Below are 113,458 nucleotides of genomic sequence, written 5' to 3' on the forward strand. Positions count from 1 at the left end.
TCCCGCACCGTTTGGTGCGGGATGGTGTTGATCATGGTCATTCTCGGCGCGGGAAGAAAAGTTCTTTTTCTGTAAAAAACTTAGTGCGCGAGTTGCCCACCGCAGGTGCCGCATGAGTGCTCACCGCAGGTGTGGCCTTCGCCGTGGCTGTGGTGATGCGAGCAGGTTGCATTGTTGTTGCACACAAGTGAGCCATTTAAGAGCGCGCGAACCGCTTCGTCAGCATTTCCGCTGCATCCTGCGTAAACGGTGACGTTTGCCGCTGCAAGTGCCTGTTTTGCACCGCCGCCGATGCCGCCGCAAATGAGCGCGGTCACACCTGCTGCCTGCAAAAAGCCCGCCAGCGCACTGTGACCGTTTCCAAGCGTGCTCACCACAACGCTCTGGGTGATTTCGCCGTTTTCAATTTCGTAAATTTTAAAATGCTCGCAGTGGCCGAAATGACCAAAGATATTGCCGTTTTCATACGTACATGCCAGTTTCATGAGATCGAATCCTTTCCTTTTGCAAAAACACGATGACAGCGGCAGTGAGTGCAGTGTCCCTGTGCCCGCCGTTTGCACATCTGCACGTTTCCGCCTGCAATCGTGAGCGGCCGTCCCTCCACAATCGACTGCGCAAGCTTTCTGCGTGCACTGTCATAGATGGCGGTCACCGTTGTACGGGCAATCTCCATCTGCACAGCGCACTCCGCCTGCGTCAGTCCTGCGTAGTCAATCAGCCGGATTGCTTCATATTCATCCAGCCGCAGGATGACAGGCTCTTCGTTTTGCACCCGGTCGGGCGAAAAACGGTTCGTGTTCGGCATGGCACACACCAAGCGGCATTTCTGCGGACGCGGCATCGTGTTTCCTCCTTTGTTTTTGACATATGTCAATTATATATCGGAGAAGCCGCCGTGTCAAGCGTCAGAACATCCATGCAATCAGCCGCACGGTCCAGGTGAGGATTGCGCAGAGGGAGAGGCCGGCGATGGTGGGCAAAACCCATGCAAGCAATGTGAGTTTTATCGAACCGGTTTCTTTTTTGATCGTTAAGCAAGTCGTCGAACAGGGGAAGTGGAACAGGCACAGCAAAATCATGTTCATCGCAGTCAGAAGCGTCCAGCCGTTTTGCAAAAGGAGCGCCGAGAGTGCAGAAACGTTTTCGACCGAAACAAGCGTGCCTGAGGAAAGGTATCCCATCAGAATAATCGGCAGAACGATCTCGTTTGCAGGAAATCCGAGCAGAAATGCGAGCAGAATCGTGCCATCCAGCCCGAAAAACCATCCGATCGGGTCAAAGAATGCGGTCATGTGAGAGAGAAGCGTCTGTTCGCCGACGGTAATGTTCGCGAGCAGGAAAATCACAGCACCGGCAGGCGCCGCCACGCACACCGCGCGCCACAACACTTTTAGCGTGCGGTCAAACAGCGAACGCACCAGAATTTTTTTAAGCTGCGGGCGGCGGTAGGGCGGCAGTTCCAGTACAAATGACGACGGCTCACCTTTTAAGAGCGTCATAGATAAAAGCTTCGAGAGCAAAAGCGTCATCATCACGCTAAGTACCAAAAAGCACACGAGCCATGCCGCACCGACCGCGCTTTGCAGCGCCGGAATGGCAGGCGAGAAAAATGCCGCCGTGATCGTCAAAAGCGTCGGGAACCGGCCGTTGCATGGCATTAAACTGTTTGTGAGAATCGCGATGATGCGCTCACGTTTTGTGTCGATGATACGGCATCCGACAACACCCGCCGCATTGCATCCAAGGCCCATGCACATCGTGAGCGCTTGTTTGCCGCATGCACCGGCACGGCACAGCGCATGATCGAGATGAAACGCCGCGCGCGGCAGATAGCCGAAATCCTCAAGAAGCGTAAACAGCGGGAAGAAAATTGCCATCGGCGGAAGCATCACCGCAATCACCCATGTAAGCGTCCCATATACGCCGTCTAGCAAAAAACCGGTGAGCCACGCAGGCGCCTGCCAGGAAAGAAACAGAGTACGAAGCCAGTCGCCCAAAGTACTGAACAGCTGTGAAAGCCATCCGGACGGAATGTTTGCGCCAGCGACCGTGATCCAGAGAATCAGCCCTAAAAGGAGGAGCATCACCGGCACACCGGTTTTCCGGTTTAAAAAAATGCGGTCAAACAGCCGGTCACGCCGCGGCTGTCCCGGTGCCTTGACCTTGACTGATGAGAGAAACAGTTCCTCTGCATGCAGTACAAAACAGCGGGTGACGGCCTGCGCAGGATCCGTGATGCCTGTTTTTTCGAGTGCTTGCCGCAGACGCAGGGCTTCTTCCTTGATTTCCGGTGTAAAATAGGGCGCATACGCTGCGGGAAGCGGTTCGTCGGTGAGTGCCCACTGCGCAAACAAAAACGGATGCGGCGTGTCAGCAAAATACGGAACAAGCGCATCGACCGCGGATTGCAGATCGGGCGAGAGCCGCACAGGCTTTGGCGCGGGGACGGTTTCTTGCAAAAGCATCTGTTCGACTGCGTCAAGCAGCGGTGCAAACGTGCGTTTTTTGTGCGCGCAGACACCGACGACCGGCACGCCGAGCAGGTCGGAAAGTGCTGAAAGATCGACGGAAATTCCTTTTTTGCGCGCTTCATCCATGCAGTTTACACAGACGATCACACGGCTTGAAAACGGAAGTGTCTGCAGTGCAAGACCGACCGTGCGGGCAATGGCGGTTGCATCGCAGACAACGACAATGCAGTCAAGCGGCGTAAACAGCAGGCAGTCGCGTGCAATTTCCTCTTCGGGAGAGCGCGCCGAGAGCGAATAGGTACCCGGCAGATCGACAAGCTCAACTGTGTGCGCACCGATTTGGCACATCCCCTTTGCGCAGGCGACCGTTTTGCCCGGCCAGTTGCCGGTGTGCTGATGAAGCCCTGTCAGCGCGTTGAACAATGTACTTTTGCCGACGTTCGGATTGCCGGCAAGTGCAACCGTAAACGGTGCGGATGGTTCTTTTTTCATGCAGAGAACGCCTCCTTGTGCACCGAAGCCGGTGCGGGTTTTATGCATTCAAAACGGAAACGGCAATATCTTTTGCATCGCACTTTCGCAGTGCAACGGCGGTGTCGCGCACCCAGAAGGCGGACGGATCGCCGCTTTTGGCGGTTTGCAGGCAGGTGACGCAAGCACCTTTTGTAAAGCCTAAGCTTTCGAGCCGGCGGGAAAACGAGCCGCCGTTTGGCATGGCGCAGATGGTGCCGTGATGTCCCGGTTTTAAATCGCAGAGTGCAATCGTATTCATGGATATGAAACCTCCTGAATGATCAAACGTAAAAACAGCAAGCTGTTTGATTTATCCTATTCAAGCAGGGGAAAAGTGGTGCACAGCATGCGGATTGGCGCATCCGTACGAAAAAAACCGAAAAAAAATAAAAAGTTTCGGCGCGAAACGTGGCGGAATCCAAAATATTCTGTTTATTTTTTAACAGTCGTATGGTATAATGTTTTCAGAATGCACGTCACAGGGCGAATTCTGCCTGTTGGCAGGCAAACGAATGAATCGCTCCCTTTGCAGCAACGCAAGCCGGGCAGCGTCTACATCAGAGAAACAGTGAAAGGAAGAATTTTATGAGCAGTAAAATTACTATTGTCGGCGCAGGCAGCGTCGGTTCAACGATTGCCTACACACTGGCAGTCAGCGGCATCACCTCGGAGATCGTCATGGTCGATATCAATGCCGAGAAATCTCTGGGCGAAGCGCTCGACATCCGTCAGGGTACACCGTTTTGTTCTCCGGTTTCCATCTATGCGGGCAGCTATCAGGATGCAAAGGATTCTGACATCGTCGTGCTGACCTCGGGTGTTGCAAGAAAACCGGGCCAGACTCGTTTGGACCTCACCCAGACAAACGTCAACATCACAAAAACCATCATTCCGGAGATTGTCAAATATGCACCGAATGCAATCTATGTCATCGTTTCGAACCCGGTCGATATTCTGACCTATCAGTTCTGCAAAACCGCAGGTCTGCCGGAAGAGCGCATCATCGGTTCGGGCACCATTTTGGATACCGCACGTCTGCGTTCGCGTTTGGCTGAATATTATAACATCAGCCAGCAGAACGTTCACGCATATGTGTTCGGTGAGCACGGTGATTCTTCGTTCGTTCCGTGGTCTTTGGGCAACATCTCGAACGTGCCGATCGACCAGTACAGCGCATGTCTGACCGACCAGGGCAAAATCATGCCGGAAATCAACCTCGACGACGTGGAGAACTACATCCGCAAATCGGGTGCAAAAATCATCGCAAGAAAAGGTGCAACCTTCTATGCGGTCGCAGTTTCGGTCAGCCACATCTGTAAATCCATTTTAAGCGGCACCGATACCACCATGACCGTTTCCTCCATGATGCACGGCGAATACGGCATTGAAGATGTCTGCATGAGCATGCTGACCATCGTTGGCAGAACCGGCATCAAAGGCAAGATCATCGCACCGCTGACCGACCACGAAAAAGAGCTGATGGTAAAGAGCGCAAACTGCTTAAAAGACGTCATCAAACAGCTCGATATCTGAAAAACAAACGGGAACTTCAAATGAGAATTTGAGGCTTCCCGCAGTGTTGGCGCTGTGGATTTTCTGCAGCGCCAATGCGGGTTTATAAAAACAATGTAAGGAGAGATTTCCGATGGAATATCGCATTGAACATGACTCCATGGGCGAAGTAAAGGTTCCTGCCGACAAATACTGGGCGGCACAGACCGAACGCAGCCACGAAAACTTTAAAATCGGCGTCGGCATCGAAACCATGCCGCGCGAAATCACCCACGCATTCGGCGTGCTCAAAAAAGCAGCAGCGATTGCAAACCATGCATTAAAACCGGAAAAAATGACCGACGAAAAACTCGCAGTCATCACCAAAGCTTGTGACGAGGTTATGAGCGGCAGCTTAAACGAGCACTTCCCGCTCGTTGTATGGCAGACCGGCAGCGGCACGCAGTCGAACATGAACGCAAACGAGGTTATCGCAAACCGCGGCAACGAACTCGCTGGCAAAAAACTGCTGCACCCGAACGACGACATCAACATGAGCCAGTCGTCGAACGACACATTCCCGACCGCAATGCACATCTCGGCTGTCATTGCCATCGAGGACAAATTGTTCCCGGCAATCGATATGCTCATCGACACCTTCAAACGTCTTGAAAAAGAAAACGAAGGCATCGTAAAGAGCGGCCGTACCCACCTGCAGGATGCAACCCCGATTTCCTTTACACAGGAGATCAGCGGCTGGCGTTCGTCGCTTGAAAAAGACAAAAAAATGCTCGAGATCGCACTGCCGGAGTTAAAAGAATTGGCACTCGGCGGCACCGCAGTCGGCACAGGCTTAAATACCCCGAAAGGCTTCGACGTTGAGGTCGCAAAAGCCGTTTCCGAGATCACCGGCAAAACATTCGTGACCGCACCGAACAAATTCCACGCGCTCACCAGCAAAGACGAGCTCGTTTTTGCACACGGCGCACTCAAAGCACTCGCTGCGGACATGATGAAAATCGCAAACGACGTGCGTTGGCTCGCAAGCGGCCCGCGTGACGGCCTGGGCGAGATCTTCATTCCGGAAAACGAGCCGGGCTCCTCGATCATGCCGGGTAAAGTCAACCCGACACAGTGTGAGGCAGTTACCATGGTTGCCGTTCAGGTCATGGGCAACGACGTTGCAGTCGGCATGGCAGCTTCCCAGGGCAACTTTGAGTTAAACGTCTTCATGCCGGTCTGCATCTATAACTTCTTACAGTCGGCAAGACTTTTGGCGGAGTCGATCGTTTCGTTTAACAACAACTGCGCAGTCGGCATCAAAGCAAACCGCGAGAAAATGCACCACAACCTGCATAACTCGCTGATGCTCGTCACCGCTTTAAACCCGTACATCGGCTATGAAAACGCTGCAAAAACAGCGAAAAAAGCATATAAAGAAAACATTTCCCTCAAAGAGGCGTGTGTGGCACTCGGATTTTTGACCGCAGAGCGGTTTGACGAAGTGTTCCATCCGGAGCAGATGATCTGAGGTCTGCACGCAACCGCAGGAAAATGAGAAAGGAAATGCAATCATGATTTTAAGTTATTATCCTGGCTGCACGCTCAAAACAAAAGCGAAAGACTTGGATCGCTACGGCCGCAAAAGCGCTGAGGCACTGGGCATCACGCTCGAGGAAATTCCGAACTGGCAGTGCTGCGGCGGTGTGTATCCGATCGCAAAAGACGAGATTGCAACAAAGCTGTCGTCGGTGCGTGCACTCGCTGCTGCAAAAGCGGCAGGACAAGATCTTGTGACGCTCTGCTCGGCATGTCATAATGTGTTGAAACAGGTCAACAACGACATGGCAACCGACGAGGAGATCGCAGGCAAAGCAAACCGCTATTTAGAGCTTTCTGAGGAATATCACGGCGAAACAAACGTGATCCACTATCTTGAGATGCTGCGTGACAAAGTGGGCTTTGATAAGATCAAAGAGCTTGTCAAAAACCCGTTCACCGGCAAAAAAATCGGCGCATATTACGGCTGCCTTCTGCTCCGTCCGGGCAAAGTATTAAAGATGGACAATCCGGAAAATCCGAAAATCATGGAGGATTTCATCCGTGCAATCGGCGGCACACCGGTCATTTATCCGATGCGCAACGAGTGCTGCGGCGGCTATGTCACACTCGAGGACAAAGCCCTTGCCAACAAGAGAAGCGGCAAAGTGCTTGAAAACGCAAAAGACATGGGTGCAGATATGCTCATCACTGCATGTCCGCTGTGCCTTTACAACTTGAATCAAAACACCGACGGCTATGACGTGCCGGTGTACTATTTCACAGAGCTCCTGGCAGAGGCGCTCGGCGTGAAAGATTAAGGAGGGTCGGCAGATGCAAAAACAGGACAAACAAGAGCTGATTCTCAGAATCAGCGGCGTGAATGCCCGCAAATGTATGCGCTGCGGCAAATGTTCCGCAACCTGTCCGGCGTATGACGAGATGGAATATCATCCGCACCAGTTTGTTTACATGGTGGAGAGCGGCAACATCGAACCGCTTTTGTCGTCGGATTCCATTTATAAATGTCTGACCTGCTTTGCGTGTGTGGAGCGGTGTCCGCGTGATGTGCAGCCGGCAAAACTGATCGAAGCAGTGCGCCTGACCGTCATCCGTGAGCAGGACAAGAACCACATGAAAAAAGGCGATTTGCCACAGCTTTTGGACGAAGAGCTTCCGCAGCAGGCAATCGTCAGCGCATTCCGCAAGTACACAAAATAAGGAGGAGACAAACAAATGCAGAAAATTGGCGTATTTGTCTGCCATTGCGGCACAAACATCGCGGCAACCGTTGATGTCAAAGCCGTTGCAGAAGCGTTAAAAAGCGAGCCGGGTGTCGTTTTCTCCACGGATTATCAGTACATGTGTTCCGAAGCGGGACAAAACCTGATTAAAGATTCCATTAAAGAATATGGACTGACCGGTGTTGTCGTCTGTTCGTGTTCGCCGCGTATGCACGAGGCAACCTTCCGCAAAGCGGCACAGGCAGCAGGCATCAACCCCTACATGGTGGAGATCGCAAACATCCGTGAGCAGTGCTCGTGGATTCACAAGGATATCTGGAGTGCAACCGAAAAAGCAGTCATCCTCGGTAAAGCGGCAGTTGCAAAAGTGCACTTGAATGCACCGCTTATTGCAGGCGAAAGCCCGGTTGTCAAACGTGCGCTCGTCATCGGCGGCGGTATTGCCGGCATCCAGACCGCACTCGACATCGCAGAGGCTGGCTTTGAGGTCGACATCGTCGAGAAACAGCCGACCATCGGCGGCAAAATGACCCAGATCGATAAAACGTTCCCGACACTCGACTGTGCGGCATGTATCCTGACCCCGAAAATGGTCGACTGTGCACAGAACGAGAAAATCAAAATCTATTCGTACAGTGAAGTCGAAGACGTCAAAGGCTTTGTCGGCAACTTCACCGTAAAAATTAAGAAAAAAGCACGCTATGTTGACGAGGACAAATGTACCGGATGCGGCATCTGCACCGAGAAATGTCCGGTCAAAAACGTGCCGAACGAATTCAACATGGGCATGGACAACCGCCGTGCCATCTACATCCCGTTTGCACAGGCTGTGCCGAAAGTTGCAACGATCGATGCAAACTACTGCAACATGCTCAAAAACGGCAAATGCGGCGTCTGCTCGAAATTCTGCACCGTCGGCGCAATCGACTACAAACAGCAGGATACCATCGTCGAGGAAAAATACGGCGCAATCGTCGTTGCAACCGGCTTTAACCCGATCAAACTCGACAACTTCGATGAGTTCTCCTACTCGCAGAGCAAGGACGTCATCACTTCGCTCGAATTCGAGCGTCTGACCAACGCAGCAGGCCCGACTTCCGGCACACTGCTCCGCCCGTCCGACGGCAAACATCCGCACACGATCGTGTTCGTTCAGTGTGTCGGCAGCCGTGACACTTCGGGCTGCGGCAAAACATACTGCTCGAAGATCTGCTGTATGTACACCGCAAAACATGCAATGCTCACCCGTGAGAAATATCCGGATACCGATGTGTATGTATTCTATATCGACGTGCGTACCCCGGGCAAGAACTTCGACGAGTTCTACCGCCGTGCTGTTGAGGAATACGGCGTGCACTACATCAAAGGCATGGTCGGCAAAGTGGTTCCGCGTTCCGACGGTACATTGATGGTGCAGGCGTCTGACCTGTTGTCGAACGAACAGCTCCACATCAATGCAGACCTGGTCGTTTTGGCTGCTGCAATCGAGCCGGACAAATCGGCACGTTCGCTTGCAACCATGCTGACCGCAAGCATGGATACCAACGACTTCTTCACCGAAGCGCACCCGAAACTGCGTCCGGTGGAAAGCCCGACAGCCGGCATTTTCCTGTCTGGTGTGTGCCAGGGACCGAAAGATATTCCGGAAACCGTATCGCAGGCAAGTGCTGCCGCTGCAAAAGTCATCGGCCTGCTTGCAAAAGACAAACTGACCTGCAACCCGTGTGTCGCACAGGCAAACGAACTGATGTGCAATGGCTGCTCGTCGTGTGAAAAAGTTTGTCCGTACGGTGCGATCACATATTCCGACAAAGAGTTCAGAATGCCGGACCGTACCACTGCAATCCGCCGCGTGGCATCCGTCAACGAAGCAGTCTGCCAGGGCTGCGGTGCTTGTACAGTTGCTTGTCCGTCGGGCGCAATGGACCTTAAAGGCTTCTCGAACAGTCAGATCATGGCGGAGGTTGACGCAATATGCAAGTAAAAGAAACAAACGAATTCAAACCGAAAATTGTTGCATTCTGCTGCAACTGGTGTTCGTATGCAGGCGCCGATTTGGCAGGTACAAACCGTCTTCAATATCCGGCTGACGTCAAAATCATCCGCGTACCGTGCTCGTGCCGTGTCAATCCGATGTTTATCCTGCGTGCGTTCCAGCGCGGTGCAGACGGTGTCATCCTGTGCGGCTGCCATCCGGGCGACTGCCACTACACCACCGGCAACTACTATACAAGAAGAAGAATGACGCTTTTATTCTCGATGCTCGACTATCTGGGCATTGAAAAAGAGCGTACCCGTGTCGAGTGGGTATCCGCGGCAGAGGGCGCAAAATTTGCCGCAACGATGAATGACTTTGTGGCAACCGTCACAAAACTCGGCGAGAACAAGAGATTGGAGGACTTGAGATGCAAAGCGAAATGATCAAACGCGCAAAAGAACTGCTCGCAAGCGGTGAAGTTGCTCGTGTGGTCGGTTGGAAAGCCGGCGAATTCGATTATGACATCACTCCGGGCGTGTTCACAACTGCCGAGGAGCTCGACAGCGCGTTTTTGTATAACGACCTGTGCGAGGCCAATCTCTCGAAATACATGATCGCACAGTCGAGAAAAGAGGGCAAAACGCTCGTATTCTTAAAACCGTGCGATACCTACAGCTTCAGCCAGCTGTTAAAAGAGCACCGCATCCTGCGTGAAAACGTGTATGTGATCGGTGTTCCGTGCGACGGCAAAGTCGACGTTGACACGGTCAAAGCAACCGGTTTGACCGGTATTTGCAGCATGACAAGCGACGGCGAAACCGTTACGGTGAAAACTCTGTACGGCGACAGCACAATGAGCAAAGCGGACGCAATGAGCGAACGCTGCACAAACTGCAAGAGCAAAAAACACGTCGTTTACGATGAGCTGTTAGGCGAAGAGGGCGACGTTGTTGCAGACAACCACCGGTTTGACATGGTGGAGAAAATTGAAGCGATGACACCGGACGAGCGTTTCGAATTCTGGAGAAACGAGCTGTCCCGCTGCATCCGCTGCAACGCATGCCGCAATGTATGTCCGGCTTGTTCGTGCGAAAAATGCGTGTTCGACAACGAGCAGTCCGGCGCATTCAACAAAGGCGCTTCCGATTCGTTTGAGGAGAATATGTTCCATATCATCCGTGCATTCCACGTGGCAGGACGCTGCACCGACTGCGGCGAATGCTCGCGTGTCTGCCCGCAGAACATTCCGCTCCACCTTTTGAACCGGAAATTCATCAAAGACATCAACGAGCTGTACGGCGAATATCAGGCAGGCGAGAACGCAGACGAGCGCGCACCGCTCAACACGTTCACCACTGAGGACGTCGAGCCGAGCATTGTCTATGAAAGAGGAGGAAAACAATGATGTTTACACTTCCTGTTTCCAAATTAAACGATCTGTTTGCGGCAGTGGCAAGCACCCGCAAACTGTACCTGCCGGTGGACGATGAAGCATCGGGCCAGGCAGAGTATAAAGTCTGGCACGAAGGTGTGACGCTTTCGAACGCGCTCAACACCGCAAGAAGTGCAAAAGACTTCTTCTTCCCGCAGACCGAGAACCTGGTCGACTTCAAAATGGAAGGCAAAACGATCGAAGTCATTGACACCCGCACCGAATCGGAGGATTTCGTGGTGTTCGGCGTGCGTGCCTGCGACGCAAGAAGCTTTGACATTTTAGACCGCGTCTTCTTGGTTGAACCGGTTGACTCCTACTATAAAAACCGCCGCGATCACGGTGTCATTGTCACACTGGCATGCACCCGTCCGGAGGAAACCTGCTTCTGCACCGTGTTCGGCATCGATCCGACCAATCCGGCAGGCGACGTGAGCGGCTGGATTGCAGGCGAGAACCTGTATCTCTCGGCAAATACCGAAAAAGGCGAAGCATTCCTTTCCTCTGTTTCTAAGCTGCTTGCAGAAAGCGATGACGAGGCAGTGAAAGCACAGCAGGCAGAGGTCAAAGAGATCCTCAAAAAACTGCCGCTCGGCTCGCTTGATCTTTCGAACTTCAAACCGGAAAATCTCTTGAAACTGTTTGATTCGAACCGTTGGAAAGACCTGTCCGAAGCATGCCTTGGCTGCGGCTCGTGCACATTCGTGTGCCCGACCTGCCAGTGCTATGACATCCGCGACTTTGATACCGGCCACGGTATTAAACGTTATCGCTGCTGGGACAGCTGCATGTATTCCGACTTCACCCGTATGGCGCACGGCAACCCGCGTCTTACCCAGGTAGAGCGGTTCCGTCAGCGCTTCATGCACAAGCTTGTGTACTACCCGTCGAACAACGAGGGCATCTACAGCTGTGTCGGATGCGGCCGGTGCCTCACAAAATGCCCGATTTCAATGAATATTGCAAAAGTTATCAAAGCATTGGGGGAGGAAGCATAAATGATTCAGGAAACTTTGATTCCGAAAGTCGGCGTCGTAACCGATATCCGCATTGATACACCGGATGTCAAAACGTTCCGCGTCGTCGGCCTCGACGGAAACAAACTGTTTGAGCATATGCCCGGTCAGTGCGCAATGGTGTCGATTCCGGGTGTCGGTGAAGCGATGTTCTCGATCACTTCGTCGCCGACAAACAAAGAATTCATGGAATTCAGCATCAAAAAATGCGGCTGTCTGACCACTTGGCTCCACATGATGGAGCCGGGCCAGCAGGTCACCGTCCGCGGTCCGTACGGCAACGCGTTCCCGGTGGAAACTGCATTAAAAGGCAAAGATCTTTTGTTCATCGCCGGCGGTATCGGTTTGGCGCCGCTTCGTTCGGTCATCAACTATGTCCGCGACAAACGCGATCAGTACGGCAGCGTTCAGATCATCTACGGTTCCCGTTCGAAAGCAGACCTCGTTGATTATCAGGAGATCATCAACGAATGGATGACAGACACAGGCGTCGAAGTAAACCTCACCATCGACCGTGAGGAAGAGGGCTGGGACGGCCACGTCGGTTTCGTTCCGAACTTTGTAAAAGAACTGAATCCGGATCTTAACAAAACCGTTCTGCTCTGCGGTCCGCCAATCATGATTAAATTCACACTGGCAGGATTAAAAGAATTAGGCTTCACCGAAACACAGGTTTATACCACGATGGAGCTGCGGATGAAATGCGGCGTCGGCAAATGCGGCCGCTGCAACATCGGTGACAAATATGTCTGCAAAGACGGTCCGGTGTTCCGTTTTGATGAACTCGATGAACTTCCGAATGAATACTAATAAAGGAGAGTTGTGCTGAAATGGAAAAGATGGTTCATGTTTTTCTGATGGGCAAACAGTATGAAGTGCCCGAAAACCTCACCATTATGGGTGCGCTTGAGTATGCAGGATATCAGCTGGTACGCGGCTGCGGCTGCCGTAACGGCTTCTGCGGTGCTTGTGCAACCATTTACCGCATCAAAGGCGAGCGCGAGCTGAAAGCTTGTCTGGCATGTCAGACAAAGGTTGAGGAGAATATGTATGTGGCAACACTGCCGTTCTTCCCGCTGGTCAAAGAAGTGTATAACATCGAAGAGATCCGTCCGACCGAGCAGATCATGATGCAGCTCTATCCGGAGATCTACAGCTGCATTGGCTGCAATGCCTGCACCAAAGCCTGCACACAGGGCCTTGACGTTATGCAGTACATTGCATATGCACAGCGCGGCGAGTACGAAAAATGTGCAGAAGAGTCGTTTGACTGCGTTATGTGCGGCGTTTGTTCGTCGCGTTGTCCGGCAGGCATCTCGCATCCGCAGGTTGCACTGCTTGCAAGACGTTTAAACGGCAAATACCTGGCACCGAAATCCGCACACCTTGAAAACCGTGTGCAGGAGATCAAAGACGGCAAATTCATCGACCTGATTCAAGCGCTGATGCAGAAACCGATCGAAGAGATCAAAGAGCTGTACAACACAAGAGAAATCGAGAAGTAAAGGAGAGAAGCAAGATGTACACGAATGAAATGCTTGAGTCCATGAAAAAAGTGGAAGCGGCAAGAAGTGCAAATGCGGTTTTGGAACCCAGAAGAATGACCGCTGAAGAGAAAGAAACTCTCCTTGCAACATACCACCCGGACTATAAACAGGGCGAATTTGCAGTACTGCAGATCGGCGCAAACAAAGGCGAAAAAGTGCCGACTGAGCTGGCTGAACTGCTTCAGGCAAACAGCCGCGTAAACCCGGCAGAGATCGATCTTTCCAAAGTCGACTATGACGTGGACGTTCTGGTCATCGGCGGCGGCGGTGCAGGTGCATCGGCTGCAATCGAAGCAGACAACAACGGCGCAAGCGCAATGATCGTCACAAAACTGCGCATCGGTGACGCAAACACCATGATGGCAGAGGGCGGCATCCAGGCAGCAGACAAAGAAAACGACTCCCCGGCAATCCACTATTTGGATGCATTCGGCGGCGGCCACTTTGCTGCAAAACCGGAACTGCTGTTTAAACTCGTCAACGAGGCACCGGAGGCAATCCAGTGGCTCAATGATTTGGGTGTTGAATTCGATAAAGATGAAAACGGCACCATGATCACCACACACGGCGGCGGTACATCGAGAAAACGTATGCACGCTGCAAAAGACTACTCCGGTGCAGAGATCATGCGTACCCTGCGCGACGAAGTGTTGAACCGTCAGATTCCGGTGGTTGACTTCACCGCAGCAATCGAGCTGATTCTCGATGAAAACGGCAAAGCAGCAGGCGCAGTTCTCATGAACATGGAAACACATGAGATTTTGATTGCACGTGCAAAAACCGTCATCATCGCAACCGGAGGTGCAGGCAGACTGCATTACCAGGGATTCCCGACTTCGAACCACTACGGTGCAACCGCAGACGGTCTGGTGCTCGGCTATCGTGCAGGCGCAAAACTGCTGTATGCAGACACCCTGCAGTACCATCCGACCGGCGCTGCATATCCGGAGCAGATCTTCGGCGCACTCGTTACCGAGAAAGTTCGTTCGCTGGGCGCAAAACTGATTAACGTCAACGGCGAAGCATTCATGCATCCGCTGGAAACCCGTGACGTTTCGGCTGCATCGATCATCCGCGAGTGCTCTGACCGTGGTAACGGCGTGCACACACCGGACGGCATCGGCGTATGGCTCGACACCCCGATGATTGAGCTCAAAAACGGCGAAGGCACAATCGAAAAACGCATTCCAGCAATGATGCGTATGTTCGGCAAATACGGCATCGATATCCGTAAAGAGCCGATCCTTGTATACCCGACGCTGCACTATCAGAACGGTGGACTTGATATTACAGCAGACGGCATGACAAACATCGAGAACCTGTACGTTGCAGGCGAGGCTGTTGGTGGTATCCACGGCAGAAACCGTCTGATGGGCAACTCTCTGCTCGACATCATCGTATTCGGCAGAAACGCAGGCAAAAACGCTTCGAGCAAATCGAAAGACGTCACACTCGGTGCGCTGACACTGGAGCACGTCAACAAATTTGCAAAAGAGCAGGCAGAAGCAGGCATCAAAACCGATGTTGTTTCGCCGAAACTGCTGCCGAACTACGCGCGCAGAAAGTAATCAACTGACAAAAGGGGTATATTGAATTATGATCACTGATTTATTGGAAGCACTGATGATTCTGTGCTTTGGCTTGTCGTGGCCGATTTCGATCCGCAAATCGTGGATTTCGCGTACCGCAAAAGGAAAAAGCTTGTTCTTCGAGATTTTCCTGCTGATCGGCTACATCTTTGGTATTGTCCGTAAATTCATGCTGTTTGCGGAGAGCGGCGGCAATGAAAACTGGCTGTTCTATCTCGGCTGGTTCTTCTATGTATTAAACTTCGTTGAAATTTCCATCGACGTGGCGCTCTACTTCCGCAACGTTCGTCTGGACAAACAGAGAGAAGCACAGGCAGCGATTTCCGAATAATTCGGCTGTAACGACACCCCCGTGTGGTAGTACACGGGGGTGTTTTTGTTTGCATCAAAACTTGTTTTTTACGCATCCGTATTTTATAATGGGGAAAACAACAGAGAAGGGGAGATACAAATGAAAAATCCGATTCAGAAACGGCTGGGCAAAGCGATAAAAGGCGGCGGCTTTTATGACGAAAACGCAATGATCTGGTGCGGCAGTGTGGTAAAAGGGGAGGACGGCCGGTTTCATATGTTCGCCTCATACTGGGACAAACGCTTAGGTTTCGGCAATAACTGGCTCTTTAACTGCCGGATTGTGCGCGCATCGAGTGATACGCCGGAAGGACCGTTTACACTGGAGGAAACCGTGCTCGATCGGCGCGGAAGGGAATTTTTTGACGGTATGAACACGCATAATCCGTATATCCGCTATTGGAACGGAACGTATTATCTTTACTATATGGGGACGACGTTCGGCGGACCGATCCCTGCGTATATGGATGAGATTTCGCCGGCACGGTTTATCGAGGTGTGGAATAATAAGCGCATCGGACTTGCCACATCGAAATCGGTCTTTGGCCCGTGGGAGCGGCGTGATACACCGCTGCTTTTGCCGCGGGACTGTTCCCATTGGGACTGTACGGCAACCACCAATCCGGCTGTGGCGATTTTGCCGGACGGTACGACCTACATGCTCTATAAATCCCGCAGTTATGCGAATGCGACACTGCAAATCGGTGTGGCCCGGGCACCGTGTCCGGACGGCCCGTTTGAGCGTATTTGTGAAGAGCCGATTTTTTCGCTCGAAAATCCGGATTTCCACCTGGAGGACCCGTATTTGTGGTATGAGGACAACAAATTCCGGCTGCTGATCAAAGATGATTTTAAAAACGAGAGCGGCGGTATCTGCGGAGAGTGGGGTGCCGGACTGTACGGTGAGAGTGATGACTGCATTCACTGGACATTTGCGGACAGCCCGAAAGCATACAGCAGAACAGTTTCGTGGGATGACGGCACGACGACCACCCAGTGTAACTTAGAGCGGCCGTTTCTGCTTCTGCAGGATGGCAAGCCGACACATTTGTATCTGGCGACCGGTGACGGCGAACAGCCGTATCAGTTTTCACATACATGGAATATGGTGATTGGGCTGACATAATGCAAACTAATTGAAAAGGTTTCAAAAGATACGTACATTGCGCAGGATAAGAGCGAATGTATATTAGAAAATAAAAAAGCGAACTGAATCATATCAGTTCGCTGTTTTTTCGTGTGCGCCTTTTTATTGATAGATCATGAATTTCTCTGAATCATATGCGACAATTTCTATTTTCGCATCAGGATCATACTGCTGTGTCAGCAGGGTGACTTCATATCCGTTTTCTGTTTCCTTCATATCATATGTTTCTGTACCCAAAGAGAGCCAGACGTATTCATAATAAAGATCTGTATTCCAATAAATCTTTGTTAATTGCGTTCCCTGCTCAACTGAAATTTGTTCTGTCGGCAAAGCCTGCTCTGTTTTAGAGATTTCCAATGTATCCATAACATCAAGCGGCGGATTTGGGTTAAATTGTGTCATACCTTCATAATCAAAATAGGTGTTTGTAAAGGTGTATTCTGCAACTTCAAAAATGACACAGTCCGGTTTAAAAATATTATAATAGTACGGAAAATCCAAAACGTTTTGATAGTCATGGATATGAATATATTCGCCAAACGCATTCGCTAAATATTTATATCCGAATTTGTTCATATAGCTTCCTTGAAAAACCAATGCCTTTGGAGCACCTTCCTGCATTTTATCCGGGTTTTGATAATATCCAAATGTCTGATAAGAAGGATGCATTTGCAGTTCTTCCTGAAAAGCAGATGTTTTTGAGATGAGATCGTCTAAATGGAGATCGATACTGGGAACCAATTCGTTGATTGGAAATTGAGAAACAGGAAGTGAAGTTTCAAGTGTTTGCGAAACCGTAAAATCTGAAAGATCATTTAACTGAATGGTTGAAAAGTCATTCTGCAATACAGACAGCATTGCATTTGTACCATAATAAGCGCCTAGGTCATTCCAGTGGTTTGCATCATATTTTTGGTTAAAAACGACTTCGCCCTGTTCGGTCTTTTCTCGAAGGGTCTGTGTGTTGTCTACATATCGCACTTCTCTTTCGTCGAGTGCAGCCAAAAATTGATCGACCCACGAACGATCATAATTGATACCATCCGGAATATATTCGGACAGGACAGCAGGTTTTGCAGGATTTAAGACAAACAAGAATGGTGTGCCTCTGAATGTGCAATAATCCTGGATTTCTTTCACCATATCGGCAAATGCTTCATGAAAATCGGAATATGGATTTGCGGTTGTTGTCAGACCTGCGCCAAATACATAGCCGTCTTTTCCGTAGGAATAGTTTGGATGAACCATTTTTCCAAACAATTTATCGTTTAATACGGTATAGCCCAGAATCATCTCGTCGCGAAAACCGATTCGGTCATTCACATAGTTTTCAATCGTTGCTGTCAAATCAACGCCGCTTTCCAGTGATTCTTTAGAAAACGGATTTTCCGTCAGCATTCGATTATCAATTTCCGAAGAAGTGTTAGGAGTAAAGTTAAACGTAACAATCGGTATAAGAATAATCATCGAAAATATAATTGTCATGAAAACTTTTATAAATTTCATCAGTCTCTCCTTCTCCTTATTTAATATTGAAAATAGATAAACGGACTGTAGGTGGAATTGATCATAAACAAGATCGCGATAACAAACAAGGCAAGCAGTACAAGCTCCTGCAGGAGATATCCGATTTTTGCTGCGGCAATTTTACGATACCATGTGATGAGTTTTGGTGATCCGAGCAGTGTTGCGCCCAAAATGCCAATGACGGCAAACAGGATGATCCGTGCATCAAAATAGTACTGCCAGGTATAGGGGATACTGTTTGCCGGTGTTGCACCAAACAGCGCACCGAGTACTGTCACCACGTCAGAAATCTCTTGGAATCGGAATAACTGCCAGAACAGCATGACAACAATCATAGTGACGGTGTATTTTACAGCTTTGGGCGTTTTGATATAAAATTTCTTTTTTTGAACAACACGTTCTGTCACAGCAAATGCGCCATTGATAAATCCCCATAAGATATAGTTCCAGCCTGCACCGTGCCAAATACCGGTCAGTGCAAATACAACCGCTAAGTTGCGCAGTGTGTTTCGTTGACCTGCACGGCTGCCGCCCAGCGGAATATAAACGTATTCGCGAAACCATGTACCCAATGAAATATGCCAGCGACGCCAAAATTCCGAAATCGATGTAGAACGATATGGGAAATTGAAGTTTTCTTTAAATTCAAAACCAAACAGTTTTGCGATGCCGATTGCGATATCAGAATATCCGGAAAAGTCATAATAAATCTGAAGCATATATAAAATCAGTGTGCCAAACGCAGTGATTTGATCCATGTTTGATGCAGGAATTTGCGCAAGGCATGCACCAAATGAATCCGCCAATATAATTTTTTTAGCAAATCCAATCATAGTGCGGTTTAAACCGTCTGTATTTGCGTTTAAAGACAAAGATCTGGTTTTGATTTGTGTCTGAAAGTCTTTCCACAAAACAATCGGACCGGAAATAATTTTTGGGAAGAAAGATAAATACAGTGTACAGTCAATGAAACTTCCTGCTGTTGCATGACCGCGATAAATATCTGTTAAATATGAAATTGCGGAGAAGGTAAGGAACGAAATACCGATTGGTGCAACCAATGATTTTGCACCGATGTTATCGCCAAACACCTTGTTCCAACAATCAATGAGGAAATTGGAGTAGTTGAAGTAAATCAAGCAGAAAGTGATGAGAGAAACGGCGATGATCAATGGAATCAAGCAAAAATATATCCGTTTTTCAGACGTTTGGGATTGGTGAATGCTAAAATAGTATCCTTTTGATTTTACAGTTTGAATCCATAGTCCCAATAAGTAAACAACAAAAATATAAAAAATAAGCCGAAATACATTATCAAACGATGACCACATATAAAAGCCTAAACTGAAAACAATCAGAATGATATCTTTTATACGCAGTTTGTCAAATAACCACTGCAGTTTCTTAATACAAGACAGCCGATCTGCAAACATATATGTTTGCAGATCGGAAAAAAGACAAACAAAAAGATTTGTGTTGTAAAAACCATACGGCTCCCCCTTATATGCTGTTTGGTATATATCTTTATCAGTTTAGCATATAAAAAACAAATTGTAAATGTATCGCTATTCTTCGAAAGAGTCTGCATCGATAAAAAAGCGAACTGAATCATATCAGTTCGCTTTTTGAATATCAAAATATTCGTTTTATTCCCACTCGATGGTTGCCGGCGGTTTACTTGTGATGTCGTAAACGATGCGGTTGATCGAGCCGACTTCGTTGATGATGCGGCTGCTGACCTTCTGGAGCAGGTCGTACGGAATACGTGCAAAATCTGCTGTCATAAAGTCGGTTGTTGTGACACCGCGCAGTGCGAGTGTATAATCATATGTGCGCTCGTCACCCATGACGCCTACCGAACGCATATTCGTAAGAACAGCGAAATACTGGTGAATGTCGCGGTCCAAGTGTGCATTTGCCACTTCCTCGCGGAAGATGTAGTCTGCATCCTGCAGGATTGCAACTTTTTCAGCAGTGATTTCCCCGAGAATACGGATGGCAAGACCCGGACCCGGGAACGGCTGACGCCATACGAGATAATCTGCAAGACCAAGCTCTGTGCCGAGTGCACGTACTTCGTCTTTGAACAGCAGGCGCAGCGGCTCAATGATCTCTTTGAAATCAACATAGTCCGGCAGACCGCCTACGTTGTGGTGGCTCTTGATGACAGCAGCATCGCCGGCGCCCGATTCAATGACATCCGGATAAATTGTGCCCTGTGCCAGGAAATCGACACGGCCGATTTTTTTCGCTTCATCTTCGAATACGCGGATAAACTCCTCGCCGATGATTTTGCGTTTTTTCTCCGGCTCGTTTACACCGGCAAGGCGCGACAGGAAACGCTCCTGTGCATTGACGCGGACAAAATTGATGTCCCATTTCGAGAATGCAGCTTCAACCTCGTCACCTTCGTTTTTGCGCATCAGGCCGTGGTCAACGAAAATGCAGGTCAGCTGGCTGCCGACAGCTTTTGCAAGCAGCGCTGCTGCAACGGAGGAGTCAACACCGCCGGAAAGAGCAAGCAGAACTTTGCCGTCGCCGACACGGGTGCGGATTTCTTCAATCGCGCGCTGTGCATAGTTGCCCATCGTCCAGTCGCCGGACACGCCGCACACTTCATACAGGAAGTTTTTAAGCATTGCAGTGCCGTTTTCGGTGTGGAGCACTTCCGGATGATACTGCATTGCATACAGGTTTTTCTCAGCGCAGTCCATTGCTGCAACCGGACAGTCTGCGGTATGTGCAGTGCTGCGGAAGCCTTCCGGAAGCGCTGCGATATAGTCGGTGTGGCTCATCCATGTGATGGCTTCCTGCGGCAGACCGGAGAAAAGCTTGCAGTCCGGTGTGAAAAACGTGTTGGTCTTGCCGTATTCGCGTGTTTCGGCAGTTTTGACTGTACCGCCTAAGACATGTGCCATCAGCTGTGCGCCGTAGCAGATGCCGAGTACCGGAATACCGAGCGAGAACACTTCGCGCTCGATTTTCGGCGCACCTTCTTCATACACACTGTTCGGACCGCCGGTAAAAATAATGCCGATCGGATGCCGTTTTTGAATCTCTGCAGCTGTTGCCTGGGTGTACGGAATGACTTCGCAGTACACATGGCATTCACGCACGCGGCGTGCAATCAGCTGGTTGTACTGACCGCCGAAATCAATCACCAAAACCAGTTCGTTTTTCATAAATACCTCCTGTGTTCTTTTCGGGAAACGTTTTCCGCTTCTTAAAAATAGATTTTGCTTTTATTTTGCCACGTTTTCCGCCGTTTTTCAAGCATTCACGCCATCTTGTACATGCATTTTGCCAAAATGTTTAGATTTCAAAAAATCGGAAACAATAAATCTGTGAAATTCGGTATAGAAAGAGGAAAGCGGAATGAAAAAACGAATGATTCGGATCTTTTGCCTGTTCTGCGGACTGTTTTGCATGGTGTTTGTGCGAACCGGATCGCTGAGCACGGATTTGTCGCTTGAGGCGGTATCGGCACGCCAGTCAAGCAAGACGCTTTCGGTCACACCGACGCGCGGCATGATCTACGACACGAAAATGCGCCCGCTTGTAAACAATGAGCAGCAGCTGTTCGCGGCGGTTGCGCCCTGCGACCAAAACAAGGAAGCCGTGTGGTCGGACGGGCGGTTTTTGTCGGATGCGGCCACACGCGCCGAGCAGTGGTCAAACGGAACCCCGTTTTTAACACCGGTGTCCGATTCGGTGGACGATCTTGTGCAGACGGCAACGCTTACACAGACTGTGCGCTATGGCACACAGTCGTGCGCGCCGCATATTATCGGATATGTAAACCGCGATGGTGTGGGAATGACCGGCATTGAGCAGGCGTATGACGAGCTGCTAAGCGGATACGGCGCCGATTCGGTATCGTTTACACTCGATGCCCGCGGCAATCCGATTCTTGGCATTTTGCCCGATCGGACACTCAGCGAAGAAGCCGTAGAGGGCGTCGTTTTAACGATAGACCGCCGGCTCCAGACGATTGTGGAAGAGGTCGGAAGCCGGATGCTTACAAAAGGGGCAGTTGTGCTCATGGAGGCGGGAACAGGAAAGCTGCGCGCATGTGCAAGCTTTCCCACATTTGATCCGAACAATGTGGAGGACGCCATGGCAGATGAAGAAGGCGCACCGCTTTTAAACCGCGCGTTTTCCTCTTACAGCGTCGGTTCCACATTCAAGTCGGCAGTGGCGGCGGCCGCACTCACACAGGGTGTTTTGCTTCCCGCTGATTTTTGCTGTACGGGAAGCATTACGGTCGGCGATACGGTGTTTCACTGCTTCCACCGCGAAGGTCAGGGCGTGCTCGATTTTCAAAATGCAATGGCAGGAAGCTGCAACCCGTATTTTATTTCGATCGGTCAGCAGCTTTCGCCGTATGGGCTCCGTGCGATGGCAGAGGATCTTTCGTTCGGAAAACCGACCGTGTTCGCACCGGGATTTTCGTCCGATGACGGCACATTGCCTGCCGTGCAAACACTCGAAAACAAAGGCCAGCTTGCCAACTTTTCGTTTGGACAAGGACAGTTTGCCGCCACGCCGGTACAGCTTGCCCAGATGATGAATGCGTTTGTGTCGGGTGGTGCGATGACGCCTGCATCCTTGGTCGAAGGGACGACCGTTTCCGGCAAGCTTGTCGATACGCCTGCGGATGATCCCGTCCCCACACAGGCAATGCGCAAAGAAACGGCAGATGCTGTCAAGGAAGCGCTTGTCTACACAGTCATGGGTGTTGAATCACACGCGGCACGTCCGAAGGTGGTGTCTGCCGGCGGAAAAACAGGCACAGCGCAGACCGGACGATTTCATGAAAACGGCGAGGAGATTGTGGAGGGCTGGTTCGTGGGATTTTTTCCGGCGGAGAATCCCTCTTATGTGATGGCGGTGCTGTGCGAGGATGCCGAAAACGGTGCAAAGGATGCATCGAATACGTTTCGGGAAATTGTCGATCAAATGACATACCGTCCCCCGCAGGAATAGGAAAGAAATCCGCAGTGCGTGCATATAGTAACAGTGGGAAAAGGGGGAGAGCGGTTGAAACGGAGGGTTTACCAAAAACTATCGTCTGTGGTGCTGGCGGTTTTTCTGCTTGTCGGATGCACACTGCTTGATCGTACACAGCTGTTTGTGCCGGCGGCTGCCCAGTTGGAGGAAGGTGTTTGTCTGCCGGTTTTGATGTATCATCACATTTCGGAGTCGGCGGCAAGGCTCGGCGATTATGTGATTTCACCTGCGCAGTTTGAATCGGATCTCTCATTTTTAAAACAGGCAGGCTATCAGACCGTTTCGTCTGCGCAGGTGCTTGCATTTGTGAAAGGGGGGAAAGCACTGCCGGAAAAAGCCGTCATGATTACGTTTGACGATGCGTTTTTGAGCACCTATGTCTACGCGTATCCGCTGCTTAAAATGTATGAGATGTGTGCCGTGATTGCGCCGGTCGGCGTGTACACCGAGCAGTTTTCCGATCCGAACGAGCCGCGTCATGTAAACTATGCGAATGTGGGCTGGACGGAGCTTTCCGAAATGCTTGAAAGCGGTGTGTTTGAGCTTGCGAGCCATACGTATCACCTGCACGGCGACGGAAAAAACGGCACGCGGAAAGGCGCGGGGAAAATGCCCGGCGAGGATGCGCAAACGTATCAGACGATGCTGTATGACGATCTTACGCACATGAACGACTTGTGCGCACAGCATTTAAATCAAACACCCACACTGTTTGCATATCCGTTCGGCGCCATTTCAAAGGAAAGTGTGCCGGTCTTAAAAGAACTTGGGTTTACACTGCTGTTTGGCTGTGAGGAAAAGGTTTCGACCGTGAGGGAAAACAGCGAACTGCCGCTGATACTCGGCCGGTTTAACCGCGCGCACCGGTATGACACACGCACATTTTTTAAAAAGATGGGGATTTCGATGGGTGAATTGTAAAATGGGATTTACAGAAGAAATACAAATCCGAGATGACAGGTTTATGGTTTGTTCACAAAGGTTTTGTACAATAAAGATGTACCAAAGGACGACCGAACAATCATCGGATGACACCGCTTTGTCATCGACCAAAGGAGAAGAACAAATGACTGCAAGAACAAATCCCCTGTCGCTTCCGACTGTCGTACTCGAACCGGAAGAGCTTCCGAAGCCGCTTGGCTATTACGGCATGGAGATTTTGCGTATGATGAAAAATGACTATCCCGACCGTTACTGGAAGCTTTTATTATCCGGCACACTGATGCGCACGATCTATCTGCGTGAGCAGGAGCTGACAGAATTAAAATTAAGCCTTGTGCAGGCGCTCGAACAAAAATTCCCTCGTCCGAAAACGAGCAGTTTTTTGGAGGTTGCCGCACATATGAACATTTTGGCGGAGGCCGCGGACGAAGTGATTTCGCGCGAACTGCGCCGCCCTGTATGATGGATGTTTCGTGTTTTTTTCATTTCATTTTTCCCCATATAAAAAGCCGGCTGTGGATGTTTCCGCAGCCGGCTTTTTTGTATACCGAGCATTAAAGCACATAATTTGAAATGATACGGCAGATGCGTGCCATATCGCACGAACCCGAAAATTCAAACCGGATTTTTCCGATGGTCGAAAAATAAAGCGAAAGCTCTGCATCCAGATCAAACACCCCCGATGTTTCCACCGAATACGTTTGAATTTTGCTGTAGGGCATGGAGGTAATGTCTTTTTTCTTGCCGGTAATGCCCTGAATATTGATGGCGATGATGCGCTTGTTTGTAAAAACAATGCCGTCGCGCGTACCCTGATACGTGGAAACGATGTCTTCTCCGTCGATGAGGAGCGGCAGAAGCAGTTTTTCATAGGTGTCGTTGTCTGTTTGTTTTAAACGGATAAACTGGGGATTTTCAAAATCAATCATGGAAAAATACACTCCTTTTTGTGTTATGACGCTTCCTCAGAAATATCCGAGGAGAGCTGTGATTCGGGATCATACAAAATTGTCAGTGAAAATGACTGCGCAGTAAATTCGTTTTTTGAAAGATGAAGCAGGCATGAACCGTCGCGCAGAGAAACGGCGGAAACGCCTTCTTCGGGCAGAAACGGACTGTCCGGCGACAGATTGGTGTGACCCCAGTTCGGTTCGGCTTCGTCGGGAGACCAGACTTCGTTTGGGTCAAATGAAGTGTATGTGCGAATGAGTTCGTGTACAATCCGGCATTGGAGTGAACCGCCGGGTGCATCTGCATCAACAATATCGACTTCTTCAAACGGGAACCAGAACGTGACCATATCGACCGTTTGGTCGTATGCAGTGTCGGTATACAAGAAAATCGCGTTCATCTCGCTGATGGAGCTGCTGATGGCAGCTTCATCCTTTGGCGAAATATAAAATATGTACTGTTCCTGCCGCTCCGTACGGCGAAACGATTTCGATGATTCGGCACGAACTGTTTTGTCGGAACCGGCGAGCGCATCGTCATACATGGCAGTGATTGTTTCGGACATGCGGCGTGTGTTTTTAAGCGTGCGCACAGAAAAGACTGTCTGCCGCAAAAACACGAAAATGCCCGTCATCAATGCGATCAGCAAGAGTACAGCAGTAAGGAGAGCCAGCCATCGGCGTTTTGGCTTAGGGGTTTGAATGATCGCATTATCCAAGAGGAATCATCTCCTTTTTGTGGATATAAACTGCTCAGTACAGCCACGCATTTGCAAACATCACCTGCGGATCCAAATGCAGATTTACGACCATATCGAGACTGCCTGTATATTCATGGTACATCGAAAAATAGCAGGTATCACTCGTCAAGCGCATGGAGCGCGGCGAAGTGACATCGGGTGAGTCTTCCGTCTGCATGTCAAGATCCCAGTTCGGCTGCGCTTGTCCCGGTGTCCAGATCTCGTACGGGTCAAACGGCGTGAGCTTTTCAACCAGTGCAGCAAATACACGGTAAAAAGTCTGCGATTCTTCATTGTTCACTGCGCTGGAATATGGGAACGTGAAGGTGATGCTATCCATAATGCCGTCTTCGTTATAGTCGCTTCCGACGAAGCTGCCGTATGCATATTCATAGGAAACAGCTTGTTGGCGCCCAATAAAGGTATAGATGTATGATTGGCGTGAATCATACGAAGACGAGGTTTCCTGTTCATCAATATACAGAGAATATTTGTCGCTGTCCTCTTCGGGGATGAGCGCTGCATATTGTTCGGCAATCTGGTCGGCCATCGATTCCAGCGAAGTCACAGTGACAGCAGGCGGCTTTTGGACGTGTGAAATCAGCAAAAAGCTGCCGGCTCCTGCTGCAACGCCGACAACAAACGCGATTGCAAGCGCGAAAATCCGGCGGCGGTATGAAACCAGCGCCGCGAAAAGCTGTTTGAAGCGATGCGGCTTTTGCGTGGATTCTTCTGCCTGGACAGGAGGGATTTCAGAAGATTGCTCGTTGGGTGAATCGTCCACATCCACTTTGGGCGGCGTGACGAATGGTTTTGTCACATCTTCCTCTGCAAAAGCGGGCTGTTTGTCAAAAGACACTGCATTCGGCACGGGCGGCGGTGTTTGCGCCGGTGCATCCTCGGGTGCAGATGAGGAATAAGCGAAATCAGACGGGATTGCTGCACCGCAGGCAGGGCAGTGAGATACGTTGTCTTCCACAGGGGTTTGGCAAAACAGACAGGTTTTCATGAAAACACCTTCTTTGTATTGGGTTTCTGTTATTCTTATTATACAAAAAAATAAAGAAAAAGCAAACAAAATCCAGTGATTTTTTGGATTTTGCCTGCTTTTTTTGAATAGATCGATGCGGTTACGGTGTGAATGATGAAAAGTCAGCGATGGTAAGCAGCTTACCGGGCGTCAGACAAATCATGATCACTGTTTCGGAGGTGTCGGAGAGTGTTTCATAAAGCAAAACACAGCTGTCCGCGTTGGTCTTAAGCAGTGAATGTGCAGTGCCGTTGTAGAGATCGGACGAAACCGGTTCGCTGATCTCCCAGTTGGGCGCATATTTGCCTGGGGTCCACAATTCGTTTGCATCAAGCGATGAAAACGATTCAATCAGCCAGCGTGCGAGATCGTGTGAGGTGTTGGAAATTCTCGGGTTTGAAGATGCGGGCGTAAACGAAAACTCAAGAACATCAACAATATCGTCACCGTCGGCATCAATGCCGGTCAGTTTGCTGAAAATGTGGACGACTTCGCCGTCGGCGGACTGCAGGCCGCAGGAATATTCATACACCTTTCCGTTTGCGCCAAAGGTGTTTGTAAACAGTGAAGTATATGCGGGCGCTGTCAGCAGCTGCGGATCTGTCACGATATTTTTTTCTTTGTACTGATTGGCGATATTGCGGGCGAGTGCAGTGAGATCATCGATGTGCATCGGACCCGGTGCAGAAACGGCGGACAGTGTAACGAAAAATCCGCCGCCCAGTATGAATCCGACGACAAGCGCCGCAATGACAGCCAGAATAAACCGTTTGGCTTTGATCCATGCGCGAAGGTTCATACAGCCGCCTCCTTTCTTTGATAAGCAGTTGCTTGCAAAAATCAGTGGAAAAACGTGTACTGTGCATCGGATTCACCCCCCATTTTTTACAATGTTTCTTATACTTTTATTGTAATATGCAATATATTTTCTGTCAATTCTTCTGCGTTTTCTTTTGAATTTTGAATGTACAAAAATCACGCGCCGGTTTGTATGATTTCTCCACTTTTCTTTTGACTTTTCAAAAGGGCAGGCCGTTCTCATACAAAAAAACACAAGACAGCACCACTGTCTTGTGTTTTATAAAAAATGGAGTGAAACGTTATTTTTGTGCTGCGGCTTCAAATTCCGCGATGATTTCTTTGTCGGGCGCTTTCATCAAAAGGCTCACGACAACAATCAGGATGCAGGCGGTCAAAAATGCCGGCAGCAGTTCATAAATTGCGAAGACACCGCCCAGCGGGCTTAAAAGGAATTTCCAGATAAAGACCATCGCACCGCCCGAGAGCATTCCGGCAAGCGCACCCCAGCGGGTGGTGCATTTCCAGAAGAGTGAGAACAGCATGACCGGGCCGAACGATGCACCGAATCCTGCCCATGCAAATGATACAATGCCAAAGACGGAGCTGTTCGGGTCCTGCGCGATGAACATCGCGATCACCGCGATCACGACAAGTGTCAGTCGTGCAGTGAGCATTGTTTTTTTCTCGGAGAGTTTCAAGCCGAATACACCTTTTAACAGGTTTTCCGACATACTCGACGATGCAGCCAAAAGCTGCGAATCGGCGGTGGACATGGTCGAAGCGAGAATGCCTGCCAAAATTGTGCCGGCGAGCAGTGCGGCGATCACACCGTTTTTACTCAACAGATCGGCAATTTTGATGACGATGGTTTCCGAGGAAGTGCCGTCGAGCACCGGGAGTGCGCCGACGGAAGTCATCGAAACGCCGATGACGCCGATCAAAACACCGACTGCCAATGTGATGACAACCCAAACGGAAGCGATCCGGCGGGAGAGCGGGAGTTTTTTCTCGTCGTCAATTGCCATGAAGCGCAGAAGAATATGCGGCATGCCGAAATAGCCGAGTCCCCATGCAAATGTGGAGATGATGTTTAAAATCGGATACGATTGTGCGGCGCCGGAAGCAGGAGAATAGGTGGCGGTCATGCTTAAATACCCTGGGAGAGATTTTGCGTTTTCAAACACAGCCTCAAATCCTCCGGCAACCGAAACGCCGAACCCGACGACCACAAACAGCGCCACAGTCATGACGATGCTTTGGATGAAGTCGGTGGTGCTTGCAGCTAAAAATCCGCCGGTGATGGTATAACCGACGATGACGACGGCGCTTAATACCATCGCCCAGAAATAGTCAATGCCAAACAGGCTCGAAAACAGCTTTCCGCATGCGGCAAAGCCCGACGCCGTGTACGGCACAAAAAAGACAAGAATGACAAGTGCAGACAAGCAAAGCAGTGTCCGGCTGTTGTCGCGGTAACGATTTTTGAAAAAGTCGGGAATGGTGATCGAATCGTTTGCGATTTTCGAATAACGGCGAAGCCGTTTTGCAACGATCAGCCAGTTCACATAGGTACCGACTGCCAATCCAATTGCGGTCCAGCCGGCGTCGGCAACGCCTGTCAAATATGCAAGTCCCGGAAGTCCCATCAAAAGCCAGCTGCTCATGTCGGAGGCTTCGGCGCTCATTGCCGTGACAAACGGGCCTAATTTCCGGCCGCCCAAATAAAAGTCACCGGCTGTTTTGTTCTTTTTGGAACACCAGATGCCGATTAAAAGCATGCCGACCAGATAGACGGCAATCGCAATCAGCATATAGATCTGTGCACTCGTCATAATACTCTGCTCCTTTAAATTCGTAAACAATGAAGACAGTATAACATAAACAAAAATAGACTGCAATACAGAACAAAGTCTGTACGACAGTCTATAAATTTCATTTAAAAATCGGTATAAATACTGATAAAACCTGTGTTTTTTAAACTGTACGAATATTTTGACGAAAATGAATGCGATTATTTTGACCGAAATCCGGACAAGAAAATCGGCATCATTGTCTTGGCATAGCGGCACAGTGAATAGTCACCGCTCGAGATACACCAGTCATACAACAGTGCCCGTTCGCACATCGCATAGCACCGCACCATTTCGCTGACGGAAAATTCCGCCGACAGCTCGCCGCAGGAAACACCCTCGAGCATGATCTGGCGCAGAAGCTTATAGTAAAACCGGTTGTGGTCGAGCAGGTGCTTTTCGCCCTTGGTGATGAGCTGAGAGGAATAAAGCCGTGCGAGCAGGTCGAGCGAAATCTGCGATTCGATCATTGAAAACAGTTCCTCATTGAGCCACAAAAGCTTTTGAAAGGGACGCATTCCCTCGGGAAAACGGGCGGACAGCTCCTCGTATTTTTCGTCGAACAGGTAAGACAGCGACGAGAGCAGGGCGTCCTTGCCTTCGAAATAGTGATAAAACGAGCCTTTTGACGTTGCGGATTCGGCGATGATCTCCTCGACGGTCGTGTCCTCATAGCCCTGTTCATAAAACAGCTTCCATGCAGCTGTGATGATTTTTCCCTTTGTGTTGCGTGATGATTTTTTTGCCATGACACTGCTCCTTTGCTTCGTTCGCTTTTATGATACGGCACACCATGTGCTTTGTCAACTTTGAGCCAAAATGTTGAAAGATTCGTCCAAGAAAAAACGGGCGGTTTTGCTTGTGTTTACATATTGATTTTGTTACAATGAAAACAAATTTCCGGCAGCTGCCGGAACAGGCACGGAAAGAAAAGAGAGGTTTTCATCATGAATTTTGCAAAACTGCACGAGGATGTGTGCTTTAAACGTGCGCACGGACAGGTGATCTGGCAGCCGCGTATTCAGTGCTGGATCGACGATAAACTGTTTGCCGACGGCAAATTGCCCGGAAAATACGAGGGCATGACAAAACCGGAGATCTATCGCGAGCTCGGCTGCTCGGCACGTATTTATGAATACAATGACTGCTTCTACCCGGTGTATGATGACACGATCCGCACCTATTTTAAAGATGAGGGCAACATCCGCACAAACTACTTTGAAACACCGCTCGGCACGGTTACACAGCAGTTAAAGACCACTCCGTCGAGCTGGGCAAAGCTTGTCACAAAAGAGTGGGTCTGCTCCGAAGAGGACTTAAAAATCTTTACCTATATTGAAGAGCGCACGAACTGGGCGTTTTCGCAGGAGGTGTTCGACCGCGTACAGGCAGAGTGGGGAGACCTGGGCGCACCGACGATCTTTATGCCGCGTGTGTCGATGCAGCGGCTGTATATCGATCTGATGGGTGTTGAGGAAGCCGTCTATGCAACGATCGACTATCCGGAAACCGTCGAAGCATATTTTGACGCACTGCGTGAATGCCATTTTCGCCTGATTGATGTGATCAACGAATCGCCGATCAACATCATCAACTTCGGCGACAACATCCATTCCGGTACACTCTCGCCGTCGCTGTTTGAGCAGTACGTTCTGCCGGAGTATAAGCTCCGCTGTGAGCGTCTGCACAAAGCCGGCAAGTTTATCTGCTCGCACTTTGACGGCGATAACTGCGGCCTGATGGAATTTTACCGCGAAACAGGCTTGGACGGCATCGAGGCGATCACACCGAAGCCGCAGGGCGATGTTACACTCGAGGAAGTGCATGAGCACTTAGGCGATATGTTCCTGCTCGACGGTATTCCGGCGGTCTATTTTGACGAGGAGTTCCCGGAGGAAGTACTTGTCGACTGTGTGCACAAGATCCTTGATCTGTTTGCGCCGAATCTGGTGCTTGGCATCTCCGACGAGATTTCTTCGACCGGCGACATCGAGCGCGTTCGTTTGGTCGGCAAAATCGTCGATGAATATAACGCAAAAATCCGTGCCGAACAGGGCATCGAAGAATAAACAGCAGCAAAAAACCCGCCGGTGCGCGGTTTTTTTCTTTCGCGGAAAAATTTTTTAAAAAACAGGCAAACAGTTTTGCTCTCTCAAACGTTTTATAGATGAAACCGCAAAGGAAACGGAGGTGGCGTTCATGATCGAAGAACTGCTTGATCAGCAGTATCAAGGTGTACTCAGCTTTTGCCGCACGATGACGCAAAACGATGCACAGGCGCAGGATCTTGCGCAGGAAACGTTTCTGCGTGCGATGCAGCACGAAGCACAGCTTTGTACGATGGAAGAAAAACAGCAAAAAAGCTGGCTTTTTCGCACGGCAAAGCATCTGTTCATCGATCAGATCCGCAAATCTGCGCGCGAATCACTCACCGACGAGATCACGCCGGTTCCCGTCGAGGACGAGTCGTTTTCCCGCGTGGAGATGGAAACGCTGCTTTCGTGCCTGCCGGAGCAGGACCGTGTGCTGTTTGTCATGCGGTACTTATACGGCTATCGGTCAAACGAGTTAGCCGAGATGTTTTCGATGCCGGCGGGAACAGTGCGGACACGGCTGTCGGCTGCCCGCAAACGATTAAAGCAGCAGATGGAGGGTCTTTTATGAAACGAAGAACAAAACAAACCGGTCATTATTTGGGATTTGGCGAAAACCTGACCGTACAGGACCTTACTGTCCGGTGCAAGCAAAACCGCATCCACACACTGACCAAACGGGAAATCCGGTTTTATTAAAAAAGGAGGAGCAATCATGTTAGGAATCGAAGGAAAAGCGTATATCATCAACAGCGATGTGTGTGACACACGCAAAATGGCAGAGGACGCGTTCGAGGGGTATGCTCAGATCATCCTCAATGCGGACGTACTGCTCACGAATGAGAGAAGCCGTGCGATTTTAGCGCGGTATCCGGTGGTGATGAACAGCGACGTCACGTTTGATACAGAGGAAGAGCTCGCCGTGTCGACACAAAACGGGAAATTCACGCTCCATCCGGGACAAGTGCCGCAGACACCGACGCTGCTCGTCGTAAACGGATGTATGACGATCGAGCCGGGCTGTGATCTGCACGCGTACCGCAAAATTGTCGTAAACGGCATCGTGATCTGCCCGCAGAGCTTAACGGGAAGCCTTGGTGATGTGTCTGTAAACGGTGTGGTCGAAAGCTATCCGGACGACTGTACCGTGCTCGACAGCATATTCGTGCCCGATCGTGTATTTGTCCTGCGGGCAAAGGAGAATGCACGCTATTATGTGCGCAAAAAAGTCATTCTGACCGCAAAGGAACTCGATGTCAGTGCCCTCGCACAAAAAGGCGTGCAGTTTGTGACACCGGAGCTTGTCTGCACGGAATCGGATACGGAAGCGGCCGTTTCACTCGTTGACGAGCAGGCAAAGCTGACGGTCGTGCCGGATGGATGCACCTATGTGGACAAGGACGTGACACTCGACCGCAGACTCCTGAAAAAATACGGGAAAAGCTTGTATATCGACGGCGATTTGACACTCGACGAGGAGAGCGCGCCGTTTTTAGAATCACTTTCGTATGTGTATGTGACCGGCACAGTCACACTGCCTGCATCGCTGGCAGAAGCGTTTGACGAAGTGGACGGCGTGTTTGACGAGATTGAGGTGTTAAGCGGCAGTGTGGTGCAGAACAAGGTTACCGTGCGGCTTACTCCCTCGATGCTTGCGTCCTCATCGGATGGACTGACGATCCGCAACTGCGCACATGTGCAGGTGGATGAATCGATCACACCGGAAGAACTCGAGCAGGCGAATCTGACCATCGAAAATTGTGCGCAGATCTCCTGTACACCGAAACAGCGCGGTGCAATCGAGCTTGCAAGCAAAAATGTGGCATCTATTTCGGATGAAGCGACAAGTATTGCCGATATGCTCAAAGGAATGCTTGGCAATAAGGTGGTCAACGCCGATCACTGCGTTTTATAATAATTGAATTGTTAATTGAATCGTCTTTTTGCAGTCGCCGGTCTGTCCGAATGTCAGACCGGCGGCTTCAATTATTCTTGATTTTACTTGAACCGCAAACACCAAAGTGCTATAATAAATTTAGATATTATTTTTGGTAAATTTTTTGGGAAAAGACGGAGGTTAAACGACGTCTGATTCCATAGCAAAGGAGAAGATAGAATGAAAGCAACCAAAAAACATCTTTACATGAGCGCTGTTTCACTCATGCTGTGCGCAGTGATGCTTTTGGGCACAACATTCGCATGGTTTACGGACAGTGTGACAAACACAGGAAACGTCATCCAGGCGGGCAATCTTGACATCAATGCCACCGGATTTTCCTGGAATGCAGAAGAAGGAAAATGGGACTATCCGAACTATGGTCTGAGAAGTCCGCTGATCACACAGACCAAATGGGAACCGGGTCAGTACAACGCAGTTGTGATTAAAGTGAGCAACTATGGTGCAACCCTTGCGGCTGACGTGGATATTGATTTTTCCATCACCGAGAATGAAAAAAATCTTGCGGATGCGCTTTGGTATAAACTTACGCCCATCGGAGCAGAAGACGGTGTGATTTCTGCGCATGTAAATACAGCAGTTCCGAAAAGCAAGCTCAGTTTTGTCGATCCGCAGAACCGTCCGGCATCTGAGGCAGACGGTGTCATCACAATGAGCAAAATCGAAGACGATGCAACCGAACCGCAGAGAGTGTATACAGACTATCATCAGGGACAGTACGCATATTACCTGCTGGAGTACGGCATGTACACCTCGGCAGGCAATGACTACATGGGAGGCTCGTTTAATATGACCGTCACGGTCAAAGCAAAACAGGCACCGGTTGAGGAAGACGGCTTTGGCAATAGCGATTACGACGCAAATGCTACATATGCAGTTACTTCGCAGGAAGAAATGCAGGATGCAATCGATGATGCAAAAGACGGCGATGTCATTGCGCTTTCGAACGACTTGACTGTCGATGACGAGACGGTATTCGCATTTGATACAGAAAAATCCGTCACAATTGATCTTTCCGGAAACACAATCACATACAACAATCCGCAGGGCAAAGGTACGCTGGTGAATATTATAAACGGCGCTGATGTAACACTGCAGAATGGTTCGATTGAAATGACCAATCCGTATTACGGACTGGCCGTGAGAGATAACTCCTCCATGACATTAAAAGGCGTTACCGTCAACAGCGGCGACGGCGTCATTTTCAGCCACGGCAAAAACATCACCGTTGTTGTTGAGGACAGCGTACTTTCCTCGACTGCTTATTGTGCGGTCTATCACAACGGCAGCTATGCACCGGCAAATATCACCCTCCGCAACACCAAGATTCTTTCGGGCGGCGTATATATTTCAAACTCTGCCGGCAGAGAGAAACAGACACTCACGATTGAAGGCTCTACCATTTACGGCCCGACAGCGGTTGAGATGAAACATACAAATGCAACAATCACAGATTCCACACTGATCGGCACATCGGCTGTAACCGGCTCCGGATCGAACAATAACGGCGGATGCACAGAGGGGTATGCACTTGCAGTGACCGGCAACGGTGTCAATGATTTGGCAACCGGCACAGTGACTGTGACAAACTGCAAATTCTACAGTCAAGAGGCAACCGGCGAACCGAACGGCTATTATTTCGTTTATAAGTTGGCAGACGGCGCGTCTGTGACAATCGACGGCAAACTGGTTGACAACTTTAACTCTTATGGAAAATAATCATATAACGCAATAAGAGAAACAGGAGGTAAATCAGATGAGAACAAGTAAAAAACACATCTGGCTGAGCGCTGTTTCGATGATGCTTTGTGTTGCAATGCTTCTGGGCACTACATTCGCGTGGTTTACGGACAGTGTCACAAACAACGGTAATACAATCGAAGCAGGAAATCTCGATATCACAGTACAGGGGTATCGGCTTGTAAACGGCGAATGGGTAGGCGGCGACTACATCAAAACAACAGAGCCGTTGTTTACGGAAACCAAATGGGAACCGGGACAGTATGGCGCTGTGTTCCTCAAAGTAAAAAATGAAGGTTCTTTAACGGCAAAAATCAATGTTGATTTCGAAATTGCTAGTCAGACAAACAATATGGCAGATGCATTGTGGTACCGCGTGCAGACATTGCAGTCGTCCACCGGTGCGCAGGGCAGTGCACTCAAAGAGATGCTCGGATTTGCAGACAGCCGTCCGGCATCTGAGGCGGATGGCGTTACAACGCTCAAAAACATTGAAACAAGTGATCCGTCGCTCGAGTTGACACTTTATCCGCAAGCAGATCAGAACAGATATGCATTTTATTTGATCGAATATGGCATGTATACTTCTGCGGACAATACGTATATGAACGGCACCGTTGACTTGAACTTCACGGTCAAAGCAAAACAGGCAGCTGTTGAGGAAGACGGCTTCGGCTCGAGCAATTATGACGCAGATGCTGTATTTCCGACAGTAAGCGGCAAAAATCTGGTCAGCGGTCTGCAAAACGGTGGATTTGTATCTGTGACAGAGGATTTGATCTGGGATGAAGATGCAACAATCGCTTCAGATACCCAGTCTGTGCTCAATTTGGAGAGCGGAAAAACAGTCACCGTTACGAAAGACGGTATTGTGAATTTATGCGGAAACGCGCAGCTCACCATTCAGGGAACCGGTAAACTCAATCAGGACTGGGAATCTGAGATTGGTTATCTTATCAGTGCATCAGACAATTCTAAAGTGATCATTAAAGACGGTACATTTATCGCTGGTTTGACTTGTGTACAGGCTGATAAAAACGCACAAGTTGAAATCTACGGCGGTCATTTTGAGGCGCTGACGGATTGGCACGGAACATATTGGCTTCTGAATCTGGTTGACAATACAAACGCGTCCATTAAAGTGTACGGCGGTACATTTGTCAACTTTGATCCGTCCAACAGCAAAACTGAAAATCCGGCTGCAAACTTTGTGGCAGAGGGATATACAGTAGTCTCTGAAAAACAGGAAAGCGGCGATGTCTGGTATACAGTGGTGCCGGAATAAACCTGTATTCTTGTTTTTAATAATAAAAAACGGAGGGAACGTTATGAAAGCAACGAAAAAAAGCCTTTGGCTGAGCGCTGTTTCACTCATGCTTTGTGCCTTGATGCTTTTGGGCACAACATTCGCATGGTTTACGGACAGTGTGACAAACACAGGAAACGTCATCCAGGCGGGTAATCTGGATGCAGAGCTTCGGTACAGAGATGTAAAAGAATCTGACCCGAAAGCGGAATATACGACCGTGACCGATGAAACGCCAGCGTTGTTTGGCAATCAAAAATGGGAACCGGGATACTCATATGGCTATGATTTTTGTGTGATGAATAAAGGAACATTAGCGTTTGATTGGGAACTCACAGTTGTCAATTTGAAAATGGACGAGAAAACCGCCAAAATCGCAGATGTTCTGGAGGTCTATACAAGCGGTTATACCAACGATGGCCCGGAAAAACTTGAGTATGTCGATACACTGGAAAATTTAGTGAACAACAATGGCGGTGTTATTCGAAAAGGACAGGTGTGGAAACCTGGCAATGGAAATTACTTTTCGGTCGTCATCAAAATGAAAGAGGATGCAGATAACGATTATCAGGGTGCAAACGTCACATTCGACGTTGTTCTCCGTGCAAAACAGGCAGCTGTTGAGGAAGACGGCTTCGGCTCAAGCGATTACGATGCAGACGCAGAATATGATCCGATCTCTGTTTCGACAAAAGAGCAGCTGACAGAAGCGCTTGCTGCGGGTAAACCGGTTGCTTTGGAAAACGACATTGTATTGGATGCTCCGATCGAGGTAACCGGCGACGTAACCATTGTTGGAAACGGCAATACGCTCGATATTCCGTCTAATGCAAGCCGCGTTATTAATGTGGCAGAAACAACAGAGCCCATTACGATTACGTTGAAAGATCTTGATATGCCGGGCCCAACTACAGGTACATATACAAGAGGTATTTCCGTTTGGGAAGCAGCAGAGGAAGTAACCATTGTGATGGACGGCTGTTCTCTGGGCGCAAACTACTATGCGATAAACAGTGCATTTGGCAATGACAAAATCACTGCAGTGATCCGCAACAGTACAATTACTGGATGGGCAGTACTCAACACACATTCCCCGTATGCAAATCTCACATTTGAAAACTGCACATTGATCGGCAACAACGATAAGCCGTACAATGCAGACGGCTGGAACGGATTTGCAACATTTGTCTTTGATAATGCATCGGACAACCCTGACCCGGACGGTGCGCACGACTGCACATTGACATTTAAAGACTGCCGGATCGAAGCAAATTCGCTCACCGGCAACGCACAGTATTTCTTCTCGATTCGTGCAATCAACACCACGATCAATGCAGAAAACTGTACATTTGTCAAAAACGGTGAGGTGCTGACTTCTTTGGACGATATCACATCGAACATCAGCGTGCGTGATTATGCGCTTGAATCTTTCGTGTTCAACGTGAAATAAGTCGCTTTACTCCATAGCAAAAAAGGCTTGATTCGTTTGAATCAAGCCTTTTTCTGTTGTGTATGAACGTTCTGCCGTCAGCTGATCATATCGATATATTCCTCGAGGCAGATACCTTTTTCATAAATGATTTCGGCGTTTTGCCTGCCTACATATCGAAAATGCCACGGCTCAAAAGTGATGCCGGTGATGTCCTGCTTGTCCTTAGGAAACCGCAGAATGAAGCCGTACTCGTGCGCATGCGTCTTCATCCATTTTGCAGCGGCAGTGTTCGCAAAGCCGTGATTGAGCTGCTGATACGACGGTGTGACAATGTCAAATGCCAAGCCGGTGTGGTGTTCGCTCGTGCCGGGCGGTGCAACCCATCTTGCAGCTTCCTTTTCGGCTTCTTCCTGTGAATAGCCTTTTGCCAACCATTGGTTTATCTGATTTTGATAAAGATATGCAGACCGTTCTTTCGTGCGGTATGCCGAACAGACCGTCAGTGTAATACCGTCCTGTTTTGCGCCTTTGATCATGGCGTTAAGCGATGAGACGACGCGCTCATCTCCCTGATATCCGTTTCCGATCGAAGCAAGCGATACGGAAAAATCATCGGGAAGCGGGTGTTTTGCGCTGACTAAAATCAGATTCCAGTCTGAAGCGGAAGTACCGCCCGCAAGCCCTGCGGACTGTGCTGATGTGGACGAATTTGACGATGCCGGCTTGCTTGAAGATACTGTTTCCGAAGATTCCACGAGGCTTGCTTCCTCGTCTGAAATTTCAGACGATTCTTGCGAAGACACATCAATCGACTCTTCCGAAGACTCCTGTATCACTGACGAAGATGACAGCGGTGGCTTTTCGTAGGGACGAAACAGACTTCGAATGCCTATCACAATGCCGGTGCAAAGCAGAAGTACGATCAATATTGCCGCAATGATGCGCCCCCACCGGTATCTTTTTCGCTTCATTCAATTCTCCTTTATGTGTTGATTGTACGCTGTGCTTGTTCGATAACGTGCTTTAACAGCACGGAGGTCGTCACGGTGCCGACACCGCCCGGAACAGGGGTTGCCTCAATGTCGAGCGTGTCGCATCCGGACAAATCGACATCGCCGCAAAGGCCCTCGTCCGTGCTGTGGATGCCAACGTCCACGATCACCTGACCGTCATGGAAGAACGTATGGTCCAACAGCTTTGCGACGCCTGCGCATGCTACCACGATGTCTGCGCGCTGACACTCGGCTTTTACGTCCTTTGTGCGCGTGTGGCAGATCGTCACGGTTGCATTTTCCTTTAACATGAGCATCGACAGCGGCTTGCCGACAACAAGGCTTCTGCCGACGATTGTGACGCGTTTGCCGGTCAGCTCAATGCCATAGTGGTGCAAAAGCTCCATGACCGCCTGCGGTGTGCACGGCGGATACGGGCATTCACCCAAAAAGACGCGTGCCAGGTTTTCGTCGCGCATGCAGTCGACATCTTTTTCAAGTGAAACGCACTGTTTGACGCTTGCTTCCGATAAATGACGCGGAAGCGGACGGAACAATAAAATGCCGTGAACCGATTCGTCGCGGTCGAGTGCAGTGACTGCCGCTTCGAGTGCTTCCTGCGATACATCGTCCGGAAGCTCTGTCACTTCGACTGCCGCACCGACGCCCTCGAACCGCTTGAAAATGCCGCGTTCATACGAGAGATCGTCTCCGCGCGCACCGACCCGCACCACAGCGAGTTTCGGTGTAACGTTTGCTGTTTTGAGTGTTTCGACCGTTTGTGAAAGCGCTTCTTTCATCGCTTTGACAACCGGCATGCCGCGCAGTTCGTTCATGACCGTCCTCCCAATCTGTCTGCAATCGAGAAAAAGACCGCGTCACACCGCAGTGTTCCTGCTTCGAGCAGTTCGTTTGCCGTTTTGTTCATCTCGTCGGCAAACGCGCGGTCTTTCATCAGTTTCGTATTGATATACACATTCATCACAGCGCCCGACAGTGCTGCGCGGCATGCCGCTGCTGCAACTGCCACGTCGCTTACCGCAAGCGTCGAGCCTTTTTCCATCAGTTCGCCGGTCAGCTCAATCACCTCTGCGACGGTGCGCATGATCGAAAGCGGAACCTCGGCTGCGGCTTTTAATGCCTGTTCGAGTGTTTCTTCCCGGCCCGGCGCGTCTTTCGGGATACCGTATGCTGCCGCCAGCGGAGCAAACGCTTTGGCGTCTTCTTCGATAAGTTCACACAGCCGGTCGCGCAGGGAAGCGGAAGCGGCTAAAATCCGCTGAATATCATCTTCATATGCGGCATATTTTTTCTTTCCGGTGGTTAAGTTGCCGACCATCGAGCAAAGCGATGCGCCGACTGCGCCGACAAGCGCTGAAGCGCCGCCGCCGCCCGGTGTGGGCGCTTTCGACGAAAGCTCTTCTAAAAACAAATCAATCGGTTTGTCCATTCGTGTTCGCTCCTTTGTTACGGGATCATGTTGCCAGCGGCTTTGTAAAGACCGTACCATTCCTCACGGCTAAGCGGCAGATCCGAACCTTTGATGCTCTCTTTCATATGAGCTTCGCTGGTGGTGCCGAGAATCACCTGGATATTCGCCGGATGACGGGTCAAAAATGCAACAGCGATTGCAGTGCTTGTCACATCGTACTGTTTTGCAAGGCGGTCCATCTCCTCGTTGAGTGCTTTGTATTTGTCGGTGTCGCCGATGACCGGGCCTTCAAAGAATCCCTTCTGGAACGGCGACCATGCCTGGATGGTGATGTTCTTTAAGCGGCAGTAGTCGATGACACCGCCGTCACGGTTGATGCTCTGGTCGATTGCCATGTTGACTGCCATGCCGTGGTCAATCATCGGGGTGTGTGCAATACCTAACTGCATCTGGTCGACACAGATCGGCATCGGCAGTGCGCGTGCGAGCAGTTCCATCTGATAAGGATTGTGGTTCGACACGCCGAAATGACGGACTTTTCCGCTCTCGCGCAGTTTGGAGAATGCCTCTGCCACTTCGTTCGGCTCCATCAGTGCGTCCGGACGGTGCAGAAGCAGAACGTCGATATAATCGGTGTTGAGCGCTTTTAAGCTGTCGTCGACCTGACGCAGAATATGTTCTTTTGAAAAATCATAGCCGAACGGACGGATGCCGCATTTTGTCTGGATGATCATTTTTTCGCGCAGGGAAGGGTTCATGCCGATCGATTCTGCGAAATACCGCTCGCATGCGTGGTCGCCGCCGTAGATATCTGCGTGATCGAAGAAGTTAACCCCTTCCTCCATCGCAGTTTTTACAAGATGATCAACTTCCGGCTGTGTACGGCCGACGATGCGCATGCATCCCATTGCAATGTTTGATACGGTGAGTTTTGTTGCGCCAAGTGTAAAATACTTCATTGTCGTTTCCTTCTTTCGGTGTTTATTTTTGTTCAAGCGCGCTAATCGGCGGTTCGATTGCGTTTGTAAGGGATGTGTATAATTCCGGCTGATATTTTTTTAAGTTTTTCGGCCGGAACGTCGTGCTGTCTACAAAGGCATGCTCCGTATAGCCCACAGAAAGCAGTGTATCCCCGCGGAATACCTCGTATTCCAGCCGGATGCGAATCGGCGTTGCGTATGAAGTACGCGTGCGGATGGTGAGCACATCCTCATAATGTGCCGGCTGTTTATACGACGCATACAGCGAAGTGAGCGGCATCATTACGCCGCGTGCTTCGAGTTCGCTGTAGGAGATGCCGAGCCCTTTGATATACTCGGTGCGTGCCTGTTCAAACCAGACCGCATAGTTTGAGTGGTGTGCAATGCCCATCTGATCGGTTTCGGCATAGCGCACCACAATCGAAGTTTCTGTAATCATGAAAAAGATCCTTTCGCTCAGTCGCTCAAAAGCAGATTGTTTGCCGTATGAAGCAGATACGACGCAGTTGTTTTGCGCTGGGCAAACGACATCTGATTGCTGAATGCGCCGAACGCCTCATACGAAAACGCGCCGTTGTATCCCACGCGGCGCAGAGCATCGATAAATTCGTCCCAGTGAATCGTTCCGCCAAACGGTGCAATATGCTCATCAAGCAGTGCGTGGTTATCATGCACATGCAGACAGCCGAGCGCATCATGAAGCGATGATACAAAATCTGCGCAGGAAATGCCTATGATGTTGGCGTGGCCGGTGTCTAAGCAAGCGGTGGCGTGTTCGCGTCCGAGCTTTTCTAAAAACCACAGCACTTCTTCGGGTGTACTGCAGTGTGATTTGCACAGCCGTTTTGTGAACGGATCGCACGCAAACAGGTTCTCGACGCCGATTTTCACACCCGTCTGCTTTGCAAACGGCAGGTACGATTCATATTCGCGCAGTGCCGCAATGCGCGCGGCTTCGTCAGGCATCCCCATGGCACTTTCGCGTGTATGTCTTGCGTGAATGACAAATACATTCGCCCCTAAGATCTCCGCGACAAAAAAGCCGCGTTCCGTGAGTTTGCGCACGCGTTCCTCGTTTGGCTCTGCGCCAATGGGTGCAGGCATCGGTGCATGCATCTGCGAAAACGAAATGCCGCACGCGTCCGCCGTTTTCCGCAGAGAACGTGCATAGTCCTCCCAGTTGTCCGAAAGATAGACGGAATCGTCCTTGTCGTGCGCAAAATACGTGTAGTCGAGCGCTGTGTAGCCAAGAGCTGCCGCTGTGCGGATCGCCTCATGTTCGTCGCCGTTTACAGTCAGCACGTCCGTCGTTGTTCCGATTTTCATGTGATATCGCCTCCAAATCAAAGAGTGGCAAGCAATGAACGAAACAAATCGTTTAGTCACTGCCATTATAGCATAAATGCAAGGCGCACACCATCTTTTTCTTTTGCGCCGTTGCAAAAAATCTTTGGGTCGGATACAATAAAAGCAAACCGCAAAAAGGAGGGGGAGCTATGACCCCGTTTTATATCGGAAGCCACTTGTCGGTTTCCAAAGGATTTGCCGCCGCGGCGAAAGACGCTGTTTCGATCGGCGCAAATACCTTTCAGTTTTTCACCCGCAATCCGCGCGGCAGCCGTGCAAAAGCACTCGATGAAAAGGATATCGCCGCTTGCGCCGCGCTGATGAATGAACACACATTCGGCCCGCTGCTCGCGCATGCGCCGTACACATTGAATGCCGCATCAAAAGACGAACAGACGCGCGAATTTGCACGCATGACGATGAAAGATGACCTGGTGCGTTTAGAACAGCTGCCATGCGCGCTGTATAACTTCCATCCAGGCAGCCATGTGGGACAAGGTGCTAAGCAGGGTATTGAATGGATTGCATCGATGCTCAATGAGGTGATCGATCCTGCGCAGCGCACCACCGTTTTGCTCGAAACGATGGCAGGCAAGGGAACAGAGGTCGGCCGCTCGTTTGAGGAACTGCGCGCTATTATTGATAAAGTCGAGCACAGCGAAAAACTGGGCGTCTGTTTGGACACCTGCCATGTGCATGACGCAGGCTATGACATCATCTCCGATTTAGACGGCGTGCTCGCAGAATTTGACCATGTCATTGGGCTTTCACGCCTGCGTGCGGTTCATTTAAACGATTCGCTGAATCCGTGCGGCGCCAAAAAAGACCGTCATGCAAAAATCGGGGAAGGACAGATCGGCACAGAGGCGCTTGTGCGCGTCATCAACCATCCATCCCTTTGTCATCTGCCGTTTTTCTTAGAAACGCCGAACGAACTGCCCGGCTATGCATCGGAGATCGCACTGCTGCGTGGTCGCCGTGCGGAAGAGGAGCCGGCCGGATGACACGCGAAGAACTGCAAAGCACGCTTTGTGCGATGGCGGAGGACGGCTACCGTGCATTCTCCGCACGGCTTTTGCCGCCGGGAACCGATTTGCTCGGTGTACGGCTGCCGAAGCTGCGTGCGCTCGCCAAAACGATTATCAAACAAAACGAACACGAAGCGGTGCTGTCCATGCTGTTCGATGCAGAAAACGCCTGCTTTGAAGAACAGATGCTGCAAGCGTTTTTGATTGCATTTTCGCCCTGCACGTTGGAGGAGCGGCTGTACCGTACGAAACGGTTTATCCCGCTGATTGAAAACTGGTCGGTGTGCGACAGCTTTTGTGCCGCGTTTCCGGTGTCAAAGAAACATGAAGAGGAAATCTTTTCGTTTGTGTGCACGTTTGCATCTTTTTCCGAAGAATTTGCACGGCGGTTTGCAGCAGTGATGCTTCTTGACCACTTTGTATCGGAACAATGGCTGTCAAAAACGCTTTCGGTGCTCGCCGGCATCTCGACAGACGGATATTATGCCCGCATGGCAGTGGCGTGGGCGCTGTCGGCCTGCTGTGTGCGCGATTTTTCGAATACACGCAAAATCTTGTTTTCCGGTGCGTTTGATCTTGAAACCATGCGGTTTGCCGTGCAGAAATGCGCCGATTCCAAACGACTTTCACCCGAACAGAAAAACGCACTGCGCAGTGAATTCTGTGCAGTGCGTTTAGAAAAAATATAAGCAAAGCGCCGGACAAATGTCCGGCGCTTATCTGCTTTTTTAGGGGGTTCGTTTTGCGGTCAAAAAATGCACCGCAGAAAAGGAAAAGATCTGGGCGCTTGTGCGTCCAGATCTTTCATCTGGTGACCCCAGGGAGAATCGAACTCCCGATTACGCCGTGAGAGGGCGTCGTCTTAGCCGCTTGACCATGGGGCCTTTCATATATACAAAGCAGGAAATTTCCTGCTTGTTTTTAAAATAAAAGCGACAAAACGATTGCCCTGCCGCTTTTTTGATGGTGACCCGTGCGAGAATCGAACTCGCGATTCCGCCGTGAAAGGGCGATGTCTTAACCTCTTGACCAACGGGCCATAATATGGTAGCGGTAGTCGGATTCGAACCAACGACACTGCGGGTATGAACCGCATGCTCTAGCCAACTGAGCTATACCGCCGTTTGTGTCGTATCCTCCGTGAGAGAACATGCATTATTATATCGGACAATTCGCCTTTTGTCAACAGCTTTTTTGATATTTTTTTCGCTTTGGTCAGATGACCAAAAACAAGGTGCTTTGGATATCGCTTGTTGTAATATTTGTGCAAAACAGCGTGCTGTTCATCTTTTTTTGAATGGATGCATACAATAGGATTGACCGGTATGGCGCTGTTTATTCCTGCCGGAACAAACAAAAAAGGAGAATCTCCATGCAAAAAAATCCGATGATGGACGCACTTTTTAAACAGGCGGGCAAACAGGCGGGTGTTTCTGCCGATCAGGTCAAACAAAGTGTGAATAGCGGCGATTTTTCGAATTTGCTTCGCGCAATGAAGCCCGAGGACGCCAAACGGTTTTCGCAGGCGGTAAACAATCCGGAACTTGCAAAACAGATTCTGTCTTCGCCGCAGGCACAAGCGCTTCTGCGCCGGTTTTCACAAGGAGGCGGCAGCAATGGAGGACTTGGCTGAGCAATTAAAAGCCATTTTAAATTCCCCGGAGGGCCAAAAGCAGCTGCAAGCCGTCGCGTCGATGCTCGGCGGCAGCGGAGATTCGGGCGGGGGCGATCTTTCGTCGCTCATGCAGCCGCCTGCAAAAGAGAATCTGCAAACAAGCGAATCTGCCCCGGCGATTGACGTAAACATGATCGCGAATATCAGCCAGATGATGAAAAACATGAACACAAACGACAAAAACACACAGCTTCTGCTCGCATTAAAGCCGCATTTCAGTGAGCGAAGACAGTCAAAGGTCGACCGTGCAGTCAAGATGCTGCGGCTGTTTTCGATGCTGCCCATGCTGCGGCAAAGCGGGATTTTGTCGGAGTTTGAGCTTTAAGCGGAAAGGTGGGACAGCATGGCGCGTGAATATACAAGCGAGGAAATTCTTGCAATGCAAAAGGATGCGGTGCGCCGTGTTGCCCAAATGCGCAAATTAAGCCAGACACGCGTGCAGCAGCAGCCGGCACCGGCACAAAAAGAAAAACCGTCGCCCGAGCAGCAGTCAGATGAGGCAGTATCCGGACTTTTGGACACATTGTTTTCCGATTCGGAGTCGCTTTTGATTTTGGCGGTTTTGTTTTTGCTCATCCGCGAAAAGGCGGATGCGAAGCTGATTTTGGCGCTTTTTTACCTGCTTTTGTAGTGGAATCAACAGGAAAAATCCGTTTGATTGACATTTTGCTCAGTCAAGCGGATTTTTTTGCGTTCTTTTTGGCGTGTAAACCGGAAAAATCCTTTACATTACACGCCAAACGTGCTATTATGATGGTAAGTGTGCGGGACATTTTTGCGCATTTGCGCACAGGTTTCGCACGGCCGTTTTTGCGGTCAAAACTTCAAGGAGGAAAAACAAATGGCAAGAAAAATGAAAACCATGGACGGCAACAACGCTGCCGCTTATGCTTCGTATGCCTTTACCGACGTTGCTGCGATCTACCCGATCACACCGTCGTCCACCATGGCGGAAGTAACCGACAAATGGGCTACCGAAGGAAAACTCAACATCTTCGGTGAAAAAGTCCGCGTTGTTGAAATGCAGTCCGAGGCCGGTGCTGCAGGTGCGGTTCACGGCTCGCTGTCTGCCGGCGCACTGACAACCACATACACCGCTTCGCAGGGTCTTCTGCTCATGATTCCGAATATGTACAAAATCGCAGGCGAGCTTCTGCCGTGCGTTATCAACGTTTCTGCACGTGCACTGGCTTCCCACGCACTGTCCATCTTCGGTGACCACTCCGACGTATACGCATGCCGTCAGACCGGCTTTGCAATGCTCGCTTCCACTTCTCCGCAGGAGGCTATGGATTTGGGCGCTGTTGCACACATGTCCGCAATCGAAGGCCGCGTTCCGTTCATTCACTTCTTCGACGGTTTCCGTACTTCTCACGAGCTGCAGAAAGTTGCTTGCTGGGACAATGCTGACCTCGCTGACATGGTCAACTGGGAAGCAATCGACGAATTCAGAAGCCGTGCAATGAACCCGGAGCATCCGACGCTGCGCGGTACCGCACAGAACCCGGATATCTTCTTCCAGGCTCGTGAGGCTTGCAACACCTATTATGAAAATGTTCCGGCTGTCGTTGAGAAATACATGGCAAAAGTCAACGAGAAAATCGGCACAAACTATCAGCTGTTCAACTACTACGGCGCTGCTGATGCAGAGCACGTAATCGTTGCAATGGGCTCTGTTCTCGACACCATCGAGGAGACCATTGACTACTTGAACGCAAACGGCGGCAAATACGGCCTTGTAAAAGTTCGTCTGTATCGTCCGTTCTGCGCAGACAAACTGGTTGCAGCAATTCCGGAGACTGTAAAACAGATCACAGTACTCGATCGTACCAAAGAGCCGGGCTCCCAGGGCGAACCGCTGTACCTCGATGTTGTTGCAGCACTCAAAGATACAAAATTTGACCGCGTTCCGGTTTATGCAGGCCGTTACGGCTTGGGTTCGAAAGATACCACCCCGGCTGACATCATCGCGGTTTACAAAAATACCGAGAAAAAACGTTTCACCATCGGCATCGTTGACGACGTGACAAACCTGTCCCTCGAAGTCAAAGAGAACCCGAACACCACCCCGGCTGGCATCACAAGCTGCAAATTCTGGGGATTGGGCGCAGACGGTACAGTCGGTGCAAACAAAAACTCCATCAAGATCATCGGCGACCACACCGATATGAACGTACAGGCTTACTTCGACTATGACTCGAAGAAATCGGGTGGCTTGACCGTTTCCCACCTGCGTTTCGGCAACCCGGCGATCAAATCGACCTACCTCATCAACAAAGCAGACTTTGTTGCATGTCATAACCCGTCGTATGTCCACAAATACGACATGATCTCTGACCTGAATGAGGGCGGCACATTCCTGTTGAACTGCGGCTGGACACTCGACGAGCTCGAAGAGAAACTCCCGGGCCAGATGAAACGTGCAATCGCAGAGAAGAAAGTAAACTTCTACACCATCGACGGCGTGAAAATTGCAAAAGAAATCGGTCTGGGCGGCAGAATCAACACCATCCTCCAGTCTGCATTCTTCAAACTTGCAAACATCATCCCGGCTGAGGATGCAGTCAAATACATGAAAGACGCTGCAACCGCTTCCTACGGCAAAAAAGGCGAGCACATCGTTAAAATGAACCACGACGCAATCGATCGCGGTGCACAGGACGTTGTGAAAGTTGAATATCCGGCTTCTTGGGCAAATGCTGCTGACACCGATCTGTCGGTTAAAGCTGAGGGCGGCCGTGAGGACGTGCTCAAATACGTAAACTCCATCCAGAACCCGATCAACTCCTTCGAAGGCAGCAAACTTCCGGTTTCTGCATTCACCGATTATGTAAACGGTGTGTTGCCGCTCGGTTCCTCTGCTTATGAGAAACGCGGCATCGCAATCGACGTTCCGAACTGGAATCCGGAGAATTGTATCCAGTGTAACTTCTGCTCGTATGTCTGCCCGCACGCAGTCATCCGTCCGGTTGCAATGACCGACGAAGAGCTCAAAAACGCTCCGGAAGGCACACTGTCTGCACCGATGACCGGTGTTGCTGGCATGAACTTCGTTATGACTGTTTCTGCTCTTGACTGTACCGGATGCGGCTCTTGTGCAAACGTTTGCCCGGGCAAAAAAGGCAACAAAGCACTTGTTATGACTCCGCTTGACCAGATGGTTGAGAAACAGGCTGGCTTCAACTACGGCCTGACCGTTTCCGAGAAACCGGAACTCCTTGAGAAATTCAAACCGACCACCGTGAAAGGCAGCCAGTTCAAACAGCCGCTGCTCGAGTTCTCCGGCGCATGCGCAGGCTGCGGCGAGACTCCGTATGCAAAACTGGTTACCCAGCTGTTCGGCGACAGAATGTACATCGCAAACGCAACCGGCTGTTCGTCCATCTGGGGCGGTTCGGCTCCGTCCACTCCGTACACCGTAAACCGTGCAGGCTTCGGTCCGGCTTGGGCAAACTCCCTGTTTGAGGATAACGCAGAGTACGGCTACGGCATGTACCTGGCTCAGAACACCATCCGCACAAAACTCGTGAAGAAAATCGAAGCACTCGGCGAAAAAGTGGAAGGCGAGAAGAAAGAGATCATCGATAACTACTTAAACACCTTGAACTGCGGCAACGAGAACCGTAAAGCAACCGACGCACTGATTTCCATGCTCGAGGCTTGCGGCTGCGACGAATCCAAAGAGATTCTCAAAAGCAAAGATTACCTTGCGAAAAAATCTGTCTGGATCTTCGGCGGCGACGGATGGGCATATGACATCGGCTTCGGCGGCGTTGACCACGTTCTCGCTTCCGGCGAAGATGTGAACATCCTCGTATTCGACACCGAGGTTTATTCGAACACAGGCGGACAGGCTTCCAAATCCACTCCGACCGGCGCAATCGCTCAATTCGCTGCTGCTGGTAAAGAGGTGAAGAAAAAAGACCTGGCTGCAATCGCAATGAGCTACGGCTACATCTACGTTGCACAGTGCGCAATGGGTGCTGACTACAACCAGACCATCAAAGCATTTGTGGAAGCAGAGAGCTACCATGGTCCGTCGCTCGTGATCTGCTACGCTCCGTGTATCAACCACGGTATCAAGACCGGTATGGCAACTGCTCAGACTGAAGAGAAGAAAGCAGTCGAGGCTGGCTACTGGCATTGCTTCCGTTACGATCCGCGTCTGGCAAAAGAGGGCAAGAACCCGTTCACCCTCGATTCCAAAGAGCCGAAAGCAAGCTATAAAGACTTCATCATGGGTGAGGTTCGTTATAACTCGCTGGCACGTTCGAACCCGGCAAGAGCTGAGGAACTGTTTGCAAAAGCAGAAGAGAACGCAAAAGAGAAATACGCAAAACTGGTCGAAAGAGCAAAAGGCGAGTAATTCGTATTCCGATTCAAAAAGAAAAAGCACAGGGAATTTTCCCTGTGCTTTTTTATTTGCTTTTTAAGCGGAAAAGAAACCAGTTCACATACGCAGGAGCATATGATCAAAACAGATGATCAATCGCGCTGAAATGTGTAGTGAGTGCCATTCCATAGACCTTTCCGTCAAGGAATGCGACATACAGTTTGTAGCCGAGTCCGTCCCGGCCGATGTCATCATAGATGTAATACTCCTCTGTGATTCGATTGTCCCATTCATCGCCCACTTCGTTAAACAGCACTTTGAGAAGGAGTTCCTTATCTGCGTTGGAACTATAGCCAATGTTCGGGTTTGAATCCGCAATTTTATCGACTTCTTCTTTCGTCTGGCCAAAGGTGATGCCGTGATAGACCATATCGCCCGGTTCGCCGCCCAACAGGAAAAATCTCGATACCCAGGCGTCAGTATATGCGCAGTCGGTTTCCTGATCATTGGTAAGCCAGATTTTATAAAACGGGCGTTCCGCAAAGTCGTTTCTGATCTCTGCGTCAGCGCCGGCTTTGATCGTCTCGCCTTGTTTGAGCGAACAGTACGGCTCCGGATATTGAGAAAGTTTGGCACCTTCTGCTGCGACCCTGCATTCCTTTCCATACAGCTGAAACGCTGATTCCGGGTAAGGTGTTCTGTCGAGCTGGTATTCAGTATCCTCTGGCGTGGATGTTTGATCGCTTGTTTCGTCGGTGCTGTTTTCATTGCTTTTTGGCGTGGATGTCTGGCCATTATTACATGCAGTCAGTGCAAGGATCATTGAAAATGCGCAGAGAATGCAAAGCAGTTTTCTGATTTTCATGAAGAACACCTCCATGTGAGAAAAAACGCTGTGCTTCATGGGATTTAATAATAGAATGCTGCCGCAGCCATTGCATATACCTTTCCGTCAAGGAATGCGACATACAGATAGAAGTCAAGTCCATCCGGACCGCAGTTTGGATAGACGTAATATTCCTCTTCGATTTGATCCGCCCAATTTTCACCCAATTTGTTGAAGAGCAGGGAACGAAGCGTTGACTCATATTGATTAGAGCCGTAGCCAATGTTTGGGTATTTATTTGCGAGTTTGTCGACTTCCTCTTTCGTCTGGCCAAAGGTTACACCGCGACAGACCATATCGCCCGGTTCGCCGCACAGCATGAAAAAGCTGCTGATATTGGCGTCGCTGTATGCGCAGTCGGTTTCCTGATCATTGGTAAGCCAGACTTTATAGAACGGTTGCTTGTTCAAGCCGGAGCTGACAGTCGTCTGGATGCCGGCTTTGAGGTTCTCACCTTTTTTGAGCGAGCAGTACGGCTCCGGATATTCGGAAAGCTTGTCGTTGCCGCCATAGACACTGCAGTCTGTTCCGTTTAATTGAAACGTGAAAGCGGAGTCGTCCGTTTCGCCGGTGCCGTTTTTATCGTCTTTTGGTGTCGAATCGCTGTTGCATGCAGTCAGTGCAAGGATCATCGAAAATGCGCAGAGAATGCAGAGAAGTTTTCTGATCTTCATAAAAAACACCTCCATGTTTCAAGCGGTTTTGTCCTTAGCCCGGCAGGAATGAGTAACAGAAGTCTCTGATTTCTAGGCTGTTAAAATCAATTCGTATATCAGGATTCCGCGAAGGAAGAGGTACCTCCTCACCCTCAGCAGGACGATTTATATAGATATCGCAGCCACCTGACATTTGATCCGGAGGAAAGTGATCAATCCGAATATAGTAGGGGTATTTAGCGTTATAAAGTGAATACTCAGTGTTTAATGCCATTCCCACATCTTTTTCATCTCTTTCCCAGATAACGCCAAAGTCCAATATAACGCCATATACCAATCTTGCATTGACAAAGTCTAAAGTTCCTTTGTTTGTGAGTGTTGCGGAAACTTTGTCGAGTCGAACAAATAGTCCATACTCATAGTAAAAAGTGACATACACTTTTGACCGAACAACTACACTTCCTGATTGACCAGACTCTTGCAACGCTTCATCATAAATTTCTGCTGCGGTTAAAAGTTTACCGTCTTTTATTGCGGATATTCCTGTTACAGCAGCGGTGTATTCTTTTCTGCCGTCATTGTATTCTCTTGCCTCTAAAATTTGTCCAACTGTAATTTGATTTGGGTCTTCTTCTGTTTCTGTAAGGGGTAGGTTTTCGTTTTCCATGAGCGCATTATAGGTTTTTACTCGTTCCTGTGCCTTATACAAATTAAGTAACCCCTCTGTATCGGTTACCTCTTCGTTTTTAAATAAAATCTTGTATTCGTTTTCGGCTGATGCGGTGTTCGGAAAAATCATTGCTGTAAATAGACATGTCACAACCAGCAAAATACTTACGATCTTTTTCATTTCTTAATACCTCCCATTAAACATTTAATGCTATGAATGCCAATAATCCTCCTCGTGCATGGGGTTCACCTTCTCTCAATATTTATAATTTCATTATACGTTTCAAAATATTGTCTGTCAAATGCTTTCAATTCGTGTATTGCCAAAAATCAACATCTTTTTTTGTATATATTGTCGGCTTTTTTAAAAAATGAGCGCCGGATTTTCATAAAGTTCAAGTGATTTTTGGCATAAAAAAACATCTGCAATGCGTATTGGCATCACAGATGTTTTTCATAACAATCAGACAATTAAAAATCGATCAATAAAATCACCGACGGCATCATGTTCATTATCGGAAACCACAAAGTTTACCTGCGTTTTGACGTCTTCCGGTGAACTTGCAGGAGCGGCCGAAAGCGAAGCCAGTGAAAGCATTTGCACATCGTTGTAAAAATCGCCGATTGCCGCTGTCTGTGCGGGTTCGACGTCGGTGTGCTCAAAAATCCAGGAAAGCGCTGACGCTTTCGACACACCTTCCGGCAGGATTTCAAAATAATACGGCGCAGAAAATGTGGACTGGAATCCTTTTCCGCCGGTTACTTCGTAAATCGCACGTTCTACTTTGTGCAGTTCTTCGTTTTCACCATACATCAAAAGCTTCATGCAGAAACCGAACGAATCAAGCGATGCATAACAATACGGCTGATTTTCACGCGGAATATAATGATCCATCACACAGTCCTTGTTTAAAAGCTCGATCATGCCGTTTGTGTAAACTTCTGCGCAGACTTTCGGATATACTTCCATTGCCGTTTTGACACACAGGTGTACAAGATCGGCGGGCACCTCCTCACGGTGCAGGAACGCTTTTTTATCGAAATCATAGACAGCAGAGCCGTTATAAACAATTGCAGGACGGGTGACAGGAAGCTTTGAAAGAAATGGCGCGGCAATCACTTCACTGCGGCCGGTTGCAACGGAAAATTGTCCGCCGAGCGAAACAAACCGGTTGATTTGATCGATATTTTTCTGTGTAACCAGTTTGGCGCCGGTCAGCAGTGTGCCGTCCATATCCGAGTATAAAAACGTTTTTTTGAGTTCATTCATGTGCATTCCTCCTCATTTTCATGATACCACGCGGATGCGTCAAATGCAATCGGGATTGTGAGATTTTAAAAAATATGCTATACTGAAAAGCAAAACGGAGGTGTTTTTTATGGTCAGACATATTGTCATGTGGAAGATGAGTGATGAGGCAAAAGCGAACGATTTTGACGGCAAAGTGCAGCTTCTGCGCGAAAAGTTTGACGACATGATCGGCAAAATCGACGGTCTTTTGGAGATTGAACTGCGCAAAAATTATAAGCCGGGCAATTTTGATGTATCGCTTTTATGTACGTTTGATTCGCGTGAAGCAGAGGAGGCGTACCAGACAAATCCGATTCATGTGGCGGTCAAACAAATCATCGGTCAGTGGGCAGTAGAACGTGCCTGCGTTGATTACGACGTATAAACATAAAAATCCCGAAACGAGTTGTCAAGGACTTTTTAATCAAATTCACGAAAAAGCCACAAAAAAAGTGCCAGAAGCAGATTTTAGCTCCTGACACTTTTGCAGATGGGTTATTTTCTCCTGCTTAACAGTTCGTCGCAAAGGTACGCATATTCCGGCAGTTGGTCGATATAGGGTTTCCAGCGCCGCTTAATCTCGGCCAGTTCCAGCGGATCGGCGTCCTCGAAGTCATGGTCGTTTCCGGTCATTCCAAAAACATCCAGTGCTATATCATTCAAGCACTCATAACAAAGGCCAGTAGCGGACTCTATCCAGTTGCCGGTATCAATATAGACCGGGTCGATAGATATTGCCAGCCACACATAGCCGACCTTGTCCGACCAAACCAAATCATAAGCGGTCATCTGCTGGATATGTTTCTCAAACACTTTGCGGACGCGCTCAATCTCATTTTTCTCTTTTTCTGTGTACAGCATTTTCATGTCCTCCTTGGCTAAAGTTTTGGTGTGTACCATCATCAGTTTAACACAAGGCGGCTGGCTTTATCAGCCGGTCACATCTGCTGTATCTCGTTTTTGAGCATACGCTTGATTTTGTCGCTCATGGTTTCGGTGCTGGTATTGCTGAAATGGACGCGCACCTTGTAGGTGGTCTTGCCGATTTTCTTTACCAGCGCGGGGGCGTCCTCCGGCGCTCTGGCCGGGGTGGTGTCTGCGGTCTGCATGGTACGGGTTTCTTCGCTCATGGCGCTCCTTTCTCCGGACGGGGCTATATCGTCCGGCAAAACAATCAGTCGCTCTTACGGTTTACAATGCCTTTCGCCGCCTGTTTGGTGGCCCCGGCGTTTTCCTCCCGGAAGTTCTTCCCGGCAAAGAGGATTGGGGCGCACCGTTCCAGGATACGGTCATAGATACGGGCGTGGGCCAGGTCGGGCGGGTTCTTGAGTTCGGCCAGTTTCAGGTTGGTGGTGATAATCATGGGCCTGCGGCTGCGGTAGCGGCTGTCAATGACGAAAAACATCTGCTCCATCGCATACTCGGTACTGCGCTCCACACCCAAATCGTCAATGATAAGCAGGTCGTATTCGTCAAAGCTGGCGATAAAGTCGGCCCTGTCCTCGGAGAACATCCCGGTCAGGCGGTTCAGAATGGTGGGAAAGTTCGTCATCAGCACCGGCACATCCCGGTCAAGCAGGGCGTTGGCGATACAACCGGCGAAAAAGGACTTGCCGGTTCCCACATCCCCAAACAGCAGCAGGCCAGTGTTGTTTCGGTATGCCTCCTTCCAGTTCTCCACATAGGCGCGGGCCTTGTCCATCAGGGGATTTTGGCCGTTGTCGTTGGCAAAGGTGTAGTCATACAGATAGCGGTCTTGCAGGCCCTGGGCCTTCCGGCGCTTGATACGCTCCATGCGGCGCTGCCGTTCCTCGGCGGCCTTGCGCTGTTCCTCGGCCTCCCGCTGGCACTGGCAGATACAGCGGGGCATGAAGTAGCCCGGTTTCCCAAAGCATGGCACAACGGTCTGTCTCTGGCCGCCGCACTTCTTACAGTGAATGAGGCCGTCTGCCGGGTCTATGTACTCGTCCCCGGCCAGTTCCACACCGGCGGCTGCCTTGTCGATCAGCGCCCGGATTTCTGCGGTAATCTCCATCATACGGTTTCATCCTCCTTTACGCTGTAATCCCGGTTGCGGGTGGGCGGGGCTGCTTTCCTGGCATCCTCGCTGGCCCAGCGGCGGATGGTAGCGGCATGGCTCTGATACTGCTTGCCGGTAGAGGCCATGTACTCGGACAGCTTTTCGATGTACTGGCCCCATACGGTGGGAAAGCTGGCCTGCAAGTCTGCCAGTTCCTCGTCCGTCAGGAAAACATTCTGGTAACGGCCATAGGCGCGGGCAGGGTGTCCCTTCTCTATCTCTCTCTTTATCTCTATCTCTTTCTCTAACTCTATCTCTATCTCTGGTGGACGAATGTCGGACAAATGTCCGCCGTTTGTCCGGGGCGCGGAAAGAGCCTTGTTTTGGAGCCTCGCCGCCCGCTTTCGCTCGGCCTCGGTGGAGGACTGGCCGATCAGCAGTTCGATATTGCTCATGTAAAAAGTGCCGCTGTCCAGCACTTCCACAAGGCCCAGCTTCAGGAAGATTTGCAAGGCCCTCTCCACAGTGCCGATCTGCTGGCGGGTGATGGTGGCGATCATCTGCGCCGTGTAGGGGATATTCTCGTCAAGCTGGAGCCGCCCGCCGTGTTTCAGGGATTTCAGATACAGCTTGAGCAGGATGTTGGAGTACAGCACACCGTCCTGCATACTTTCCAGCAGCACGATGGAGTCATCGTCAAAATAGTTCTCTTTGAGTTTCAGGTAGTAATATTTTCGATTGTCTGACATGGGTTCCTCCTTGGGGTTCGTTTTGGGCTTCTGTACGCATTTAGAGGGCCGTTTTGGGGGGCAGAGGATAAATCTATCAGGCCCCCAGCGACACCCTCAAAAAAAGCCTTGATTTACAAGGGGTTTTTGCCCTCTAATTGTCCACGCTGTACCCTCCTTCGGCGTTCGCACTCGGCCTTTTGCCGCCGGTGGACTTTCGGCGCACATTCCGGGCAGTATTTAGCCCGGTTGGAGCCGGGGGTGAACAGCGCCCCGCAGACGGCGCACCGTTTGGCGTCCAAGCGGTGGAACAGGGCCGTTTCCAGTTCCCTGTCCAGCGGCAGCACCGCCGCCCGGAACCACCGGCACAACAGGGAGTAGGAAATGGACTGCACACAGACACATTCCTCCCCGTCGTCCAGCGCGATACAGTGGCCGCCGTCATAGTTGCAGCACTCATGTACCAGCCGCCGCGCCCTGCGGTACTGGCGGTAGTCCATGACGGGGATGGGTTCAGGCTTGCTTTTCTTCATGCTGGCACTTCCCACACCCGCCGCAGTTGCCGCAGCCCTGGCAGGCATGAGCCTCCGGCTCCGGGCCGGTGGGCGCGTCTGCCGGTTCCGGCTGCAAGAGGGCAAGGGGCAGATTGATATTCAGGTGAACAGTGACAGGTAAAATAATCTGCTTCATAGGATAATCTCCTTCCATGAGTGAATGTTGACAGTTCTGCGTAAAGGGTGTCACGAAACATGACACCCCCGTGAGGGGTCGGTAAAACGCCGTACCCTTTACCGCTCCGGCCCCCGGTCGCGGGGCTTGTCCCGTTCCTGGCGGGCCAGTTGGTCGGCGGCCTTGCGGAGCCGTTCCACAGCTTTCAGCTCCTCCCGCATGGCTTTCATGTCGATGCTGTCTACCTGTTTCTGGGCGGTCAGCAGGTCGATCTCACGCCGCCATTCCTTCGGGTTGATTTCTTCGCCGCTGGCTTTCAGTTCTTTCAGATACCGGGCCGCCGCGTCATAGAGGATCAGTTCCCGGCTGTGGCGCTGCTCGAACAGTTCCCGTTTCTCCGGCTTCACCTTGGCAAACTGCTTATGGACGGTCTTGTACTCGTTGTACTGCGCCCACATCTCCCCCCGCTCCGTGAGGACAGCGATCCGGCGCTCGGCCTTAACGATCTCTCGCCGCAGGTCATAGTAGCGGGTATTCATGTCGGCAATTTTTTCATGGAGCTGCTGCATGGATTGGATGCCGTTGGCATTCAGGAAATTGAACAGGGCGGCGCTCTCCTGCAAAGCCCGTATCTTGCCGGTGCGGGTGTCAGGCCGCTTGAGCTGCTGCTGGGTCTCCCACAAGTCAACCATGCTGGGCTGCTGGCCCTCCGGCTTCTCGGCCTCGGCCTTCGACCAGTTGTAGAGGCGGGTAATGCGGGCCTTGATTTCTTTCAGCAGCTTGTTGTCGGCGGCGATCTGCCGGTTGACTTCCCCCTTGTCTGTGCGGATGCCGCGCTTCTCCATCTGGCTGGCCGCTGGCCCCAGGTGGACAGAGGGGATTTTATCAATGCCACGGCGCTTGTAGCTGCGGTGGTCTACCAATGCAGGCTGACCGGCGGCCTCCAATGCCCGGTTGGTATAGGCCGCCCATGCCGCCCGCCAAATCTCCACATTCCCTTTGTCGTTCCAGTCGGTGGTGTCCTCCCGGTGGTTCTTCCAGCCGCCTTTCCCATCCGGGATACGCTGGCCGTTCTCGTCCAGGTCGTATGCCTTGCGGCACTTTGCGCCCCATGCGCCATTTTCTTTCAGGGGCCGGACGGTCAGCATGATATGAACATGGGGGTTGCCGGTTCCCTTGTCATGGATGGCAAAATCGGCGCACATCCCCTTGTCCACAAAGTTGTCCTTCACATAGGCCCGGACAAGGGCAAGCTGCTGTTCCCTGGACAGTTCGCGGGGCAAAGCCGCCTCGATCTCGCGGGCAAGCTGGCTGTCCCTGGCTTTCTCGATCTGCTCCACGCTGTTCCAGAGGGTGGAGCGGTCTGAAAATTCAGGCGGAGCGTGGGCGGGCAGCATGATTTCCGCATGGACAACGCCGCCCTTCCGGGTGTAATCATGGGTCAGGCCGTCCCATTCATTCGTCAGCTTGGTTCCGCTTCGGTAGGCGGCTGCGGCAACAGCGGAACGGCCCTCGCTGCGCTTGATGATACTGACGGGAAAATGACAAAAATCTATGGGTGGCACCTCCTTTCGGCGGGGATATTTCAGGCTCCGTGGAGCCGAACAGACGCGAAGCGGGTGTTTGGCTGCGCGGGGCGCACAAGGGGTTTGGGGAGTGTAGCTCCCCATCGCGGACGAAGTACGCAACAGCCCCCGGCAGGGCGCACGACACCGGCAACGGTGTATAAGTGCGCCCTTGTAAACAAGGGACTTACGGCTTGTCCCCGGATTTCGGCAGTTTTGCGGCCAGTTCCGCCGCCCCCGGAAGATGGGACAGGGCAATCAGGAATGCTTTGACCTCTACGCCGGAAAGGTCGGGGGCCAGAGGGAAAATGCCCTCCAAAATGGCTCCGCGCTCAATCAGGCGGCGGGTGCGGGCCTTGCGTTCCTCGTTACGCTGCTTGTTCTCCAAAATCTTCTGGCGGTTCTCAAGCTGCCGGATTTCCTTCAGGACTTCTTCGCGCTCGTCTTTTTTCGGTTTCGCTTGGGCGGTGTGGTCTTTGTGCATATCGCTTTCTCCTTTGGCGGCTCCATCCAGCCGCGCTTAATATAATATTTTTGCAACTTGATGATGGCGTTGCGTACCGTGACAATGGCAGCCGATGTGGTAAAGCCCTCGGCCTCGGCAATCTCCTTGAAGGGCTTGCCCTCCCAAAACCGGGCATGAAGGCAACTCGCCTGCCGGGGCGTCAGTGTGGCAAGGGCCTCCCGGAGCCGTTCCATCATCAGGGCGCGGGCGGCCTCCTGTTCCCGTTCCGTTTCCTTCTCCATCAGAATATCTTCCGGGGAAACGGCCTGCTCCGGGAAATGGTGTTCTATGCCGGGTGAAGCGTCCAGAGAATAACAGTGATAGTGCTGCTTTGCGTCATTGGCGTTCTCTGCGCGGCTTTCCTCCACAATGGTGTCTGCAACCTCGTCCGGCACTTCCACAAAGGTGTCTTTCTTGCAAATCGGGTAGTAGTATTTTTTCAGGTTGATGGTTTTCATAGGCCGCTTGTCCATTTCCGGCGTATGAAGTACCGGCGCATCCGCCGGAGCGCCGCATGGATGGACTTCCCAGCCTGGGATGGGGTAATGCCCTCCATCGCGGCAATGTCCTTCACTTTCATCCCCAGCATATACCGGGCATGGACGCGGCGGGCCTGCGTTGGGGGCAAAGAGGAAAGGGCCTCATAGAGCCGCCGGAGCAGTTCGGCATATTCGGCCTGCGCCTCCTTTTCCATCAGGCAATCCTCCGGCGATGGCTGCGCCCAGCCGATGGCGGCGTTCTCAATCCCATCATTGCAGTCAAGGGAGTAAAACGCCTTGTAGCGGTACATCTTGCGCTCCCTGGCGGCCTCGGCCCGCTTGTCCAGCAGGAACGCCTCGACAATTTCATCCGACACCTCCACAAAGGTGTCCTCGGTGCAGAACGGGTAATATTGCTTGAGGTTGATGGTCTGCATAGGCCCGCCCTCATTCTGACGGGAAAAGGCCGTCATAGCAGCGGCGCATATTCCGCAGGCCCCGCCGGATAGCAACGCTGACTTTGCTGCTGTGTACGCCCTCCATCCGGGCAATTTTCGGCTGGTTGATACCGGCGATGTAGTAGGCCCGGATGCGGCGAGCCTGGGTGGGGGTGGCATGGGCCAGGGCCTCCGGCAAGGCGGTAACCAGCCGCAGGCGGGCGGCCCGTTCCTCGCGCTCCAAAAGGATTTCCTCCGGCGATCTGCCGTGTTCCAGCGCGTAGTTCTCCGTCCAGCTATATGCGTCCAGAGAGTACCAGGCGCGGTGGTAGACCTTCCGGCGCTCATAGTTGTTCATCTCACGCTGGGCCTGTCGCATGGCCTCCCAAACCTCGTCGCTGACCTCCACAAACTCGTCGTGCCGGTAGTGGGGATAAATCCACCGCAGATTGATTGTTTTCATAGGCTTACCTCCTGAAAATGGGAGAGGCGGGCAGCTTGTCCGCTGTCCGCCTCCCGCTGGGATAAGGGAAACAATCCCTTTCACTTGGTAGCCCGAAAAGGGGTCATTCGTTAGGGTAGTTCGCAAAGAATTTCAAAAATTTTTTCCGAACCGCGTCAATGCTTTCATAGACGGATACTTTGGAGCAGCCGCACACTGTCCCGATCTCCGTAAGGGTCAGCCCGTCCAGGGCATAGAGCAGGAACCGGCGGCGCTGGGCCTCGGTGCAGGTGTCCAGGACGGCCATCAGCTCGCCTAGTGTTTCCTTGCGGCAAAGGTAATCCTCCGGCGTTTCACCGTAGATACCCACGCCCTCGGTGGCAACTATGTATTCGTCAAACTCCCGGCCATCCCAGTGCCGCCGCTGCTCATGGGACAGGTTTTCGGCTTTGTGGTCGGCCCGGTCAAGAAATTCATAGACTTCCAGCGTGACCTCCACGGCCACAGCTTGTCCGTTGTAATAGATGGTGACTTCCATCTGCCTTTCCTCCGTTCAGATTTTTTGCGGGAAAATCTGAACGGGGCGGCGGGGAACGACACCGGGGGCTGGGTTCGGGCCATGCTGGCCCGATGTTCCGGCCCCATAGGTATGAAAAAACGCCCGGACAGCAGAAAGCTATTCGAGCGCAAAAAACACGGTATTCAGTTACATTGTGACAATTTTCGCACTGGCTGCCAGACGGGGGCTGTTCGGTGGCCGGGATTTTTTTGACGATAGTGCAAAGTTCGTCTGAATTTGTCGGCGGTCAGTGTGCTTCATGGCGGCTCCCTCCGTGGGCCGCCGTGTCAGCGTATAGGCGTCACTCCTTTGTCGAGGGCATAAGGAACGGCGGCCTTGATTTTTCAAAACCGCCGCTGGATAGAAGTATAGAATGAGCGCACGAAGCTACCTGCCCTGCAACGGTTTTTTTCTTTCCCCGTCTGGCGGGGCAGGATAGCTTGGCTTATTCGGTTTATTCTTGCTCCTGTTCGGCTGCCTCTTTCAGCCGCGAAAAGCTCTCATCGCTGATGATGTGTTCAATCCGGCAGGCATCGGCCTCCGCAGTCCTGGGGTCAACGCCTGCGGCGATAAGCTGCTCGGTAAAAAAGCAATGGCGCTCGTAGATTTTTTCGGCAACCTCGCGGCCCACATCGGTCAGATGGAGAAAGTGATCTTCATCCATTGTAAGAAAGCCGCCGTCCCGCAAAGTAGCCACTGCATGGCACACGCTGGGCTTTGACACCTCCATGTGCCGGGCCACATCTACGGAGCGTACCATACCGAGTTTCTTTTGGAGAACAAGGATGGTTTCCAGATAGTCCTCCCCGGACGCATAGAGTTTCATCTGAACCTCCTTATTTAGTCGTGAGATCGTAAACAGAGATTGATTCATTTGATATTTCCATTCGACGAGTACACAACAATCCCATTAACTCACGATCATGTGTCGCCACAAATACTATTCTATTGGAAGATAACTCTTTGATAAGTTCACAAACTTTGATCATGTTTCCATAATCCAAGCCGCTGGTCGGTTCATCAAAAATCATGATATCTTTATTTGCAAGAGTGGCTACTGCCAGAGCAAGCCGCTGCTTTTGACCTCCAGAGAGTGTCATAGGATGTTTATCCTTGTAATCCAATAAGTCCAGTCGTCTTAGAATTTTTGCGATTTCCTGTTCATCAACAGTTTTATTGAGAAGAGAAAATTCTTCCCATACACTATCCGAAAATAACTGATGGACAACATCCTGCATCGTCATGTAACACAATTCTCGGCGCTTCTTATATGGATATGGCTTTCCATCAAACACAATTCTTCCTGCTTTTTCTTTCATAAGCCCACAAAGCACACGCAGAAAAGCGGACTTTCCACTTCCATTGCGTCCAGTAACTGCAATAATATCCCCCCGAGCCGCTGCAAAGGATGCGTTGCTGAAAATGGTTCTATTTTTATAGTTCACGGATAAATTATCAATCTCCAATATGCCTGAATTACACTTCGTAGGCACCTCATCTTTTTCGTTGTCCAAGGTAAAGCAGCGCAATCCAAGCCTAATACGTTCTGAATCCGCTAACGCACGAAATTCATCGCCTGTATATACTTTCTGAATAGCGCCGTGTTCAATATAAACAGCCTTATCCACTAAATCCATGAGAAAATATAAGCGATGTTCTGAGATCACAATCGTTTTACCCATTTGCTTCAATTTGAGAAGAATTTCATGCAACCGGTCAATTCCATCTTTATCAATATTTGCCGTTGGTTCATCAAGGACATAAATATCCGGATTTACGGCATAAATAGAAGCGAGAGCAAGTATCTGTTTTTCGCCACCAGAAAGGCCAAAAACACTTCGACCCAACAGATTTTCAATCATAAGATCGTGAGCTACTTCTTGAACGCGGGCATTTATTTTGTTTGGCTCTATTCCTAAATTTTCCATTCCAAAAACCAGTTCGCTATCAGAGTCAAGATTAAAAAATTGAGTTTTAGGATTTTGAAAAACTGAGCCTACATCTTCTGATATTTCATAAACTGGTGTTTTGGCAATTTCTTTTCCTTTAACAACAACAGAGCCAGAATATTTTCCTTCTGTGAAATGCGGAATCAATCCGTTGATGCACTTGGTTGCAGTTGTCTTACCGCAGGCACTTCTTCCACAAAGAAGGACAAATTCCCCCTTTTTTATTTGCAGGTCAAGGGAATTTAACTGTTCTTCACCTGTATTTCCATAGGAAAATGACAGGTTTTCAAATGTTATCATAAAATCCCCCCTTCTTAAAGCAACACAAAAGCAATAATAAGAAGTACAATAGCGACAAAGCAGAGTACATAATCCTGTATATGGAACCGCATAGATACTGCACAGGTTTTAGGGCGTGGATTATCTATACCACGCGCAGTAATAGCCTGACTTAATTCATCTGCTGTTGTCGAGGCTGATAACATGAGCGGTACATAGATATACTCCAATTTTTGAAAAACACCATGTACATTTCTCAATTTCATCGCATCGCTGATTGCCTGTTGTTCTTCACGCAAAGTAGGGAAGTAGCGCACTGTGATTGCTAACGGTATAATTACAGTCTGAGGTAAATGCCACCTTTGCAATGCGTGCATAAGCAACCGAATAGGTGTCGTCTGAACGAGCAAAGTTGCTAATGTTACGCAGGGAAGCAACTTGCGGAAAGTAATGACAACAATATTCAGCGAAGTTAATATAATTTCCGGGCAAAATGGCAGCAAAAAGTATTTGATTGCAAGTAGGGTTATATATGTAACCGCGCTTTTTAGGGCAGCCTTATAGACGCCACATAACAACAGGAGAATAATTAAAGCTGCCATTACAATTATTTCAGCCCAGACATAGCTATTTGTGAAAACATAAATATTGATCCCCAACAGCAGGAGAATTTTGGTGCGTGGGTCAAGAACCAAAATTCCCTTTTTCATTGTACCCATTAAACGATTCCTGCCTTTTCAAAATGCTTTTTTAACATTTTGCGTCCAATTAAAGTTCCAATAAAACCGCCAACAAAAGCAACCGCCAACATTCCAATAAATGAGCCAACTGAGATCATAGACTGTAGCCCTTCCACATACTCTACACCCATACCCATTTCTTCAATGGATTTCATATAAGATTCTTGAAACAGCCACATAGGTAAAGGAGAACCAATAAAACCAATCGCAGAAAAACCGCCAGCTAATGCAATGCCTTTGAAGGATTTATATCCGAATATTTTTCTTGCAATTTCTCCCAGAATGCCGGCAACAGCAAATGTAACGATAATCACCCATGTGCATTCTCCTGTCGCAAAAAACAGGATACCGCTGATAATTGCAAGAAGGAGAGCAGATCCCATTTTAGGCACTTTTGCCAACAAAAGAGTAAAAAATGCTCCGCCGAACAGACCTGCGATTCCTGGCCAAAGCAACCAAAGAACGGGTGTGATTCCCACAGGAAGCATCACTACCATTGCGATGGCCATATACAATGCTGAAAAAATCCCAATGTTCACTAAGTCTTTGACTTTAAGTTTGTTGTTTTCCATAATACTCTTTATCCTTTCCTTGTGTTTTATAATTTCCAAGAGGACGCTGTCTGCCGTATTTTTACAAACCTACGGTAAATGCCATCCTGTTGAAGCAATGTTTCATGTGTCCCCTGTTGGACAACATGCCCGTTATCCAGAACGATAATCTGGTCGGCATCCTTGATTGTGGAAAGCCGGTGGGCAATGATAATCAGCGTTTTTCCACATGTTAGTTCGTTGATAGCTGTCAACAATGCGTGCTGGTTTTCAGGATCAACACTGGATGTGGCCTCATCCAAAATGATAATAGGAGCATCCTTTAGGATTGCTCTAGCAATAGAAATACGTTGCTTTTCACCACCAGATAGTGTTGAACCGCCTTCACCAATAATTGTCTGATATCCATTTGGTAATTTTTCGATAAATTCATGGCAGCATGCTCGACGTGCCGCTTCAACAACTTCTTCATGCGTGGCAGTAGGTTTTCCAAATTTTATATTGTTTTCTATAGTATCGTGAAACAGGTATACCTTCTGAAACACGATGCTCATCAGTTTCATCAATTCCTCAAACTCTATTTCTTTGATATTTTTGCCACCAATCATAATTTCGCCTTGCTGCACATCCCAAAATCTTGTAATCAAATTACATAGAGTTGTTTTTCCAGAGCCAGACGGTCCTACAATAGCCGTTACTCGATGTTCTGGGATTTTTAATGTAACATTCTGAATGATGGGACGATTTTCATAGCCAAAGGATATATTATGAAGTTCAATATTATAATTCTGTATTCTATCTATGGTGTCATTACCTGACATCTCCGGAATTTCCAATACAGACTCAACTTGACTAAGAGCAGTATCTACAATTCGTAGCAGAGCAATATTAGAGGCAAGTCCATCCATCTGCGAGTAAACAAGAAAAGCTGCGAAAAGGAACATAACACAAATAGGAAATGTCATTTCTTGTCTTACATAGAGCAATGCGGCAATCAATACTACTCCACAGCTCGCCAGTCGAAATATGTATCTGTAAAAGCTGATTGGCCAGACCGCTGTATTTTCCAGACGAATGTCTGCTTCCTGTTTTTTATGGAATGCTTCTTTTACGCTGTTCAAACCATCCCGCCCTGTTCCAAAAAGGCGCATAACCATATTCCCCTGTATAAATTCCAACGTTCTCTCTGTCATCTCTTCCTGAGCCTGAAAACGTACTGGCATTACTTTTTTTGCGTTTTCTTGAACGACACGGAGCAAAAGAATTCCGATTCCAAGACCCGCTAATGTAATAAGCCCTATTCTCCAATTAAAAAGAAGCAATACAAAAGTACAAACCGCAGCATAGATCAGGCTGCCCAAAATGTTTTCTACAACAGACATTGCCGAGGATTCCAAAGCATTCATATCTGTAGTCATTGCCATCTGGATTTCACCGAGGTTCTTTTCGCTGAAATAACCCATCGGCGCTCTCTTTAATTTTTCACCAGCCTCCAAACGCTTTTCATAAAAGACATCGTAGCTGGAACCAGATATATGTTCAGTTATCTGATACTTACAAATAATCTTACCTGTAAGGCCCACAAGTAAAATCGCAGCAGCAACTCCAATTTTCTGTTGGGTAAGGGTATTGATAGAAAAAGAAATATAAAGTATGGCAAATAAGTCCATTGCGGAAAAGAAGGAGTGCAATAGACTGATGATAATTCCTATTGTAACTTTGTGGCGATATTTACCCGCCATAGTCAAAATTCGTTTCATGGTTTCAAGCATTGCAATCACCTCTTTTCCGCTCTGAAGTTAATATTGTCTCGTTCCACAGCCGCTTATAAAGCGCGCAATTTTTTAATAATTCGCTTTGTGTTCCTTCAGCTACAATCTTTCCTTGATCTACAACAACAATCTTATCTGAATTTTCAATCGTTTCCAGACGATGGGCAACTACAATAAGCGTTTTGTCTTTTACCAACTCATTTATAGCTTCTTCAATATACACCTCATTTTCTGGATCGGCATAGGCACTTGCCTCATCCAGAATTACAACATCTGCTGGTTTTAATATTGCGCGGGCTATCGTGATGCGTTGTCTTTCTCCGCCAGAAAGCTTTCCTCCTGCATCTCCTACTAAAGTATCGTATCCATATTCCATTTTGCTGATAAACTCATCACATCTGGCCGCTTTTGCTGCGGCAAGGACTTCCTCATCGGTAGCACAAGGGTTTCCCATTCGAATGTTTTCCTTGATACTGATATTGAAAAGAAAGTTATCCTGTGACACAAAACTAATGTGTTTCATTAACTGGCTTGTTGGAATATTGCGAATATCTTGGCCTCCATAAATGATGTGACCGCTAGTTACATCCCAAAAGCCCGCCATCAATTTTGTTATGGTTGACTTACCTGAACCAGATGGCCCTACTATGGCTGTTTTTCCACCCGCCACAGGGGAAAAGGTTATATCATGTAGTACTTCTTTTTTATCATATCCGAATGAAACATGCTCAAAATGAAAGCCATCATCTGTTAGCAAAACTTCTTTTGATGGCCGCACCAATTCTTGTTCATCAAGAAAATTTCCTACTTGCCGGATACTGGCATCAACAACAGCAAAATTATCAGCATAATACGTTGCTTGAATCAGCGGACCGGCAATTCCAAGGGATAAAATAAGGCATGTAATATAAATAGAAAAACTGATACTTCCTTGCATAAGAAGATACGCTCCAACGGGAATACCTCCCACAAGGGTAGCAGGAATTACTGTTAATCCAAGTGCTGAATATAGCCAGGTATTTTTCCACCAATCCAATGTCGTATCATGGTAATTCTTCACAGCATCAGAGAATTTTTGGAATGATTTCCCTGTTTGGCTGAAAGTCTTGATTACTTCAATTCCATTGACATACTCAACCAAAGAGCTGTCCATGTTGCTACTGGCTTCAATATATCTATCAGATCTATTCTTATAGTCTTTCATTTGCCCCATTAAGAGTAAAAAGCCAATAGGAATCACAATCATACAGGCCAGTGCCATACGCCAGTCCAAAATGAAAAGTAAAATAATAATGCAAAGCGGTGTGAAAACATTTGCTGTAATCTCTGGCAACATGTGAGCTAATGGCTGTTCCAATTTGTCAACAGTATCTACAACCATCGCTTTCAACTTACCTGATGGGGTATCAACCATAACTCCCATAGGAACACGCATCATTTTCTCAGCCAGTTTGCATCGAATATTCCCTAAGATATGATAAGCTACCCTGTGAGCTTTCAAAGAGGAAACCGTATTAAACAACATTTTAAGAGTCTCGCCTAACACAGCAATTCCCACATAGCAAAAGATGCGTTCTGCCGTTAAAGTGTTTTGGACCAATCCCGACAAAATTCCTGCGAGCGCAAAATAGGGTGCCACTCCACACAATACCCCAATCACAGCCAATAGAATAGCTACCAACATTTTGCCTTTACATCCGCTTGTAAAAGAATAAATCCAATACAAGCTACCCTTTACTTTCACAGTCCATCCCTCCTATATAAGCTAATGATTTTAGTTAGCATTAACTAACCCATAAAACAGAAAAATTTTAGGACGATAACGCCCTAAAATTCAGTGCAGTCATTTATTATGTAATTTTCAAAAGCCAAGGACTTCTTTCATACCAGGGTAAAGCATTTTACCGATGAAGTCCAAATGCTTCAATGCCTGTTCTCTTGTATATTCATGTTTAATTGTTTCACAAAGAGCGGTGACAAATGTGGTACACAATATATGAAGTTCATTATCTGTTACTGTTTTATGCGGCAGTCCTCGCTTTTCAAGTACGCCAAACAAATCAATAATTCCTTGCATTTCGATTTCCACAAGACGCTCCTGAAAAGATTCGTAAGATGTACCTTTTGAACAAACAAGTAATAATCGAAAAACATCATAATTGTCATACATGAAGTTAATAGATTCCCTGTTTTTTTCCGTTCTGAACTCGTTAAAATTTTTGAGGAAATCATCGTCACTAAGTCGAGAATATGTTTCTTCCATAGAAACATCGCACATCTTCAAAAAGTCACTCGTGACTGGTTCTACCATTGCAGTAAACATAGCCTCTTTACTTGGAAAATGGCGATATATCCCCGCAGCAGTAATTCCTGCTCGTCTTGCGATATTTTGCATAGACGCTTTCTCATATCCATGCTCCAAAAATTCCTGCTTAATACACGGGAGCAATTTATTATGTGTATCTGTCTTATCTCTTGGCATATAAAAACCTTCCCGTAAGTTAATCTAATTAGCTTACGTCATTCACTATACCACATTGGAGATAAGAATGCAAGAGAGAAGTGTTAGTTTTGGCTCACCGTTTTTATGCCAATCTATAAACAAGAAGCAGCAGAATAATTTCTGCTGCTTCTTGTTTATAAAATTAGTTCATCCAATATAATTTCCTCCGCCTGCGCTTTCAGCGTGTTCATCAATCCCACCCAGCGCATAGGGTCACGGGCTTTCAGTTCCTCGGTGACGCCCGCCGCCTCCATCATGCGGGGCAGTATGGCGTCCATCCGTTCACGCGCTGCCCGGTCAATCTCTAACAGGTGCGGGTACAGCTTTTCGCTCAAAATCAAGCTGCTGTAAAGGCTGGGCCGGTGTTCCTTCAGGTGGCGTTGCCGCATACGGCCATACTTACCGATGGGGACCTCCGGCTGCTCGGAAAGTTTCAGGTCGGGGATGTAGTAATCCCCGCAGCGGGTGTAAGTCAATTCGCTCATGTTCATTCTCCTTTGCACTGTGATGGTTAAATTGCGGCGCTGGCCGATACGGTGGCCTTGCGCGGTTCCTGCCTGGGTAACTGGCTAACGGTGGTAAAAATGCCCTTCTCCATGTCCTCGGCCCGGATCGCGGCCTTTGTCGCATCCACCTGGGCCTTGCGCTTGGCGTTGTAGCGTTCTTCCCATTCCTTCTGCTTGCCGTTTGCCTTGCGGCGCAAGTAGTTCTGGTGAAGCCTGTCCTTGCGCTCCTCCTTCTTCCGCAGTTCTTCCTGTTCCTCCGGGGTCAGGGGAACCGGCTGCAAGGCGGGCGGGATATACCGGCCCACAAAGTTGAAGTAGATTTCAACCTCCTGTGTGGTGTCCTGGCTGCCTTTCCGGGCGCGTTCATGGACAAGGATTTTCTCTACAAACTCGTTGAGCATGGTATTTGTCAGCGTGTCAAAATTCTCGTACTTGTCAATCAGGGCAATAAACTTCTCCGCAGATTTCCGGCTCTGCTCATAGCCGGTAACGGCCTTTTCCAGTTCCGTGATTTCCGTATTGAGGGCGTCCTGCTCTTTGGCGTACTGTGCGTCCAGGGCCTCATACCGGGCGTCCGGCAGCTTACCCAGGGCGTTGTCCTCATAGATTTTGCAAATCAGCTTTTCCAGTTCCCCGGCCCGCTTTTGGGCGGCGGCCAGCCGTTTCCGCTTCTTGGAGATGTCGGCGGTCTGCTGGGCGGCCTGCGTTTCCTGAACGGTGCGGATAAACTCGGCCCGGTCATTCTTGGAATACTCCGCGATGGCCCGGAGCATATCGGCAATCAGGGTCAGAACAGCTTCGGCCTTGATACGGTGCTGTGTAGGGCAAAGGGAGCCGATAGGGTATTTCCCATACTGGCCGCAAGTGTACTGCGGGACGCGCTTGCCGTTGTATGTGCGGTGAACATACATCTTGCCGCCGCAGTCGGCGCAGTACATCAGGCCGGTCAGGGGATGGGCCTCCCCAAAGCCGTCCGGGTAGCGTCTGGCGTTTCCCCGGATACGCTGCACATTGTCAAAGGTTTCCTGGTCGATGATGGCCTCGTGGGTGTTCTCAAAAATCGTCCACTCGCTTTCATCCACATAGTGGCTTTTCTTGTCCTTGAAGTGCTTGCGGGTCTTGAAATTGATGGTGTGGCCTAAATACTCCCGTTTTTTCAGGATTTCAACAACGGTAGAAGCACTCCAACGATAAATATCCGCAAAGGTCTTATTCTTGTTCACTCCCTCGCCATAGCGGGCAAGGTGAACGGCGGGCATTTCGATTTTTTCTTCTGACAACTTGGTTGCGATCTGATAGGGGCCGTAGCCCTCCATCGCAAGTGCGAAAATATGGCGTACCACAGCGGCGGCTTCTTCGTCCACAAGCCAGTGTTCCCGCTTTTCGTCCCACAAATAGCCGTAAATGACAGTGCCAGTCAGGTGCTTGCCGCTCATACCTTTGGATTTGAACACAGAGCGGATTTTCCGGCTGGTGTCGCGGGCGTAAAACTCGTTCATAATGTTGCGGAAAGGGGTAAAATCATCATCGCCTTTCAGACTGTCCACACCGTCATTGATGGCGATCAGCCGGACACCGCGCTGCCGCAAAATCTCCATGACTTGACCGACTTTCAGATAGTCACGCCCCAGGCGGCTCATGTCTTTGATAACAATGGCCTCCACCCGTCCGGCCTCGACTTCCTCCATCATCGCCAGAAAACCAGGACGGTCAAAACGGGTTCCCGATACGCCGTCATCGGTGAAGTGGGTGGGGTTCGGCAGACCGTTCCGGCGGGCAAAGTCCTCTAACATCTTTTTCTGGTTCGATATGGAGTTACTCTCGCCCTGTAACTCATCATCGCGGCTCAAACGCTCATACAGAGGGGTGATTTTCTCGTTTCTCATGGCTGTACCTCCTGAAATGAAAATGCTCTAAGTGACTGCTTCACTAACCATGACAAAAACCATGATTAAGAAGTCACTTAGAGCATACATCTCCCGTCAGCTGACGGGATTTTTTTATAAAACTCAGTTGCCAAGCGATTTTTTCATTACAAAGTTTGTCAAAAGACAGCCTGCGCGTTCCACCTGCTGCGCATGACACAGAATATATCCCCGGTTTGTAAAAAACGGACGGGAAGTAATGGAGGCATGGACTTCGAGCGTTTGAATTCCGGCATTTGCCGCAGCGTCTTCGAGTGCTTGTGCAATTTTTGTGGCAACACCGATTTTTTGATAACACGGATGTACATACAGCCGGTCAAAGTAGGCGTCTTCGATATTCAGATCACCGAACCCGGCGAGAATGTCGCCGTCCCATACGGTGACTGTTGTGTGTGCGGACAGCGATTCCTGCCATCGGTCTTCGTCGATGGTGTCAGGTGCCCACACATTGCACTGTGCCTGCGTATAGTCTGCAAGATTGATGGAATGAACCGTACGGTGAAATAACGTGATAATGGGTGCACAGTCGCTTGAGCGATAAGGGCGGAGGGTGAGCGCATTGGTTTGCGCATGAAGCCGTGCCACCAAGTCGCTGTCTGCGGGGCAGAATGTATAATCACAAAGTTCGTCGCGGGTGACCAAGCGCATGTCATTGTGCTCTAAAAGCTTTGGACGTTCCCGCGTGAATGCAAGATAAAAGCGCAGATGCACGGTGCAGTCGGGATACGTGTGTGTTGCCTCGGCATATTGTTCAAATACGCTGATGGTGATGCCGAGTTCTTCACGGCATTCACGGATTAAACATTCCTCAGGTGTTTCTCCGGGTTCAAGCTTTCCGCCCGGAAACTCCCACAACAGCGCATTCCCTTTATTTTTCGGACGCTGACAAATCAAAATTTCGTTCCCAAAAAATAAAAGTGCCGCCGCAACTTCTACCATATGCAAAACCTCCTTCACAATATTACATTTAGTATAGCACAATTCAATGAAAAACATCAAGAAAAAAAGAACAGACATTTTTAAATGTCTGTTCTTTCTCATATTTGATGCAAAATGAATCACAAAATGTGCCGATTATGCACGTTTCCGATAAGCAAATGCACAAGCTGCTGCTGCGAGAACGAGTGCAGCGCAAATGCCTGCAACTGTCATGTTGCTGTCATTGGTGTCCGGCATTTCGGTCGGAGCAGTGACAGTGATTTCGCAGACTGCAGAAACATCGCCGCAGGTTGCAGTGATGGTTGCTTTGCCGATATCTTTTTCATCGTTTTGTGCATTAAAGATGATCGAGCCGCTGCCCCATTCGTTGACTTTTTTGATTTCGCTGTTTTTGAGGGTGAAGTTTTTGCCCATAACTTCGATGGCTTTGTTCTGCTCCTCTTTGGAGAGAATGTCGATGTTGTCGATGGTGACATTGTCTGCCCAAACGGAGATGAAGTCCTGCGCAGCCCAAGCGCCGTTTTTGCTTTCCACGTCACTTGTTACAGTAACGTCGCCCTCACCGATAATGGTGATTCCCTCTTCATGGATCGGGAAGTACAGTTGCCCTGACCCGGTTCATTCCAAGCTTTGTACTGATCGAGGTGAGCTTATGTCAGGTTGTAGGTGCCTTCTGCCAGTTTCCATGTTTCATTTGCTGTCTGATTGGCGATTGCATCTGCGAGATCATCTGCGTTTGTGATCACTTTGACGTTTTCCGGCTCTTGTGCGAAAGCGGAAACAGTGAACACGGTTGTGAACACAGAGAGCACGAGTACAGCTGCCAAAAGCGTGCTAAGTGCCTTTTTCATTTTTGTCAATCCTTCCCTTTTAAAAGTGTATACATATTATACAAAGAAAAAGAGAGATGTCAACAAAATACAAAAACAAAAATTGGTATGTTTTTACCAAATAGGCGCCGGATAAACGCCTTCTTCTGTTTTTTGTGCGATTGCCGCCACAACGCCGGGTTTATCCTCCGGATAGGTGACACCGTACCATTTATCATGTGTGGAAAGAACGGTTACAGCGGCTTTGTCCTCGTCAATGAGCGCGCTGATGACACCCGGCAAAAAGTATTCGCCTTTGAGCGGATTTTCCGCGAGCGCTTTGTCCAAAAATGATGGGAAGCGTGCGGACAGCTCCGACAAAAATGCGGCAGGGAAGCCCCACAGATTCATCGATACAATCGTGTTTTCGTCAAGCGGGGAGAACGTCACACCGCCGTCTTCCGAAAACGCGATGTCATGCGCACGCTGCTCGATGTGGGTGCGTTCGGTGACGCGCAAAAGCACGTGATCGTCATTCGTTTCGCATACGCCGCGGGACACATAGCCGTTTTCCGTGACGGTGTTTTTTAACAGATAGCCGACCATCGCATACGACTCGCGCGCAGGTGCATCGGCATGTGCGGTCAGATAGTCGTAAATCAGGCGGTATGCTTCCGGACCGTAATAGTCGTCTGCGTTGATGACGGCAAACGGTGCACCGTCAATTTCGTCTTTTGCGCACAGCACAGCGTGTGCAGTACCCCATGGTTTTTTGCGTCCGTCGGGAACGGTGTATCCGTCGGGAAGCTTTGTGATCTCCTGATATGCGTACCGCACATTCATCACGGATTCCATGCGGCGGCCGACCGCTTCTTTAAAAACATCGGCAATCTCCTCTTTAATAATGAACACAACGGTTTCAAAGCCGGCGCGATGTGCGTCATACACAGAGTAATCGAGGATTTTTTCACCGTGTGCACCGACCGGGTCAATCTGTTTTAAACCGCCGTACCGGCTGCCCATTCCGGCAGCCATGACAACCAAAACCGGTTTTTTGCTCATGGATATACGCTCCTTTTTATTTCTCTTTCGGGTATCCGTCCGGATTCTGCTGCTGGAAGTGCCAGCTGTCTGCGCACATTTCGTCGATGCCGTATTCCGCTTCCCACAAAAGCTCACGTTTTGCTTTGGACGGATCGGCATAGCACTGTGCAATGTCGCCGGGACGCCGCGGGTCAATCACATACGGAATCGGTTTTTTGCATGCTTTTTCATAAGCGGCAATCACGTCAAGCACACTGTAGCCCTTTCCGGTGCCCAGATTGCAGATAAACAGTCCCGGATTGGTCATGAGTTTTTTGATTGCCGCAACGTGGCCGCGTGCCAGATCGACTACATGGATATAGTCGCGCACACCGGTGCCGTCGGACGTATTGTAATCATTGCCGAATACATGGACTTTTTCGAGTGTACCGGCTGCAACTTTTGCAATATAGGGAACAAGATTGTTCGGAATGCCGTTTGGATCTTCGCCAATGAGGCCGCTTTTGTGTGCACCGATCGGATTGAAATAGCGCAGCAGTGCCACGTTCAAGGTCTTATCTGCGGCACAGCAGTCGGACAGAATCCGCTCGTTCATTGATTTTGTGGTGCCGTATGGATTGGTGGTTGCACCGACCGGGAATTCTTCGGTAATCGGCACGGAAGCCGGATCGCCGTACACTGTTGCGCTCGATGAGAACACAAAGTTTTTGACACCATGCGCGCGCATTTCGTGGAGCAGACAGAGCGTGGTGGTCAGATTGTTTGTGTAGTATTCAAGCGGTTTTACAACACTTTCACCGACTGCTTTATATGCGGCAAAGTGAATCACCGCGTCAATGTCGCTGTTTTCGTCAAACAGTTTTTTAACGGCTGCACGGTCGCAAAGATCAACATTTACAAAGCGGAAGTCTTTTCCGGTGATTTGTTTTACACGCCGGATCGCTTCCGGACACGAATTATAAAAATTATCTGCAACAATGACATCATAGCCTGCGTCAAGAAGTTCAACACAAGTGTGGCTGCCGATATAGCCGGCGCCGCCGCTCACCAAAATTGCCATGAGAATTCACCCGTTCCTTTCAAAATGCGGTGAAACACACACCGCCAGTTTTCTAAATTGTACCATACTGTTTGCGCTTTCACAACCCTTTTTCAGAAGAATCAGCAGCAGAAGAGGCGTCTGCGTCTTCTTTGATAAAGCGCAGAAACTGGCGTGCCGCCGGACTTTTCTGCTGCTTTTTGTCATAGACGACGTTGATCGTGCGGGAGGGAAGCGGTTCGCTCAAATCAATTTTATAAATGGTATGAGAGTCCTTGTTTTTGTTGTAGATGATGTCCGGAACAAAGCCGATGCCCAAGTTGCTTTCGGCAAGCGGGACGATCATGTCGCTTGATGCCGGTTCGATGTCGACCGAAACAGCCACGTTGTGCGCGGTGAAAATTTCGTCGAAAAAGGTGCGCGTGGTCGTGCCCTGCGCCACACAGATAAACGGATATTCCGCAATTTGCCGCAGGGAAATTGTCTGACCGGCAAGCGGCGCGTACTGACTGCCGCAGATGAGCACATCGGAAAATGACGAAACGGCGCGCTTTTGAAGCGGCTTTTGTACGGTGACAGGCGAGGGAACGATCGCAAAGTCGCACAGCCCGTTTTTGACCGCGCCGATTGCGTCGGAGGTGACTTGGTTCATCAGCTTAAACCGTACGTTCGGAAAATGGGTGTGAAACCGGTCGAGCAGACCGAATAAATAGCAGTGCAGCGCCGTTTCGGTTGTTGCAAGGTAAACAACGCCGTTTTCGAGTGCATCCGTGCCGGAAACGAGCGATTCGCCTTTGAAAAACTGTTCACACCCCGCCGACACATGCGTGTATAAGAGCTTTCCTTCCGGTGTAAGCGTCACGCCGTGGTTGCTGCGGGAAAACAGCCGGCATCCAAGCTGATGCTCAAGCGTGCGGATCGTGTGGCTGACTGCCGGCTGACTGGTGGAGAGCCGGTTTGCCGCACGGGTAAAATTTTTATATTTTGCCGCGTAATAAAATACACGATATGATTCAAAACTAATCATAGACAAGCACCTTTGTCATAAAAAAATAATATACCTATGATATTATCTTATCATTTTACAACATGACGGTCAAGCGGTATAATAAATGCGTAGCCAACAAGAGAAAAGAAAAAAGGAGGAACATCTTCGTGATTCATCCGATTCGTGTAAAAAAACGCGCGGACAGTCCATTTTTAGAATGTGAAAAATGGTGGGTATTTGCGGTGTTGATGGCGGTCGGCGGATTTTACGGAGGGTTTACCTATTCGGTACGCGGCGGCGTGTTTGCAAATGCCCAGACGAGCAATTTCATTTTGCTCTCCATGCACGGCGCAAAAGGCGAGTGGCTTATTGCACTTTCCTATCTTGTCCCGATTTTTTCGTATCTTGCGGGCACGATTTTCTCGGATGCCATCGCAACCCCGATCCGCCGGCTTCGCATCGTCCGGTGGGATACGGTGATGATTTTCATTGAAATGCTGACTGTAATCCTCCTCGGCGTGTTGCCCGAACAAGCACCGGTGCAGATCTCCCAGATCCTCATCACATTCGTCTGCGCCATGCGGTATCACACGTTCAGACAAGCGCAAAAAATCCCGATGGCGACCACCTTCTGCACAAACCACCTCCGTCAGACAGGCGCAGCGCTTTCCGCATGGGTCCGCCACAAGGACCGTGCAAAGCGAACGGTAGCGTTTCGCCATATCGCCATGCTTCTCCTCTTTGCATTGGGCGTATACTTGGCGGCGGTGCTGTGTCAGTTGTTCCTTGGACGCGCGATCTTTTTCGCACTGATTCCCCTGTCCGTTGTATTCGCCCGGCTTTTGTGGGCGGATTTAACCAAGGAACGCAATCAACTCGACCAGATTCCATCTGGACATTAAAATTCAATATACCCGCAGACAGGCAGCCAACCACCGTGGCTGCCTGTCTGCGTTTTTGCGCAATAATTGCAAACTTTTTCGCATGTTTTGCGTGGATTTTTTCGTTTTGTTGTGGTTAAATAGCGGTAACAGTATAAAGCAAAAAGGAAGTGTCCTTTTATGAACCGTGAAGAAATATTGCTGCGCACACTTGCATGGGAATATGCATGTGCCGCAAACAACGAAAAAAATATGCAGGCGAGAACGCTGCACACAGCGGTCAATGACTTGAAAATGATCCGGCCGGTTGTGCTCATTGAGGAAATTCCGTTCCATGAGTTAAACTTTCACGGCTCGCTCACGCTTTTGTGCGAAGATCCTGACCTGCACGGCGCCGAGGATTGGTTCCGCCGTCAGCTCTTTAAGTGGAAGCATTTCCCCGCCGATATGATTCTGCCGCCGTATTTCCCGGTGCAGAAGATCATGCATTCGACCGGCATCGGGATTACAGTCGAGGAACACACCATCGCAACCGAAGCCGAAAACCACATCATCTCGCACGAGTATTTCGATCAGCTTGCAGAGCCGGAGGATTTAGAAAAACTCACACCGCCTGTCATTTCGTATGACAAGGAAGAAACAATGCGGCGGTATGAAAAGCTTGCAAACGTGTTCGGTGACATTCTGCCGGTGCGAGTGGTGGGGCATAGCTCCTATATCACCATGTGGGACGAAATCGCACGTTACCGCGGTGTGACACCGCTTTTGATGGATTTAATCGAGCGTCCGGAGCACAGCCATGCGATTGTGTCAAAGCTTGCCGAATTTGAAAAGAGCAAATCCGCACAGATGGAAGCGCTCGGCCTGTTTGAAATTCAGCCGCTTGAAATTCACTGTACGTCTGCGCTCACAAGCGATCTGCCCGGCGAATATGACGGCGGCATCGTCAAACGCAGTCAGGTCTGGGGCAGAGGTATGGCACAGATTTTCGGTTCGGTGTCGAAAGATATGCACGAGGAATTTGACATCGATTATATGAAAGAGATTATGGAGCCGTTTGGTCTTGTGTATTACGGATGCTGCGAGCCGCTCGACAAGAAGGTCGATATCGTCGAGAAAATTCCGCATCTGCGCAAAATCTCGATTACGCCGTGGGCGGATGTCGACAATGCGGCAGAAGTGATCGGAAAACGCTATGCCATTGCAAACAAACCGAATCCGGCGCTTGTTGCAACCGCAACACTTGACGAAGACGCCGTGCGGCAGACGATCAAACGCACACTCGATGCCTGCAAACGAAACGGATGCAGCGCGGATATCGTCTTAAAGGATATCAGCACCGTTTCGCACAATGTGCAGAATCTGATCCGGTTTGAACAGATCGCCATGGAACTCGTCCGCGGATACTGAGCAAAAAACCCGCAGAAACTTCTGCGGGTTTTCCTATGCATTTTCCTTATTTTACGGGAACAATCGTGTAGTCGCCTGTAACAGCCGGCTTTTCACACGTACCGTCTTTGAACATCCACCCGTTTTCGAGGCGGATGCGTCCGGACATTGCTTCGGGGAAGGTGAGATGGAGCGTAATTGTGTCGCCGTCTCTTTCCCAAGCCGAAACGATCTCACCGGCAGGCGCTGTATGCGCACCGCGTGCGTTGTTAAGCTGCGGAATAAACGACGGCCGGATTTCGGCTTCGTTTACATCCTCAGCATACGGGTTCATGCGGATACCGGCAATCGACTGAATAAACCAGCTGCTGATATCTCCCCAGAAATGGTGATTGTGCGAGGTCAGTGTGCCGCCTTCCGGCTGGAAATCCTCCCAAAGGCTCGTTGCACCGCGTGCAACCCAGTTGCCGTAGGACGGGAAGTCGGTGCGGGTAATCATATGATATGCAAGGTCGCTTCTTCCGAATGCGGTCAGCACATGGAACAGGACACGGCCGCCCAGAATGCCGGTATCCATGTGGCCGTCCTGCTCATCGATGAGCGCGAGCAGCCGGTCGAATGCCGCGGACTGTTCACCCGGCTCGAAGATGCCGTAGAACAGTGCCATCGCCTGCGAGGTCTGGCAGTTTCCTGCCGCCGTCATTGTCGAACGGTCAATGAGCCGTTTGCGCACGGCCGCACGAAGCTTTGCGGACAGTTCTTCTGCGAATTTCTGCTGCAATGGCATATCGAGTGCGTAAAACAGTGCAGCAGATTTGTCGGCAATATCTTTTGCGGTGATTGTGTCAGTCAGTACGAGCGGTGACTTATAATCATCGGCACCGCGTGCAGGCGGGCACCAGTCACCAAGACCGATTGCGATAAGACCATTTTTGTCGGTGCGTGTCGTCAAATAATGCAGATACCGAAGAATCGACGCGGCACTTTCCTTTGCAATGGTGAGATCGCCGCGGTAACGCCATACAAAATATGGCAGGTTTACGAGTACACAGTCCCATGCCGGACCGTTGCCCCATTTAGAGCCCCAGCCGCCGGTCGGTACAATGCCCGGAATCGAGCCGCAGTCCGCCTGTGCTTTGCAGATGTTGCGCGTCCATTCGCGGTAGCTTGTTTCCGGCGAGAGCGTTAAAAGCATGTGCTCACATGAGAGCGCCGCGTCGCCCGTCCAGCCGTTTTTCTCGCGCTGCGGACAGTCGGTCGGGAAGTAGAAGAAGTTTGCAAGGTCACTGCGTCGGCAGAGCGTCATCAGCGTGTTTGCCATCTCGTCCGAGCACGAAAAACTGCCGCGCTCGCTTAAATCCGAGTGCATGACAAGATAGGTAAGAAGCGAGGGCGTTGCCTGTTCTTCGGTGATGCCTGTCACCACAACATAGCGGAAGCCGTGGTATGTAAATGTCGGGGTGTAGGTTTCTTCTTTGCCGCCTTTGCAGGTGTAGATATCGTGGTGCACAAGCGGCCAGTCATGTTCGGTCCATTCGCCGACAAACCAGATGCTCTTTTGGTCAAGCGCACCGTCTACAAGCTCTTCGCCGTAGCGCATGTCGATTTTCTGGCCGGCTTCGCCTTTGACAGTTAAGCGGCAGACACCGGCGCAGTTTTCGCCGAAATCATAGCGGTAGCCGTCGCCCTCTTTGACGATGGAAACAGGTGTCAGTTCGCGGTTTACAATGATCGGATCGGCTTCGCAGATGCGGGCTTCTCCCGATGGCATGGGTGCGGGCAGTGCCGGTGTCCATGCGCTGTCGTCAAAGCCACTGAGATTCCAGCCGGGAATCTCCAGTCTTGCGTCATAGTGTTCGCCGAACCGATAATCATCGAGTACAATCGGCGAGGGTGCTGTGCGGAATTGCTCGTCCGATACAATCGTCTGCACAGTACCTTCACTGTCGGTGTACGAAAGGGCGAAGGAGACCTGCGGTGCAGTGCGGAAATCGGCTTTGTCAAAATCCCAGATGTGGCCGCCTTGATTGTTTGTGAACCCGTTGCCGAGCAGAATACCCACGACATTTTCGCCTTCGCGGAGCGTCACATGGTATTCGTCGTAATAGACAATGTCGTTCGGGTTGCTGATATACGGCGCAAACGCGCCTTTGGTGATGCGTTCACCGTTTAAAAATAACTCATAAAATCCGAGTGCGCCGATTTGCAAGGTGGCTTCTGCGGCCGTGTCGCAGACAAACGAACGCCGCAGATACGGTGCGGGAATCGGGTGCGCAAACGTGCCGTACTGCGCGGATGCGCGGATAAAAGGAGCATGCAGATCCATCGAAAATAACCGCCTCTCTTTTTGTAAAATCAATCGATTGGATGTACGCTCATTTTATAAAAACAAAACAAAAAAATCAATCACCTGACTTGAAATTTTTTCACTTTTTTCGTTGCTTCCTTGCGAAAGATTGCAAGAGAGGACACTTGACAGGAGGAATCAGAATGAAACGAATGTTGCTGGCAGGAGAAGCCATGGGTCTGTTTATTGCAGGGGAGGAGGGCAGTCTTTCGAATGTTTCTCATTTTTCTTCGGCGATTGCCGGCGCGGAGTATAATGTGGCGGTGGGGCTTACACGGCTCGAATATTGCGTATCGTATCTGACAAAAGTGGGCGACGATCCGTTCGGCGAGAAAATCCGAAACGCGCTTACCCTTCAGGGAATCGATACGTCGCTTGTGCAGACGGATGCATCGCACGCCACCGGCTTTATGTTCAAAGGGAAAACCGCGAAAGGCGATCCGGATATCGCATATTTTCGAAAAGGGTCTGCGGCATCCACGCTGTCTGCGGCAGACGTGGATGCGATCGATTTTTCGTCGTTTGACGCGGTGCATGTGACAGGTATTCTTGCAGGAATCTCATCTTCGGCATGCGAAGCGGCGGAAGCTGGATTGTGCCGAAAGCATTCCTGCAAGAGGGTCAGTTTGATAAGATCGAAGCGCTTGCAAGAGAGGCTGTTTGTTTGGCGCAGAAGTATCGCTGAGACAAAAAGTGTGCGGGCGAAAAAACAGAGTGTGCGGCGTGTGCAAAAAAGGTTGTCACTGTTTTTGTCACATGTTGCGGCGGGAAATCGGGACTGTTATACTGAAACCAGAACAAAGAACAAAACACCTTCCGGCATCGGAGGCAGCATAAGGAGGAATATCATATGGCAGTTTCAATCACCGTAAACCCACAGAAGCTCGAAGCAGCTTCCCAGAAAATCAGCGCTGCAGCAGCGGAGTATGAAGCGATCTACCGCAATCTGTTCACCGAGGTGGACAACATGAGCGCGGCTTGGCAGGGTGCAGACAACCTGGCATTCACCAACCAGATCAAAGGCTTCACCGATAACTTCCAGGATATGAAAAAGCTGATGGACCAGTACAGCGAGTTTTTAAGAACAGCTGCACAGGCATACCGTCAGACACAGGAAGACCGCGTTGCACAGGCAAAAACGCTGACAAACTGAGAGGAGGAGTTTCATCATGGCAGTAGAAGGCATTAAAATTTCACTCGGCGAGGTCAGTGCGACCGCCGGTACCATCCGTACACTCAACACAAGCTTAAACGACAAGCTTTTGGAAATCCAGAAGGAAATGAACGATCTGGCTGCTACCTGGCAGAGCCCGGCAGGCGAAACGATCCGCGAGCGGTTCAACAGCCTTGTTCCGGCATTTGAAAACTATAAACAGATCATCGAGTCGTATGCGAAGTTTTTGGATAACACCGTTTCGAGCTATGAATCGACCGAAACCCAGATCCAGAACAACGCAAGCGCATTCAAATAATCAAAAAAAGAAGCAAAGCGCACGCAAACGCGCGTGCTCTTTGAAAAGCGGCTTGCAGAAAGTGCTGCAGGCCGTTTTTCAAAGAGAAAACCGAGAGGAGGAGTGCATAATGGCCGTATACCGCATTCGTGCCAATTTAAGAAAGATGGAATCGACGGCAAAAAAGATCCGTACAGAGGCCGGAACATACCGCAGAAAGGGCAAGGAGCTCATACAGGCAGTTTCTTCCTCGCAGGGCTGGGAGGGCGCAGATGCTGAGGCGTTTCGCCGTCAGCTCGCCGGATTTTCCGATGATCTTGAGAATATGGCAAAGATGATGGAGAGTTATGCCGCATTTTTGACCGAGGCGGCAAACGTTTACCGTACGCTGCAGGACACAGCAGTACAGCAGGCAAAAAACCTGTGGTGGTGAGGAGGGATTTTCATGGATGCAAACGCAAGAGCGCAGCTTTCTTCCATTTTGAGCGACTTGCGGGAGGTTTCCCGGCAGATGAACAACGCGGCGGCACAGCTTCGGGATATGCGGGGAGTCGGCACAGAGCTGTGCGCAGACCGGCTTGAGGTTTTGGCGGATAAATATGATGCCGCACGCCGTCATCTCTCCAATATCGACTGATGCAAAGGAGAAGAAACGTGAAACGAGTGATAGGATTGCTGGCGGGACTGCTGGCAGTAATGATAGGAGTGACAGGGTGTATGAATGCACGGGTTTCGTTTGAACAACAGGCTATTTCATATCTTGAGGAAAAATACGGGACATCGTTTACATGGATTGAGCCGGTCGGCGGCCAGTTTGGAAGCAGTGAAAAGAGCGGCCATGTATCGACACCGGATTTTGCGGGAAAAACGCTTTTTGTGACCGGAACGGCGGGCAAACCGGAAACATTTCGCGATAACTATGCGGCATATCGCTATAATGAACAGGCGTGCACCATCTTAAACGATGCCGCATCAGGTGTAGAGGAAAGCTGGCGGGCATTCTGCGTGCCGGAGGAAATCGGACTTTCAGAAAGCGCCGAAACGGACGCGCTGTCGTATCTGCAAAACGGCGCGTGCATGGTTGATTTGCTCATCGGCGCAGAGGACTATGAAAACACTGCGAAAATCGAGCAGTTTTGCAATGCGCTGAACGAACAGGGCGTCAACGCCAATATCACTGTGTATCTCGTCGATGGTGATGCGCGTGCAAACGCTTCGCGTGAGGAATATCAAAACATGCTCCCCGAACAGCATGCAGGCCGGTTTGTGATGGATGAGCAAGGCGGCTTTGCGGTTTCGAAGTGGAGGTGACGGCGATGACCGACGCACAATATCAAAAGGCGAACATCTGCGCACTGCTCAACGAGATTTTATATCTGGGATTTCCCGGCGCACAGGACGGCGATACGATCGAAGATATCATCAACATGATCGGAAGCAATAATGCGTATGCATCTTATCGAGAGAAACCGGAGTATCAGATTCTCAAAGAAAACATCGATTTGATCGGTGAGTATGAAATCGGCAATCAGAGCAGTAAAATGGACGGATTTAATTCCGGAACATACGCCTGCACGTTTGAGGACCCGGACACGGGGAAAATTTATGTGGTCTACCGGGGAACGGGCGACGGTGAATGGCTTGATAACGGTGCCGGCATGACGCAGATCTCCACACCGCAGCAGGAGGAAGCCGCACGTTATTTTGATTATGTGATGGAACATAACGGCTGGAATGCGTCGGATAACATCACGGTGACCGGCCATTCCAAAGGCGGCAATAAATCGCAGTATGTGACGATGAACGCGGAGTACCGCGACTATATTGACGAGTGCTATTCGCTCGACGGCCAGGGATTTTCGCCCGAAGCCATTGCGGAGATGAAGCGCCGCTACGGTGAAGACGGCTATCGGGAAGCCATTGAAAAAATGTATTCAATCAACGGCGAAAACGATTACGTCAATGTGCTCGGTGAGAAAATCGTTCCCGATGACCATACGTTTTATATCAAAACACCGGCAAAGGACGGCGATTTTGTTGCAGGCCATGATTTAAAATACTTCTTTGCGGTACGCGATGAAAACGGTGACCCGGTATTCGTAGACGGAAAACAGCAGTTTGGCGGAGAGATGAACCCTTCCGCCACCGAGCGCGGACAGCTGTCGCTCACGGCCGAGGAGCTTTCCAAAGCGCTGATGATGCTGCCGCCGGATAAACGGGACGATGTGGCAAAACTGATCATGCAGATCATGGAGAGCAGCGAAGGCGGAAGCATCTCCATTACCGGTGAACAGCTGACAGTCGAAAATGTGATCGGTGCAATCGTAACAGGAACACCGACAATCCTGTTCACGCTCATTACTACACCGGAGGGACGCGATTTTCTGGCTACATACGGCGGAATGCTCCTGGAAGCCGCTTATGAGAAACTGGGTCCTGTCAAAATGATTGGCATTGCCGCGGTTATCATCGTGTTTTCACCGGTGATCATCCGTGTGACTGCAATGGTATATAAAATTTTGACATTCATCGATGTGGTGTTGGATGTGCTTGACCGGTTAAAAGACCTTGCGGAGGACTTAAAGCAGTTCATGCGCCAGGTGTGCAACGATGTCAAAATGGCGTATGAGAGCTTTCTGACCGGCAGAAAAGTCAAAAATCCATCCGCATCCTACCAGCCGGGCAATGAAATTTTACTGAATGTCAGTCAGCTGCGGATGATTGCCGGAAAACTGCGTCAGGTGCAAAACCGCATCATCGCATTGGACAGCGATTTGAACCGGCTGCGGCGGGATCAGGAGTGGTATGAGTTTTTCAATAAAGCCGCCATCGGTGCCATTGACTTTTTATATGTAGGCTATGATTACGATCTGGCAAAGTGCATTTCTTATCTTGATCGTGTAGCCGACATGTTTGAGCAGACCGAACAGAAACTAAACAGCGCCGCACGGCAGTACTGAATGAAAAATCCCGACCAAAACGGTCGGGATTTTGCTGTTTTATGAAAGCTTAGAAAACCGGTCGGCAAGCTGTTTTTCTGTTTCCTCTTTGGAAAAGACGAGTCCGGTTTCTTTTAAGTATTCAAAAAAGTCACACATGGCATAGGCAACGCTCTTTTCTGCAAAGAGCAGGTGCGATGTTCTGTGCAGCGGATGGTGACAGGTGCAAAAGATCTGCTGATTTCCGGCGGCAAAAAAGCCCAGCCGATGGTCAAGCTTGAGCCGCTCCGGTTTTAACAGATAGGGCGTAAACGTCCCGCTTTTTGTGCACATGAGCATCCGCCGGAACAGTTCTTTGCGCATGGCGGGTGAAAGCGGCGAATGCACTTCCTCGGACTGATGAAATGTGCGTCCGGTGGTAAGGAACGATTCGAGTCCGTCCATGGTGAAAAAGGAAATATTCGTTTTGGTGCCTTCCAGCAGGGAAATTTGTTTAAGCTGCCGCTCGAACAGCAAAAGCGGCGAATGAGCAGGGTCGGTGCTGGATGCAATGAGCGGGCGGACGATATCAGACGAAAAAAACAGCTCAAAGCAGGGGGAAGCCTGTATGCAGTAGCTTGTGCCCGGGTGAATGGATGCCCAGTCTGTGGAGAGGGTCTGTTTGCCACTTTGCAAAAACATCGGCGTGCATACATCACGCATCTGCAAAAACAGCGTGTTTTGCAGCGCGGCGCCGTCTTTCCCGCTCAACAGTACAGCGTGCGATTCGTCTCCCGAAAGAAGCATGCACCATGTGTCCGAAACGATCATGAACGGAAACAGTGCGGTGCAGCCGGTTTTGGCAGATACGGCGTCGTGGTAGAAAAACGGGGTATAGCGGCAGGCGCCGAACAAAAACGAAAACACCGTTTGCAGGCAGGAGAGGTTATATTTGTTTTCCTTTTGGTATTGAAGTGCGTGGTCAAAGCAGACGATGTGCTCAATCGAAAGTGCCGGACAGCTTCGTGCAAACTGCAAAAGAACGCCGCATGCACCGTATTCAGGCTGAACCACCGCACGAATGCGCGGCGCGTCCTTGCTGAGTGTTTCCTCCATCAGAATACGCAGGGTGTCAAGAATCGCCGGCTTTTCATAAATCGGCAAAACGTCCGGCCGCACAAATGACGGATCGTTAAACTGTGTGCGCAGCATCGGCGGAGGTGCTAAAGCACTGCCGGCTTCTTCAATCAAACGTTTGACAAGCAGCCGTCTGTAATAGACTGCTTCGCCCATTTTCGAGATCTTATACGACTGGAACAGTGTTTGCTGCTGTGAAGGCGTGAGCATCATGACAGAAGCGAGCTGGTCGAGCACAGCGGGATCGCTTGGAATACGTTCGCCTGTGAGCATTTTTTGGATGAAGCTGCGCTCCACACCGCTCAGCTTTGCGAGTGCGGCAATTTTTAAATTGGATGCGGCGACATATTCCGATAATTTTTCCGAGAAAACAGACATCAAACACCCCTCCTCGCTGTGTCTGCTTTTCCTTTATTATACCACTTTAACGCACAAAAGGGAATCCCTCTTTTGTGTAGGAACGGCGAAATGAAAACACCTGTCACATAATTCGTCACAGATTGCATTTTTGTGAATCACGCCGTATACTAAACTGCAGAGAGGTATTCATTTTTGTTAGGTGAGGGGTTTTCATATATGCTGCTGACATTGATGGAACAAAATCAAATCAAAACGCTGGCGCTTCCACAAAAGGTCAGCGGCCGCTATCGGCTCGGCGCCGTCGAGGTGGAAGGGATAAACGGCGACTGGCTGCTTAAGCCCACGCGGCACGTGCATTTCGATACAACAGCTGCGCCGTCGGGTACCGTTGCTTTAAAAGAGGGAATGGTGTATCCGCTTTATCAGACCAAAACAGGTGCAAAAATGCTGCTGTTTGCCCAGCCGGAAACGCTCGACCGCCGTACATTCAAAAAAGTGCTCATTCCATCGTCGTGCACGCTTTATATCGGACGGCTTGAAGAAAATGAGATCTGTTATCGTGCGCCGTATGTGTCGGGCAGACATGCGCGGCTTGAAGCAAAGGGCGGCCGGATGGTGTTGACTGATCTGCAAAGTGCAAACGGCACGTTTGTAAACGGCAGACGGATTCAAACCGCTGAGGTGCATCCGGGCGATGTGATTGAACTGAGCGGATTTAAAATGCTGCTCGGCAAAGGATTTTTTGCATACAACAATCCGGATGGACTTGTCCGGTTAAAAAATACGCTTTATCCGTTTGTATCGCAGCAGGTTTCACCGCGTGCGGAGGAGTCGGAGGAAGAATCGCTCAAAGCGGATGAGGTGTTTTATCGTTCGCCGCGGTTTAAACGGGAGGTCGAGCAGGCAAAATTCACGATTGATGCACCGCCTGCACCGCCGTCGCCGCAGACGACGCCGATGATGCTCGTGCTCGGTCCGTCGATGACGATGGGTCTTGTATCGCTTTCGACCGGCTTTTTCACGCTGTATAATGTGCTCGGTTCGGGCGGCGATGTCGTGAGTGCAATGCCGTCGCTTGTGATGTCGGTCGGTATGCTGATGGGCACTGTGCTGTGGCCGGTTATGACAAAGATGTTTGAACGGCGCAGTGCCCGCCGCAAGGAGGAAACGCGCCGGAAAAAATACAGAGAATATTTAGAGCAGATGCGCCGGGCGATTTTTGGCGAGGGCGAACGTCAGCGCCAGATTCTCTCCGAAAATATTGTCACCTTGGAGGACTGCATCGACCGCATCCGAAACGGCCGCCGCAACCTGTGGGAACGCACGTATTCTCACAACGATTTTCTGATGCTGCGGCTCGGCATCGGCACGCTGCCGATCGACGCGGAGTTTAAGTTCCCCGAGGAGCGGTTTTCGCTCGATGAGGACCCGCTGCAGGAGGAAATGCGCCGGCTTTGTGCAGGACCGCATGAGATTTCATCCGTGCCGGTTTCGCTTTCTCTGCGGGATACACACGTCATCGGTGTGATCGGTGATCGTTCGACCGTCTGTGCGTACACACGGGGACTCATTTTGCAGATCGGTGCGCTTCACAGCTATGACGAAGTGAAGACGGTCTTTTTCTATTCGGAAAAAGAAGCTGCCGAGTGGGATTTTGTCAAATGGCTGCCGCACACATGGGATGCTTCGGAAAATACGCACTATGTGGCATCGAGTGCATCGGATGCGCGCGAGATTTCCGCCGTGCTCGAACGGGAATTTTCCGCAAGGGCACAGCTTGAAAACGAAAAAGAACCGCTTCCGTGGGTGGTTGTGTTTGTGCTTGACCGGGAACTGGGCGGCCAGACGGAGCTTGTGCGGCAGATTCTTTCGGAGAAAAAATGCCGCGGCTTTTCGATTGTCGCACTGTATGACGAACTGCGGCTTTTGCCCAAAGAATGCAAAAAAGTCGTTGAACTGCATCAAAACGACGCCCTTCTATATGATCAGGGCGATATTTACGGACGGCAGCTTTCGTTTGCGCCCGATATTCTGATGAACGGCGACTGTCGTGCGCTTGCGGTACAGCTGCAAAACACATTGTTGTATACATCCTCATCGAAAAAATCACTGCCGGAGCTTATCACCTTTTTGCAGATGTTCGGTGTCGGCAAAGTGGAGCATTTAAACGTGCTCAGCCGCTGGAACGAGCATGACCCGACCCGCACGCTTGCAACGGAAGTGGGTATCGACGAAAACGGCGGTTTGTTCACACTCGATCTGCACGAGAAATTCCACGGCCCGCACGGACTTGTCGCCGGTATGACCGGTTCGGGCAAGAGTGAATTTATCATGACATATATTCTGTCGCTGGCGGTCAATTATCATCCGAATGAAGTGGCGTTTATCCTCATTGACTATAAAGGCGGCGGCATGGCAAAGGCGTTTGAAAAGCTGCCGCACACCGTCGGCATCATCACAAACTTAGACGGCGCCGCAGTCAACCGGTCGCTCGTTTCGATTCAGAGCGAGTTAAAACGCCGTCAGGCAATTTTCCAGGCTGTCAGCAAACAGGTTCATGTCAGTAACATTGACATCTATAAATATCAGCGGCTTTACCGCGAAAAGGTCGTTACCGAGCCGCTTCAGCATCTGTTCATCATCTCCGACGAGTTCGCGGAGTTAAAAACACAGCAGCCCGACTTTATGCGGGAGCTTGTGAGTGCGGCGCGCATCGGCCGAAGTTTAGGCGTCCATTTGATTCTGGCAACCCAGAAGCCGAGCGGCGTGGTGGACGACCAGATCTGGAGCAACAGCCGGTTCCGTGTGTGCTTAAAAGTACAGGAGAAAAACGACAGTATGGATATGCTTAAGCGGCCCGATGCGGCGGCGCTTGTGCAGACCGGCCGGTTTTACTTGCAGGTCGGATACAACGAGATTTTCGAGCTTGGGCAGTCGGCATGGGCAGGTGCACCGTATACGCCGTCCGACCGTGTCGAAACGCAGAAGGATGAATCGGTCGCACTGCTCGACGAGGTCGGCCATGTGATCCGCAGTGCCCAGATTGCAAAGACACGCGGCAAAGATAAACAGCTCGACTGCATCGTTTCGCATCTTTCTCAGCTTGCCGATGAAGAACACATCCGTCTGCGTCCGATGTGGATGCCGCCGCTTCCCAAAAAGCTTGTGCTTTCGGATCTTTTGTCGCGGTATCGTGTGCAGAACGATACGTCGTCGCTTTGTGCAGTCATCGGTGAAGCGGACGACCCGCAGAATCAGCGGCAGTTCTTGCTCACATTGCCGCTTTCGTCCGACGGCAATACTGTGGTATACGGTGCGGCAGGCGGCGGCAAGACCACGTTTGTGATGACAATGCTTTATAGCCTGCTCACCGCACATACATCAAAAACACTTCATCTTTACTTGCTCGATTACGGCTCTGAGATGCTTCGGATGTTTGAAAAAGCACCGCAGGTTGGTGATGTGCTGTTTTCGTCCGATGCTGAAAAGACGAAAAACCTCTTCTCGATGCTCTCAAAAGAGCTTGCCCGCAGAAAACGCATCTGCGCGGAGTATGGCGGCGACGCACAGTCCTACCGCCGGTTTTCAGGCAAGGATCTGCCCGATATTGTGACAGTGATCCACAACTATGCGGGATTCACCGAAACGTATGAGGATCTTGAATCGCAAGTGGCGCTGTTGTCGCGTGAGGGCTCGAAATACGGCATTCTGTTCGTCATTACAGCGGTCAATACGAATGCGGTGCGCTATCGTACGCTGCAGAATTTCAAACGCATTTTCGTTTTGCAGATGAACGATCCATCGGAATACAGCGGCGTGCTCGGTTCGACGGGCGGCGTTGTTCCGGCACAGTGTCCGGGCAGAGGACTGTTTAAAACCGATCAGGTGTATGAATTCCAGACCGCCTGCATCGGCGATGATCCGATGATGGCGGTGCGCACGCTGTGCAAATCGCTCGCCGAGCAAAACACTGCCCCCGGTGCACCGCGTGTGCCGATTCTTCCGGAAGTTGTGACACCGTCGTTTGTGGACAGCGCCGTCGATGCGCAGGCACTCTCCTATCCGGTCGGTGTGTTCAAAGAATCGCTGGCGATTGCGTCGGTTTCGCTGACAACACGTCCGATTCACTATGTGCTTTCGCAGTCAGGATGCCCGTCGTTTATCAAAGCGTTTGTACAGGTGGCATCAAGCAGAGAACGCTTGTCAGTCTTTGTGTTTGACGGCGATCAGTCGGCTGCACATGCGTATGAACATGTTTCCTATGCGGCGGATGCCGATTCGCTCAACGCGGCGGTTGTGTCGCTGTTCTCGGAGCTTGTGTACCGCCACAATCATACCAAAGAGGTGTTGGAACAGGGCGGCACCGCACCGGTTTATGAACCGCGGCTCTATGTGGTCAATGCACTAAACCGCGTGTTTGAAATGCTCACAGACGACAGCAAGGATAAATTGCACGTTTTGATGGAAAAATGTGAACCGCATCTCGGTGTGTTCTTTGTACTGGCGGAGGTGGCGTCGGGTATTTCGTCGTTCTCATTCCGTCCGTGGTTTAAAAAACAGGGAACTTGTAATACGGCGATCTGGGTAGGCGACGGCATTGCCGATCAGTTCCAGCTGAAGGTGCGGCCGGAACGAACGCTTTACGAATCGGTCGGCGATTCGTTTGGCTATCTTGTCAAAAACGGTGCGCCGTCGCTTATGAAGCTGCTGACGACAGAACAGGAGGATTCCCATGAAGAATGAGCAGGTGCGGACAAAAATGATCGCGGAGCTTTATGTACCCGCGGCACAAAAACGGTTTGACGTGCGCATTCCGCTGGATTTGCGTGTACACGAGCTCACCCGGCTTTTGTCAAAGCTTTTGTCCGAGGTGGAGCCTGGCAGCTATGCGTTCGATGCGGATGCGGTGCTGTGTGAATATCAGACCGGAAATGTCTACAGTGCATCTTTAACGCCAAGAGAGATGGGATGGAAAAACGGAATCCGGCTTTTACTGCTTTAATGTGCATACATGCCGGAAAAAAGGAGGGAAGCGGCGATGAACACGGAAGAACGGACCCGTCAAAGAGAACAGGAGCTTTTGATGTATGCGCAGCAGCTGCGTGAGGCGAAACAGCAGGCAGAACAATTAAAAGCGGGTGTTCGTCAGGCATGGAATGCGCCGGAAACCGCATATATTCTCGAAGCGGTCGAAAAAGCGGCCGCAGAACTTACCCGTGAGATCGAGAGTATGGAAACGCTCGCTGCCCACATCTCGGAAAAAGCGGCACAGCAGCGTGTGCAGGCAGAGCTTTTGCAGACGGATTTACTGCTTGCGGATGACGGCTTGTTTTAATATCATATCAAAAGGAAAGGAGCAGACTCTGTGGATGAAATCAAGATTCAAACCGGTTGGTGCGATGAATTGTGTGTGCAGTCAAGAGGCTGTATTTCGATTTTGCAGGAAACCGCATCGGCGCTTGCGGGAATGCGTGCGGATGTGCAGACGTTCGACGAAGAAACCCGTCAGTCGTTTTTGAAGCTTCACAACAGGATTGAGCAGACAAAAGAGCGGATGGAACGGATTGAATCGTTTTTGCAAAGCGGAATTTTTACATATGAGCGCCTGGAGCGCAGTCTCACCATGCAGGCACAGCAGATGACCGGCGGGCTGCTGCTTTCAGAACCGGCGCAAAATCAATGGGCGCAGATGTTTTACGGTGAAGCGGATATAGAGGATAACACAACAGGGGAGTGACGATCGATGAATTTTTTATATCAGACGGACGAGAAAAACGGGATTTTTTCCGTGGGAATTGAACCGGGCGTCATGCTCGATTTTCAAAAGCTTGATCTTTTGAAAACAATACCCGGAACGGCGCCGTGTCAGGTGACATTCCGCGATGGTGTGCGGTATCTCGATTATTTTGTCGGCGGATTTTTTCCGGTCAGCAGTTTGTTTTCATCGGAGATGACGCGCGCAGGCTTTTTTGATGTGATGGAAAAGCTTGCAGCAGCGGCAGCCGCTGTACAGAACGGCGGCATTGATACGCAGATTCTTTTGGAGCCGGAGCATGTGTTTTTATGTGAACAGGGTGCGGCATTTTGTTATGCGCCGGTCGAGGGCTATCAGAATCAGGGCGTGCGCACGCTTTTGCTCGATGTGATTTATCGCAGTGTGTTTTCAAAGGCGGAGGGCAGCTCTTATGTGACGCCGATTGTATCGTATTTGCAGAATGCACCGTTTTCGATCGCAGAATTTCAGTCCTTGCTGTACTCTGTAAAGATGAGCAGCCAGTCCTCTTGTTATTATACGCCGCAGCAGCCTTGCACGGAGGATTTTTCCGATGCAAAGGGCGGAACGGTGCTCATTTCCGATGCGGCACAGTTTAATGAATACGCTGTGCATGCAGAGGAAATGCGAAAAGCGGAAGAAGCCCGCCTTGCCGAGGAAGCACGAAAAGCCGAAGAGGCCCGCCTTGCTGAGGAAGCGCGAAAAGCCGAAGAGGCCCGCCTTACTGAGGAAGCACGAAAAGCCGAAGAGGCCCGCCTTACCGAGGAAGCACGGAAAGCCGCAGAGGCCAAACCGGCAGTGCTCTGGTATCCGAAAACGAACGAGCGGGTGCAGCTCTTAGAATGTGTGACACGCATCGGTAAAAAGCGCGACAGCGTCGATTTCTGTATTGCAGGAAATCCGGCGGTCAGCCGTCATCATGCCGATATTGTCAGAAAAGACGGTGCATATTATCTGATTGATCAGAATTCGCTTAATAAAAGCCGGGTAAACGGTGTATTCGCATCGCCGATGCAGGAGGTTTTGCTCCATGCGGGCGATCGGATTGATCTTGCCGATGAAATTTTGATTTTTGAAGGATAATCGGCGGAAACGGAGGGGAAAACCGAATGCTAAGACGTGGAGATGTTCTCGATGGCGTTTATCAGATCATTGAGGAGATCGGTGCCGGCGGAACCGGTATTATTTATAAGGCATACCACCTTCGGCTGGGACGGTATGTGGTTGTCAAAAAAATCAAAGACGAAGTGGCTGCCCGTATTAACGCGCGCACCGAAGCGGATATTTTAAAACGGTTAAAGCACACCTACCTGCCGCAGGTCTATGACTTTTTGGAGGTGGGCGGCGGCATTTATACCGTCATTGATTTTATCGAGGGACAGTCGCTCGATTATTATATCAAAAACGGCTATCGGATCGAGCAAAAACAGCTGCTTCTCTGGGCAAAACAGCTGTGCGAAGCGCTTGTCTATCTGCACGCACAGACACCGCCGATCATCCACAGTGATATCAAGCCGCAGAATATCATGATTACGCCGCAGGGCAATGTGTGCCTGATCGATTTTAATATCTCGCTTGACGGGCAGGGAAGCAGCCAGGTCAGCGGCTTGAGTGCCGGTTATGCGCCGCCGGAGCAATATCCGGAAAACTGGCCGCCGATGATGGGTATGGGCGGTACGCCGTTCCCGATGGTGATGCCGCTGGATGCGCGGTCGGATATTTACAGCCTGGGCGCAACATTTTATCATCTGATGACCGGTGTAAAACCGGAAAAATCGACCGGTCCGGTGACACCGATTTCCGTGCGGCGTCCGCCTTACAGCCAGGCGTTTGTCGAAATTGTCGAAAAGATGATGCAGCCCGATCCGAACCGCCGCTATCAGACAGCGGCTGAACTGCTCGGTGTACTCACGAACATCCGCAGACTTGATCGCACCTATATCCGTCACCGCCGTAAACAGCACACCGTTACGATTGTATTTTCGATTCTGATGACGCTGTCGGTGCTCGTTTCCGTAACGGGATTTTTGAAAATGGGCACCGAACAGGAGGCGCAGTATGCGTCACTCGTCGAGCAGGGCAAAGCCGCCTGTGAAAACGGCGACTATGAAGCAGGACTTTCGCTTTATGACCAGGCAATCAATCTTTACAGCACAAAGCTGCCTGCCTATTACGAAAAGCTGCTGGCGTATGTCGAGCAGGGTGAATATCTGGCGTGTGTGCAGTACGGACGGCTGATTTTCACAAATCCGGGACTGACGAAGGCCATGGAAGCAGATCCTGTGGGTGCGGCGGATCTTTACTATATGATTGCAAACGCATGGTTTGAACAGGAAAACTACGCAAAGGCAGTCGGTTATTATGAAGAAGCCGTTTTGCGAAACAGCGAAAACCCGGATTATTACCGCGATTATGCAATTTCGTTGGCGCGGATGCAGCAGGTGGACGAGGCACAACAGGTGCTTTCAGCTGCAAAAAACTGCGGAATGGACAACGATTCCGTCACACTTGTCGAAGCGGAACTGCTGCTCGCTGAAGGAGATTGGCAGCAGGCAAGCGAGCGGTTTGAGAATGTGTTTTTAACGACGCAGAACGATACAACACGGTATCAGGCGTATCTTTTATGTGCACGGGCATACCGCACGGGCGGAAAGCTCGACGAGGAAATTGAAGTGCTCGAACAGGCACGCAGCGCCGTGGCACCAAACCGTGTGAGCGCGATCGTGTCATCACTTGCACAGGCGTATATGCGGCGTGCGCAGTCGGCGGGCGGCAATTTGCAGGCAGACTGCGAAAAAGCGCTCGAATGTTATGAAACACTCAAAGCGCAGGGTAATGATTCGACGGAAATGAAGCTGAATACGGCATTTGTGAATCAGCTTTTGCGTCGGTATGAGGAGGCAGAGCAGATTCTGACCGAATTACAGGCACAATCACCGGATGATTATCGTCCGTATATGCGGCTTGCATTGCTCTACGGTGCAATGGAGGACGAAAAGCCGCAGGAAACGCGGGATTATACCGCAGTGCGCGAGATGTATGAAAAAGCGGTCGCGTACTATGAGCAGGCAAGAATTCAGGGCGTCAGCGATGAACAGATGCAGGTGCTTGAAACCATGATGCAGCAGATCATCGACGGCGGCTGGATTGGTTAACACAAGGAGGGAAACCCGATGACATTGGGACAATGGATGTTTTACGGGGGAATCGTCAGCTTCAGCGTTTTTTGCATTGCGCTGATTATCATAAAGATCGTACTTGCGTCAAAAGGAAAGCGATTAAAAGCGCGGTTTGATGCAGAATATGGTCCGGAAAAATGAAAGCTGAAAACGGATAAAGGGGGAAGTCTTTTTGAAGTATTGTACACGATGCGGCAGGCCGAATGATGACCGGGCGAAATTCTGTACTGCGTGCGGTGCAGCATTTTCCGAGATGGAAAAGGTCACAGCGCCACAGCCGACTGATATGAACCAGGCGCAGACGCCGTCTGCACCGCAGGGCAGTGAAGAAACAGTCCTGTTACATAATAACGTGCCGCCGGTGAATGCGAGCGGTGACGAGGGCACGGTGCTGCTTAACAATGTCCCGCCGGTGAATGCGAGCGGGGACGAGGGCACTGTGCTGCTTAATAACGTCCCGCCGGTGAATGCGAGCGGGGACGAGGGCACTGTGCTGCTTGATAACGTCCCGCCGGTGAATGCGAGCGGGGACGAGGGCACTGTGCTGCTTGATAACGTCCCGCCGGTGAATGCGAGCGGGGACGAGGGCACGGTGCTGCTTGATAACGTCCCGCCGGTGAATGCGAGCGGGGACGAGGGCACTGTGCTGCTTGATAACGTCCCGCCGGTGAATGCGAGCGGTGACGAGGGCACAGTGCCGATGAATCAGCCGAATGAGCCGGCTTTTATCCCGCCGGTACAGCAGCCATATGAGCAAAATCCGGCATATATGCAGCCGCCGATGGCCAATGCACCGCAGGAAGCAGGCGCTGCACCGCCTGTCCCGCCGTTCATTCCGCCGCAAAACGACGGCAGCACCTTTGTTCCGCCGGAAAATAACCTGCCGCCAAAAGATCCGAACCGCAAAAAACGCGGTAAGCTGATTACACTGCTCTGTGTCATCGGCGTTGTGGTGATCGGCGCGATTGTGGGGATTGTGATCTGGCTTTCGACCAACCCGTTTGAAAGCCCAGCGGCAGAGGCACTCGCACTCGGCGACAAATATCTTGAAGAACTCGACTATGCGCATGCGGTTGCATCGTTTACAAAAGCAACCGAGATCGATCCGAACAACAAGGACGCTTATTTGGGTCTTGCGCAGGCGTATAACGGCTTAGAGGAATATGCGCAGGCGGAAGCAACTTATCAGCAGCTTCTTGAGCTTGACGAAAAAAACACCGTTGCATACCGGGAGCTTGCCGAGCTGTATCTGCGTCAGCAGAAACTGACCGAGGCAAAGGAACTGTTAGAGAAAGCATCCGGACTGGTGGATGACGAGTCGATTCGTGCGCTTTACGAGGAAACCTCTCCGGAGGCACCGACGTTTTCCGTTGCACCGGGTGCGTATGACACGCGCCAGGCGGTTTCGCTCGTGCCGGCAAAAGAGGGACACATCATTCACTATACACTCGATGGCACAACGCCGACCATCGATTCGCTTGTTTATAACGAGCCGATCATTTTAAGAAACGGCCAGACCACAATCAAAGCAATCGCTGTCAGCAGCTATGGCTTTGAAAGCGAGGAAACGACCGGCGCATATACAATCAATCTTGAAAGTCAGGTCGTTACCTTTGAAGATCCGAATATTGAATATGCGGTGCGCAATGTGCTCAACAAGTATTTTGGCGATCTGTATGATGATGAGGTGGCACAGATTACATCGCTTTGCATCGTTGGTGATACGGTCATGGACTCATCGGATGCGGTCGTGTTTGTGGAAGACGGCTATCAATACTGGGGAAGCTCCTGGGTATATTCGGATATGGGTCCGGTCAAAACGCTCAACGATCTTCAAAAAATGCCGTTTTTGAAGAAATTCTGCATTGCATATCAGGAAGGCCTCGACATCACGGCACTTTCCTCTGCATCACAGCTTGAGGAACTGTCGCTTATCCATGTAGGTGTGAGCGATCTTTCGCCGATTGCAAATCTCACCAATTTAAAACGGCTGTGTGTCGGTTCGAATGCAGTAACCGATCTTTCGCCGGTTGCAAACCTCACCAATTTAAGAAGCCTTGCATTTTGGAACAACCAAGTGAGCGATATCAGCGCCGTTTCGAATTTGAAAGAACTGACCTATCTTGATTTTGCCAAAAACAATGTGAGCGATCTTTCACCGATCAAAGGACTCGAAAAACTTTCCGATCTGTGGATGTATCAAAACCAGGTGTCTGATTTCAGCCCGCTTGAAGATGTTTCAAGTCTGCGGGTGCTGATGGTCCGCGACAATCCGATCAGCGATAAAACATCCCTGCAAAAGGTATTTCCGCGGCTGAGCCGGATTGATGTGGATGTGATTGACAGAGGAGGGGATACAGAATGACAATACTGGAATGGGTACTGATCGGCATCGGCGCCGTGCTGTTTTTAGGCGGTGCTGTGATGATGCTGATAGGATTTTTGAAAAAGAAATCTCTGATTCTGTTTAAAATCGTTCCCGGTGCGGCGGCACTCGTTGGTCTTGTGACGGCGATTGTCGTCGGTGTTGGTGTGATGCAGAGCAATATGCTTACCATGCGGGAAAATTATGTTGCATGCAGACTCATCGAGGTGGAAAGCTATCAGCCGGCACAGCTTGCGGCGCAGACGGCATTTTCAAGAAATCCGAATGTGCAGTCGGCACAGCTTGCGGCGCTGAGCTTGGCGCTTGAGAAAAAATACAGTCAGGCAGAGATGGCGGCTGAGCGGTATCAAAAACGGTTTGCCGACAGCACGCTGACCGAGATTGCCGATCTTTGCAAAAGCGCACTCGACGGAGAAGATGTCCAGGCAAAATTATTGCTCATTCATAAGAAAATCAAAGCACAGCTTTCCCTGTCTGAGCAGGAGCGAAACAAAGCAGAGAGTATCGTAAACATTCAGGCACAAGTCAGCCTTGGGGAAACGGGCTCCATCCAAAGCGATCTGCAGACGCTTGCCGGAGAAACCGATCCGCTGTCCTGCAAAGCAATTGCGCAGGGCAATATGGCGCTTGGCAATATGACGGCAACGTTTGAGATGCTCGAACAGGCGGCGCTTAACGATTCATCGTTCCCGGCGCGTGCGGCACTCGCACAGCTTGCGGCAAGCGGTGTGCAGAAACCAACCGAAACACCGGACACCGAGCGGGCAGATCTTGAACAGAAAATTGCGCAAAAAAATCAGGAAATTGACCAGCTGTATCAAAAGGTGAACAATCAGGCGGAAGTCAACGAAGTGGAAAGACAGCGCCTGCAAAAGCAGATTGCAGAGCTTGAGGAAGAAGTTCAAACGCTGTATGATGAATCGAATTCGATCTATGTCAAACGTGCGGTGAACTATATTCTTGCACAGAATCCGTCGAGCGACGACGAGATGGCATATAACTTGGTGCTTGCACAGTTATATTTCCGAATGGGCGATATGGAAACATCCCGCACCTATCTGGAAAAAGCGCTTTCGCTGTCGTTCACAGGCGACAATACGGGCTATCTGTCGGTTGAAATGGCGGATGTGCTCGATGCATATGACAACAGCACAAAAGCAACCTCATTTGATGATTTTGAAGTACCGGATTATGACAGTGCGGGCACCCCGGAAACCGATCAGGAAAGCGATGCAGTCATCAGCAATGATCCGGTGGCTTCGATTCAGACGCTTCTTTGGTCAATGACACAGTACACTTCTTACGGAGATGTCGCATACACCGAAACGATTGAAGGCATTGAAGACGAAGAGGACAGTGTCCAGACCACACAGTTCAGTGCGTTTTTATTGGAAACACTGCAGGATCTGCGCACAGGACTGCATATCGGAAAAGTAGATACCACCAATTATCCGGAAATTTCCGTGAGCATCAACGTGTCCAAACGCAAAGACGATGGTACAGATTACACTGCCGGTGATTTTAAAGTATTCGATCAGGGCAAGGAAATCACCGATTTTGAGCTGGTACAGAGTGAAGAAAACGAACAGACAAATGTCTGCCTCGTTGTTGACCACAGCGGCAGTATGTCGGGTGACGGTCTTTTCCAGGCAAAACGCGCGGTGTCAAGCTTTGTGCAGACTGCGGGCAACAGCATGAATCTGGGTCTTGCGGTGTTTGACCATGCAGCACAGGTGCTGTGTCCGATTACCGATTCCAAAGGTACGGTCCAGCATGCAATGGATACCGTCACAGCAGACGGCGGCACGAATATTTCCGAAGGACTTCTGGCAGGCATGAGCGCATTGCAGGGCAAAGACGGCAACCGGATTATCGTATTGCTTTCGGACGGCGCAGACAGCAGCGAATCTGCGGCACAAATGCGTTCGGTTATCAGTCAGCTTAACGCGCAGGGCATCGTCGTGTATGCGGTCGGCTTTGATTTTGCAGATTCGTCGTATTTAAGCGGCATCTGCGAATCGACGGGCGGAAAATTCCTGCGTGCGCAGACATCCGAAGAGCTTGCAAGCGTCTATCAGACGATCGAAAAATTCCTGACACAGGATTATGTGATTCGTTTTACAGTCAAAGAAGACGAACAAGATTACGAACGTGAGATTCGCATTTCACTTGAAAACGGCGTGTTTGACGAAAGAGAATATTTTGTCGGCGTTGATCCGGATAAGATCGAACAGGAAGCCAATCAGCCGCCGCAGGCAAACTTCTTTGAACAGATCGGCGGTTCCGGAAAGGAGGAGAGTAACCCGTGAAAAAATCGTTTTTTGTCGGAATCGGCGTGTGTTCACTGGCGCTGATTGCGTTGTTTATATCGCTGTATGCATGGTTTATGACAGGCGGTACACGGCTGTTGTATGAAAATTCGACGCTCGGACAGATTTGGCGGCTGTATCCGTGGGGACTGCTTACAACTGTTGTGCTGGCGATTGCAGGATGTGTCTGCATGGTCAAAGGCTACGTCAAAAAAGCCGACCGCAAACCGAAAATGCGTCCGGTTATGATAGGCGGAATGCCGCCGTATGCTGCACCGGAAGGCATGCAGCCGGCAGAAGAACTGCAGGCAAATGAAGGCACAGTCTGCCCGTCGTGCGGTACAGTCAATGGGGTAAACGCTCCTTACTGCATTGGGTGCGGATGTATGCTCCTTCGTGAACAGCCCGCACAAAACAGCGGAGAAAATGAACCGCCTGTACAGGAATAATCAGAGAAAAAAAGAACCCATGCGTGCATGGGTTCTTTTTTTGTTGGTTGTATTTTATAAATAGGCAATGAGTTCTTCCGGTGAAGAAATGATCGCGTTCGCGTGGTGTTCTTCGAGTTCTTCGCGGTCACGGAATCCCCATGTCACACCGACCGTGAAAATACCGGCGGCTTTTCCGGTCTGCATGTCCGTTTTCGTATCACCGACATACAAGCAGTCGTCCGGCGAAACAGACAGTTCATCAAGCAGCAGAAACACCCCGGCAGGATCGGGTTTTCTCGGTGTGCCGTCCTGCTGACCGCGGCAGGCATCGACAACATCGCCGAACAGAGCTTTGACGATTTTCTGTGTCGTGCGGTCCGGCTTGTTTGAAAGCACACCGATTTTCACGCCGCGCTGTTTGAGTGCATGAAGCAGCGTCAAAATCCCGTCATACGGCTTTGTGAGGTAGAGGCTGTCTGCGTCGTATCCGTCGTTATATAACGGGCTTACCTTGTCGAACGCTTCAGGTGTATCGTCGCCTACGCGGGCAAGCATTCCGTGCACCAGTCGTTTCGCACCGTTTCCGACGAGATAGCGGTATTCCTCGAGGGGAATTTGCTCATAGCCGCACTGCGTGAGTGCACGGTTTGCAAAAAATGCAATGCTCGAAAGTGTGTCGGCAAGGGTGCCATCCAAGTCAAAAATGACAGCTTGTTTCATTGTAGGTCTCCTTTTTTGGCAGTCGGGGTCTGCATCATGGCAGATGAAGCGGTGAGAATGCGCTCCGGCAGAAGCCGTTCAATCACATGCGCGGCTTTCATCAAAAACCCGGGGATAATGACCATTTTCCTGCGAAACAGCCCGTTTACCGCAATCCGTGCGACACGGCGGCTGTCCATGCCGGGTACAAGAAAGTGCACGTGCGCGCGGTCTGAAAAATTCGTGTCAACCGGACCGGGACACAGCACGCTGACATGCACGCGGCTCTTTTTTCGGCGCAGTTCGCTGCATACTGCCTGACTTAAACGCAGGACGAACGATTTGGTCGCATAGTAGACCGCCATGTGCACGCCAGGCAGAAATCCCGCCGAGGAAGCAACGTTTAAGATATAGCCGTTGTTCTGTGAATGGAATCGGCGGACAAAGTGCTTTGTGAGCAGGTAGACCGCGCGGATGTTCGTTTTGATCATTTCAAGCTCGGCGTTTTCGTCTGTGTCGATGAGATCGCCGCACAAGCCGAATCCCGCGTTGTTAATGAGTACGTCAACCGGCAGGGAAGCGGTCTTGTCAATGACGGCCTGACAGCCCTCTTTTGTCGAAAGATCGGCGGCGATGATTGTGGCCGGTGTGGTAAGCATTTTGGCAACGGCAGACAGCTTTTGTTCGTTTCGTCCGACCAAAACGAGTGCATAGCCGCGGGACGAAAGCTCTTTTGCGATCTGCGTGCCGATGCCCGAGCTTGCACCGGTGACGATTGCGGTTTTCTCGCTCATTTTGCCGCCCCCATCGTAAACAGGTAGCCTTTCGGGAAATGCGTGTGGATATAATATGCCATCTCCGACCGGCCATAGCTGTGGGTGGAGTGAATGTTCAGCGATTTCGGGAATTTATTGTTGCGCACCATCCATTTGAGTACGTCGAGCCCGGTGAACCGTTCGCCGAGCGAATAATCGAGCGACACGGTGTCGTAATCCTTTGTGCCGAGTTCAAAGATACAGTCCTCAAACGAGCGTACAAGCACATAGCCGCTCGGCTCGTTTCGGATATCGTCCAAAAACAGCTTCATCCAAGTTTCCTCCGTTTCTGTGTGGAACACAAAAAGGCGCGAAACCGCGCCTTTTTTGTCTTTTTATGTTGCTGATGCGATAAATCCGCCGCCTAACAGCCGATCGCCGTCGTATAACACGAGCGACTGACCTTTTGCGACAGCGCGCTGCGGTGTGTCAAACGTTACATGGAGCATGCTGCCATGTTCATTGACTGTGACCGGTACAGGCGTTGCCGCCGAACGGATTTTTGCCAGTGCGGTAAACGGGAACGCCGGGAATGCGCCAGCCGTTGCCGTCTGACCTTCCACGATCGCCTCGGTGTAAGAATCGTTTTCGGCGTCCGCCAAATAGATTCGGTTTGTAACCGGGTCGATTTCGCGGACAAACACTGCACGTCCGAGCGCCACACCCAGGTGTTTGCGCTGACCGACCGTGTAGTGCAGAATACCATTGTGCATGCCGCAGACCGAGCCGTCAGGCGCAATCAGTTCGCCGGCAGGGAGCTTGCCGCGCTCCTGTTCGATGAACGATGCATAGTCTTTTCCGGCAATGAAGCAGTTTTCCTGACTGTCGGGTTTATTAAACGCAGACAGCTTTGCTTCGTGTGCAATCGCCCGCACAATATCCTTTGGCAGGCGGGAAAGCGGGAACATCAGCCGCGAAAGTTCGCGCTGTGTGAGCCGGTAAAGCATATACGACTGGTCACGCTGTTTCGATTCGCCGCGGAGAATGTGGAACACACCGTCTTCCTCGATGATCTGCGCGTAGTGACCGGTTGCCGCAAACTGGCAGCCCTGGCGATCAGCTTCGTCGATGAGCGCTTTGAATTTGACGGTCGGGTTGCATATAACGCACGGATTCGGCGTGATGCCCAGCCGGTAGGAGCGGACAAAATAGTCGATGACATTCGCGCGGAATTGTTCTTGCAGGTCAAGCACAGTCAGCGGGATTTTAAGCTCCGCCGCCGCCTGCTTCGCCGCCTCGACCGTGTCGTCGTGGAGCGGCGACATCTTCATCACAACGGCCGTCACGTCGTATCCCTGCTCTTTTAAGAGATAGGCGCAGACCGAAGAATCCACACCGCCCGAAAGCGCGACTAAAACCTTAGTGCGCGCCGCAGGCATGGCAGTCACCGTTGCAGGCTACTGTGCCGACAAACGGGGTCGGGTCAATGCCTTTTTTGGTGTAGTAATCGGCAAACGCTGCTTTGATCGCCTGTTCTGCCAGTACCGAGCAGTGGATTTTTGCCGGCGGCAGTCCGTCGAGCGCCTCGATGACAGCTTTGTTTGTGAGTTTGAGTGCTTCTTCGATCGGTTTGCCTTTGATCATTTCGGTTGCAATCGAGCTTGTCGCGATTGCCGCACCGCAGCCGAATGTTTTGAATTTGACGTCTTTAATCATGCCGTCTTCAATTTTCAAATACATTTTCATGATGTCGCCGCATTTTGCGTTGCCGACTTCGCCGACACCGTCCGCATCCGGAATCTCGCCGACATTGCGCGGATTTGCAAAATGATCCATGACTTTATCACTGTATAACATGAGAATAAACTTCCTTTCGTATTATTTAGCCGTTCCAGATCGGGCTCATCGCACGCAGGGTGGTGATGACCTTCGGAACGCATTCCAAGATGTAATCGACGTCTTCGTCGGTGGTGTCTTCGTTGATGGAAAGACGCAGCGAGCCGTGTGCGATCTCGTGCGGCAGTCCGATTGCCATCAAAACGTGCGACGGATCGAGCGAACCGGAGGTGCACGCAGAACCCGACGAACCGCAGATGCCCATCATGTCAAGCCGCAGCAGGAGCGCTTCGCCCTCGACTGCTTCAAACGAGATGTTCACGTTGCCTGCAAGACGCTTGCCCCGTCCGCCGTTTAAGCGGCATTTCGGAACAGTCGTAAGAATTGTGTCGATGATGCGGTCGCGTTTTTCGCGGATTTTCGCCATACGCGCTTCGATATCTTTCGTTGCTTCCTCGATTGCAGTGCCGAGTCCGACGATCGATGCGACGTTTTCGGTGCCGCCGCGGCGGTTACGCTCCTGTGCGCCGCCGTCGATGAAGTTTACAAGGCGCACGCCTTTGCGCACATACAGCGCGCCGACACCTTTCGGTGCGTGGATTTTATGACCGGACAGCGACAGCATGTCGATGTTGTCAGCAGCGACGTCGATGTTCACATGGCCGACTGCCTGAACTGCGTCGGTGTGGAACAGCACACCTGCTTCGCGGCAGACAGCGCCGATTTCACGAATCGGCTGAATGGTGCCGATTTCGTTGTTTGCATACATGATCGTCACGAGCGCCGTTTTGTCGGTGATGGCGTTTTTGACCTGCTCTGCGGACACATAGCCTTCGCTGTCGACCGGCAGATAAATGATCTCAAAGCCGTGTTTTTTTAAGTGCTCGCAGGTGTGGAGCACGGCGTGGTGTTCAAAGTTTGTGGTGATAATCTGGTTTTTGCCTTTTTGTTTTAATAATTCGGCTGTGCTTTTGATCGCCCAGTTGTCGCTCTCTGTGCCGCAGCCGGTAAAATAAATTTCGGTTGGTTGTGCACCGATTGCCGCTGCGACCTTTTGTCTTGCCACTTCGATTGCCTTTTTGGCATCGCGGCCAACGGAATAGATGCTTGACGGGTTGCCATAATGTGTTGTCAGATATGGAACCATGGAATCAAAAACGGATTTGCTGACATTTGTGGTTGCCGCATTGTCCGCATAAACAAAACGTCCCAAAAGAAAGCCTCCCTTTGTGCTTTATGCGCAGAAATCAACCGATTTTGCAAAGTGCAGCCGCTCCTTTGCAGATTGTGGTTTTTCGCGCATTGTTTCACGCAATAATATGGAACAAGTTTATTATATACCGATTTAGTAGAAAAATCAACAGTACGAGCCGCTGATTTTTTATGAAAAATCGGATTTCAGCGAAGATTTTGATAAAATGAAACGGCAAGCTCGTCGCAGCGTTCGTTTTCGGGATGACCGGCATGTCCCTTGACCCAGGTGAAGGTGACTTCATGGCGGTCAAGCAGGTCTAACAGCGTTTCCCACAGATCGGGGTTTAACGCTTTTTCCTTTTTGTTTCGCATCCAGCCCTGTGCGCGCCATTTTCTCGCCCAGCCGAGTGTGATTGCATCGACCACGTATTTTGAATCGGTCACAACGTTTACACGGCACGGACGGGTGAGCGCCGAAAGGCCTTCAATCACCGCCGTTAATTCCATGCGGTTGTTCGTTGTCTGGCGTTCGCCGCCGGAGAGTTCTTTTTTGTGGCCTTTATATGAGAGAATGACGCCCCAGCCGCCGGGACCGGGATTGCCGCTGCATGCGCCGTCGGTGTAAATGGTTACGAGATCGTTCATGAAAGATCGCTCCTGTTTTTGTGTTCATCGTGTTATCATAACACAGAATGCGCCCGATTGCAACGCGGCTACTCCTGGGTTTCCACGAAGGTGCCTGCGCAGATTTCCTGCTGTTCGATGATGGCGGAGAGATTTGCGGAAACGAGGGTGAGCAGATTTAAAACGGTTTGCAGCTGTTCTTTCGACAGCGAGGAAGCAAACAGTGCCGAGAGGGAAGATGCAGTCAAAAAGAGTTCCTCAGGCGTGCACGGACAGGTTTGCTCCAGCTTTTTGATATTGTCCATGACAGCACCTCGTTCGTTTGGATTTTTGTTTCGTTGACATCATGCACAGATATGATATAATAACTGCAGGGACAGCCGAACCATAAGGGAAATATCATTCCGGCGTGTCGTCCTGATATGAAAAAGACGTATGATTTTGTTTTAATGATAAGGAGTGCAAAGTGTTTATGGCAAAGAATAAACAACCGAAAAAACAAGACGCATCCTCTACAATATATGCACGGGTAAACGGGATTTCCCTTTACGGCAAATTTTGCAGTGTACTGTTTACTGATACGGCAATGGAACTGCACACAAAACCGACCTGGCTGTTTATTTTGTGCGCATGGGTTGGCGTGATGGCAATGATGTCGGTGGGTATTTTTATCGGAAACTTTTGGGTGCTCACTGTACTTTCAATCGCAGGCGGTGTCTGCGGCGCGCTGCTTGTCTGGTTTTTATATACCGGTAAATGTGTGCAGAGTTTTTCGTATCAGGAGATCGCAAGCTTTGTGATGGATCGTGCCGATTGTCTGATCAATTTAAAAAACAATCAGATGCACACCATCCGGATGATGCCAAAACGTCAGAAATTATTGATTTCCACACTTTCGGAAGTGCTCGATCAGCATACACCCCATAAACTCGTAAAACAGGGTGAGTATTTCCGCATTGAGGAAAAAGCGGTCGAAAAAACAAATTGACAGCAGAACGCTTTTTCTCTATAATAAAAAACTGATCAGGGGCGCTGTGTTGTTTGCACGGCTGAGATCGCAATGCTGCGTGTCCCTTTGACCTGATATGGATAATGCCATCGGAGGGAGATCAGGCGTCGGGTGTGATTTGAGTATGCTCGATTGATTCTTCGGCTTTTCGGCGGTATCAAGTATTTTGATACCGCTTTTTTTGCGGCTTCGAGAAATTATCCGAACGATTATTTTGGGAGGGTGTTTTGCATGACACACACAAACACAAAACGTTTGGTTGAAACCGCAATGCTGTTGGCGGTTGCAACCGTATTGACCATCATTTCCGGCTATATTCCGTTCCAGCTTCCGTTCGGCGGCAGCATTACGATCGTTTCCATGCTGCCGATCGTGATGATTGCATATCGTTACGGAACCAAATGGGGACTGTTTTCCGGCTTCATTTTTGCACTGATTCAAATGCTCACCGGCTTTAAAACCGTTGCGGCATTCTTCATGCCGGGCGACAGCCAGATGGTGTTCTGGATGGCAATTCTCGTCTGCCTGTTTGACTATATCCTGGCGTTTACCGTTTTGGGCTTTGCAGGCGTTGTCCGCAACCGCTTTTCTTCGGCAAGCGTTGCAATGTGCGTAGGCGCTGTGATTGCACTGGCACTGCGCTTTTTGTGCCACACCATCTCGGGAGCACTGTTCTTCGGCTCTTATGCAGAGTGGTTCTTCACCCAGGAGTCCATCGCATCGTTCGGCGCATGGGTGCTCGATAACTTCTCGGGTGCGTCGCTCGCATGGTTCTACTCGCTTGTCTATAACGCAACCTACATGGTGCCGGAGATCATTCTGACTGCAATCGCTGCAGTGATCGTCGGCCGTGTACCGATGTTTTCGAAAAAAGCAGCATAAGAGTGCCGCTTGACGAAACAAATACTTTGCTTTATAATAGTAAACGGAGCAAATTGTATGGCAGCGCGGAAGGAACCTTTCGTGAGGAAAGTCCGAGCATCACAGGACAGGATAGCTGCTAACGGCAGCCGGAGGCGACTCTAGGGCTAGTGCAACAGAAAGAAACCGCCGCTTTTGCGGTAAGGATGGAAAGGCGAGGTAAGAGCTCACCGGCGTATGCGAGAGCATGCGGCCATGTAAACCCTATCCGATGCAACACCGACTGGGATGGATTCGTTGGTCCGACGGTCCCGACGGGTGGCGATGAGCGTTTCAGGGCGACCTGGCGCCAAGATAGATTGTCATATTCAACAGAACTCGGCTTATAGATTTGCTCTTTTCTTTAAAAGCAGAAGGCAGACGCATTGGCGTCTGCCTTTTTTGTGATTTTATCGGGAATAACGTGCTTTGACTGCTTCACAGAGCGCTTCCGTTTTCTGCTTGACGACGGCGAAATCGACGCCTTCGTGATATTCGGCTTCGAGCGTGTCGTGAATGGCTTTCGCCTGTCGCAGATGCGCCGATGCTGCATGAATCAGCACATTGGCGGCTTTCTTTTGGAATGTAAGTGTCTGGCGCCGTTTGCGCAGCGCACTGCGGTCAAGGAACCGCGTGTATCGGATCATGCGGGTGCACATCGACGGATCAAACCGCACGTCGGCGGACTGTGTCACGAATCCAAGCGACAATGACGGAATGAGCAGGTGGGAGACAAGCTTATCGGGTGCGGTCGGATCGAAGCAGACATACACCTCAAGTCCGCGCTGTTTGACATGGAATAAAAGCCGCCGCAACAGCCGGTCTGCCGCCGCACCGAACGGATCGTCAATACAAATGACCCGGCTGCACATCGTTTTGACTGTGTCGGTGTATGTCAGGACGCCGTTCATGGTCACTGCACTTAACAGCCGCAAGTGAACTTCACCGGTGCCGCCGCCCTTTTTGGGGGGAAGCTCACGCAGCGCTAAGCGGTCGGCGAGTGCATCAATTTTCTGCGGTTTTAAAATAGAGGCGATAAACTGCCGATTATCCGAAAGCAGCGCATCCGCACCTGCCATCATTCGTCTGGCTTTTTGGTGGCACAGAGAGATTTCCTCGGAAAGTGTTTTGAGTGCCGGCAGTTTGGGTGCTAAAATTTCTTCATTTAACGCATCAAAGAAATTGACGGTTGTTTGAAAACTTCCGGGGAAGGACGGCTCAACTTCGTGCGGCGGTGTTGCATCCACAATACTGCATTTGGCGTCTTTAAAAATTACGCCGTCGAGCGAATCCGGATCGGACGAGCAGTGAATCCGTTCGATCAGCGAGTCAAAGGGTTCACAAGCTTCAGCCGCCTGTTTCATTGCGGTTGATTTTCCGTTTCCGGCACTGCCTTTGATAAGATACCGCCGCACACCGGGTTTTGGTTCGTCAAACGGCGCGCACAGCGAGAAAAAGTCGTTTGCCATTGTTGCACACAAGAAAAAATCAACGGTTTTTGCTTTCATGTTCTCACACTCCTTGCGGCGTATTCTATGTGAAAACAAAAAAAGACGTTCCGTTTTTTGTATCAAAGCTCAGCAAACGGCTGGTATCCTGTTTGGATACCAGCCGTTTGTTCAGAAAGTGATTTTCACCGTTTCGCCCTGCGCAGTGTGTATCTCCACAAGCGTCATGCCGCCAAATGATCGGCGCAGCTTTCTATACATCCTGAGGATCTCCCGCTGATCTTCTTTGGAAGCGGGGAGAATATCCGGAAAAATCTTCGCAAGAATCCGCAGCGTGAGCCGGTTTCCGATCAAGTGATTCGGAATCGGCAGAAACGGCAGCGAAACGTCGTCTGTTTTGATTTTAATTCTCATGATTCCACAAAAATTTCGACGGTGTCACCGTCACCGCTTTCAACTTCCATGAGTTTTCCGACAACGCCGCTTTCAATCAGCGAAATGATTGCGTCAATATCGATTGCTTTCAGTGCGTCACTGCCATTAAATTTGAAATTTTCAAAATTGAGCTTCGATGCAATCCGTACAAACCCAAGCGGCAGATTGATGTTGACCCGGTCGCCATCGCTTGAGAGCACGCGAATGCGCAGAAGCATCTGCTCAAGCGGCTTACGCGCATCATCCGGCAACAACGATACGGTTTCGTTTTTTTCGCGCACCAACTCGTCGAGGGAAACGTGGAAAAAGTCCGCCAGCGCAATCAGTGTCGGCAAATCGGGAATGCTTGCATCCGTTTCCCATTTGCTGACCGCCTGAGGCGAAACGCCCATCTGCTGTGCCAGCTCGTCCTGTGTCATTTTGTATCGTTTGCGCAGTTCGTTGATTTTTTGTCCGATTGAATGCTGCATAAAAACAGTCCTTTCTGTGCTTGGTCTGCCTTTTATTATAGGCAGTGTACTGCAAAAAGAAAAGCGACCCGCAGTGGGATCGCTCGCTTGTTGGTTGATTTTTTTGAAACCAGCAGTTGTTCTTTCGAAAAAAGCCGTTTTTACGCCGATTCTTCCGATGATAAAAACGCTTTTACCTTCGCGATATTCGCAAGGCCGTCTAAATAGCCGGTCTGATACAGCGCCATGATATTGTCGCGGTTACGTTCCATGCGGCCGACAGTCACAGGTGCACCCGGCTGAATCACAAATGCGCGCCCGGCTTCCTTTTCCGATTCGACATAGTCAAGCGTTTCGTTGTACGAAAGATACCGCCGCTCGAGCGCTTTGACCATGTTCGGGAAGCGTTTTCCGTATTTTAACCGAATCGGCAGCATCAGCTTGTTTTTCTTTTTGCGATAGGAAGCGTCCTGCGTTAAAATGACAACGCATTTTGTGCAGCCGTCCGCCTGGGCTTTTTTGAGCGGGATTGAGTCGGCAATACCGCCGTCCATCAAAAAGTGTCCGTCATAGGGAATCGTTGGGGAAACGAGCGGCAATGAACTCGATGCTTCGACAAGCGCACGCTGTGCCTGCAAATCGGTGATTTCGTCATAGCGGGCAAATCCCGTTTCGCAGTCGGTTGTAACGCAGACAAACGGGCATGTTTTGATTCCTGTTTGAAAGGCGTCAAAGTCGAGCGGAACGAGCGTATCGGTCAGATCGTCAAAAATGAAACGGTTGCCTAAAAAATAGCCGGTTTTTAAAAAGCTGCGTACACCCATATAGCGCGGATCATTTAAATATTCGGTGTTGGCACGGATATAGCGGCCTTTTTGTCTGCCGATAAACGAAAGCGCATTGCATGCACCGGCCGATACACCGATGCAGTAGTCGAATGTGATGCCGTTTTCAATGAATGCGTCAAGCACACCGGCAGTATACCCGCCGCGCATGCCGCCGCCCTCTAATACAATGCCATTTTTGCGCACTGGAGTCATCTCCCAAAATCCATTTTTCCCCATTATAGCACGCGAAAATCATGGAATCAAGCATCAGACTTTGTCGAGTTGTCTGTCTGTTCGAGTGATTTGCGGATTGTATGGAGATCCTCTGCCATCACACCGAAGCCGTACAAAAAGTTTCCGACAAACGGAGAAGCTGCGGCGGCAATGAGCCACACGACACTTGCACGGAGTCCGGCGGTCAGCGTCGGTGCATCCACCATGCGCAAAGCTGCCGTCCAAATGAAAAATACCGCCGCTGCTGCCGAGAGCACTTTTGATACCCATTTCATATGAAATGCGGCAGAATCGGGACGGAACGGATATCGTCCGGAAAAGAGCTTTCCGTCCGGATTGCCGTAAAGGTAGCCGCGGCGCACCAAAACCGGCAGGCAGACGCCGATGAACAGCACAAACAGCAGCGATTCAAGCGGCCAAAGCGCGATGTTTTTGACAATGCTTTTGAAAAGATAATAGAGATATCCTTTTGAAAAGAGCATCGCGCTCCAGAAGGAACCGAGCAGGATGTTGACAAGAATGTTTACGGTGAGCTTTGCGGCAAAAATGCGTACCGCGCTGATTTTTGTGCGGTATAAAAACAAGCAGTAAATGAATATGCCTGCCATGCTCGAAAGTGTGTATCCAAAGAAATATGCGCCCTGCGGATACATCAGATAGCCGACGATGTCACCTGCAAATCCGGCGGCAAGGCCAACGAGCGGGCCGTAAATGGCAGCGCCCGTCATCTTGACGAAGAAGGTTAAGAAGATGTACAGGTTTTCGCCGACGGGAACGCGCAGCATGCCGAGTGCGGCGGACAGTGCGGTGAAGACTGCGGCAATCATGAGCGAACGCAGACAGCGAAATTCTGCGGCAGCGGCTTTCCAATAGCCGATGGAGACGGGCAGTGTGTAGATGGATGTGTCTTTGTTTTTTCGCATAAAAAATCCTCCTCTTTATGTGCGAAGCCAACAAACGTACCACCATTGTGTCACACAGAAAGAGAAGGGAACCTTCCATTTTTGTTATGCAACAGTGGGATGCGAGCACTGTACCGCAAGCCGATGGCTTTTCGTCCGTCTGACAACTCCCCGTTCAGGCGGCACTTGACGCACAGCGCTCTACTCTGTGATTTGTACGCATTAACGATAGCACACTTTTTGTGCTTTGTCAAATCAAAGAAAAAGGGCGCGAAAAAAATTTTAAAAAAGATGAATTTTCCTCTTGATTTTTTTAAAAAGTGTGGTATAATAATATTCGTTGCAAAACAACAGAACAAATTGGGGTATCGCCAAGCGGTAAGGCAGCAGATTCTGAATCTGCCATTCCGGTGGTTCGAATCCATCTACCCCAGCCAAAAACAAGCAATCTACAGTTGTAGATTGCTTGTTTTTTTCTGTAGATGGATTCGATAGGAGCGGTGTTAGAAAACAGTCCAGTGGACTGTTTTCCCCGCGACCGGTCTTTTGCCGCAGCAAAAGCGAATCCATCTACCCCAGCCAGACTGGGTCTGGACGCAATTCGCGTTCGGCGGACTAAGTCCGCACTGACTTCGCGTCGGTGGTGAAGCGGGAGGAGAAAATGATTCGCCCGCGGCCGGACTAAGTCCGCATTGATTTCGCGCTGACAGTGAAGCAGGAGGAGAAAATGATTCGCCGCGGAAGAACTCTCCGAAAAGACCGTAATCAAAAATAATTGTAACAACAAAAAAGCACCCTCGTATGAGGGTGCTTTTTTTCGTTTTTTATTACCAGTCGGTTTTGACCGGTTCGATCTTCCAAATGTCGGTCGAATAGTGACGAATTGTACGGTCGGACGAGAATTTGCCCGAGTTTGCCATGTTGATGAAGCATTTCTTTGCAAACGCTTTGCGATCCTGGTAATCGCGGTTTAAGCGCAGACGTGCTTCGATAAAGCTGTTCAGGTCGCCCAGTACATAGTAGTTATCCGGACGGGTCCAGCCTGCACCATAGAGCAGGGAATTATAAATCTCGCGGAACAAACCGCTGCCGCCGTCGTTCAAAGTACCGTTTACAAGCGTATCAACGACACGGCGAATCTTCTCGTCGCAGTCATAGATGCCTTTCGGGTTGTAGGTCTGCATGATCGAAGACAGTTCTTCAACTTTTGCGCCGAAGATGTAGTTGTTTTCTGCGCCTGCTTCCTCGACGATCTCAACGTTTGCACCGTCGAGTGTACCCAAAGTGACTGCACCGTTGATCATGAATTTCATGTTGCCGGTACCGGAAGCCTCTGTGCCTGCAGTGGAAATCTGAACCGAAACGTCTGCTGCTGCAACGAGCTTCTCCGCATACGAAACGTTGTAGTTTGTGACAAACACAACTTTCAACAGATCTTTTGTCTGCGGATCGTTGTTGACGAGATTTGCAATCTCATTGATGAATTTGATGATGCCTTTTGCACGGCGGTAGCCCGGTGCCGATTTTGCGCCGAAGATGAAGGTTGTCGGGTAAAAATCGGTAATCGAACCTTCTTTGATGCCGTAGTACAGGTAAAGGATCGAGAATGCATTTAAAAGCTGACGTTTATATTCGTGCAGACGTTTGACCTGAATGTCGAACATCGAGTCCGGATTGAGCGAAACGCCTTCTTTTGTTTCGATGAATGCGCAAAGACGCTCTTTGTTTGCGCGTTTGATTTCCATAAAGCGGGTGAGAGCAGCGTCGTCATCTGCATACGGCTCCATTGCTTTAATCTCTTTCAAAAGCGTGGTGACGCGGTCATGACCGAGTGTTTCGCACACAAACGAGAATAGTTCCGGATTGCACAGTGCAAACCATCTGCGCTGAGTGACACCGTTTGTTTTGTTCTGGAAGCGTTCCGGATAAACAAGGTACCATTCTTTGAGCGCATCGCGTTTGAGGATTTCGGTGTGGATGCGGGCAACGCCGTTTGTATAGGACGAAACATAGATTGCCAGACGAGCCATGTGCACCATGTTGTCGTTGATGATCTGCAAGCGGCCGATTTCCTCACCGGTCAGCTTCATGTAGCGCATCTCTTCAGACAAAAGACCATTGATCTGCATGATGATGTCGAGAATCTGCG

At 50.2% G+C, this 113,458-nt stretch carries 118 protein-coding genes, 4 tRNA genes, 1 other RNA gene and 2 riboswitches (1 of these 125 cut by a window edge); of the genes, 54 read left to right on the forward strand and 69 right to left on the reverse strand.

Going from position 1 to position 113,458, the window contains the following annotated elements:
- Window positions 1-80: 80 nt before the first annotated feature.
- The 4 genes from H6A12_RS13390 to H6A12_RS04005 form a co-directional block, all read right to left on the reverse strand.
- On the reverse strand, window positions 81-485 hold the full coding sequence (locus H6A12_RS13390; RefSeq protein WP_243415290.1) for a NifB/NifX family molybdenum-iron cluster-binding protein: 405 nt from the start codon (window positions 483-485) through the stop codon (window positions 81-83).
- Window positions 482-844, reverse strand: a complete 363-nt coding sequence (locus tag H6A12_RS13395; protein ID WP_243415291.1) for a DUF134 domain-containing protein — start codon at window positions 842-844, stop codon at window positions 482-484. Before H6A12_RS13395 ends, H6A12_RS13390 begins: the two co-directional genes overlap by 4 nt.
- 64 nt (window positions 845-908) lie before the next feature.
- Window positions 909-2,966 (reverse strand): ferrous iron transport protein B, encoded by a 2,058-nt coding sequence (feoB, locus tag H6A12_RS04000; RefSeq protein ID WP_243415292.1) that lies wholly within the window; start codon window positions 2,964-2,966, stop codon window positions 909-911.
- 40 nt (window positions 2,967-3,006) lie between these two features.
- A complete protein-coding gene (locus H6A12_RS04005) occupies window positions 3,007-3,246 on the reverse strand; it encodes a FeoA family protein (protein WP_204445016.1) in 240 nt (79 codons plus the stop codon).
- 18 nt (window positions 3,247-3,264) lie between these two features.
- Between H6A12_RS04005 and H6A12_RS04010 the strand changes: the two genes are divergently transcribed.
- From H6A12_RS04010 to H6A12_RS04075, 14 genes are all read left to right on the forward strand, one after another.
- Window positions 3,265-3,576 (forward strand): hypothetical protein, encoded by a 312-nt coding sequence (locus H6A12_RS04010; RefSeq protein WP_204445018.1) that lies wholly within the window; start codon window positions 3,265-3,267, stop codon window positions 3,574-3,576.
- Window positions 3,573-4,520, forward strand: coding sequence for an L-lactate dehydrogenase (locus H6A12_RS04015; protein WP_204445020.1), 948 nt, complete (start codon window positions 3,573-3,575; stop codon window positions 4,518-4,520). The genes H6A12_RS04010 and H6A12_RS04015 overlap by 4 nt, the downstream gene beginning before the upstream one ends.
- Before the next feature lie 112 nt (window positions 4,521-4,632).
- A complete protein-coding gene (gene fumC / locus H6A12_RS04020) occupies window positions 4,633-6,009 on the forward strand; it encodes a class II fumarate hydratase (protein ID WP_204445023.1) in 1,377 nt (458 codons plus the stop codon).
- Between the two features lie 43 nt (window positions 6,010-6,052).
- Window positions 6,053-6,838: a CoB--CoM heterodisulfide reductase iron-sulfur subunit B family protein gene (locus H6A12_RS04025; RefSeq protein WP_204445025.1), complete on the forward strand. Its 786-nt coding sequence runs from the start codon at window positions 6,053-6,055 to the stop codon at window positions 6,836-6,838.
- A gap of 13 nt (window positions 6,839-6,851) precedes the next feature.
- On the forward strand, window positions 6,852-7,238 hold the full coding sequence (locus H6A12_RS04030; RefSeq protein ID WP_204445028.1) for a 4Fe-4S dicluster domain-containing protein: 387 nt from the start codon (window positions 6,852-6,854) through the stop codon (window positions 7,236-7,238).
- A 15-nt stretch (window positions 7,239-7,253) separates the two neighbouring features.
- A complete protein-coding gene (locus H6A12_RS04035) occupies window positions 7,254-9,245 on the forward strand; it encodes a CoB--CoM heterodisulfide reductase iron-sulfur subunit A family protein (RefSeq protein WP_204445030.1) in 1,992 nt (663 codons plus the stop codon).
- Window positions 9,236-9,682, forward strand: a complete 447-nt coding sequence (locus H6A12_RS04040; protein ID WP_204445033.1) for a hydrogenase iron-sulfur subunit — start codon at window positions 9,236-9,238, stop codon at window positions 9,680-9,682. The genes H6A12_RS04035 and H6A12_RS04040 overlap by 10 nt, the downstream gene beginning before the upstream one ends.
- Window positions 9,667-10,644: a 4Fe-4S dicluster domain-containing protein gene (locus tag H6A12_RS04045; RefSeq protein ID WP_204445035.1), complete on the forward strand. Its 978-nt coding sequence runs from the start codon at window positions 9,667-9,669 to the stop codon at window positions 10,642-10,644. Before H6A12_RS04040 ends, H6A12_RS04045 begins: the two co-directional genes overlap by 16 nt.
- Entirely contained in the window at window positions 10,641-11,669 is a 1,029-nt protein-coding gene (locus tag H6A12_RS04050) for a 4Fe-4S dicluster domain-containing protein (RefSeq protein WP_345941220.1), read from the forward strand. The genes H6A12_RS04045 and H6A12_RS04050 overlap by 4 nt, the downstream gene beginning before the upstream one ends.
- Complete coding sequence (locus tag H6A12_RS04055; RefSeq protein ID WP_204445038.1) at window positions 11,670-12,497, forward strand: FAD/NAD(P)-binding protein; 828 nt, start codon at window positions 11,670-11,672, stop codon at window positions 12,495-12,497.
- Between the two features lie 20 nt (window positions 12,498-12,517).
- Complete coding sequence (locus tag H6A12_RS04060) at window positions 12,518-13,192, forward strand: 4Fe-4S dicluster domain-containing protein (RefSeq protein WP_204445040.1); 675 nt, start codon at window positions 12,518-12,520, stop codon at window positions 13,190-13,192.
- A 14-nt stretch (window positions 13,193-13,206) separates the two neighbouring features.
- Window positions 13,207-14,802 carry an FAD-dependent oxidoreductase gene (locus H6A12_RS04065; protein WP_204445043.1) on the forward strand — a complete coding sequence of 532 codons (1,596 nt, stop codon included), beginning with the start codon at window positions 13,207-13,209 and terminating at the stop codon, window positions 14,800-14,802.
- Window positions 14,803-14,830: 28 nt separating this feature from the next.
- Window positions 14,831-15,154 (forward strand): hypothetical protein, encoded by a 324-nt coding sequence (locus H6A12_RS04070; RefSeq protein WP_204445045.1) that lies wholly within the window; start codon window positions 14,831-14,833, stop codon window positions 15,152-15,154.
- A gap of 120 nt (window positions 15,155-15,274) precedes the next feature.
- Window positions 15,275-16,300: a glycoside hydrolase family protein gene (locus tag H6A12_RS04075; RefSeq protein ID WP_204445047.1), complete on the forward strand. Its 1,026-nt coding sequence runs from the start codon at window positions 15,275-15,277 to the stop codon at window positions 16,298-16,300.
- Between the two features lie 123 nt (window positions 16,301-16,423).
- Here the strand turns inward: H6A12_RS04075 and H6A12_RS04080 are convergent, their stop codons facing one another.
- The 3 genes from H6A12_RS04080 to guaA all read right to left on the reverse strand — a co-directional run bounded on the left by H6A12_RS04080 (window position 16,424) and on the right by guaA (window position 21,030).
- Window positions 16,424-17,827 (reverse strand): alginate O-acetyltransferase AlgX-related protein, encoded by a 1,404-nt coding sequence (locus H6A12_RS04080; RefSeq protein WP_204445049.1) that lies wholly within the window; start codon window positions 17,825-17,827, stop codon window positions 16,424-16,426.
- Between the two features lie 20 nt (window positions 17,828-17,847).
- Window positions 17,848-19,281, reverse strand: a complete 1,434-nt coding sequence (locus tag H6A12_RS04085; protein WP_345941221.1) for an MBOAT family O-acyltransferase — start codon at window positions 19,279-19,281, stop codon at window positions 17,848-17,850.
- Between the two features lie 213 nt (window positions 19,282-19,494).
- The gene (gene guaA / locus H6A12_RS04090; protein ID WP_204445054.1) at window positions 19,495-21,030 is read right to left on the reverse strand and encodes a glutamine-hydrolyzing GMP synthase; all 1,536 of its coding nucleotides are present in this window, start codon (window positions 21,028-21,030) and stop codon (window positions 19,495-19,497) included.
- Window positions 21,031-21,223: 193 nt separating this feature from the next.
- On the opposite strand from guaA, the gene H6A12_RS04095 reads away from it, so the two are divergent.
- From H6A12_RS04095 to H6A12_RS04105, 3 genes are all read left to right on the forward strand, one after another.
- Window positions 21,224-22,834, forward strand: coding sequence for a peptidoglycan D,D-transpeptidase FtsI family protein (locus H6A12_RS04095; protein ID WP_204445058.1), 1,611 nt, complete (start codon window positions 21,224-21,226; stop codon window positions 22,832-22,834).
- A gap of 54 nt (window positions 22,835-22,888) precedes the next feature.
- Window positions 22,889-23,779 (forward strand): polysaccharide deacetylase family protein, encoded by an 891-nt coding sequence (locus H6A12_RS04100; RefSeq protein WP_204445061.1) that lies wholly within the window; start codon window positions 22,889-22,891, stop codon window positions 23,777-23,779.
- A gap of 145 nt (window positions 23,780-23,924) precedes the next feature.
- Window positions 23,925-24,263 (forward strand): TnpV protein, encoded by a 339-nt coding sequence (locus tag H6A12_RS04105; RefSeq protein WP_204445063.1) that lies wholly within the window; start codon window positions 23,925-23,927, stop codon window positions 24,261-24,263.
- Between the two features lie 91 nt (window positions 24,264-24,354).
- On the opposite strand, the gene H6A12_RS04110 is transcribed toward H6A12_RS04105, so the two are convergent.
- From H6A12_RS04110 to H6A12_RS04135, 6 genes are all read right to left on the reverse strand, one after another.
- A complete protein-coding gene (locus tag H6A12_RS04110; RefSeq protein WP_204445065.1) occupies window positions 24,355-24,729 on the reverse strand; it encodes a PH domain-containing protein in 375 nt (124 codons plus the stop codon).
- Between the two features lie 23 nt (window positions 24,730-24,752).
- Entirely contained in the window at window positions 24,753-25,469 is a 717-nt protein-coding gene (locus H6A12_RS04115; RefSeq protein WP_204445067.1) for a hypothetical protein, read from the reverse strand.
- Window positions 25,470-25,503: 34 nt separating this feature from the next.
- Window positions 25,504-26,499, reverse strand: a complete 996-nt coding sequence (locus H6A12_RS04120) for a hypothetical protein (protein WP_204445068.1) — start codon at window positions 26,497-26,499, stop codon at window positions 25,504-25,506.
- Between the two features lie 121 nt (window positions 26,500-26,620).
- The gene (locus H6A12_RS04125; RefSeq protein ID WP_204445069.1) at window positions 26,621-27,319 is read right to left on the reverse strand and encodes a hypothetical protein; all 699 of its coding nucleotides are present in this window, start codon (window positions 27,317-27,319) and stop codon (window positions 26,621-26,623) included.
- A gap of 301 nt (window positions 27,320-27,620) precedes the next feature.
- Window positions 27,621-29,153, reverse strand: a complete 1,533-nt coding sequence (gene putP / locus H6A12_RS04130; protein WP_204445070.1) for a sodium/proline symporter PutP — start codon at window positions 29,151-29,153, stop codon at window positions 27,621-27,623.
- A gap of 179 nt (window positions 29,154-29,332) precedes the next feature.
- Complete coding sequence (locus tag H6A12_RS04135) at window positions 29,333-29,920, reverse strand: TetR/AcrR family transcriptional regulator (protein WP_204445071.1); 588 nt, start codon at window positions 29,918-29,920, stop codon at window positions 29,333-29,335.
- Window positions 29,921-30,118: 198 nt separating this feature from the next.
- Between H6A12_RS04135 and H6A12_RS04140 the strand changes: the two genes are divergently transcribed.
- The 7 genes from H6A12_RS04140 to H6A12_RS04165 all read left to right on the forward strand — a co-directional run bounded on the left by H6A12_RS04140 (window position 30,119) and on the right by H6A12_RS04165 (window position 37,717).
- Entirely contained in the window at window positions 30,119-31,240 is a 1,122-nt protein-coding gene (locus H6A12_RS04140; protein WP_204445073.1) for a uroporphyrinogen decarboxylase family protein, read from the forward strand.
- Window positions 31,241-31,370: 130 nt separating this feature from the next.
- On the forward strand, window positions 31,371-31,835 hold the full coding sequence (locus H6A12_RS04145; RefSeq protein ID WP_204445076.1) for an RNA polymerase sigma factor: 465 nt from the start codon (window positions 31,371-31,373) through the stop codon (window positions 31,833-31,835).
- Entirely contained in the window at window positions 31,832-31,963 is a 132-nt protein-coding gene (locus tag H6A12_RS13585; protein ID WP_275955284.1) for a hypothetical protein, read from the forward strand. Before H6A12_RS04145 ends, H6A12_RS13585 begins: the two co-directional genes overlap by 4 nt.
- Before the next feature lie 16 nt (window positions 31,964-31,979).
- A complete protein-coding gene (locus tag H6A12_RS04150; protein WP_204445078.1) occupies window positions 31,980-33,179 on the forward strand; it encodes a hypothetical protein in 1,200 nt (399 codons plus the stop codon).
- Window positions 33,180-33,380: 201 nt separating this feature from the next.
- Window positions 33,381-34,940 carry a right-handed parallel beta-helix repeat-containing protein gene (locus H6A12_RS04155; protein WP_204445080.1) on the forward strand — a complete coding sequence of 520 codons (1,560 nt, stop codon included), beginning with the start codon at window positions 33,381-33,383 and terminating at the stop codon, window positions 34,938-34,940.
- A 37-nt stretch (window positions 34,941-34,977) separates the two neighbouring features.
- The gene (locus H6A12_RS04160; protein ID WP_204445083.1) at window positions 34,978-36,246 is read left to right on the forward strand and encodes a TasA family protein; all 1,269 of its coding nucleotides are present in this window, start codon (window positions 34,978-34,980) and stop codon (window positions 36,244-36,246) included.
- Between the two features lie 43 nt (window positions 36,247-36,289).
- On the forward strand, window positions 36,290-37,717 hold the full coding sequence (locus H6A12_RS04165; RefSeq protein WP_204445085.1) for a SipW-dependent-type signal peptide-containing protein: 1,428 nt from the start codon (window positions 36,290-36,292) through the stop codon (window positions 37,715-37,717).
- Between the two features lie 77 nt (window positions 37,718-37,794).
- Here H6A12_RS04165 and H6A12_RS04170 read toward each other — a convergent pair whose 3' ends face one another.
- The 6 genes from H6A12_RS04170 to H6A12_RS04195 are packed head-to-tail and all read right to left on the reverse strand — an operon-like array spanning window position 37,795 to window position 42,429.
- On the reverse strand, window positions 37,795-38,670 hold the full coding sequence (locus H6A12_RS04170; RefSeq protein WP_204445088.1) for a M15 family metallopeptidase: 876 nt from the start codon (window positions 38,668-38,670) through the stop codon (window positions 37,795-37,797).
- Between the two features lie 11 nt (window positions 38,671-38,681).
- Entirely contained in the window at window positions 38,682-39,527 is an 846-nt protein-coding gene (locus tag H6A12_RS04175; RefSeq protein WP_204445090.1) for a bifunctional 5,10-methylenetetrahydrofolate dehydrogenase/5,10-methenyltetrahydrofolate cyclohydrolase, read from the reverse strand.
- A complete protein-coding gene (locus H6A12_RS04180; protein ID WP_204445093.1) occupies window positions 39,524-40,141 on the reverse strand; it encodes a cyclodeaminase/cyclohydrolase family protein in 618 nt (205 codons plus the stop codon). The genes H6A12_RS04175 and H6A12_RS04180 overlap by 4 nt, the downstream gene beginning before the upstream one ends.
- 17 nt (window positions 40,142-40,158) lie before the next feature.
- Window positions 40,159-41,082, reverse strand: coding sequence for an aldo/keto reductase (locus H6A12_RS04185; protein ID WP_204445096.1), 924 nt, complete (start codon window positions 41,080-41,082; stop codon window positions 40,159-40,161).
- A 22-nt stretch (window positions 41,083-41,104) separates the two neighbouring features.
- The gene (locus tag H6A12_RS04190) at window positions 41,105-41,542 is read right to left on the reverse strand and encodes an acyl-CoA thioesterase (RefSeq protein WP_204445100.1); all 438 of its coding nucleotides are present in this window, start codon (window positions 41,540-41,542) and stop codon (window positions 41,105-41,107) included.
- Window positions 41,543-41,559: 17 nt separating this feature from the next.
- A complete protein-coding gene (locus H6A12_RS04195; RefSeq protein WP_204445105.1) occupies window positions 41,560-42,429 on the reverse strand; it encodes a sugar phosphate isomerase/epimerase family protein in 870 nt (289 codons plus the stop codon).
- A gap of 170 nt (window positions 42,430-42,599) precedes the next feature.
- On the opposite strand from H6A12_RS04195, the gene H6A12_RS04200 reads away from it, so the two are divergent.
- Complete coding sequence (locus H6A12_RS04200) at window positions 42,600-43,454, forward strand: deoxyribonuclease IV (protein WP_204445107.1); 855 nt, start codon at window positions 42,600-42,602, stop codon at window positions 43,452-43,454.
- Entirely contained in the window at window positions 43,451-44,167 is a 717-nt protein-coding gene (locus H6A12_RS04205; RefSeq protein ID WP_204445109.1) for a DNA alkylation repair protein, read from the forward strand. Before H6A12_RS04200 ends, H6A12_RS04205 begins: the two co-directional genes overlap by 4 nt.
- Window positions 44,168-44,287: 120 nt before the next feature.
- Here H6A12_RS04205 and H6A12_RS04210 read toward each other — a convergent pair.
- The 3 genes from H6A12_RS04210 to H6A12_RS04220 all read right to left on the reverse strand — a co-directional run bounded on the left by H6A12_RS04210 (window position 44,288) and on the right by H6A12_RS04220 (window position 44,600).
- Window positions 44,288-44,362 (reverse strand) — tRNA-Glu (locus H6A12_RS04210).
- A gap of 80 nt (window positions 44,363-44,442) precedes the next feature.
- A tRNA-Glu gene (locus H6A12_RS04215) sits at window positions 44,443-44,517 on the reverse strand.
- Between the two features lie 6 nt (window positions 44,518-44,523).
- Window positions 44,524-44,600, reverse strand: a tRNA-Met gene (locus tag H6A12_RS04220).
- 250 nt (window positions 44,601-44,850) lie between these two features.
- Here H6A12_RS04220 and H6A12_RS04225 point away from each other — a divergent pair.
- The 4 genes from H6A12_RS04225 (at window position 44,851) to nifJ (ending at window position 49,519) form a co-directional block, all read left to right on the forward strand.
- On the forward strand, window positions 44,851-45,111 hold the full coding sequence (locus H6A12_RS04225) for a hypothetical protein (protein ID WP_204445114.1): 261 nt from the start codon (window positions 44,851-44,853) through the stop codon (window positions 45,109-45,111).
- Window positions 45,095-45,478: a hypothetical protein gene (locus H6A12_RS04230; protein ID WP_204445121.1), complete on the forward strand. Its 384-nt coding sequence runs from the start codon at window positions 45,095-45,097 to the stop codon at window positions 45,476-45,478. Before H6A12_RS04225 ends, H6A12_RS04230 begins: the two co-directional genes overlap by 17 nt.
- A gap of 18 nt (window positions 45,479-45,496) precedes the next feature.
- Complete coding sequence (locus tag H6A12_RS04235) at window positions 45,497-45,784, forward strand: hypothetical protein (RefSeq protein WP_204445126.1); 288 nt, start codon at window positions 45,497-45,499, stop codon at window positions 45,782-45,784.
- A 210-nt stretch (window positions 45,785-45,994) separates the two neighbouring features.
- Window positions 45,995-49,519: a pyruvate:ferredoxin (flavodoxin) oxidoreductase gene (gene nifJ, locus H6A12_RS04240; protein ID WP_204445132.1), complete on the forward strand. Its 3,525-nt coding sequence runs from the start codon at window positions 45,995-45,997 to the stop codon at window positions 49,517-49,519.
- Between the two features lie 106 nt (window positions 49,520-49,625).
- Here nifJ and H6A12_RS04245 read toward each other — a convergent pair whose 3' ends face one another.
- The 4 genes from H6A12_RS04245 to H6A12_RS04260 all read right to left on the reverse strand — a co-directional run bounded on the left by H6A12_RS04245 (window position 49,626) and on the right by H6A12_RS04260 (window position 52,967).
- The gene (locus H6A12_RS04245; protein ID WP_204445139.1) at window positions 49,626-50,351 is read right to left on the reverse strand and encodes a hypothetical protein; all 726 of its coding nucleotides are present in this window, start codon (window positions 50,349-50,351) and stop codon (window positions 49,626-49,628) included.
- 44 nt (window positions 50,352-50,395) lie between these two features.
- Window positions 50,396-51,046 (reverse strand): hypothetical protein, encoded by a 651-nt coding sequence (locus H6A12_RS04250; protein ID WP_204445144.1) that lies wholly within the window; start codon window positions 51,044-51,046, stop codon window positions 50,396-50,398.
- A gap of 34 nt (window positions 51,047-51,080) precedes the next feature.
- Window positions 51,081-51,878 carry a hypothetical protein gene (locus H6A12_RS04255; RefSeq protein WP_204445147.1) on the reverse strand — a complete coding sequence of 266 codons (798 nt, stop codon included), beginning with the start codon at window positions 51,876-51,878 and terminating at the stop codon, window positions 51,081-51,083.
- Between the two features lie 282 nt (window positions 51,879-52,160).
- A complete protein-coding gene (locus tag H6A12_RS04260; RefSeq protein WP_204445150.1) occupies window positions 52,161-52,967 on the reverse strand; it encodes a Cof-type HAD-IIB family hydrolase in 807 nt (268 codons plus the stop codon).
- A gap of 109 nt (window positions 52,968-53,076) precedes the next feature.
- Between H6A12_RS04260 and H6A12_RS04265 the strand changes: the two genes are divergently transcribed.
- A complete protein-coding gene (locus H6A12_RS04265; protein ID WP_204445152.1) occupies window positions 53,077-53,373 on the forward strand; it encodes a Dabb family protein in 297 nt (98 codons plus the stop codon).
- Window positions 53,374-53,483: 110 nt separating this feature from the next.
- On the opposite strand, the gene H6A12_RS04270 is transcribed toward H6A12_RS04265, so the two are convergent.
- The 27 genes from H6A12_RS04270 to H6A12_RS04400 all read right to left on the reverse strand — a co-directional run bounded on the left by H6A12_RS04270 (window position 53,484) and on the right by H6A12_RS04400 (window position 75,475).
- Window positions 53,484-53,849 carry a hypothetical protein gene (locus H6A12_RS04270; RefSeq protein WP_006574342.1) on the reverse strand — a complete coding sequence of 122 codons (366 nt, stop codon included), beginning with the start codon at window positions 53,847-53,849 and terminating at the stop codon, window positions 53,484-53,486.
- Window positions 53,850-53,926: 77 nt separating this feature from the next.
- On the reverse strand, window positions 53,927-54,097 hold the full coding sequence (locus H6A12_RS04275; protein ID WP_430623629.1) for a transposon-encoded TnpW family protein: 171 nt from the start codon (window positions 54,095-54,097) through the stop codon (window positions 53,927-53,929).
- Window positions 54,098-54,162: 65 nt separating this feature from the next.
- Entirely contained in the window at window positions 54,163-55,026 is an 864-nt protein-coding gene (locus H6A12_RS04280) for an ATP-binding protein (RefSeq protein ID WP_204445154.1), read from the reverse strand.
- A complete protein-coding gene (locus H6A12_RS04285) occupies window positions 55,023-55,757 on the reverse strand; it encodes a phage replisome organizer N-terminal domain-containing protein (protein WP_204445156.1) in 735 nt (244 codons plus the stop codon). Before H6A12_RS04285 ends, H6A12_RS04280 begins: the two co-directional genes overlap by 4 nt.
- Before the next feature lie 113 nt (window positions 55,758-55,870).
- The gene (locus H6A12_RS04290) at window positions 55,871-56,269 is read right to left on the reverse strand and encodes a cysteine-rich VLP domain-containing protein (RefSeq protein WP_087989414.1); all 399 of its coding nucleotides are present in this window, start codon (window positions 56,267-56,269) and stop codon (window positions 55,871-55,873) included.
- Complete coding sequence (locus H6A12_RS04295) at window positions 56,250-56,426, reverse strand: hypothetical protein (protein WP_171898434.1); 177 nt, start codon at window positions 56,424-56,426, stop codon at window positions 56,250-56,252. Before H6A12_RS04295 ends, H6A12_RS04290 begins: the two co-directional genes overlap by 20 nt.
- Before the next feature lie 98 nt (window positions 56,427-56,524).
- The gene (gene mobQ, locus H6A12_RS04300; protein WP_204445158.1) at window positions 56,525-57,970 is read right to left on the reverse strand and encodes a MobQ family relaxase; all 1,446 of its coding nucleotides are present in this window, start codon (window positions 57,968-57,970) and stop codon (window positions 56,525-56,527) included.
- A 187-nt stretch (window positions 57,971-58,157) separates the two neighbouring features.
- Window positions 58,158-58,454 carry a DUF3847 domain-containing protein gene (locus H6A12_RS04305; protein WP_204445160.1) on the reverse strand — a complete coding sequence of 99 codons (297 nt, stop codon included), beginning with the start codon at window positions 58,452-58,454 and terminating at the stop codon, window positions 58,158-58,160.
- Window positions 58,394-58,933 carry an RNA polymerase sigma factor gene (locus H6A12_RS04310; RefSeq protein ID WP_204445162.1) on the reverse strand — a complete coding sequence of 180 codons (540 nt, stop codon included), beginning with the start codon at window positions 58,931-58,933 and terminating at the stop codon, window positions 58,394-58,396. The genes H6A12_RS04305 and H6A12_RS04310 overlap by 61 nt, the downstream gene beginning before the upstream one ends.
- Entirely contained in the window at window positions 58,930-59,391 is a 462-nt protein-coding gene (locus tag H6A12_RS04315) for an RNA polymerase sigma factor (protein ID WP_204445164.1), read from the reverse strand. The genes H6A12_RS04310 and H6A12_RS04315 overlap by 4 nt, the downstream gene beginning before the upstream one ends.
- Window positions 59,392-59,401: 10 nt before the next feature.
- Window positions 59,402-59,854, reverse strand: a complete 453-nt coding sequence (locus tag H6A12_RS04320) for an RNA polymerase subunit sigma-24 (RefSeq protein WP_204445166.1) — start codon at window positions 59,852-59,854, stop codon at window positions 59,402-59,404.
- Window positions 59,855-59,957: 103 nt separating this feature from the next.
- Complete coding sequence (locus H6A12_RS04325) at window positions 59,958-60,371, reverse strand: RNA polymerase sigma factor (RefSeq protein ID WP_204445168.1); 414 nt, start codon at window positions 60,369-60,371, stop codon at window positions 59,958-59,960.
- A 475-nt stretch (window positions 60,372-60,846) separates the two neighbouring features.
- On the reverse strand, window positions 60,847-61,218 hold the full coding sequence (locus H6A12_RS04330) for a metal-dependent transcriptional regulator (RefSeq protein WP_204445170.1): 372 nt from the start codon (window positions 61,216-61,218) through the stop codon (window positions 60,847-60,849).
- 10 nt (window positions 61,219-61,228) lie between these two features.
- Window positions 61,229-62,641, reverse strand: coding sequence for an ABC transporter ATP-binding protein (locus H6A12_RS04335; RefSeq protein WP_204445172.1), 1,413 nt, complete (start codon window positions 62,639-62,641; stop codon window positions 61,229-61,231).
- Window positions 62,642-62,655: 14 nt separating this feature from the next.
- Window positions 62,656-63,339: an energy-coupling factor transporter transmembrane component T family protein gene (locus H6A12_RS04340; protein WP_204445174.1), complete on the reverse strand. Its 684-nt coding sequence runs from the start codon at window positions 63,337-63,339 to the stop codon at window positions 62,656-62,658.
- The gene (locus tag H6A12_RS04345) at window positions 63,339-63,932 is read right to left on the reverse strand and encodes an MptD family putative ECF transporter S component (protein WP_087180066.1); all 594 of its coding nucleotides are present in this window, start codon (window positions 63,930-63,932) and stop codon (window positions 63,339-63,341) included. The genes H6A12_RS04340 and H6A12_RS04345 overlap by 1 nt, the downstream gene beginning before the upstream one ends.
- 26 nt (window positions 63,933-63,958) lie before the next feature.
- Window positions 63,959-65,683 (reverse strand): ABC transporter ATP-binding protein, encoded by a 1,725-nt coding sequence (locus H6A12_RS04350; RefSeq protein WP_204445176.1) that lies wholly within the window; start codon window positions 65,681-65,683, stop codon window positions 63,959-63,961.
- Entirely contained in the window at window positions 65,676-67,427 is a 1,752-nt protein-coding gene (locus tag H6A12_RS04355; protein ID WP_345941222.1) for an ABC transporter ATP-binding protein, read from the reverse strand. Before H6A12_RS04355 ends, H6A12_RS04350 begins: the two co-directional genes overlap by 8 nt.
- Window positions 67,428-67,544: 117 nt before the next feature.
- Window positions 67,545-68,165: a TetR/AcrR family transcriptional regulator gene (locus H6A12_RS04360; protein ID WP_087180068.1), complete on the reverse strand. Its 621-nt coding sequence runs from the start codon at window positions 68,163-68,165 to the stop codon at window positions 67,545-67,547.
- 155 nt (window positions 68,166-68,320) lie between these two features.
- Window positions 68,321-68,671, reverse strand: a complete 351-nt coding sequence (locus H6A12_RS04365) for a TnpV protein (RefSeq protein ID WP_204445178.1) — start codon at window positions 68,669-68,671, stop codon at window positions 68,321-68,323.
- A gap of 26 nt (window positions 68,672-68,697) precedes the next feature.
- Window positions 68,698-70,578 carry a recombinase family protein gene (locus H6A12_RS04370; protein WP_204445180.1) on the reverse strand — a complete coding sequence of 627 codons (1,881 nt, stop codon included), beginning with the start codon at window positions 70,576-70,578 and terminating at the stop codon, window positions 68,698-68,700.
- A 123-nt stretch (window positions 70,579-70,701) separates the two neighbouring features.
- Window positions 70,702-71,556 carry a GNAT family N-acetyltransferase gene (locus tag H6A12_RS04375; RefSeq protein WP_243415293.1) on the reverse strand — a complete coding sequence of 285 codons (855 nt, stop codon included), beginning with the start codon at window positions 71,554-71,556 and terminating at the stop codon, window positions 70,702-70,704.
- A 135-nt stretch (window positions 71,557-71,691) separates the two neighbouring features.
- Complete coding sequence (locus H6A12_RS04380) at window positions 71,692-72,090, reverse strand: hypothetical protein (RefSeq protein ID WP_204445182.1); 399 nt, start codon at window positions 72,088-72,090, stop codon at window positions 71,692-71,694.
- A 116-nt stretch (window positions 72,091-72,206) separates the two neighbouring features.
- Window positions 72,207-72,407, reverse strand: coding sequence for a hypothetical protein (locus tag H6A12_RS04385; protein WP_204445185.1), 201 nt, complete (start codon window positions 72,405-72,407; stop codon window positions 72,207-72,209).
- Window positions 72,408-72,500: 93 nt separating this feature from the next.
- Window positions 72,501-73,427 carry a nucleotidyltransferase family protein gene (locus H6A12_RS04390; protein WP_204445187.1) on the reverse strand — a complete coding sequence of 309 codons (927 nt, stop codon included), beginning with the start codon at window positions 73,425-73,427 and terminating at the stop codon, window positions 72,501-72,503.
- Window positions 73,428-73,443: 16 nt separating this feature from the next.
- The gene (gene galE, locus H6A12_RS04395) at window positions 73,444-74,469 is read right to left on the reverse strand and encodes a UDP-glucose 4-epimerase GalE (RefSeq protein WP_204445188.1); all 1,026 of its coding nucleotides are present in this window, start codon (window positions 74,467-74,469) and stop codon (window positions 73,444-73,446) included.
- A 79-nt stretch (window positions 74,470-74,548) separates the two neighbouring features.
- A complete protein-coding gene (locus H6A12_RS04400) occupies window positions 74,549-75,475 on the reverse strand; it encodes a LysR family transcriptional regulator (RefSeq protein ID WP_204445189.1) in 927 nt (308 codons plus the stop codon).
- Window positions 75,476-75,603: 128 nt separating this feature from the next.
- Here H6A12_RS04400 and H6A12_RS04405 point away from each other — a divergent pair, with 128 nt between their 5' ends.
- Together H6A12_RS04405 and H6A12_RS04410 are read left to right on the forward strand one after the other, a co-directional pair.
- The gene (locus H6A12_RS04405; RefSeq protein ID WP_345941223.1) at window positions 75,604-76,338 is read left to right on the forward strand and encodes a YoaK family protein; all 735 of its coding nucleotides are present in this window, start codon (window positions 75,604-75,606) and stop codon (window positions 76,336-76,338) included.
- Between the two features lie 159 nt (window positions 76,339-76,497).
- Window positions 76,498-77,727 (forward strand): hypothetical protein, encoded by a 1,230-nt coding sequence (locus tag H6A12_RS04410; protein ID WP_204445193.1) that lies wholly within the window; start codon window positions 76,498-76,500, stop codon window positions 77,725-77,727.
- A gap of 46 nt (window positions 77,728-77,773) precedes the next feature.
- On the opposite strand, the gene H6A12_RS04415 is transcribed toward H6A12_RS04410, so the two are convergent.
- Window positions 77,774-80,032, reverse strand: a complete 2,259-nt coding sequence (locus H6A12_RS04415; RefSeq protein WP_204445196.1) for an alpha-L-rhamnosidase — start codon at window positions 80,030-80,032, stop codon at window positions 77,774-77,776.
- A gap of 164 nt (window positions 80,033-80,196) precedes the next feature.
- Here H6A12_RS04415 and H6A12_RS04420 point away from each other — a divergent pair, with 164 nt between their 5' ends.
- The 7 genes from H6A12_RS04420 (at window position 80,197) to H6A12_RS04450 (ending at window position 84,464) form a co-directional block, all read left to right on the forward strand.
- A complete protein-coding gene (locus tag H6A12_RS04420; protein ID WP_204445200.1) occupies window positions 80,197-80,925 on the forward strand; it encodes a PfkB family carbohydrate kinase in 729 nt (242 codons plus the stop codon).
- Entirely contained in the window at window positions 80,904-81,206 is a 303-nt protein-coding gene (locus H6A12_RS04425; protein ID WP_204445202.1) for a WXG100 family type VII secretion target, read from the forward strand. Before H6A12_RS04420 ends, H6A12_RS04425 begins: the two co-directional genes overlap by 22 nt.
- A gap of 16 nt (window positions 81,207-81,222) precedes the next feature.
- Window positions 81,223-81,525, forward strand: a complete 303-nt coding sequence (locus H6A12_RS04430; protein WP_204445204.1) for a pore-forming ESAT-6 family protein — start codon at window positions 81,223-81,225, stop codon at window positions 81,523-81,525.
- 109 nt (window positions 81,526-81,634) lie between these two features.
- The gene (locus tag H6A12_RS04435; RefSeq protein WP_204445206.1) at window positions 81,635-81,937 is read left to right on the forward strand and encodes a WXG100 family type VII secretion target; all 303 of its coding nucleotides are present in this window, start codon (window positions 81,635-81,637) and stop codon (window positions 81,935-81,937) included.
- 12 nt (window positions 81,938-81,949) lie between these two features.
- A complete protein-coding gene (locus H6A12_RS04440) occupies window positions 81,950-82,141 on the forward strand; it encodes a hypothetical protein (RefSeq protein WP_204445208.1) in 192 nt (63 codons plus the stop codon).
- A 17-nt stretch (window positions 82,142-82,158) separates the two neighbouring features.
- The gene (locus tag H6A12_RS04445; protein ID WP_204445211.1) at window positions 82,159-82,815 is read left to right on the forward strand and encodes a hypothetical protein; all 657 of its coding nucleotides are present in this window, start codon (window positions 82,159-82,161) and stop codon (window positions 82,813-82,815) included.
- Window positions 82,816-82,820: 5 nt separating this feature from the next.
- A complete protein-coding gene (locus tag H6A12_RS04450; RefSeq protein WP_204445213.1) occupies window positions 82,821-84,464 on the forward strand; it encodes an Mbeg1-like protein in 1,644 nt (547 codons plus the stop codon).
- Window positions 84,465-84,503: 39 nt separating this feature from the next.
- Here the strand turns inward: H6A12_RS04450 and H6A12_RS04455 are convergent, their stop codons facing one another.
- Window positions 84,504-85,937, reverse strand: coding sequence for a helix-turn-helix domain-containing protein (locus tag H6A12_RS04455; protein ID WP_204445215.1), 1,434 nt, complete (start codon window positions 85,935-85,937; stop codon window positions 84,504-84,506).
- 198 nt (window positions 85,938-86,135) lie between these two features.
- Here H6A12_RS04455 and essC point away from each other — a divergent pair, with 198 nt between their 5' ends.
- The 10 genes from essC to H6A12_RS04505 are packed head-to-tail and all read left to right on the forward strand — an operon-like array spanning window position 86,136 to window position 100,015.
- Window positions 86,136-90,662 (forward strand): type VII secretion protein EssC, encoded by a 4,527-nt coding sequence (essC, locus tag H6A12_RS04460; RefSeq protein WP_204445218.1) that lies wholly within the window; start codon window positions 86,136-86,138, stop codon window positions 90,660-90,662.
- Window positions 90,652-90,921, forward strand: a complete 270-nt coding sequence (locus H6A12_RS04465; RefSeq protein WP_204445221.1) for a methyltransferase — start codon at window positions 90,652-90,654, stop codon at window positions 90,919-90,921. The genes essC and H6A12_RS04465 overlap by 11 nt, the downstream gene beginning before the upstream one ends.
- 36 nt (window positions 90,922-90,957) lie before the next feature.
- Window positions 90,958-91,254: a hypothetical protein gene (locus H6A12_RS04470; RefSeq protein WP_204445223.1), complete on the forward strand. Its 297-nt coding sequence runs from the start codon at window positions 90,958-90,960 to the stop codon at window positions 91,252-91,254.
- 30 nt (window positions 91,255-91,284) lie between these two features.
- Window positions 91,285-91,656 carry a hypothetical protein gene (locus H6A12_RS04475; RefSeq protein ID WP_204445225.1) on the forward strand — a complete coding sequence of 124 codons (372 nt, stop codon included), beginning with the start codon at window positions 91,285-91,287 and terminating at the stop codon, window positions 91,654-91,656.
- Between the two features lie 6 nt (window positions 91,657-91,662).
- A complete protein-coding gene (locus tag H6A12_RS04480) occupies window positions 91,663-92,775 on the forward strand; it encodes an FHA domain-containing protein (protein WP_204445227.1) in 1,113 nt (370 codons plus the stop codon).
- Window positions 92,776-92,801: 26 nt separating this feature from the next.
- Complete coding sequence (locus tag H6A12_RS04485; protein WP_204445230.1) at window positions 92,802-94,847, forward strand: serine/threonine-protein kinase; 2,046 nt, start codon at window positions 92,802-92,804, stop codon at window positions 94,845-94,847.
- An 18-nt stretch (window positions 94,848-94,865) separates the two neighbouring features.
- Complete coding sequence (locus H6A12_RS04490) at window positions 94,866-95,012, forward strand: hypothetical protein (protein ID WP_204445232.1); 147 nt, start codon at window positions 94,866-94,868, stop codon at window positions 95,010-95,012.
- Between the two features lie 31 nt (window positions 95,013-95,043).
- Window positions 95,044-97,236, forward strand: a complete 2,193-nt coding sequence (locus tag H6A12_RS04495; protein ID WP_204445234.1) for a leucine-rich repeat domain-containing protein — start codon at window positions 95,044-95,046, stop codon at window positions 97,234-97,236.
- Window positions 97,233-99,566, forward strand: coding sequence for a VWA domain-containing protein (locus H6A12_RS04500; protein ID WP_204445237.1), 2,334 nt, complete (start codon window positions 97,233-97,235; stop codon window positions 99,564-99,566). Before H6A12_RS04495 ends, H6A12_RS04500 begins: the two co-directional genes overlap by 4 nt.
- Window positions 99,563-100,015, forward strand: a complete 453-nt coding sequence (locus H6A12_RS04505) for a hypothetical protein (protein ID WP_204445239.1) — start codon at window positions 99,563-99,565, stop codon at window positions 100,013-100,015. Before H6A12_RS04500 ends, H6A12_RS04505 begins: the two co-directional genes overlap by 4 nt.
- Before the next feature lie 54 nt (window positions 100,016-100,069).
- On the opposite strand, the gene H6A12_RS04510 is transcribed toward H6A12_RS04505, so the two are convergent.
- The 8 genes from H6A12_RS04510 to H6A12_RS04545 all read right to left on the reverse strand — a co-directional run bounded on the left by H6A12_RS04510 (window position 100,070) and on the right by H6A12_RS04545 (window position 105,410).
- Window positions 100,070-100,717, reverse strand: a complete 648-nt coding sequence (locus H6A12_RS04510) for an HAD family hydrolase (protein ID WP_204445241.1) — start codon at window positions 100,715-100,717, stop codon at window positions 100,070-100,072.
- Window positions 100,714-101,490: an SDR family NAD(P)-dependent oxidoreductase gene (locus H6A12_RS04515; protein ID WP_204445243.1), complete on the reverse strand. Its 777-nt coding sequence runs from the start codon at window positions 101,488-101,490 to the stop codon at window positions 100,714-100,716. The genes H6A12_RS04510 and H6A12_RS04515 overlap by 4 nt, the downstream gene beginning before the upstream one ends.
- Window positions 101,487-101,783: a cyclic-phosphate processing receiver domain-containing protein gene (locus tag H6A12_RS04520; RefSeq protein WP_204445245.1), complete on the reverse strand. Its 297-nt coding sequence runs from the start codon at window positions 101,781-101,783 to the stop codon at window positions 101,487-101,489. Before H6A12_RS04520 ends, H6A12_RS04515 begins: the two co-directional genes overlap by 4 nt.
- 63 nt (window positions 101,784-101,846) lie before the next feature.
- Complete coding sequence (mnmA, locus tag H6A12_RS04525) at window positions 101,847-102,890, reverse strand: tRNA 2-thiouridine(34) synthase MnmA (RefSeq protein ID WP_204445248.1); 1,044 nt, start codon at window positions 102,888-102,890, stop codon at window positions 101,847-101,849.
- Window positions 102,871-103,308 carry a Fe-S cluster assembly scaffold protein NifU gene (gene nifU, locus H6A12_RS04530; RefSeq protein WP_204445250.1) on the reverse strand — a complete coding sequence of 146 codons (438 nt, stop codon included), beginning with the start codon at window positions 103,306-103,308 and terminating at the stop codon, window positions 102,871-102,873. The genes mnmA and nifU overlap by 20 nt, the downstream gene beginning before the upstream one ends.
- Window positions 103,309-103,333: 25 nt before the next feature.
- The gene (gene nifS / locus H6A12_RS04535; RefSeq protein WP_204445252.1) at window positions 103,334-104,500 is read right to left on the reverse strand and encodes a cysteine desulfurase NifS; all 1,167 of its coding nucleotides are present in this window, start codon (window positions 104,498-104,500) and stop codon (window positions 103,334-103,336) included.
- 185 nt (window positions 104,501-104,685) lie between these two features.
- The gene (gene rnhA / locus H6A12_RS04540; RefSeq protein ID WP_204445254.1) at window positions 104,686-105,126 is read right to left on the reverse strand and encodes a ribonuclease HI; all 441 of its coding nucleotides are present in this window, start codon (window positions 105,124-105,126) and stop codon (window positions 104,686-104,688) included.
- A gap of 68 nt (window positions 105,127-105,194) precedes the next feature.
- Window positions 105,195-105,410: a hypothetical protein gene (locus H6A12_RS04545; protein ID WP_204445257.1), complete on the reverse strand. Its 216-nt coding sequence runs from the start codon at window positions 105,408-105,410 to the stop codon at window positions 105,195-105,197.
- 167 nt (window positions 105,411-105,577) lie between these two features.
- Here H6A12_RS04545 and H6A12_RS04550 point away from each other — a divergent pair, with 167 nt between their 5' ends.
- The 3 genes from H6A12_RS04550 (at window position 105,578) to rnpB (ending at window position 107,377) form a co-directional block, all read left to right on the forward strand.
- Window positions 105,578-106,093 carry a hypothetical protein gene (locus tag H6A12_RS04550; protein WP_204445259.1) on the forward strand — a complete coding sequence of 172 codons (516 nt, stop codon included), beginning with the start codon at window positions 105,578-105,580 and terminating at the stop codon, window positions 106,091-106,093.
- 27 nt (window positions 106,094-106,120) lie between these two features.
- A riboswitch (TPP riboswitch) is annotated at window positions 106,121-106,229 on the forward strand.
- Between the two features lie 116 nt (window positions 106,230-106,345).
- Complete coding sequence (locus tag H6A12_RS04555; RefSeq protein WP_204445261.1) at window positions 106,346-106,996, forward strand: energy-coupled thiamine transporter ThiT; 651 nt, start codon at window positions 106,346-106,348, stop codon at window positions 106,994-106,996.
- 45 nt (window positions 106,997-107,041) lie between these two features.
- An RNA gene (gene rnpB / locus H6A12_RS04560) (RNase P RNA component class A) lies at window positions 107,042-107,377 on the forward strand.
- Between the two features lie 47 nt (window positions 107,378-107,424).
- Here rnpB and H6A12_RS04565 read toward each other — a convergent pair.
- From H6A12_RS04565 to H6A12_RS04585, 5 genes are all read right to left on the reverse strand, one after another.
- The gene (locus H6A12_RS04565) at window positions 107,425-108,522 is read right to left on the reverse strand and encodes a hypothetical protein (protein WP_204445263.1); all 1,098 of its coding nucleotides are present in this window, start codon (window positions 108,520-108,522) and stop codon (window positions 107,425-107,427) included.
- A gap of 111 nt (window positions 108,523-108,633) precedes the next feature.
- A complete protein-coding gene (locus H6A12_RS04570) occupies window positions 108,634-108,876 on the reverse strand; it encodes a hypothetical protein (RefSeq protein ID WP_204445265.1) in 243 nt (80 codons plus the stop codon).
- Window positions 108,873-109,367 carry a helix-turn-helix domain-containing protein gene (locus tag H6A12_RS04575; protein ID WP_204445267.1) on the reverse strand — a complete coding sequence of 165 codons (495 nt, stop codon included), beginning with the start codon at window positions 109,365-109,367 and terminating at the stop codon, window positions 108,873-108,875. Before H6A12_RS04575 ends, H6A12_RS04570 begins: the two co-directional genes overlap by 4 nt.
- 140 nt (window positions 109,368-109,507) lie before the next feature.
- Window positions 109,508-110,377, reverse strand: a complete 870-nt coding sequence (locus tag H6A12_RS04580) for a patatin-like phospholipase family protein (RefSeq protein WP_204445269.1) — start codon at window positions 110,375-110,377, stop codon at window positions 109,508-109,510.
- 56 nt (window positions 110,378-110,433) lie between these two features.
- Window positions 110,434-111,330: a folate family ECF transporter S component gene (locus H6A12_RS04585; RefSeq protein WP_204445271.1), complete on the reverse strand. Its 897-nt coding sequence runs from the start codon at window positions 111,328-111,330 to the stop codon at window positions 110,434-110,436.
- Window positions 111,331-111,420: 90 nt separating this feature from the next.
- Window positions 111,421-111,520, reverse strand: a riboswitch (THF riboswitch).
- A gap of 150 nt (window positions 111,521-111,670) precedes the next feature.
- Between H6A12_RS04585 and H6A12_RS04590 the strand changes: the two genes are divergently transcribed.
- A tRNA-Gln gene (locus H6A12_RS04590) sits at window positions 111,671-111,746 on the forward strand.
- A gap of 390 nt (window positions 111,747-112,136) precedes the next feature.
- Here H6A12_RS04590 and H6A12_RS04595 read toward each other — a convergent pair.
- Window positions 112,137-113,458, reverse strand: the 3' portion of a protein-coding gene (locus tag H6A12_RS04595; RefSeq protein WP_204445273.1) for a glycogen/starch/alpha-glucan phosphorylase. It continues 1,060 nt past the right edge of the window; the window shows 1,322 of its 2,382 coding nt (coding positions 1,061-2,382); its start codon lies beyond the right edge, outside the window; it ends in the stop codon at window positions 112,137-112,139.

The sequence above is a fragment of the Merdimmobilis hominis genome (genome assembly GCF_016901855.1).
Taxonomy (GTDB): Bacteria; Bacillota; Clostridia; order Oscillospirales; family Ruminococcaceae; genus Paludihabitans.

Bases quoted from the DNA above. Each gene is read 5' to 3' on its own strand.
- H6A12_RS13390 (WP_243415290.1), bottom strand. From the start codon at position 485: ATGAAACTGGCATGTACGTATGAAAACGGCAATATCTTTGGTCATTTC.
- H6A12_RS13395 (WP_243415291.1), bottom strand. From the start codon at position 844: ATGCCGCGTCCGCAGAAATGCCGCTTGGTGTGTGCCATGCCGAACACG.
- feoB (WP_243415292.1), bottom strand. From the start codon at position 2,966: ATGAAAAAAGAACCATCCGCACCGTTTACGGTTGCACTTGCCGGCAAT.
- H6A12_RS04005 (WP_204445016.1), bottom strand. From the start codon at position 3,246: ATGAATACGATTGCACTCTGCGATTTAAAACCGGGACATCACGGCACC.
- H6A12_RS04010 (WP_204445018.1), top strand. From the start codon at position 3,265: ATGATCAAACGTAAAAACAGCAAGCTGTTTGATTTATCCTATTCAAGC.
- H6A12_RS04015 (WP_204445020.1), top strand. From the start codon at position 3,573: ATGAGCAGTAAAATTACTATTGTCGGCGCAGGCAGCGTCGGTTCAACG.
- fumC (WP_204445023.1), top strand. From the start codon at position 4,633: ATGGAATATCGCATTGAACATGACTCCATGGGCGAAGTAAAGGTTCCT.
- H6A12_RS04025 (WP_204445025.1), top strand. From the start codon at position 6,053: ATGATTTTAAGTTATTATCCTGGCTGCACGCTCAAAACAAAAGCGAAA.
- H6A12_RS04030 (WP_204445028.1), top strand. From the start codon at position 6,852: ATGCAAAAACAGGACAAACAAGAGCTGATTCTCAGAATCAGCGGCGTG.
- H6A12_RS04035 (WP_204445030.1), top strand. From the start codon at position 7,254: ATGCAGAAAATTGGCGTATTTGTCTGCCATTGCGGCACAAACATCGCG.
- H6A12_RS04040 (WP_204445033.1), top strand. From the start codon at position 9,236: ATGCAAGTAAAAGAAACAAACGAATTCAAACCGAAAATTGTTGCATTC.
- H6A12_RS04045 (WP_204445035.1), top strand. From the start codon at position 9,667: ATGCAAAGCGAAATGATCAAACGCGCAAAAGAACTGCTCGCAAGCGGT.
- H6A12_RS04050 (WP_345941220.1), top strand. From the start codon at position 10,641: ATGATGTTTACACTTCCTGTTTCCAAATTAAACGATCTGTTTGCGGCA.
- H6A12_RS04055 (WP_204445038.1), top strand. From the start codon at position 11,670: ATGATTCAGGAAACTTTGATTCCGAAAGTCGGCGTCGTAACCGATATC.
- H6A12_RS04060 (WP_204445040.1), top strand. From the start codon at position 12,518: ATGGAAAAGATGGTTCATGTTTTTCTGATGGGCAAACAGTATGAAGTG.
- H6A12_RS04065 (WP_204445043.1), top strand. From the start codon at position 13,207: ATGTACACGAATGAAATGCTTGAGTCCATGAAAAAAGTGGAAGCGGCA.
- H6A12_RS04070 (WP_204445045.1), top strand. From the start codon at position 14,831: ATGATCACTGATTTATTGGAAGCACTGATGATTCTGTGCTTTGGCTTG.
- H6A12_RS04075 (WP_204445047.1), top strand. From the start codon at position 15,275: ATGAAAAATCCGATTCAGAAACGGCTGGGCAAAGCGATAAAAGGCGGC.
- H6A12_RS04080 (WP_204445049.1), bottom strand. From the start codon at position 17,827: ATGAAATTTATAAAAGTTTTCATGACAATTATATTTTCGATGATTATT.
- H6A12_RS04085 (WP_345941221.1), bottom strand. From the start codon at position 19,281: ATGTTTGCAGATCGGCTGTCTTGTATTAAGAAACTGCAGTGGTTATTT.
- guaA (WP_204445054.1), bottom strand. From the start codon at position 21,030: ATGAAAAACGAACTGGTTTTGGTGATTGATTTCGGCGGTCAGTACAAC.
- H6A12_RS04095 (WP_204445058.1), top strand. From the start codon at position 21,224: ATGAAAAAACGAATGATTCGGATCTTTTGCCTGTTCTGCGGACTGTTT.
- H6A12_RS04105 (WP_204445063.1), top strand. From the start codon at position 23,925: ATGACTGCAAGAACAAATCCCCTGTCGCTTCCGACTGTCGTACTCGAA.
- H6A12_RS04110 (WP_204445065.1), bottom strand. From the start codon at position 24,729: ATGATTGATTTTGAAAATCCCCAGTTTATCCGTTTAAAACAAACAGAC.
- H6A12_RS04120 (WP_204445068.1), bottom strand. From the start codon at position 26,499: ATGAAAACCTGTCTGTTTTGCCAAACCCCTGTGGAAGACAACGTATCT.
- H6A12_RS04125 (WP_204445069.1), bottom strand. From the start codon at position 27,319: ATGAACCTTCGCGCATGGATCAAAGCCAAACGGTTTATTCTGGCTGTC.
- putP (WP_204445070.1), bottom strand. From the start codon at position 29,153: ATGACGAGTGCACAGATCTATATGCTGATTGCGATTGCCGTCTATCTG.
- H6A12_RS04135 (WP_204445071.1), bottom strand. From the start codon at position 29,920: ATGGCAAAAAAATCATCACGCAACACAAAGGGAAAAATCATCACAGCT.
- H6A12_RS04140 (WP_204445073.1), top strand. From the start codon at position 30,119: ATGAATTTTGCAAAACTGCACGAGGATGTGTGCTTTAAACGTGCGCAC.
- H6A12_RS04145 (WP_204445076.1), top strand. From the start codon at position 31,371: ATGATCGAAGAACTGCTTGATCAGCAGTATCAAGGTGTACTCAGCTTT.
- H6A12_RS13585 (WP_275955284.1), top strand. From the start codon at position 31,832: ATGAAACGAAGAACAAAACAAACCGGTCATTATTTGGGATTTGGCGAA.
- H6A12_RS04150 (WP_204445078.1), top strand. From the start codon at position 31,980: ATGTTAGGAATCGAAGGAAAAGCGTATATCATCAACAGCGATGTGTGT.
- H6A12_RS04155 (WP_204445080.1), top strand. From the start codon at position 33,381: ATGAAAGCAACCAAAAAACATCTTTACATGAGCGCTGTTTCACTCATG.
- H6A12_RS04160 (WP_204445083.1), top strand. From the start codon at position 34,978: ATGAGAACAAGTAAAAAACACATCTGGCTGAGCGCTGTTTCGATGATG.
- H6A12_RS04165 (WP_204445085.1), top strand. From the start codon at position 36,290: ATGAAAGCAACGAAAAAAAGCCTTTGGCTGAGCGCTGTTTCACTCATG.
- H6A12_RS04170 (WP_204445088.1), bottom strand. From the start codon at position 38,670: ATGAAGCGAAAAAGATACCGGTGGGGGCGCATCATTGCGGCAATATTG.
- H6A12_RS04175 (WP_204445090.1), bottom strand. From the start codon at position 39,527: ATGAACGAACTGCGCGGCATGCCGGTTGTCAAAGCGATGAAAGAAGCG.
- H6A12_RS04180 (WP_204445093.1), bottom strand. From the start codon at position 40,141: ATGGACAAACCGATTGATTTGTTTTTAGAAGAGCTTTCGTCGAAAGCG.
- H6A12_RS04185 (WP_204445096.1), bottom strand. From the start codon at position 41,082: ATGAAGTATTTTACACTTGGCGCAACAAAACTCACCGTATCAAACATT.
- H6A12_RS04190 (WP_204445100.1), bottom strand. From the start codon at position 41,542: ATGATTACAGAAACTTCGATTGTGGTGCGCTATGCCGAAACCGATCAG.
- H6A12_RS04195 (WP_204445105.1), bottom strand. From the start codon at position 42,429: ATGAAAATCGGAACAACGACGGACGTGCTGACTGTAAACGGCGACGAA.
- H6A12_RS04200 (WP_204445107.1), top strand. From the start codon at position 42,600: ATGACCCCGTTTTATATCGGAAGCCACTTGTCGGTTTCCAAAGGATTT.
- H6A12_RS04205 (WP_204445109.1), top strand. From the start codon at position 43,451: ATGACACGCGAAGAACTGCAAAGCACGCTTTGTGCGATGGCGGAGGAC.
- H6A12_RS04225 (WP_204445114.1), top strand. From the start codon at position 44,851: ATGCAAAAAAATCCGATGATGGACGCACTTTTTAAACAGGCGGGCAAA.
- H6A12_RS04230 (WP_204445121.1), top strand. From the start codon at position 45,095: ATGGAGGACTTGGCTGAGCAATTAAAAGCCATTTTAAATTCCCCGGAG.
- H6A12_RS04235 (WP_204445126.1), top strand. From the start codon at position 45,497: ATGGCGCGTGAATATACAAGCGAGGAAATTCTTGCAATGCAAAAGGAT.
- nifJ (WP_204445132.1), top strand. From the start codon at position 45,995: ATGGCAAGAAAAATGAAAACCATGGACGGCAACAACGCTGCCGCTTAT.
- H6A12_RS04245 (WP_204445139.1), bottom strand. From the start codon at position 50,351: ATGAAAATCAGAAAACTGCTTTGCATTCTCTGCGCATTTTCAATGATC.
- H6A12_RS04250 (WP_204445144.1), bottom strand. From the start codon at position 51,046: ATGAAGATCAGAAAACTTCTCTGCATTCTCTGCGCATTTTCGATGATC.
- H6A12_RS04255 (WP_204445147.1), bottom strand. From the start codon at position 51,878: ATGAAAAAGATCGTAAGTATTTTGCTGGTTGTGACATGTCTATTTACA.
- H6A12_RS04260 (WP_204445150.1), bottom strand. From the start codon at position 52,967: ATGAATGAACTCAAAAAAACGTTTTTATACTCGGATATGGACGGCACA.
- H6A12_RS04265 (WP_204445152.1), top strand. From the start codon at position 53,077: ATGGTCAGACATATTGTCATGTGGAAGATGAGTGATGAGGCAAAAGCG.
- H6A12_RS04270 (WP_006574342.1), bottom strand. From the start codon at position 53,849: ATGCTGTACACAGAAAAAGAGAAAAATGAGATTGAGCGCGTCCGCAAA.
- H6A12_RS04275 (WP_430623629.1), bottom strand. From the start codon at position 54,097: ATGCAGACCGCAGACACCACCCCGGCCAGAGCGCCGGAGGACGCCCCC.
- H6A12_RS04280 (WP_204445154.1), bottom strand. From the start codon at position 55,026: ATGATGGAGATTACCGCAGAAATCCGGGCGCTGATCGACAAGGCAGCC.
- H6A12_RS04285 (WP_204445156.1), bottom strand. From the start codon at position 55,757: ATGTCAGACAATCGAAAATATTACTACCTGAAACTCAAAGAGAACTAT.
- H6A12_RS04290 (WP_087989414.1), bottom strand. From the start codon at position 56,269: ATGAAGAAAAGCAAGCCTGAACCCATCCCCGTCATGGACTACCGCCAG.
- H6A12_RS04295 (WP_171898434.1), bottom strand. From the start codon at position 56,426: ATGAAGCAGATTATTTTACCTGTCACTGTTCACCTGAATATCAATCTG.
- H6A12_RS04305 (WP_204445160.1), bottom strand. From the start codon at position 58,454: ATGCACAAAGACCACACCGCCCAAGCGAAACCGAAAAAAGACGAGCGC.
- H6A12_RS04310 (WP_204445162.1), bottom strand. From the start codon at position 58,933: ATGAAAACCATCAACCTGAAAAAATACTACTACCCGATTTGCAAGAAA.
- H6A12_RS04315 (WP_204445164.1), bottom strand. From the start codon at position 59,391: ATGCAGACCATCAACCTCAAGCAATATTACCCGTTCTGCACCGAGGAC.
- H6A12_RS04320 (WP_204445166.1), bottom strand. From the start codon at position 59,854: ATGAAAACAATCAATCTGCGGTGGATTTATCCCCACTACCGGCACGAC.
- H6A12_RS04325 (WP_204445168.1), bottom strand. From the start codon at position 60,371: ATGGAAGTCACCATCTATTACAACGGACAAGCTGTGGCCGTGGAGGTC.
- H6A12_RS04330 (WP_204445170.1), bottom strand. From the start codon at position 61,218: ATGAAACTCTATGCGTCCGGGGAGGACTATCTGGAAACCATCCTTGTT.
- H6A12_RS04335 (WP_204445172.1), bottom strand. From the start codon at position 62,641: ATGATAACATTTGAAAACCTGTCATTTTCCTATGGAAATACAGGTGAA.
- H6A12_RS04340 (WP_204445174.1), bottom strand. From the start codon at position 63,339: ATGGGTACAATGAAAAAGGGAATTTTGGTTCTTGACCCACGCACCAAA.
- H6A12_RS04345 (WP_087180066.1), bottom strand. From the start codon at position 63,932: ATGGAAAACAACAAACTTAAAGTCAAAGACTTAGTGAACATTGGGATT.
- H6A12_RS04350 (WP_204445176.1), bottom strand. From the start codon at position 65,683: ATGCTTGAAACCATGAAACGAATTTTGACTATGGCGGGTAAATATCGC.
- H6A12_RS04360 (WP_087180068.1), bottom strand. From the start codon at position 68,165: ATGCCAAGAGATAAGACAGATACACATAATAAATTGCTCCCGTGTATT.
- H6A12_RS04365 (WP_204445178.1), bottom strand. From the start codon at position 68,671: ATGAGCGAATTGACTTACACCCGCTGCGGGGATTACTACATCCCCGAC.
- H6A12_RS04370 (WP_204445180.1), bottom strand. From the start codon at position 70,578: ATGAGAAACGAGAAAATCACCCCTCTGTATGAGCGTTTGAGCCGCGAT.
- H6A12_RS04375 (WP_243415293.1), bottom strand. From the start codon at position 71,556: ATGGTAGAAGTTGCGGCGGCACTTTTATTTTTTGGGAACGAAATTTTG.
- H6A12_RS04385 (WP_204445185.1), bottom strand. From the start codon at position 72,407: ATGAAAAAGGCACTTAGCACGCTTTTGGCAGCTGTACTCGTGCTCTCT.
- H6A12_RS04390 (WP_204445187.1), bottom strand. From the start codon at position 73,427: ATGAGCAAAAAACCGGTTTTGGTTGTCATGGCTGCCGGAATGGGCAGC.
- galE (WP_204445188.1), bottom strand. From the start codon at position 74,469: ATGGCAATTTTGGTGAGCGGCGGCGCCGGCTATATCGGCAGCCACACT.
- H6A12_RS04400 (WP_204445189.1), bottom strand. From the start codon at position 75,475: ATGATTAGTTTTGAATCATATCGTGTATTTTATTACGCGGCAAAATAT.
- H6A12_RS04410 (WP_204445193.1), top strand. From the start codon at position 76,498: ATGAACCGTGAAGAAATATTGCTGCGCACACTTGCATGGGAATATGCA.
- H6A12_RS04415 (WP_204445196.1), bottom strand. From the start codon at position 80,032: ATGGATCTGCATGCTCCTTTTATCCGCGCATCCGCGCAGTACGGCACG.
- H6A12_RS04420 (WP_204445200.1), top strand. From the start codon at position 80,197: ATGAAACGAATGTTGCTGGCAGGAGAAGCCATGGGTCTGTTTATTGCA.
- H6A12_RS04425 (WP_204445202.1), top strand. From the start codon at position 80,904: ATGGCAGTTTCAATCACCGTAAACCCACAGAAGCTCGAAGCAGCTTCC.
- H6A12_RS04430 (WP_204445204.1), top strand. From the start codon at position 81,223: ATGGCAGTAGAAGGCATTAAAATTTCACTCGGCGAGGTCAGTGCGACC.
- H6A12_RS04435 (WP_204445206.1), top strand. From the start codon at position 81,635: ATGGCCGTATACCGCATTCGTGCCAATTTAAGAAAGATGGAATCGACG.
- H6A12_RS04440 (WP_204445208.1), top strand. From the start codon at position 81,950: ATGGATGCAAACGCAAGAGCGCAGCTTTCTTCCATTTTGAGCGACTTG.
- H6A12_RS04450 (WP_204445213.1), top strand. From the start codon at position 82,821: ATGACCGACGCACAATATCAAAAGGCGAACATCTGCGCACTGCTCAAC.
- H6A12_RS04455 (WP_204445215.1), bottom strand. From the start codon at position 85,937: ATGTCTGTTTTCTCGGAAAAATTATCGGAATATGTCGCCGCATCCAAT.
- essC (WP_204445218.1), top strand. From the start codon at position 86,136: ATGCTGCTGACATTGATGGAACAAAATCAAATCAAAACGCTGGCGCTT.
- H6A12_RS04465 (WP_204445221.1), top strand. From the start codon at position 90,652: ATGAAGAATGAGCAGGTGCGGACAAAAATGATCGCGGAGCTTTATGTA.
- H6A12_RS04470 (WP_204445223.1), top strand. From the start codon at position 90,958: ATGAACACGGAAGAACGGACCCGTCAAAGAGAACAGGAGCTTTTGATG.
- H6A12_RS04480 (WP_204445227.1), top strand. From the start codon at position 91,663: ATGAATTTTTTATATCAGACGGACGAGAAAAACGGGATTTTTTCCGTG.
- H6A12_RS04485 (WP_204445230.1), top strand. From the start codon at position 92,802: ATGCTAAGACGTGGAGATGTTCTCGATGGCGTTTATCAGATCATTGAG.
- H6A12_RS04490 (WP_204445232.1), top strand. From the start codon at position 94,866: ATGACATTGGGACAATGGATGTTTTACGGGGGAATCGTCAGCTTCAGC.
- H6A12_RS04500 (WP_204445237.1), top strand. From the start codon at position 97,233: ATGACAATACTGGAATGGGTACTGATCGGCATCGGCGCCGTGCTGTTT.
- H6A12_RS04510 (WP_204445241.1), bottom strand. From the start codon at position 100,717: ATGAAACAAGCTGTCATTTTTGACTTGGATGGCACCCTTGCCGACACA.
- H6A12_RS04515 (WP_204445243.1), bottom strand. From the start codon at position 101,490: ATGAGCGAGAAAACCGCAATCGTCACCGGTGCAAGCTCGGGCATCGGC.
- H6A12_RS04520 (WP_204445245.1), bottom strand. From the start codon at position 101,783: ATGAAGCTGTTTTTGGACGATATCCGAAACGAGCCGAGCGGCTATGTG.
- mnmA (WP_204445248.1), bottom strand. From the start codon at position 102,890: ATGCCTGCGGCGCGCACTAAGGTTTTAGTCGCGCTTTCGGGCGGTGTG.
- nifU (WP_204445250.1), bottom strand. From the start codon at position 103,308: ATGTTATACAGTGATAAAGTCATGGATCATTTTGCAAATCCGCGCAAT.
- rnhA (WP_204445254.1), bottom strand. From the start codon at position 105,126: ATGAACGATCTCGTAACCATTTACACCGACGGCGCATGCAGCGGCAAT.
- H6A12_RS04545 (WP_204445257.1), bottom strand. From the start codon at position 105,410: ATGGACAATATCAAAAAGCTGGAGCAAACCTGTCCGTGCACGCCTGAG.
- H6A12_RS04550 (WP_204445259.1), top strand. From the start codon at position 105,578: ATGGCAAAGAATAAACAACCGAAAAAACAAGACGCATCCTCTACAATA.
- H6A12_RS04555 (WP_204445261.1), top strand. From the start codon at position 106,346: ATGACACACACAAACACAAAACGTTTGGTTGAAACCGCAATGCTGTTG.
- H6A12_RS04565 (WP_204445263.1), bottom strand. From the start codon at position 108,522: ATGAAAGCAAAAACCGTTGATTTTTTCTTGTGTGCAACAATGGCAAAC.
- H6A12_RS04570 (WP_204445265.1), bottom strand. From the start codon at position 108,876: ATGAGAATTAAAATCAAAACAGACGACGTTTCGCTGCCGTTTCTGCCG.
- H6A12_RS04575 (WP_204445267.1), bottom strand. From the start codon at position 109,367: ATGCAGCATTCAATCGGACAAAAAATCAACGAACTGCGCAAACGATAC.
- H6A12_RS04585 (WP_204445271.1), bottom strand. From the start codon at position 111,330: ATGCGAAAAAACAAAGACACATCCATCTACACACTGCCCGTCTCCATC.